The following is a 115,343-nucleotide window of genomic DNA, read 5'->3' as shown; positions in this document are numbered from 1 at the left end:
TACTAATTATGGTGGGACAACCTTCCTGATCAATGCGGCTATTAACGCTGACATGACTCCTGCATCTTACGGTGTGCCTAATGGCGGATGGGGTGGAAACAGAACACGTCAGAATTTACCTGCTTTATTCCCAAATACTACCGGATCAACAGATAAACGCGGTACCTTCTTTGGAACCAAAAGTACCGTTGATGAAATCGGTGTGTTTACTGACGGACTACGGGTTACCAAATTCAAGAATGTAACATCTGCGGGCATCACACCTGCTTCACTAAATGGTACATTTAGCTCACTGGATTTCGCGCTATTCCGCCTGGCAGAACAATATTTAATTTATGGTGAAGCGGTTGCACGCGGCGGTTCGGGTGGATCAGCAGCTCAGGCATTAATTTACGTAAATGCATTGCGTACCAGGGCCTACAGTAATACATCAGGCAACGTTGTGGCTGCCGCACTAACAACGGATTTCTATCTGGATGAACGCGCAAGGGAACTATACTGGGAAGGTCATCGTCGTACCGATTTGGTACGTTATGGCAAGTTTACGGGATCGACTTACTTATGGCCATTTAAAGGTGGAGTTAAAGCCGGAACCAATGTGCCAGCTTACCGTAATATCTACCCAATTCCAGCAGCAGATTTGATTGCTAATCCAAATCTGGTTCAAAACACAGGTTATTAATCTTAATTCTATAAAAGATGAAATCAATTTTATTAAAATCAATTGCGCTTGGTTTAATTTCCCTGTCGCTTTGGTCTTGCAAAAAAGAGGGTACATTGGTTGTTTCTGATGTTGTGCCAGCGGGAACGCTTACAGCCTCAACAACAAATGTAACGCTCACTCAAGTTGGAGGTGCGAATGCGGCGGTTACGCTAACATATCCACTCGCAACATCTTCGGGTTATGTTGTTCCCGTAACATCAACACTTCAATTTGCTTTAAAGGGAAAAAACTTTGCTTCTCCGCGGGAGATTGTTGTAACGACTAAAAGCTACGCGCCGACTGTCTCAGATTTCAATAATATGATACTGGCTTTAGGTGCAAAGATCGGTGTTCCGGCTCAGATTGAAGTACGACTAAAATCTGGTGCTGCTGCTAATGATTTAACCTATTCGAATGTGGTTACTTTAAATGCAACAGCTTATCTGGCTTCAGCATGGATTTACGTTCCGGGAAATTATCAAGGTTGGTTACCGTCAACAGCTGATAGCCTTGTTTCTCTAACGAGTAATAAAATTTATACTGGTATTATAAAATTCGATGGAAGTGGTTTTAAAATTACGGCGGCAAAGACCTGGGATCTTGCTTATGGAAACGCAGGTAATGGAACGATCAGTACTACAGGTGGCGATATCAGTTCTGGTACTGCTGGCTTAAAAGAAGTGACTGTTGACCTCAATGCTTTAACGATTAAACTATCAGACGTTAAAGTATGGGGAATTATTGGCGCGGCTACTCCCGGAGGCTGGGACACTGATACGGACATGAAATATGTAAATGATGGTAAAGGCTTTTGGAGGGTGACTTTAAATCTTACTGCGAGTGAGTACAAATTCAGAGAGGATCACAAATGGGATAATAATATTGGAATAAAGGATGGCAAGTTAGCAACATCTAATAGCGATAACCTGAAAATTACCGCTGCCGGTAACTATACCATTTCGTTAAATCCTAAGACACTTGAATATACAGTAGTAAAAAACTAATCATTAACTTCTGCCCTGTAGCATTTATTTGTTACAGGGCTTATTACCTTTAAAGTTTCGGCATGATCAGATCCACAACCATTTTTGCTCAGTTACCCTTATTTAATGCTCGAATTAAGTTTCAGGCTCAGACAGTGAAAAAAATGTGCCTGATGAGTTTCCTGGTGCTTCTATCAGCCGTGAATCTCTTCGCTCAGAAATTAGAGCGCATCGAACCCATGTTCTGGTTTGCAGGCATGCACAATCCAAAACTACAGTTACTTGTTCACGGTGAAAATATTGCAGCAAGCACTGTTTCATTATCTTATCCCGGCGTGAAGCTGGTTAAGGTTAACAAAGTAGAAAATCCCAATTATTTATTCGTTGATTTAGAGCTTTCTTCAACAGTAAAAGCGGGAACGTTCCCGATTAACTTTGCTTTAAAAGGAAAAAAAATATTCAGTTATACTTACGAATTGAAAAGCCGCAATAAAAGCGCTGACAGAATTCAGGGTGTAACACAAAAAGATTTTATTTATTTATTGATGCCCGATCGTTTTTCGAATGGCGACAAAAGTAATGATGTAGTTCAGGGATTAACCGAAACTACGCTCAACCGGGATAGCATGTATTATCGTCACGGCGGAGATATTCAGGGAGTAATCAATCATCTCGACTATCTTAAAGATTTGGGTATCACCACCGTTTGGATGACTCCGGAAATCGAAAATAATATGCCTCATGCATCTTACCACGGTTATGCTGTTACCGATCATTATAAAATAGACCCACGTTTCGGAACTAACGACCTTTATAAAAAATATGTAGAAACCGCTCATGCCAAAGGCATGAAGGTGATTAAAGATATTGTACACAACCACATAGGAACCGGTCATTGGTTTTTCACAGACCTTCCTATGAAAAGCTGGGTTCACCAGTGGACTAAATATACGCAGACCAGCTACCGCGATCAAACCGTGATGGATACCCACGCCTCGGCTGCAGACCGCAAAAAAATGTTGGATGGCTGGTTTGTGCCGTCAATGCCGGATTTAAATGAATCGAATCCCTATGTTCAGAATTATTTAACTCAGAACCACATCTGGTGGATTGAATATGCAGGAATAGACGGTTTGCGTTTGGATACTTATCCCTACAATGATCCGGCTTACCTGGCCGACTGGGCAATTAAACTAAAAGCAGAATTTCCTCACCTCTCTATTTTTGGTGAAACATTTGTTAATGGTGTAGCCAACCAAGCGTATTTCACACAGGGAAACACCGTAAACCGTGGCTTCGATACCCACTTGCCGGGAATTACTGATATGGCCGTTAAGGATGCCATTTATGAGGCAGTAAATGGTAAGAATGGATGGACAGACGGAATAAACCGCTTATATGATGTGGTTGCGCATGATTTTCTTTATCAGGACCCGACCAGAAACTGTATCGCTTTGGATAACCACGATATGAGCCGCTTTTATTCCATCGTAAATGAAGATTTTGATAAGTATAAAATGGGTATGGCCTTCTTATTGACCATGCGCGGCATTCCTCAAATGTATTACGGAACAGAGATCCTGATGAAAAACTTTTCAAATCCTGATGGCCTGGTTCGTTTCGATTTTCCAGGTGGATGGGATGGTGATAAAAAAGATAAATTTATTGCAGATGGCAGAACAGGAAAAGAAAATGAGGCTTTCAATTTTGTAAAAAAGCTCGCAAACTTTCGTAAATATAGCGAAGCGCTGAGAACCGGAAAGCTGATGCAGTTTGTTCCTGAAGATGATATTTATGTCTATTTCCGTTACAACAATACAGCTGCAGGAACTGTTATGGTAATCGCAAATAACACTGAAAAGGAGAAGACGTTAGATACCGGACGTTTTGCAGAAAGGACCAGTGGAATTACCACCGCAAAAAATGTTATTACAGGAGCGAGTACAGGTATTAAGGCAATAAAAGTACCTGCCAAAACCGTATTGGTTCTGGAATTAAATTAAAGCAATTTTAAACAAAAATATTTAAGCCGAAAGCAGGGTGATCATAATATGCTGAAACCCGCTAGCTGATACTAATTATAGAACAATGCAAGAAAATCTCACACCTCCTACTTCAAATCTTAACTCGTCAATTAAAGCTTGTCTTTTTGATCTTGATGGGGTATTGGTAGACACGGCAGTTTACCATTATCAAGCCTGGAAGCGCCTGGCAAATACTATGGGTTTTGATTTTACAGAAGAACAAAATGAGCAGCTAAAAGGTGTAAGCCGTGTAGAGAGTCTGAATAAAATCCTGGCATGGGGCGGTGTAGAAAAAACAGATGCTGAAAAAGACCAACTGGCTACGTTAAAAAATAGCTGGTATGTGGATATGATTACTAAAATGACCCCGGCGGAGGTTTTGCCTGGAACAGTAGATTTCCTAACGGCGATACATAAAGCAGGCTATAAACTGGCATTGGGATCGGCAAGTAAGAACTCTGGAATCATTCTGGAACGTACCAACCTGGCTCATTTCTTTGATGAGATTGTAGATGGGAACATGGTGACCAAATCAAAGCCAGATCCGGAAGTGTTTTTGAAAGGCGCAGAACTTTTGGGTGTTAAACCCGATGAATGTGTGGTTTTTGAAGATGCAGTGGCAGGAGTTGAAGCCGCAAAGCGTGCGGGGATGAAGGCAATAGGGATTGGCGAAAAAAGTGTGCTTACAGAGGCTGATGTAGTAGTAAGCGGATTAAATAAATTAACGGTTAAAGATTTAGAAGAGTTGTAGATTGATCAAATTCGTCATGGTGAGGCATGAGACAATCTAAAAAAAAAGAATTCAAATCAATTACGGGGGATGAACACTTTAAAAAGAGATTGCTTCCTGCCTCGTAATGACGAAAGCATAAAAGATGAAGAATTACATTAAAGCAGATGAGTGGAACATTATCGAAGAAGGCTTTGATCCACATTTAAATAAAATTTCAGAGAGTATTTTCAGTCTGGGTAATGGCCGCATGGGTCAACGTGCCAACTTTGAAGAAACCTATACTGGTGAAACCCTTTTGGGAAACTATGTGGCTGGTGTTTACTATCCTGACAAAACCCGTGTGGGGTGGTGGAAAAATGGCTATCCTGAATATTTTGCGAAAGTTTTAAATGCGGCAAACTGGGTAGGTATCGAAGTTAAAATTGATAATGAGATTCTGGATCTGGCCAAAGCAGAAGTATTGGATTTCAAGCGTGTTTTGAATATGCATGCCGGTGTTCTGGAAAGAACATTTACCGCGAAACTGGAAAGTGGCAAAACGGTTAAAGTTAAAGCCACCCGTTTTTGTAGTATTGCCGATGATGAGGTTGGGGCTATCCGCTATAGCATTACTGCTGTAGATTTTGATGGTAACCTAACACTAACACCCTTTATTGATGGCGACATCAAAAACCAGGACAGTAACTACGATGAGAAATTCTGGACAATGGTTTCTGATGAGATCACCGGAGTTGAAGCTTACCTCAAATTAAGAACGAAGAAAACGGAGTTCGAGGTTTGTACTGGAAGTCATATCGCATTATTCAAAAATTCGGAAGAAGTGGCCATCAATCCGGAAGCTACCCGAAAGGAGAAATTTGTTGGTCAGACTTTTTCTGTTGATGTAAAAGCAAATGAAGAAATTACCTTAGTAAAAATCGCCACAAATTTATCTTCAGAAAACTATCCGAAAGAATCACTTTTAGAAGAAGCTAAAGCCGTGATCGCTAAAGCAACAGCTAAGGGTTTCGATACACTGATTAAAGAACAAACTGAAGCCTGGGCAACCAAATGGGAAGAAAGCGATATCGTGATTGAAGGCGATGTTTCTGCTCAGCAGGCTATCCGTTTCAATATTTTTCAACTGTTCCAAACCTATACAGGTAAAGACGACAGGTTGAATATCGGACCAAAAGGCTTCACCGGTGAGAAATACGGAGGTTCTACTTATTGGGATACTGAAGCTTATTGCGTTCCTTTCTATCTGGCAACTGCACCTCAGGAAGTAAGTAAAAACCTGCTGGTTTACCGCCATAAACAACTGGGTAAAGCCATTGAAAATGCGGCTAAATTAGGTTTTAAAGATGGAGCTGCTCTATATCCAATGGTAACCATGAATGGTGAAGAGTGCCATAACGAGTGGGAAATTACATTCGAGGAAATCCACCGTAATGGAGCCATAGCGTTTGCTATTTACAACTACATCCGTTATACAGGTGATGAAAGTTACCTGTTCGATTATGGTTTGGAAGTTTTGATTGGTATTGCCCGTTTCTGGAAACAACGCGTTAACTGGAGCAGCGATAAACAACAGTATGTAATGCTGGGGGTTACCGGGCCGAATGAATACGAGAACAACGTAAACAACAACTGGTATACCAGTATGTTAGCCGTTTGGTGCATGAAATATGCAACAGAAGCTGCTGAAATTGTTAAAACGCAACAGCGTGAAAAATATAACAGTTTATTGGCGTCCGTAAATTTTAATGAAAGCGAATTTGCAGACTGGGCAGATATTATTGAAAAAATGTATTTGCCGGAGGATAAAAACTTAGGAATTTTCTTACAACAGGATGGTTATCTGGATAAAGAACAGACGCTGGTTAAAGACTTACCTGCAAGTGAAAGACCAATCAATCAGAAATGGAGCTGGGATAGAATTCTACGTTCGCCTTTTATTAAACAGGCTGATGTGCTACAGGGTATTTACTTTTTCGAAGAAGATTTTGATTTGGAGACCATCAGAAGAAACTTCGATTTCTACGAGCCACGTACCGTTCACGAGAGTTCATTATCGCCTTGTGTACATAGTATCCTTGCGGCTAAATTGAATGATGAAGCCCGTGCTTACGAATTTTACTTACGCACCGCACGTTTGGATCTGGATGATTATAACAACGATACTGAAGATGGTTTACACATTACCTCGATGGCCGGCACATGGATGAGTGTGGTGGAAGGATTTGCAGGCATGCGCGTTCGTGAGGGTAAATTACACTTTAACCCTTTCTTGCCAACGCAGTGGAAATCATTCTCGTTTACTGTTGGTTTCAGAGGAGCGACGTTAAAGATCAATATTACCGAAAACGGAATTAATATTAAAAACCACAATGCTGTGGATTTAGAAATCGGAATCAAAAATCAGGTTTATAAATTGGCAGGAAATGCTGAAGTAGAAGTGAATAACGCAGAGTTGGTATGATTGTAGATGGAAAATTCAGTTGGGGAAGTCATCTTTACATCGTGGCATGCGCTGCGCTGATTTTTCAGCTATTTATTTCAACATCATCCTTTGCACAAAAAAAACATCCCAAAATGGACGATAAGCAAATCGTTATTTATCAGTTACTGCCCCGTTTATTCGGGAATAAAAATAGTACGAATGTTCCTTATGGTACCATTGAGCAAAATGGTGTGGGAAAGTTTAATGACATCACCGATCAAGCTTTAGCTGGCATTGCTTCACTCCATGCCAACTATGTGTGGTACACGGGGGCTATTGCACATGCAAGTTTGACCGATTATTCTGCTTACGGAATTAAGGTTGACGACGCTGACGTAGTAAAAGGCAGGGCTGGTTCGCCTTATGCCATCCGCGATTATTATGATGTGGATCCTGATCTGGCGGTTGATGTGAAGAACCGCATGCAGGAATTTGAGGCGCTGGTGAAAAGAACGCACGGGAAGAACCTGAAGGTAATTATTGATTTCGTGCCTAATCATGTGGCGAGGAGTTACCATTCTTATGCAAAGCCGGAGGGCGTAGCTGATTTCGGTAGCAATGATGATGTAACCAGGAGCTTTAGTGCCCAAAATGATTTCTACTATGTACCTGGTCAACCTTTTGTGGTGCCTACAAACGGACTGAAGACACCGCTATCTGTTTTACAGGATGGGAAGTTTGATGAAAATCCGGCCAAAGCGACCGGCAATGATGCTTTTACGGCATCGCCTAAATATGACGACTGGTACGAAACGATTAAATTGAATTATGGTATAGATTATCAGAATGGCAAACAAAACCATTTTGATCCTATTCCTCCGGTATGGACGAAGATGCGTGACATCCTGATCTTCTGGACTAAAAAAGGTGTAGATGGTTTCCGTTGCGATATGGCAGAAATGGTACCTATTGCATTCTGGAACTGGGTTATACCTCAGGTAAAACAAGTTAATCCTGATTTAATATTTTTAGGAGAGGCTTACAATCCCCAGGTTTATAAACAGTATTTAGAAGAAGGTAAATTCGATTATCTGTATGATAAAGTTGGTTTGTATGATGGTTTGAAAAGACTGATCAGAAACGAGCCATCGGCAGATGTGAAAGACATCCGTCATGTATGGCAGGTAGAAAGTGCTGGTTTTGGCAAACACATGTTGCGTTTTCTGGAAAATCATGATGAGGAACGTATCGCATCTGCTGGCTTCGCAGGAAAAGCTGAGCTGGCTTTACCCGCAATGGTAGTTTCGGCAACATTAGGTTCAGGCCCGGTGATGCTTTATTTCGGTCAGGAGGTTGGAGAGAAGGGACAAGGGCAAGAAGGTTTTGGAGGCGATGATAACCGCACCACGATTTTTGATTACTGGGGTATTCCGAGTCACCAGAAATGGATGAACGGTGGATTATTTGATGGACAAAAGTTAAGTTCCGAGGAGCAAAAGCTGAGATCCTGGTACAAGCAACTGTTTAAGGTAACCTCTGTCAGCGACGCCATTAAAAACGGTGAGATTTATGATGTTCCACAAGCGGCAAATATGAATAACCGCATGTATGCTTTCATCCGCTACTCGGGCAAACAGCGTTTGTTGGTTGTCGTGAATTTTGATCGCCATGCATCACTTGAAGCCAATATCGAGATTCCAGATCATATTCTGAAGGTGAAACACTCCTCTCCGGTTACTGATTTGTTAACAGACCGGAAATTAAATATCCCAGCTGGAACCAGTATTCCTGTGACGCTTGGGCCGGTTTCGGCGCAGGTGATAGAATTTTAGAGCAATAAAAAGAATTAACCACAAAGTACACAAAGAAAGCAGCGTAAATTTCAGGCCTCCGTGCTTAATGTGTAAACCCAGGTGCGCCTTGTGGGAAAAATAAAACCAAATACAATGAGCTTAAAAACAGTATTCGAGAATCCCAGGTTAACCCTCGCCCAGATTATTAACATGAGTGTTGGTTTCTTTGGTATTCAATTCGGTTGGGATTTACAACGTGCCAACATGGGGCGTATTTATGAAAACCTCGGTGCCAATCCTGATCAGGTTCCATTACTATTTTTGGCTGCTCCGCTAACAGGGTTGCTGGTACAGCCGGTTATCGGTTATTTGAGCGACAGAACATGGCATCCGAGATGGGGCAGAAGGAGGCCATATTTCTTGCTTGGTGCCATCGTAAGCAGTATTGCTTTAATTTTTATGCCACACAGCAGTGTTTTGTGGATGGCAGCAGGATTGCTTTGGATTCTGGACGTATTCGGAAACATAGCGATGGAACCTTTCCGTGCTTTTGTTACCGATAAATTACCAGATAGCCAGGTTAACCGTGGTTTCATTATGCAAAGCATGATGATTGGTTTAGGCGGAAGTGTAGCATCGGCTTTGCCCTGGTTAATGAATAATTTGTTTCATTTGCAGAATACCGCTGAACAGGGTAGTATTCCTGAAAATGTAAAATTCTCTTTTTACATAGGAGCATTCTTTTTTCTGGCAGCTGTGCTTTGGACAGTTTTTACTACGAAAGAATATCCTCCGCAGGATCTGGAAATACAACGAAAAGAAGCTAATAATAAGGGGTTTGCCGGCGGTGTTTCAGAAATTTTTGGTGCTTTGAGGAACATGCCTAAGCGAATGCAGATTGTTTCCCTTGTGCAGTTTTTTACCTGGCCCGGGCTGTTTCTAATGTGGTTTTATTACACTACAGCTGTTGCGGTGAATGTATTCGGCGGCAAAGATGCTGCCGACCCTGTTTACGCACATGGAGCGGATTTTGGTAGTCTAACCCTTGCCTACTACAGTGTGATCACTTTCCTTTTTGCATTGGTTTTACCAAAGATTGCAGATGCACTTGGGCGGAAAACAACGCATGCTTTATGTTTGGTTTGTGGTGCCATTGGTCTAATCAGTGTAGCCTGGGTACATGATAAGAATATGTTGTATTTGTGTATGACCGGCGTTGGTATAGCATGGGCCAGTATTTTGTCGATGCCTTATGCTATGCTAAGTGGCTCACTTCCGAAAGATAAAATTGGTATTTACATGGGGATATTCAATTTCTTCATTGTGCTCCCTGAAATTATTGCCTCATTGGGCTTTGGCTGGTTAATGCGTAACGTGCTTAACAATGACCGGCTTTTAGCTGTTCAGCTTGGTGGCGGATTGATGATTCTGGCGGCTGTTATCTGTTATTTATTTATCAGAGAACCTAGGAAAACAGACGAAAAGCTGGCTACAGAGGTCGCGATCGAAGAGAACAGATCAGTTTAAATAAATCGTCATTGCGGGGTACGAAGCAATCTGATTAGAAAGATAGCTTGTCCCGAAATATGGGACAAGCTATGTCTAGCACTGACGAAAATCTTATAATATTCTAACCAAATGAAAAAACTATTTTACCTGTTATTGCTGGTGACCGCATTTAACACGGCCTGTAAAAAATCCTCAACTGATGCCGGAGCAGAAGTGCCTGTAAGTAATGTAGCGGATTTACCTGCGGGTGCCAAAGATGGAGTTGCATTTATCAATAACGGTACGTCGGCAATCATTACGCTATACGCTCCGGGAAAAAAGTCTGTATCATTGATTAGTGATTTCAATAACTGGTCGGCCACGACCTCTGTGATGAAGAATACCCCTGATGGAAATACCTGGTGGGTACAAGTTGACAACCTCAACCCGGCTACCGAGTATGCTTATCAGTTTTACATAGATGGTACGCTGAAAGTTGCCGATCCATATTGCGAGAAGGTTCTCGATCCGGATAATGATCAGTACATCTCTTCAACTGTATATCCTGGTTTGAAAGCCTACCCAACCGGGAAAACTACCGGCATTGTAAGTATAATGCAGGCCAATCAGACCGTTTATACCTGGAAGAACAGCAGCTTCAGTCGGCCCGAAAAGAATAATCTGGTTATTTATGAATTATTGATTCGTGATTTTACTACTGAGCATACTTATGCCTCGACGCTGGCGAAGCTGGATTATTTGATTGGTTTGGGGATTAATGCGATTGAATTAATGCCGGTTAATGAGTTCGAAGGAAATTCAAGCTGGGGCTATAATCCATCGTTTTATTTTGCTCCTGATAAGTATTATGGAACAAAAACAGCTTTGCAGAATTTCATTGATGAATGTCACGGTAGGGGAATTGCAGTGATCATGGATATGGTATTGAATCATTCATTTGGTCAGTCGCCTATGGTTCAACTGTATTTTGATGGGACGAAACCGACTGCAAGCAGTCCGTGGTTTAATGTTGATGCCAAACATCCTTATAATGTGGGTTTTGATTTCAACCACGAAAGTACAGCAACTAAAAAATTCTCAAAAGATGTAATGAAATTCTGGATGCAGCAATACAGGATTGACGGTTTCCGTTTCGATTTGTCAAAAGGCTTTACCCAAAAAGTTTCTACTGACGATGCCACCATGAGTGCTTACGATGCAAGCCGCGTTGCCATTTGGAAGGATTACAATTCCTATATTAAAAGCATCGATCCTAATTTTTATGTTATTCTCGAACACTTTGCCGATGCCTCGGAAGAAAAGGTTTTAGCAGAGGATGGCATGATGCTGTGGAATGATATGAATTACAATATGAACGAATCCACAATGGGCTGGTTAGATAATTCCAACTTTCAGTGGGGTTTTTATGCCAATCACGGATTTACTAAATCTGAGAACCTGGTTGGTTTTGGAGAGAGCCATGATCAGGAACGCCTGAACTTCAAAAATATCAACTACGGGAATGCTTCTGGCAACTACGTGATCAAAGGCAATCTGGGTACTTCTTTAAAAAGAGAAGCATTAATCGCAGCATTTTTATTTGCGATTCCCGGGCCGAAAATGGTTTGGCAGTTTGGTGAGCTTGGTTACGATATCAATATTGATTACAATGGCAGGACAGGTGAAAAGCCGGTTAAATGGGATTATTACAGTGATCCAAACCGTAAAGCTTTATACGATGCATATGCAAAATTTATCCGCTTAAAAAAGAATAATCCGATATTTAAGTCTAGCAGTTCAACTTATAATCTGGCTGGGGGCATTAAATATATCAAACTGGTTGAGGGTACAAATACCGTGGTGGTAGTGGGTAATTTTGATGTGGTGAGTCAACAGGCAAACATCGACTTTGGCACACCAGGAACATGGGCTGATGCTGTCGGGAATGGTATCACAATGGGCAGTACTTTTTACACGGCGACATTAGCACCTGGCGAGTATCACGTATTCAGCAAAACAGCCTTAAAGTAATTATTGCCTTGCCATGTTAGCGGGGCGTTTGTTTTTGGTTGTAAATGCGTAACATTTGTAATGTGATTTTTGAATAACGCACCTTTAGTTTGATCTTTATGATCCAAACTAAACTTTATGAAATTTAAAATATTACTTACGATTATGTTGATTTACAGCTGTGCGGTTCATGCGCAGCAGTCAGGCAGGAAAAATGTTTCGAAAGAAATAGCCGCAACTCTGCCCGTAACGGTAAAGGACGAAACCAAACCTGCCGTTAATGAGCGCACAATAAAGGTGGAAAGCACCGTAGTTACTAATCATTCGGTCAATATTAATGGGAAATCTGTTCCCTACAAAGCTACAACCGGAACCTTACCGGTTTGGGATGAAGAAGGTAAAGCCATAGCGGGATTATTTTACACCTATTATGAGCGTAGTGATGTATCGAACCGGGATCAACGTCCATTAGTTATTTCTTTTAACGGTGGTCCGGGATCTGCCTCGGTATGGATGCACATTGCTTACACTGGTCCGGTTGTATTGAAAATTGACGACGAGGGATACCCTGTTCAGCCTTATGGTTATAAGGAAAATCCCTATTCGATTTTAGACGTCGCCGATATTGTGTATATCGATCCGGTAAATACCGGTTATTCGCGTGCCGTAAATAAGGATATTCCGAAAGATAAATTTTTTGGTGTGCGTGCAGATATCAAATATCTTGCTGAGTGGATCAATACATTTGTAACGAGGAATAACCGTTGGGCTTCGCCAAAATTTTTAATTGGTGAAAGCTATGGTACAACACGCGTGTCAGGTTTGGCGCTTGAACTGCAAAACAGCCAGTGGATGTATTTGAATGGGGTTGTGCTGGTATCTCCAACTGAGCTTGGTATAGAGCGGGGAGGGTCCGTAGAGGCTGCTTTGAGATTACCTTATTTTGCCGCGACCGCATGGTACCATAAAGCACTGCCTCAGGATTTACAGTCCAAAGATCTGACCGCTATGCTCCCTGAAGTGGAAACCTTCACCATAAATGAATTGATTCCTGCTATTTCGCAGGGCGGGATGTTGAGTACTGACAAGAAGAAACTGATTGCCTCCAAAATGGCCCGTTATTCAGGATTATCAGAGAAAGTGGTACTGGATTACAACCTGAATGTTCCAACAGATTTTTTCTGGAAGGAACTGATGAGAGATAAGGGTTTTACTGTAGGTCGTTTGGATTCGAGGTATCGCGGGATAGATAAAATGAGTGCAGGCGAAGGACCCGACTACAACGCGGAACTAACCTCCTGGCTACATTCTTTTACCCCTGCTATTAATATGTACATTCGCAATGAGCTGAATTATAAAACTGATTTGAAATACAACATGTTCGGCTCCGTTTACCCCTGGGATAACTCTGGTAACAATACCGGAGACAATTTGCGTCAGGCTATGGCGCAAAATCCATACCTGCATTTGCTGGTTCAATCGGGCTATTATGATGGTGCCTGCGATTATTTCAATGCGAAATACAGCATGTGGCAACTGGATGCTGCGGGGAAACTGAAGGATCGGATGAGTTGGGAGGGTTATCGCAGCGGACACATGATGTACTTAAGGAAAGACGACCTGAAAACTGCAAATGCCCATATCCGGGAATTTATAATAAAAGCTTTACCCAAGGCTGGTGAAGCGGCAAAGTTTTAATAGTAAAGACAGGGGTATTATGGTGTGCCAGGCAACATAGCCCGGGAGTAAATGTATCCAATATACTAAATCTGTGTAATCGTATTGATTAATTACCTATTTTTGTGGTTCAATTATGCAACAGATAAAAACATCATTCGATTTTGAGAAACCTATTGCTGATTTAGTTCAGCAGATAGAAAAGGTTAAACAAGTTGCCGAGAAAACTAAAGTAGACATGTCTGCTACGTTGGACGAGCTTGATGGTAAATTAGAAGAAACCACCAATAACTTATATAAGAACTTAACTGGCTGGAACAAGGTTCAGATGAGCCGTCATCCGGATCGCCCGCAAACCCTTGATTACATCAATATGATTTGTGATGATTTCATTGAGTTGCACGGCGACAGAACGGTGAAAGACGACAAAGCTATTATTGGTGGATTTGCAACTATCAACGGTCAAACTGTTATGGTTATCGGGCATCAGAAGGGTAAAAACACTAAAGAGCGCCAGTACCGTAATTTCGGAATGGCTAACCCTGAGGGTTACCGTAAAGCTTTGCGTTTGATGCGTCTGGCGGAGAAATTTAATAAGCCAGTAGTTTCTTTCATTGATACGATGGGTGCTTATCCGGGTTTGGAAGCTGAAGAGCGCGGACAAGGTGAGGCGATTGCCAGAAACTTATTAGAGATGTCGGTACTTCGTGTGCCTATTATTTGTATTGTTGTTGGAGAGGGTGCTTCAGGTGGAGCATTGGGCATTGGAATTGGTGATAAGGTTTATATGCTGGAGCATACCTGGTACTCTGTAATTTCTCCTGAATCTTGTTCTTCCATTCTATGGAGAAGCTGGGATTTTAAGGAGAAAGCTGCTGAATGCTTAAAACTAACCTCTGATGATATGTTTGGCAACAAATTGATTGACGGCATTATCCCTGAACCTCTTGGCGGCGCACATCAGGACCCGGAATTAATGGGTAAAACTTTAAAGGAGTATATCTTAAATGATTTAGCTGCATTAGGTAAGTTAAAAACCGATAAAATGATTGAACAACGCATTGAAAAGTTCTGTGAAATGGGCGTGGTTAACGAATAATCAATTATCAACCATATAAGATTTAACCCTGTTTGGCATTGGCCTAACAGGGTTTTTTATTTTATTGGAAATTTTCAAGCATATTATCCTGTTTTGAGCTGGTTTTATTGATTCTTTACCTATAACATCCTCGCTGCATCCTAAGCCTTTTATTACCTTTTGTTTACCCTTTGTTAACCTTTTCACTGAAGCAGTAGTTCAGATCAGGTTGATTGCAGGTAGAGCCAGGGTTATTGCGCTGGTTACTAAACCTAAGGGAGATGTTAAGCGGTAGTAAAGAAAGTGTACAGTAGTATACAGCCATGGGTGGATAAAAGGTGGCGAAAAGGTGGGTAGAATGTGGGTTGGAGGTGTGGTGGGCTGAAAAATTATTTTGGAATTTTAATCTGATTGATTAAATTTAGTGATCATCCCTTTTGACTATGCTAATATAAAAAAATTATGGCTATACAAAATGGAGTGATCAAAATTAAAGGGAAGCTGGGCGATCTTGTCGCTTACGAGCGCAATGGCAAGTATGTAATGAGGCAGAATGTCTCAGACAAAAAGCAGTCGGAAAACAGTAAAAAAAGCAGCCGGGATTTTGGTTCGGCCAGTAAGACTGCTGCACAGCTTCGTAAAGCATTTGCACCATTAGTTGAGTTTTATGGAAACGATGGCCTGGTGAATCGGCTTAATAAACAGTTGGTCGCGATTTTTAACACCATCCCTCCTGAACATACAGGCAAAAAGAGACTTGCTGATGGCAATATTGCCTTGCTTAAAGGATTTGAATTCAATAAATCAAGGCCCTTCGAAGAAGTATTCCGATCTCTTCCGACGCTTCAGATTGAACCGGGTGGTTTGGTTAAACTGATTATACCAAAGAAAAAGACCAGTGAGCTGATAAAGCCACATCCCAAAGCAGTCAGAGCCTGTTTGCAGGTACGTGGCTTTCATTTCGATCTAGGCGAAAGTGAAGAATATGAAATTATTAAGATTAAAGATCTGATCATTCACTTAGATCAGGGACAGTTTCCGAAAACTGTATTGCCTATCAAACTGGATCACGACGGCGATAAGGCGTTAGTTATCGTTATGGGGATTCGTTTTAATATTGGGGGATCGGGATATTCGGGTGACAAAAAATATTTCGTATGTAAGATTACCCATGCGCTGCATTTAAAGGATGGAATCGTCATAGATTTTGTTGCCCAACCAGGCAAAAAAGCTGTAATAGCAGATGAAGAGGAGGGCCTGAGCTGGGTTGTTGAGGATTGATGATTTAATAAGAGAGAAAGTTGACTCTAAATTTAAAAAAAAAAGCAGCTGTAATCAATTACAGCTGCTTTAATATATTGTTTGTAGTTCCTATTGAGGAGATTGCTGCGGAAAGAACATCGATAAACGGCTTTCTAAACCGGTGAATATCTTTTGCAGGTTATTGCTTACCTTTTCCTGGCCAGCAGCTTTACTTGTTCTGATCATTCGATCCAGATAGTATAGCCCGGTTTGAATGTTTTGCGAACCTGTTAAGCCCTTGGTTTGCGAGACGTCTGCCAAATGGCTAAGTTCTTTATTAATATAATCGCCAGACTGTGTTACAATCTCATTCGCTCTGGCCGTTTCTCCTAATTTATATAAGTTTTCAGCCATGTAGAATTTCACCACCACTGTACGGATACCAAAGAATTTCTGCGGCATTACCTCATAGTATTTATCTACCACCTTTTTAGCTTCACCTAGTTTACCTTCTTTGATTAAGCTTCCTGTCAGGTTACTGAAAATGTTTGTGAAAATAAAGGTATCATCAGACGATTGCGGGTCGAGATAGGTTGCTGTTTTCATGTTCCCCCATTTAAATTTCGTCATCACGTTATTATACAAGGCAGGTGTGTTTAATTGTTCTGCTTTATCTTCCGTTGTTGCTGTATCAGGTTTTAACGGTAATAAACGTAATGCAAGGCCTTCGCTATACAGGTATTTGTCTAAACCGATATATTGCTCTGAAGGAACTGTTGATGCGAAATAAATCGGACGTTTCCAGTTATTGTGTGCCAGGATATCGAACATGGCCAGTGTACCTTTGGTAACATAACCCTTGTTAAAAGTCCAGTCCATTTCAGGAACAATTTTAGCAGCATCAGCTGCCGGCACTGTTCCTGTACTCACTACTTCCTGAGGATTAATGGTGATTTTAAGGTTTTTAGTTGGCAGGAAGTTTGATTTTGTTCCGTCCTGCATGGCTACTTTATCATCATCATTTGGAGATAATAATAAATCAACTATATTTTTAAGTTCTATTGCGCCAGCGATTTTATAATCGTCGTATGGCATTACATCACGTTCACCCTGTACATATTGTTCAGGTTTCATGGTGATTGGCAATGGTGCAGACTCATTTTGTTTTTGTCGTAAGCCATTGATGTACCAATCGGTATCAAATAAGCTTAAATTTACGATGCGTACATCCGGGCGAACGTTTTCAACTTCCTGAATATACCAAAGCGGGTAAGTATCGTTGTCGCCATAAGTGAATAAGATGGCATTCGGTGCACAGGATTGCAGGTAATCCAAAGCGATATCATGTGGCACCAGTTTTGTTGAACGGTCGTGGTCATCCCAACCTTGCTCGGCCATAATCACCGGAGCGGCTAATAATCCTAAAACAGTTGCACCTATCGCACCAGTTGTAGGTGTTAATTTTTTGAAGAGCCAATCAGAAATTGCCAGTACCCCTAATCCAATCCAGATGGCAAAGGCATAAAAGGATCCTACGTAAGCATAATCCCGCTCGCGTGGTTCCAAAGGCTTTTGGTTGAGGTACAATACAATGGCTATGCCCGTAAAGAAGAATAATAAAGCGACCACGCCAGCATCTTTCTGGTTGCGTTTGAAATGCCAAACAGCACCTAGCAAGCCGATAATCAATGGTAGGAAAAAGAAACGGTTGTAAGCATTATTGTCTACAGTAGAGGGCGGCAGATTTGCCTGAGATCCCTGGCGAAGTGCATCGATCGGCTTAATACCGCTGATCCATTCGCCTTCATAGCCACTTCCCTGACCCTGTTCATCATTCTGGCGGCCAGCAAAATTCCACATGAAATAACGCATGTACATGTAGCCGATCTGATAGCTGAATAAGAATCCAACGTTATCAACCAGATTTGGATTTTTAGCATCATCTAAGTGCATCCATTCTTTGTAGAAGCCTGCATGTCGGGCATCATCACTGTACATACGAGGTAATAATGTGTTATTGTTATACTCGTAATCTGTTTTCTTGCCTGCAACTTCGTATTTGTCTTTGCCTTTCCTCCAGATGGTTTTACCATCGTCAGTAACGCCTACGCGTTCAGAGTTATAGTTTGGACCGAACAGCAAAGGTCTGTCGCCATATTGCTCACGGTTCAGGTAGCTTAAGAATGAAAAAGCATCTTTGGGTGCGCTGTTGTTAAGATTTGGATCTGCTTTAGCCCTGATGATAATCATGGAAAAAGAAGCATATCCGAAAATGATTAAAACGGTAGAAATTAAACCTAAGTTTAATAATTTCTTTTGATGTTTTATCGAGTATCGAATACCGAATACCAAAGCGCTGATAAGCAGAATAGCGAAGAATAATACCCCTGTTCCGAAGCCCATTCCCAGTGTATTTACGAAGAACAGATCAAAGTATGCCCCAAATGAAACCAGATATTGAATGATACCATACTGGATAACTGCCAGGATTAGTATCCCTACGATCAGGGTTTTAATTACACCTGTAGCAGTTGCTTTTTCAGTTCTTTTGAAGTAATAAACAAAGGCCAAAGCCGGAATGGTCAATAGGTTCAACAAGTGGATCCCAATTGATAGCCCCATAATGTATGCGATGAACAACAACCAACGATCGGCTCTTGGTTCATCCGCATGTGCTTCCCATTTTAATATTGCCCAAAATACAATTGCAGTAAATAAAGATGATTGAGCGTAAACCTCAGATTCTACAGCAGAAAACCAGAAACTATCAGAATAGGTATAAGCTAGGGCACCTACAGCTCCGGCACCCATAATGCTGATTAATTTAGCTGTTGTAAGCTCTTCTCCAACCTTCAGAATGGTTTTTTTCGCTAACGCAGTGATTGTCCAAAATAGAAATAAAATAGTTGCTCCACTTGAAACGGCAGAACCTACGTTCATCCAATAGGCTATTTTCGTTAAGTCGCCTGCTGCAAAAACAGAGAAGAAGCGTTGAAGCATCAAAAACAGGGGTGCTCCAGGCTGGTGTACAACCTGCATTCTGAATGCTGAGGCAATAAATTCACCACAATCCCAAAAACTAGCAGATGGCTCTAAAGTTAAAACGTAAGTTATTGTTGCAATTAAAAAGCAGATCCAGCCTACTATATTATTGACTTTTGAATAATTCATTGGTTTGTATAATGACATTAAAAAATAAAGTTCACATAAAAATGCTGCCGAAATTAACTATTCTAGTCGATAAAACAGGTAATTTTTTAGATTGATTTAACAAAACTTAACTGCAATTAGCGGTTGATATAAAAGATTTAAGGCGATTTAAATTTGAGCAAACAGCTGAAACCCACAGGTGGAGTTTAAAAACATACCTGTGGGCTGAAGTTAAAATGTTTAAGGCACTATGATCCGGCAAAAGGCGTGAGGCGAGTGATGAATCCGTTGTACTGTTTTTCGAGTTTTTTACTCATTTCATTCTGCTTAAATGCTTCGGTTAGTTTTACCATTTGACCAAGGTAGGCCAGGTAAAAGCGAATATTCTGTTCAGATACGAGGCGCTTGTCGGTTTCTGAGGATTCGGTTAGGTAATTTAGTTCTTTGTTGATGTGATCCGCCGATTTATTAATCAAGGCATTTGCGCTGTTAAGGTCATTCATCCGATACAGATTTTCTGTGAAATAGTAAGTGCTCATAACCTGGCGCATGGTGTAAAATTTATCCGGAATGACTTCAAAGTATCTACGGGCTACTTTTTTACTTTCCGACAGCTTTCCTTCATTAATTAAACTCGTTAATAAACTGTTAAACATAGTTGAAATGTAGTTTACATCGTCGGCCGATTGCCTGTCTAAATGGTTGGCATGTTTGATATTGCCATAGCCATATACCTGCATCAGGTTCTTGTATAGTGGTTTTGCATTTACCCGGTCAAAATCTTCGGTGACATCGGGGTTGGGTTTTAAAGGCAGTAATCTTTTATTGAGTCCTTCAGTATACAGGTATTTTGTTAGTCCGATATACTGGGCATCAGGCATGGCACCTGTAAAATAAATTGGCCGTTTCCAGTCGTTGTGGGTCAGGATATCAAACAGGGCCAGTGTACCTTTCGTTACGTAATCGCTATCGTATGTCCACTGAATGCTATCTGCAATTTTACCTGCATCTTCTTTAGGTACGGTACCGGTATCGAGCACTTGTTTTGGATTTACGGTTATTTTCAATTTTTTTGTTGGCAACACATTATATTTTGAGCCATCGTTCATCACTACCTTATCTTCATCATTTTCTGATAATAAAATATCCAGAATTTCTTTGAGTTCTATATGCTGGCTAATTTTATAGTCCTGGTAATACATGATATCCCTGGTACCTTCCACATATTGTTCGGGTTTCATAGAAATGGGCAGCGGGGCGGACTCATTTTGTTTCTTTTTCATTCCGTCGATATACCAGTCGGCTGTAAAAAGACTCAGGTTGACCACGCGTACATCCGGACGAATGTTTTCGACTTCCTGCGCGTACCAAACAGGATAGGTATCGTTGTCGCCATAAGTGAAGAGAATAGCGTTCGGTGCGCAGGATTTCAGATAATTTACAGACATGTCGTGAGCGAGGTGACTATCAGAACGGTTGTGGTCATCCCATCCCTCGCTAGCCATGATGACTGGCGCAGCACATAAGGCGATGCTGGCGGCAACAAGACTTGCGCTCATCGGGTTAAGTTTTCGGGATGCCAATTCTTTCAAGCCTAAAACGCCCAGTCCGATCCATATGGCGAAGGCGTAAAAAGAACCAACATAGGCATAATCTCTTTCGCGGGGTTCGACGGGAACAGAATTCAGGTACACCACAATGGCTACCCCTGTAAATACAAAGAGTAAGCCAATTACGCCGGCGTCTTTCTTGTTACGTTTAAAATGCCAGAGTGCACCAATAACTCCCATGATGAGGGGTAGAAAAAAGAATCTGTTATAGGCTTTATTTTCGGTGATTGAAGGGGGGAGGTTATTTTGATTTCCCAAGCGTAAGGCATCAAGGGGCTTAATACCACTTAACCATTCTCCATCACGGCCACCGCGTTGTCCGTCTTCATTGTCTTGTCTGCCGGCGAAATTCCACATGAAATAGCGCATGTACATTTGTCCTGTTTGAAAGGAGAACATATATTTCAGGTTGTCTAAAAGGGTTGGTTTATGTTCATCACTGAAGCCCATGTAGTTTTTATAAAAGCTGATGTGTTCAGGTTTATCGCTATACATTCTAGGCGCGAGGGTTTTGTCGGCATATACATACTCTGATTTAGTTCCCGCTGATTCATATCTGTTTTTTCCTTTACGGAGAATTTGTCCGGTGGTTTGGATATCAGTTTTTGGTGAGTTATAGTTTTGGCCGTAAAGTAAGGGGCGGTCGCCGTACTGGTCGCGGCCTACATACCTTAAGAATGAGTAGACATTATCTACGTTGTAATTGTTAAGGTTAGGCTTTGCCTGAGCTCTGATGATCAGTAATGCAAAAGAGCTGTAACCAAAAATGATAAGAGAAACGGAGAGGAGTACTAGGTTTAGTGTACGTTTGTTTTTAATGATGGAGTATCTGATGGCATAAAATAGTCCGGCTACTATTACCAGGGCATAAAATAAAATACCGGTACCGAAGCTAAGGTTCATTGTATTCACAAAGAAGTAGTCGAAGCTGGCGGCCAGCGAAATCAGGAATTGTATTACTCCGAACTGAACGAATGCAAGTGCGGCGATTGATAAAAAAAAAGTTTTTAAAATACTTTGCCAGGTTACTGAGGCTGATTTTTTGAAATAGTAAACAAAAATGATGGCTGGAATGACCAAGAGGTTGAGTAAATGTACGCCAATGGATAAGCCGGTTAAATAGGCTACGAAAAGCAGCCACCGATCTGCCCGCGGATCGTTTGCCTGTGATTCCCATTTCAAAATCGCCCAGAAAGTGACGGCTGTAAATAACGAGGATATGGCGTACACCTCAGCCTCGACAGCGGAGAACCAGAAGCTATCTGAAAAAGCATAGGCCAGGGCGCCTACTAATCCTGAAGCAATGATGCCAGTTATTTGGGCATTATTTAGTTCTTTGTTTGGTTTAATTATTGTTTTTTTTGCCAGTGCGGTAATTGTCCAGAATAAGAATAATATTGTAGCGGCACTTGCTAATGCTGAGGAGAGATTGATAAAATAAGCGACCAGGTTTTTGTCTCCGAATGCAAGGGTAGAGAAAATTCGCTGGATCATGGAGACGATCGGCGCTCCGGGCTGGTGTACCACCTGTAATCGAAAGGCAGAGGCGATAAATTCACCGCAATCCCAAAAACTGACAGATTGATCCATTGTGAGGATATAAGCGGTTGCAGCGATGAAGAAACAAATCCATCCGGCGAGGGTGTTGATTTTTGAATAAGTCATGGTTTCAGTTAATCAGTTATAGGTTATTGTTAATAGTCGGATTTTGAAATGCAGCGTTGCATGGAAGAAAAAATATTTTTTGATCTTCAATTAGTTAGCAATAAATTTTAATTTTTTTTAAATACACTCTTGCATAATTAAAATATGCTGCCTACATTTGCATTCGCTTTTGAGGAGGTAATCTCAAAAGAAAATTTGAAAGTTTGTCCGATAGTATAAGGGTAGTACAACGGTTTTTGGTACCGTTTGTCTTGGTTCGAATCCAGGTCGGACAACTAAATTTTAGTTCGGATCGTATCTTAACAGATATGATCCGATTTTTTTTAACCGTAAACTACACGGATCATGCCATTGCAGTTTAACCCGGTAAAATTATTCTCCGGAACAGGTTCAAGAGGACTATCACTTAAAATTGCCGAGCAATACGGTAAACCACTTGGTGATGTAACCATTCACAAATTCAGTGATGGCGAATTCCAACCTTCTTTTGATGAATCTATACGTGGCTGTGATGTTTTTCTTATTCAGTCTACTTATCAGCCAAGTGATAATTTAATGGAGCTTTTGTTGATGGTTGATGCTGCTAAACGCGCGTCGGCACATTACATTACTGCAGTTGTTCCTTACTATGGTTTAGCCCGTCAGGACAGAAAGGATAAACCGCGTGTGGCCATTGGTGCTAAGTTAGTTGCTAATTTATTGAAGTCTGCTGGTATTCACCGCATCATGACAATGGATTTGCACGCTGCGCAGATTCAGGGATTTTTTGATATTCCGGTAGATCACCTGGATGGATCGGTGATATTTGTTCCTTATATCAAGAGTTTGGGGTTAAAAAATTTAACTATTGCATCTCCGGATATGGGAGGTTCGTACAGGGCCCGCACTTTTGCAAAGTTTTTCAATGCTGAGGTGATTATTTGTGATAAACGCCGTAAGCGTGCTAATGAAATTGAGTCGATGTCGATCATTGGTGATGTGACAGGGCAGGATGTGGTTTTAATTGACGATATTTGCGACACTGCCGGCACACTATCGAAAGCGGCTGCTTTGATTATGGAAAACGGCGCTGCAAGTGTTAGAGCTGTTTGTACACATGCTGTATTATCGGGTAAAGCTATCGAAACTGTAGAAAATTCGGTTTTAACTGAGTTGATTGTTACGGATACGATACCTTTGAAAAGGGAGAGTGGAAAGATCAGAGTTTTGAGTACAGCCAGTTTATTTGCAAGGGCAATTGCCAATGTGAATGAGCATGGTTCGATCAGTGACCTGTTTAGAGTTTAAAATTTAGGTGGAACGTTGAGGTTTAAAGGCTTAGGTCTGATGCCCGCAACGCAATACTTATTACTAATAAATAAATAAAAATAAAATGAAAACAATCGCTATTAGCGGTTCTCCAAGAGAGAACGTAGGGAAACGCGATGCCAAGGAACTTCGTTACGAAGGTAAGGTTCCAGCGGTATTGTATGGTGGAACAGAGCAAAAACACTTATCTGTGGTTATTGCTGATTTAAGAGATGTTATTTACACTCCAGAAGTGAACTTTGTTGAAATTGATGTTAACGGTGCTAAAACTAAAGCTATCGTAAAAGACACTCAATATCACCCATTAACTGATGTATTATTACACATCGATTTTCTTCAGTTATTTGACGACAAAGAAATCATCATGGAAATTCCAGTTAAATTAACAGGAACTTCTCCAGGTGTTAAAATGGGGGGTAAATTAATCCAGAAGTTACGTAAGCTTCGTGTTAAAGCATTACCTGCAAACATGCCACAAAATGTTGAAGTGAGCTTAGAAAAGTTAGAAGTTGGGAATTTATTCCGTGTTCGTGACCTTAAAGTTGAAGGTTACACGATCACTAATACTCCTGAAGATACTATCGTTTCAGTTGCAATGTCAAGAGCATTAAAACAAGCAGAAACTGAAGCTGCTAAAGGAAAGAAATAGTTAGCTTTTTAAGTATTCCTGTTTACAGGTTTAAACGGTGCAAAATTCATTTTGCACCGTTTTTTTTTACCTTTGCGGCATGAAGTATCTTATAGTTGGCTTAGGTAATATTGGACCTGATTATGCACATACCCGACACAATATTGGTTTCGATATTGCGGATGAGTTGGTTAAAGGTTTAAATGGAAGCTTTGATAATCTTCGTTTGGCTTATTATTCGGAAGTGGGTTATAAAGGTAAAAAGCTACATGTGATTAAGCCGACTACATTTATGAATTTGAGTGGGAAGGCTGTGAATTACTGGATGAAGGAGCTTAAGATTGCGCCAGAGCATGTTTTGGTTATTGTTGATGATCTGGCATTGCCACTGGGAAAGCTTCGTTTAAAACTGCAGGGGTCGAGTGCAGGCCATAACGGGCTTAAGAGTATTGAAGAAGTTTGCGGGGGACAAAATTATGCACGTTTGCGTTTCGGTATTGGTAACGACTATCCTAAAGGCAGGCAGATAGATTTTGTATTAGGCCTGTTTGACAAAAATGAACAACCGGAACTTCCTGCATTGATAGATAAGAGTGTTGATCTGGTTAAAAGCTTTGTTACTGTGGGACCGGCGCATACGATGACTGCTTTCAATAAGTAAGTCAGACAGTGCTTAGCCAGGCTTTTCGGAAAGGGGGACTGGCGATAAGCGGAGTTAGTAAACAAAAAAAGACCATCTTCCGATGGTCTTTCCAGTATTATAGTGAGTTAATGATTATTTAACTTGTTCTTGTGCCCGTGCGATGTAAGCATCAACTAACTGAGCTTCGGCACTTTCAGGGTATTGTGTTTTGATTTTAGTATAAGCATCAACTGCTCCGTTAAAATCTTTAAGGTTTTCGTTTACCAGGCCTAATTTTTTAAGGAACATAGGGGAAGTAAATTTACTAGCTTTATCAGCGGCCTTTTTGTAGTAAGTTGCTGCTTGTTTGAAATCTTTCAATTCGCTGTAAGCATCACCTAATAAACCTAAAGCCAATGGATCGGCAACCGGGCTACCTGTAGCACTATATTTGCTTAATGCATCTACAGCCTGTTTGTATTCACCTTTACGTAAGTAAATGCCACCAAGGTATAAGTTTGCTAAGTTTGCAGATTTTGTATTGTCATATTCTTTAGCAATCTGCTCTAAGCCTTCATATCCACTGCCACCTTTGATGGCTTTGTTAGATAATGAGTCTACACCAATGTATTGCTCTGCTTTATACATTTTGCTGGCAGCTTCCTCAGCGCGGCCTTTTAAATACACACCCTGATACCAAAGATATACTAAGATTAATAAAACTACAGCACCTGCAATGAACAATATGCTTTTGTTATTTTCCTGTAAGAATGAACCTTTTTTAACGGGTTGAATTGTCTGATTATCTGTTGTAGACATGTTTGTTTAAAAAATTAAGATTGCAAAAATACATTTTTCAATCAAAGTATCAACCTTTATTTTGAAGTATTTAATTAATCGTTAATGGATTAGCATGGTGTAAAATCGATTGTCGGGAGATTATTTGCGCAACAGGCTGATGAGTGCATTAAACCAGGTTTGATTATCACTGAATATGCCCGAATGGTTAATAACCAGGTATACTGTCTGACTTTCGGAACGGCTTATGGTTGACCTGATCCGAAGGGGTTGCCAGAACAAGCCAAAGTTTTTTACGGCAGAAGGGGGAAAAAGTTCATCGAAACCCATGTATACTTCCTCGATGTGGGAAATGGGCAATTCCAGTTGTTTATCTCCGGTAATAAAAATACCATTCGACGCCAGCAGGATATTTCCTTCATGTTTGTGTATGGGTTTTAAAAATGAAAAGAGACCTGCAATTTTTTTGTACCAGTTTAAGCTTTTATCTTCCGTAAGCTCATGATCGTATGACCAAAGAACGTTACCCTCGAGCATTTTTTGTGCAACCATATCGTTTTTACTTGCAATGAAAGTACAATTTTTTTTAGTCTTATCAACCTTAATTTTGAACAATGGATATTAAGAGGTTAAAAAACGGTAAATTTGTGACATATCTATGTGGTTAAAGAATCTTACCCTTTTAAATTTCAAGAACTATGGTGACGCGGAGGTTCGTTTCTCAGAAACCGTAAACGTTTTTACCGGAGATAATGGTTCAGGCAAAACGAATATGCTCGATGCCATTCATTACCTGTGTTTGTGTAAAAGTTACTTCAACCCCATCGATACCCAACAGATTAAAACCGGCGAGGAGGTTTTTATGATTCAGGGAGATTTTGACCGCAACGAGAAGAATGACAAAATCAGTTGTGGTGTAAAGCGGAATCAGAAAAAACAATTTAAGCGAAATAAGAAGGAATATGAAAAGCTGGCCGATCACATTGGCCTTTTTCCGGTGGTAATGGTTTCTCCTTACGACGTTAACCTGATTATGGAGGGTAGTGAGGAGCGCAGAAAGTTTATTGACAACGTGATTTCGCAAACTGATTCACAATATCTGGATCAGCTAATTATTTATAACCGGATTCTTCAAAACAGAAATTCTTTCCTGAAGCAGGTTGCTATTACACGAAAGTATGACCCGACGTTGCTGGAAATACTGGATGAGCGACTGGTAAGCGCGGGCAACAGTATTTTTGCAACAAGAAAGGCGTTTATGGATGAGTTTATTCCATTGTTTAGCCAATATTATAACTACCTTACCGAAAGTAAGGAGTTCGTAGAAGTTTTATATCAATCTCAGCTGAATGATACCGCTTTTGAGGAACTGTTGAAAAGGTCTGTAGAAAAGGATCGTGTTTTAGAGCGTACAACTACAGGAATTCATAAAGATGAACTGGTTTTTTCTCTCAGTGAAATGCCACTTAAGAAATTTGGTTCGCAGGGTCAACAGAAATCCTTCCTTATTGCTTTAAAGCTTGCTCAATACGCCTATCTTTCAAAGAACAAGGGATTTAAACCCATTTTGTTGCTAGATGACATTTTCGATAAGCTTGATGATAAAAGGGTGCAAAAATTGATGCAAATGGTGTCGCACCATGATTTTGGTCAGATCTTTATTACTGATACAGGCATAGAGCGGGTGAAGTCTATTTTTGAGGAAATTGATGCAGAGGTAAGTATATTTGAAGTAAAAGAAGGACAGATAAACAATGCGTAAACCCAATGATATTACTATGAAAGATGCCGTTAGCAAGATGCTGGACGTGTATCGACTGCGTCGAAAATTCGATGAGACATCAATTGTTGCTATCTGGCCTGAAATTATGGGAACCGCAATTGCTAACCGAACTACCCAAATTTATATTCGTGATAAGAAACTGTTTATCAGGATAGAATCTTCCGTAATCAAAAATGAACTGGTTATGGTGCGGCAGGGGATTATTCAAAAACTCAATGAGCATGCAGGCAGCGAAGTGATTACTGAAATGATCTTCCTTTAAAAAAAGGCTGATAAATAAAAAATTTATCAGCCTTAATATTATTTTTACTTATTTTCTTTGAGTGTTGATTTTGAGGGGATCTCAAACTAGCTCTTACCGCCTCCGAAAACTTTTGCAAGAATCCATATCAGTAATGCAACCACTACTACAACTATAATAATACCCGACCAAACGCCGGCTTTAAAAATACCTCCTATAAGTTCACAACTCGATAAGGTAGTGCATAAAAATGCGATCAGTGCTAAAGGTAATACTCTTTTCATAATTAATGTCAATTTGTATAGTCCTAACATTAGTGTCAGAAAAAAGTTTTAGCAGGTGCGTTATTTGCCGTTAACCTTCAATAGCTCAACCTCAAATATTAGCGCGCTATATGGTGGAATATCTGCACCAGCACCACGCTCGCCATAAGCCAGGTTGTACGGGATAAAGAATTTATATTTGGAACCAGCAGACATTAATTGAACTCCTTCTGTCCAACCTGCAATTACCCTGTTTAACGGGAAACTGATTGGCTCGCCTCTGTCGTAAGAACTATCAAACTGTTTACCATTTAATAATGTTCCTTTGTAGTGTACGAGAACTGAATCAGTAGCTACAGGCTTAGTTCCTGTTCCTTCAGTTAAAACCTCATATTGTAAACCGCTTGCAGTGGTGTGAACACCAGCGCGTTTTTTATTTTCCTCTAAAAATGTTTGTCCTTCTTTTATCATGGGTGCATATTTAATTTTATTTGCTTCGGCTTCTGCCTTGTTTTTTACAAAAGATGCTTTTGAGATGGCTTCATTGATGCATTGTTGTGCCTGCTCCTGAGTCAGGTAAGTTTTAGTGCCATTGAATGCATCTTTCAATCCTTTTAGTAAAACATCATAATTTAATGTGGAGAGCCCTGTTGATTTAAGGCTTGATCCAATGGATGTTCCAAAAGCGTAACTTGTGGAGTCAAGGCTTGATTTCAAACCAATTACGGCAGGCTTAGCTGGCAGGGTGGTTTTTTTTGCAACAGGTTTCTTTGCTACTGTTTTGGTTTGTGCATAAGATGTAACGGCTAATCCTGATAAACAAGCCGCTAATAAAATTTTTTTCATTATGTGTGATTGTTGTTATTGCTAACGATTAATTGGTTTGATTATTTTGAGCCGAAAGATACAAAAATGCTAAAACAATAAAACCCCGAATGTTCGGGGTTTTATTGTTTTATAACTTGATATAAAGCTTAGAAACGTTCGTCGGCTTTAAAGAAGAAGTTTCCTTCAATTTCTGCATTTTCATCAGAATCTGACCCGTGAACTGCATTTGCATCGATTGACTTTGCATATTTCTGACGGATTGTACCTTCTGCTGCTTCTGCAGGGTTTGTTGCGCCGATCAGTTTTCTAAAATCTTCTACTGCGTTATCTTTCTCCAGAATAGCAGCTACAATTGGACCTGAAGACATGAAGCCTACTAAATCTTTGTAGAAAGGACGCTCAGCGTGAACAGCATAGAACTGACCTGCAGTTTCGTCTGTTAGCTTAGTATATTTTAATGCAATGATTGTAAAACCTGCATTGGTGATGTCGTTGATGATTGATCCGATGTGGCCATTTGCAACTGCATCAGGCTTGATCATAGTAAAAGTTCTATTCGTGCTCATTGTGTTTTGATATCAAATTTTGTGCAAAAATACGTTTTAATTGATGAATATAAAAGGATAGTTAAATACATCTAATAATATTAATTTTTACTTAGCTTTGCAACTCTTAAAATATGATAACACTTACAGAATTAAAATCCTTATTAGCTACTCCACAACGAATTGTGATTACCACGCACCACAAACCTGATGGTGATGCAATGGGTTCTTCACTGGGTCTTTACGGGTATCTGATTCAGAAGGGACATCATGTTAAGGTGATCACTCCAACGGACTATCCAACCTTTTTACATTGGATGCCAAATAATTCGGACGTTATTATTTTTACTGAAGACCAGGAGAAGGCAGCACAGCTGGTGGATGAGGCATCGATCATTTTTTGTCTGGACTTTAATACGCTAAGCCGTATTAATGAGTTAGGTGAATTGGTGAGGGCTTCGAAATCTACAAAAGTGATGATTGACCATCATCTCGAGCCCGAAGATTTTGACGATTACCGCCACTGGGATATTAATGCCTGTGCGGCTGCACAATTAGTTTACGACTTCATCGTAAATCAACTTGAGGACAAAGCCGGGATCAATAAAGATGTTGCATCTTGTTTGTATACGGGGATTATGACAGATTCGGGTTCGTTTCGTTTTGAATCTGCCACGTCGGATGTTTATCGCATTGCGGCAAACCTGATCGACCTTGGTGCCGAGCATTGGAAAATTCATCAGTTGGTTTACGATAATGCCAGCGAAAACCGCTTACGCTTTTTAGGCTATTGTTTATCGAATAAGCTTGAAGTTTTAAGAGAGTTTAATACTGCAATTATATCGGTAACTAAAGAGGAATTGGCACAGTATCATAGTGCTACCGGGGATACGGAAGGTGTTGTAAATTATGCTTTATCAATTAACGGCATTAAACTGGCAGCATTGATTGTGGAGCGTACGGATAAAGTAAAGTTGTCTGTTCGTTCAACCGGAGATTTTCCTGCTAATGAAATCTGTAAGAAATACTTCAATGGAGGGGGGCATAGAAATGCTGCAGGAGGTGCGTCAGACCATAAACTACATGAAGTTGTTGATCAGTTTAAATCTATTTTAGAAGAATACAAGGAACAGCTACTTGCTTAACATTACAAATCAAAACTTTAAAAAGTCAACATAAATTAAATGAAAAAAGGAATAATTATTCTAGCAGCTGCAACTCTAGGTTTAGCAGCATGTAACAAGGAGAAAAAGGGTGCCGGGGGCTTATTGTACACCATTCATCATTCTGATGGTAAAGAAAAAATCAAAGAAGGCGATATCGTTAAAATGAACTTTGTTCAAACCAACGATAAAGATTCAGTTTTATCAAGTACTTATGATAGCGAAATGCCTGCAGTATTTCCTGCGCAAAAGAAAATGTATGCTGGTGACATGAATGATGTACTTACATTATTCGGAGAAGGCGACAGTGCTACATTTAAAGTGAATTTAGATACGATGGCTGCTCAAAGCAAACAACCAAAGCCAGAGCAGTTCAAAAACGATAAATACATCACTTTTACCGTTAAAATCGAAAAAGTATTCAAGAAAAATGCTGGTGAGGCAGATTCAACTTTCCAGAAGAGAGCAACTGAGTTTTTCCAGGCAGATTTCAAAGAAAGAGCTGAAAAACAAAAAGCTGCTGAACCTGCAAAAATCAAAGCTTTTATTGAAGATAATAAGTTAGATGTTAAAACTACGCCAAGTGGTTTAAGCTATGTTATTGAGAAGCCAGGTTCTGCAGAAAAAGCTGTGGCTGGTGATACGATTTTAGTTGACTATACAGGTCGCGTTACTAAAAAGGGCAAGAATGGTATTTACAAAATTTTTGATACCAGCGATGAGAAATTAGATAAAAAAGAAGGTAATACAAGACCAGGTAAACCATACGGCCCACAGAAAATGGCTTTAGGACAAACAGTACCAGGTTTTGATGAGGCTTTACAAATGATTGGTAAAGGTGGAAAAATTAAAGTTATTATTCCATCTAAATTAGGTTATGGTGAGCAAGGTGCTCCACAGGCGGGAATTATGCCGAACAGCCCAATTGTATTTGATCTTGAAATTAAAGATATTATCAAGCCAAAAGCTGGTGCAGCCCCTGTTGCTACAGCCCCGGTTAAGAAATAATAATTCTTAATGTTTTAGAAAGTCCTGCCTAGCAATAGGCGGGACTTTTTTGTGTAAGGGAGTTCTATAGTTTTACATTGGAATTGTGCTTTGATGATTTGTGTTTCTGCTTTTTAACATATTATCGCATATCTTTGTACCGATCAAATCATATCGGGCTTTAACCAATAAGTTGATGGAGCAATCGCTTAGGGTTAAATAACAACATTAAAAATGAAAGGAAAAGTATTAGTTGTTGCATTTGCAGTGACATTGGGACTTGCAGCATGCAATAAATTCGAAAAGGGTGAAGGTGGGATGACCTACAAGATCTATAGCAGTGAAGGAAAACCAAAAATTCAGGAAGGAGACTACGTAAAGTTAAACGGTGTTGAAACTGTTGAAACGACTACCAACCCTGATTCGGTAATGGTTAATACCTATGATAATGAACGGCCTGCTTTTTTTGCGATTACAAAATCAATGTTTCCAGGCGATTTAACTTCCGGATTAAAACTATTAGGAGAGGGGGACAGTGCTGTTTTTAAACTTAATCTTGATTCGATGGAAAAATATTCAGGTACCCCGAATCCAAAGAATTTAAAATCCAAGATTGCCACTTTTACTATCAAAATTGAGAAGGTGTTACACAAGGGAAATGATGTTGATTCGATTTTTGATGCAAAGAAAAGATTGTTTTTTGAGGCAGAATATAAGGCCTTAAATGAGAAAAATAAAGTAGTTGAGCCAGCTAAGATTAAGAAATACATTGATGAGAATAATCTGAAGGTGACTACGGCTCCATCTGGATTAAATTATATTATTGAGCGTCCGGGTAATAGTGAAAGAGCAAGTTTAACTGATACAGTAGTAATGGACTACACGGGCCAGTTTACTAATAAAAAGTCTGACGGAAAATTAAACGTATTCGATACTTCGGATGCGCGAATTGCGAAGGATGCAGGTATATTCTCTGAAAGCGTTCAGTATATTCCACGTAATTTGCCTTTGGGACAGCTCCCTCAGGGGGTAATCCAGGGGATTCAGCTGATTGGTGTTGGTGGTAAGATAAAGATGATTCTGCCATCGAAACTGGCTTTTGGCGAAAACGGTGGAGGGCCATTTAATCCATTTACCCCTTTGGTATTTGACGTTGAACTGAAAAGAATTATTAAGCCGGTTGGTAGTTTGCCGCTAAGCAAATAGCTTTACACGAACGTGTTTAGCAACAAAAAATGCAACCTTAAAGGTTGCATTTTTTGTTAGGGTGTAGTGTTGGATTAATGAGTGATGGAATGGCTGAATTATTGAATTTTCAGGGCCAGTTTTTGAAAGGATTCTGGGTTAAGTTTGAATTGAAGTATTTTTGTTCGTGTGTAACTTCTTTATCAATCCAGATGGGTAAATCAAAGTATTCATCCTCTGAAGACAGTTCTATTTCAGCCACGATCAACCCGCTGTTATCACCGAGAAAAACATCAATTTCCCATAGCTTTTCTTCGTGAACAATTTCATAACGGATTTTTTCAAGTTCCTGATCGGAAAAATGATCCAGTAATTCGAGGGCTTCCTGCAAAGGAACTTCATATTCATATTCCAACCGGGAGGCACCTATTGAAATGCCTTTAATGGTTAACCATCCTTTTGAGTCTGCCACTCTTACTCTAATCGTTTTGTCAGGATTGGTTAAAATGTAACCTTGTCTTAAATGTTTACCTTCTGGCTTGCTTAATTTTTCCCATTCTGAGGGATTTAAAAGGAATTTTCTTTCTATTTCCTTTCCCATTATCTTGATCTTTTTTGTAAATCAGTTACCGGAATACTAATCAGCCTGCCCGCTGGTTGTTTGCCCTTATAAGTGATTATCCTTAAAATGCTTGCGTCTTTTGGCGGGACAATTGCGGCAGTATATTTGGGATAAAAGCGATCGGGAGTAGAATTGTCGAAACTGTAATAAATATCCAGCCCGTCAATTTCCGGTGTAAGTTCGATCATCAATTGCTTGTCTGGAGACCTTTTTACACTAATCATTGGGTCGTAAATGGCAGGAGAATATTTAGTTTCTGCCAAGTCTAATCGTTTGAAATGTTCCTCTGTACGCTGTACGAAGTTTGTCCAGTTTTTCTTTTCGATTGGGCTCCATACTGATTCAGAAATGGCAAAAGCACGAGGCCAAAGCATATATTGTACCTGGCGGAAATTAAAGATCTGTTCTGTCCACAGGTTCGCCTGTCCACCTATTACATATTGTGCATTTACGCTTGCCGGAACGGGATTAAATTGATATGCTTTATTTAGTCTTAGGGAAGCATATACGCGCGGTTCGGTAACTACATCAGCCTGCATGTAATCCAGGTAGGCAAATTCTGTTGGGCTCATCACAACGTTGTGTTTGTCATTAGCTGCCTGAATTCCATATTTCATTCCTCTCCAACTCATCACTGCGGCCGTTGGAGATACACCACCATCGAGGATTTCATCCCAGCCCATAAACTTCTTGCCCTTAGCCATTACAATCTGCTCTACTCTTTTTTCGAAATAAGCCTGCACCTGAGGGATGGTTTTTAAGTTTTCACGTTGCATTAATGCTTTTACCTGATCGTTCTTTTCCCAGAAATTATGGGAAGCTTCATCTCCTCCCATGTGAATATAATCAAAGGGGAAAAGTTGAGCAATTTGCGTGATTACGGTGTCGAGAAAATTATATACTTTTTCATTTGCGGGGCAGAGTGTATTATCAACCAAGGCAATTGGAGGAGCGCCACGGCTCCAGTCCATAATTTTTTCCCCTGAACGTACCTTATAATTTACTGCATCAGGTGTGCAGGAAAGTTCAGGGTAAGATGCGATTATTGCTAAGCTGTGTCCGGGTACATCAATTTCGGGAAGGATATTTACGAAACGTTCCTGAGCATATTGTACCAGTTCTTTAATATCGTCCTGAGTATAGAATCCACCGTAGGTACGAGGTTCATCGGCCGTTGGCGGAACGAAATCGCCGAAAGTGCCTACCTTTTTTACACTCCATGCGCCTACTTCAGTAAGCTTTGGTAAGCCTTTAATTTCGATTCTCCAGCCTTCATCATCTGCTAAGTGCAGGTGTAACAGGTTAAATTTATAACGGACCATATCATCGATGAATCTTTTCACTTCATCTTTGGTAAAAAAGTGGCGTGCCACATCGAACATCAGGCCTCTCCAGCCCAGTTTGGGATAATCCACCACATCAACGCAGGGTAACCTCCATTTCCGGTTGTCGATCAGCTCTTTGCTTTCTATTTCAATGGGGAAAAGTTGTATTAAGGATTGTGCTCCCCAGAATATCCCTGCAGGTTTATTTGCTGTTATGACTATTTGTGTAGGGTTAACATTAAGCTTATAGCCCTCATTTCCCAATTGTGGATCGGCCTGGCTGTTAAGAATCAGTTTAATTGTGGGATGTGTAGCATTATTTACGACACTGACGAATTTTCCCGTTGATGTACCTATGCGGTCGGATAAGAAGGTGATACTTTGTTTAAGTTCGGCACTTTTGACCGCCTGGATGATTACGTTTTCGGGTAAGGTAAATGTACCTGTCTTTTTCATCAAAGATACAGGTTCCGGAATTATGGCAACCGGGGTTTGAGATACTGTACTTTCGGTATCACCGATTTCTGGTTCACTTACTATGTTTTGGGCATATAAATTAGCTACTGCGATGCAGAAGCTAATCATCAGGATTAATTTCTTCATTATTTTTTAAACTGCGGAAAGACCGGGTAAGTATTAACCTGCAATTTATTAAAAAGATTTCAATTCAGATTGTTTTGATTTGGTTGCCTTTCAAATTGGGACTTGTAGCTGTTAGGCGATAATCGCCTGGATAAATGCTTCATGCAGATTTTTGCTAAAAGGAGAGTTTTTATCTAACCGCTCAGGATGCCATTGTATGAAAAGCAGGAAGGACTTGTTATCCGGATGAAGCCTTTCCATTGCTTCAACAACGCCATCTGCAGATATTGCGGCCGCTACCAGGCCTTTACCCGTTTTATCCGTGCTTTGGTGGTGGTTGCTGTTTACAAGGCCCCTGTCGGTATTTACAATGGTGCTTAACCAGGAAGATGGATTGACAATGATTTCATGGTAACGGTCGCTTTTATCGGGCATTTTTGAGTGGTCGAATTTCCCCCAGCTTGGGATATCGGGAATAAGCGTACCGCCAAAGAAAACATTTCCTACCTGAATTCCCCGGCAAATGCCCAACAGGGGTATGTTATTAGCTTCGGTGAATTCCAGTACTTTGAATTCGAACTCATCACGTTTTTCATCTATATCACCCTCATAGCAGTAATGATAGTATTCTGGTAAGTTATAGAATCGTGGATGAACGTCTTCCCCGCCGGTAAGTACAATGCCCTGGCATCTGGTGATTTCATCAAAATTATTTAGTTTGTACCCGAGCTGGATCACCTCAACATCATCGTTGTATGCCATCACCCAGTCGCGGTAAATCGAAAATTTGCTGCAGTCTGTTACACCTATAATAATTTTTTCTGACATGGTTCTCTTTTCCGTAAGGGATACTAAAATATAGAAAAGATTTCAATTACTTAAAGGCCAATCATCATGGCATTATTTGAATTGAGGAGGAAGTTAAAAAAGCAGCCTGTTATGGCTGCTTTTCTGAAGTTAATTTAAGTCTCTGTTTTTATTGATATTCTGACTATCTCTTGTGTTTTTTTGCACAATAATGGCGCCAAAAATGGCCAGTAAAAATGCAAAAGCATAAAATCCCTTTTCGCTTGGGAGCAGCATGGCGTTCCACAAGCCGATAATGAGTAAGGTAATTGTTAACAAGGTGGAAAACCAACTCAAGCCGTAATAGATTTCGGTTACTGGAATCCCTTCGATTCTGTCGCGTACAGCTTTCTGCAATGATATTACAGCAAAAAGGCCAAACATTAGCACAGTAAAATAATATCCTTTTTCGTTAAGTAGCATTTCGGAACGCCAAAGGCCTACGATAAAGCCAATCATCCCGATGCCTAATGCAATCCAGGCAGCTGCCATGAATGCATTTGATGGTTTTTGATTCATTGTTTAGAGTTTAATTTAAGGGTTAGAAGTAGCAGCTATTGGGGCAGCGAAACTATCAAACTGATTTACCGAAAATCCGACTTTCTTTAATCCAGCTTCAAAGGCATCCGTTTTGCCGACTATAACTACGCGTGTGTTATCATGGTTATAGTATTTTTTTGCCACTCTCAGTACATCATCAGTGGTAACAGCATTTAATTTCTGCAGATAGGTACGATAAAAATCTTTCGGTAAATTGTTAATCAGGATGCTGCTGGCAAAACCAGCTGTTCTTGCGGGGTTCTCAAGGCCCAGGGCAAAACTACCATTGTATAAATTTTTAGCATTTTGTAACTCCTCAGCGGATACTTTTTCTGTTCTGATGCTATTGATTTCATGTAGGAACTCTACCACTGCACTATCGACCTTTTCATTTCTAACAGCAGCATTGGCTGAGAATTTCGACTGAAAACGACCTGCACCAGTACTGGAGTATGCGCCATAGGTAAAGCCGTGTTTTTCACGTAAGTTATTAAATAATCTGGATTCAGAACCACCTCCTAAAATCTGATTAGCAAGCAAGACCGGGAAATAATCAGGGTTGCTCATTGGCAAATCAATCAGGTTAACCACCGTAATTTCTGACTGTACAGCATTGCTGACGTTGATAATATCAACTTCTGTTTTTGCAGGATTGCTGACTTTTGCCAATACAGGCAAAGTCAAAGTTGCTCCTTTCCAGTCTCCGAAAGCTTTTTCAGCAAGTGCTTTGGCAGCCTCAGGTTTAATATCTCCAACAAAAGTAAGATAACCGCGAGAGGGTGTAATGTATTTTGCGTAGGCTGCTTTCACATCTGCCAGCGTTAAGGCAGTGATCGAAGCTTCTGTTTCGAACTCACCGTTTGGATGTTTTTTTCCATAGGCCAGTGCATTTACTACCCGGCCAGATATTGCCTTTGCACTTTTTTCGTTGGACTTGAGGCCTGTAAGCGTTTGGGATTTCAGTTTTTCAAATGACCCGGCCGGAAAGGCTGGTTGACGGATACTCTCTGCCATCAGTGCAAATGCCTGTGGAAAGTAGCGCGTTAATGCAGTTGCAGAGCCTCCATTAGAACCGGCACTTACATCTGCCCCAAGCTGATCTACAGCCTCATCAAACTGGGCTTTAGTTTTTGATGTTGTTCCTTCATTTAACATGCTACCCATCAGGTTCACCACACCGGCTTTGCTGCCTTCAGTTATAGGGCCTGCATCTATGCTGTAGCTTGCAGAAACTTTCGGTAGTTTGTGATTTTCCACAACAAGAATGGTAATTCCGTTGGCTAATTTATAGATGGCCGGATCACCGATGGTAATTACCGGCGCGGGGCCCGGTTTCGGCTTTTGGCTGCGATTTATGGTTTGTGCTGAAATGCCTTGAGCCAATAAGGAAACAGCGGCTAATATGAATAATTTTTTCATGATTTTGAATATTGTTATGAAAAGCGATCGCTTATTTCTTTGGTAAGTAATACAAAACAACTCGTTGGTTTTTGCCCAGGTATTTTTTAGCCACGTCTCTTATTTCCTCTCGTGTAATCGATCGGATTACCTCTAATTCTTTATTGATGTCGTTGGTATCCTTATCATGGAAAGTATAGCCTGCTGCAAGGTTTTCGGCCACGCCGAGCATTCTGCTGTTTGCACTTACATAATCGTTTTCGAATTTATTCTGTAATTTTTTATAATCACTTTCGCTTATTAATTCGGTTTGCAAGCGAGCTACCTCTTCATCAATATCTTTCAATAAATCATTTAGTGGCGTATTTTTGTTTGGAAGTGCGAGGGTGATGTAAGCACCATAATCTTCAAGGCTGTAATTAAAGGCGGCAACCTGCAATGCCGTTTTCTTTTCATCGACCATCTTAGTGCTTAATCTTGAACTGCCACCGCCTGATAGAATCGAACTGATCATTCCTAAAATTTTACTATCTCTACTTTTCATTCCCGGAACACGGTATGCAGCGAAAATTGCCGGAATCTGGATATTGGCATCGTAAGCGGTGTCGATGATTTCTTTTGTGATTTCAGGTAAGGTGTACGTTTTACGAACTACCGCTGCACCTTTAGGTACTTCATTAAAATATGATTTAACAAGTGATTTTGTTTTGTCTACGTCTAAATCGCCGGCAATGGTTAGCACTGCATTGTTTGGAACATAGTATTTTTTAAAGAAAGCAATAAATTCATTTAGCTTGGCGGCATTTAAATGTTCCATGGAACCGATCGGCTGCCAACGGTAAGGATGTCCATCAAATAAATGTGAAAAGATTTTTTCTGTGAATTTTCCGTAAGGTGAATTATCGATACGAAGACGTTTTTCTTCTTTAACGACTTCATTCTGAGTTTTAACTCCAGTTTCATTAATTACCGGGTGTAGCATTCTTTCACTTTCCAGCCATAATCCGAGTTCCAGCTGGTTGGACGGAAACACTTCGTAATAAAACGTACGGTCTTGTGATGTATTGGCATTATTCTGCCCACCATTACTGCTCACCAGCTTCATAAATTCACCACGTTTGATATTGTCGGAACCTTCAAACAGTAGGTGTTCGAAGAAATGTGCAAATCCTGTACGCTCTGTTTCCTCGTCCTTTGAGCCTACATGGTACATCACCGAAACGGCAACAACGGGTGCAGTTTTATCCTGGTGAAGAATGACATGCAGGCCATTGTCCAGATCAAATTCTGTAAACTGTACCTTCTGTGCAGAAGCACTAAAGCACAGGCCAGAAATAGCCAGAGCAAAGAGAAATCTTTTTTTCATGAGTATAAATTGTTTTTTAATGATTAGAAATAATCAAAAGCAGGAAGCGAGAGAGCATTTCGTTTGTATATTAATTATCCACTCATTAATATGATTGGATTTGGGCTAAAATAATGCATTTAAATAAAAAAAGCGAGTAATTATACCCGCTTTTTGAATAATTTTTATCTCCAGGCTTTATATTGATTAATTAAGCCGTTTGTAGAACTATCATGACTGGATACTTTCTCCTCGCCTGCTAATTCAGTCAGAATCTTTTTAGCCAGCTGCTTACCCAGTTCCACCCCCCACTGGTCAAAGCTGAATATGTTCCAGATAACGCCCTGAACAAAGATTTTGTGTTCATACATGGCGACCAGGCTTCCTAAAGAGTATGGCGTAATCTTTTTCAATAAAATGGAGTTGGTTGGACTATTGCCTTCAAATACTTTGAAAGGTGCAATTGTTTTAATTTCATCCTCGGACTTACCTTCTTTCTCCAGTTCGGCAGTTACTTCTTCTTCTGTCTTGCCGTTCATCAATGCTTCGGTTTGTGCGAAGAAGTTAGAGAGCAGTATGGGATGGTGATCACCTAAAGGGTTTAAGCTCTGTGCAGGGGCAATAAAATCTGCAGGGATAATTCTGGTGCCCTGGTGAATGAGCTGATAGAAGGCGTGTTGGCCATTCGTTCCGGGCTCACCCCAGATAATCGGACCTGTTTCATAATCTACCTCCTTACCGTTACGATCTACGTGCTTGCCATTACTTTCCATGTCGCCTTGCTGAAAATAGGCTGAAAAGCGGTGCAGGTATTGATCGTAAGGTAAAATTACCTGTGTTTCCGCGTTATAAAAGTTGATGTACCAAACACCTAATAATCCGAGGATTACCGGGATATTAGTTTCGAATTCTGCTGTTTTAAAATGATTGTCGGTAGCATGGGCACCTGCCAGTAGTTGTTTAAAATTATCAAAACCGATGCTTAATGAGATTGAAAGACCAATGGCGCTCCACAGTGAGTAGCGGCCACCAACCCAATCCCAGAATTCAAACATATTTTCGGTGTCGATGCCAAAAGCTGAAACGTCTTTAGCATTTGTAGATAATGCAGCAAAATGTTTTGCAATGTCTTCTTCTTTCCCCCCTTTTTCCAGGAACCAGGAACGTGCAGAATGTGCGTTTGTCATGGTTTCCTGAGTAGTGAAGGTTTTTGATGCTACCAGAAACAATGTTGTTTCGGCATTCAATCCGGATAGTGTTTCAGCAATATGGGTACCATCAATATTTGAAACAAAGTGGATATTCAAATGATTTTTGTAATGCTTCAACGCTTCAGTAACCATTACCGGACCCAGGTCGGAACCACCTATACCAATGTTAACGATATCCGTAATGGCTTTACCCGTATAACCTTTCCATTCGCCGCTGATAATGCTATTGCTGAACTTCTCCATTTTAGCAAGCACTGCATTTACTTCAGGCATCACATCTTTACCATCGACTAATATTGGTGTATTGCTCAGGTTTCTTAATGCGATATGGAGTACTGAACGATCTTCTGTTTCATTGATTTTATCACCCGCGTACATTGATTTGATGGCTTCATCGAGTTTGCACTCACGGGCCAATTGTATTAATAATGCAAGTGTTTCATCACTGATGCGGTTTTTGCTATAGTCTAATAAAATGTCTTCAAAAAAAACAGAAAACTTGTTGTAACGATCTGCATCCTCGGCAAAAAGATCCTTAATGCTTTTTTGATTGATATCGATAAAATGGTCGGCTAAGTATTTATATGCCTCAGTTTCTGTGAAATTTATTTTAGGTAACATAATCTTTCTTTTTTTGTAAAAGTAATAAAGCAAAAATTTAAAATGGTCTTTTTAATGTTCAAAAAACATTAACAAATTTTTAATGCAGGGAAAAATAGTTTTTGCAGGTTGACCGGGTTTAAGTTAAAAGACTATTAAAGTTATCGACTTCTTTTTTTAAAAACTTTTAAATGATTAGTTTAGAGCATCCTTAACCTAAACCCTTCTTTCATGAAAAAAATATACTTATTCGGCTTTAGCATTTTATCATTCAGCACATTTGCTCAAAAATCGCCTTTAAATGTACAGGTTGCAAAAAAAGCCGACGCCATTGAACAAAAGGTAATCTCCTGGCGCAGGGATTTTCATGAACACCCCGAATTGGGCAACCAGGAAGTAAGAACGGCAGGGATTATAGCAAAGCACCTCGCATCTCTAGGTATTACAGTAAGTAAGGGCGTAGCCAAAACTGGTGTTGTTGGGGTTTTGAAGGGTGGTAAGCCAGGTCCTGTGGTTGCTCTTAGAGCAGATATGGACGGTTTGCCAGTAAGCGAAAGGGTGAATATTCCATTTGCATCAAAAGTAAAAACACAATACAACGGCCAGGAAGTTGGGGTAATGCATGCGTGTGGCCACGACAGTCACATAGCGATACTGATGGGAGTTGCTGAAGTTCTGGCAGCTATGCAAAAGGATATTCCGGGTACGGTGAAATTCATTTTTCAGCCTGCTGAAGAAGGTGTACCTGCCGGTGAAGAAGGTGGTGCAGCTTTGATGATTAAGGAAGGCGTACTGGAGAATCCCAAAGTTGAGGCTATTTTTGGCCTTCACATCAATTCGCAAACCGAGGTTGGCAATGTTACCTACAGGCCGGGCGGCACAATGGCGGCTGTTAACGACATGAAAATAACGGTTACCGGTCGTCAGGCCCATGGTGCATACCCCTGGAGCAGTATTGACCCAGTTGTAATTTCTGCGCAGATTATTAACAATTTACAGACCATTGTGAGCCGGAATTTAAATGTAACCGAAAATCCGGGTGTGGTAACCATAGGCGCCATTAACGGTGGTGTCCGTTCTAATATTATTCCAGAAAAAGTGGAAATGTTGGGTACTGTACGCAACTTCAGTAAAGAAGATGAAGCGATGTTTATCGAACGCATTAAAACGATTGCGATGAAAACGGCCGAGGCTGGAGGCGGAACTGCTGAAGTGAAAATCCCATATAGCAACCATTACCCAGTAACTTTTAACAATGTTGTACTAACCGAAAAAATGTTGCCCAGCATGCAGGCCACTGCTGGTAAAGACCACGTGCTGCTAAGGCCACCGGTAACAGGTGCCGAAGATTTTTCATTTTTTCAGGAAAAGGTACCTGGTTTGTTTGTGTTTTTAGGAGGTATGCCAAAGGGCAAAGATCCATTGAAGGCACCTTCGCATCACACGCCAGATTTCTATCTGGATGAAAGTGGTTTTGTTCTGGGGGTGAAGTTGCTGTCAAATTTAACGCTAGACTACATGACCATGAAGAAATAAACATAAATGGCTGAAGCGAAAATTCAGCCATTTATGTTTCATTATTTTTTAACCTGAGATTTCTTTCCAAACTGTCGGGGATAGTATGACAGGGTTGTCATAAAATACTGTTGCAGCACATTCTGTGTTCCTAAAGTAAAGCTGTTAGAACTTCCATAATTTAGGATATTGGTGTTTTGGTGCAATAAATCTAATGCAGACATTTTAAACTCCGCATTATTGCCCTTCAAGAAGCGGTAGATGGCACTGGCATTCCAGATTGCAAAATTTATATCTGCAGCATTTTGTGAGGTGCTTTTATTGAATGTAATATTACTGTTCAGGGTTAATTTCTTAGTGATGTTGTAGCTGGAGCTAAATGTTGTTGCCAGGTTCTTTCCGCTATATTTTGTATTAAAGGCTTCTTGTTTGGATCTATAAGTGCCGTAGGTTTGCTTAAAATCCAGGGCAAGATAAGCTTTATATGTATAGGTTAATCCTAATGAGGAATTTGTATTTAAATTACTTGAATAAGTGAAAGCGGTGTTAATGTATTCGGGATTTTTAGTCAAATTGACATATGATGCTAATTCGAACTGGATTTCGGAAGTTTTGAATCTATAAGCTTTTCTGATGTTACCACCAAGGTAGATGTATTTGTTACCATCTGCATTAGTAAGGAAAATACTTCTCCTATTGAGGTTATCAATAAAAGTGCTGTCGATGATATTATTTTCTATCATACCCGCACGGATATTCAGGTTATAGTTTAAGGTGTTTTTATTGGTTTGGTCATAATGATTGAAGTTAAAAGCAATTGTTCTTTCAACACCTGGCTTTAAATTTACGTTTCCACGCTGAACACTGTAGAGGTTGGTGCTATCAACTAAAGGTGCTAACTGGTTGATGGTTGGAATTCGCATATTTGTATTGAAACTGATACTGTAATTTCTATAGTATTCTCCGTATTGGTTATCACTGTAACTAACATTGGCTTCGGGAACAAACTGGCTGTAGTTTCTTTTAATGTTTTGTATGGAACGGTCCGATTGGTTATCCTGATAAACGAACCTTTGTTTTGGGGTAATCCTGATGGACAGGTTTTTGTAGAAGCGGTTTGAAAGTGATTTGTAAAAAGACTTGCTTACACTAAAGCCCATAGCATCGTCAATGTAGTTTGTATTGATTTTATTGCTCAGGTATTGGTTTACTTCATAATTGTTAGTACCGGTATTTAAATCCTGCACATGGTTATTGTCTTTTGTATTGGAAAAGTTTATCTCATTGTTTAGGGCCAATTCGATATTCCATAATTTATTTTTACCGAAAAGCATTGATCTGAGATCGAGAAACTCCAGGTTTAGCTGTTGGTCAATTTTATTGTTTTTTGTTTGATACTTTCTGTTAAAATTCTGATTGGGCACAGTACTGATAAAAGACTTAAAATCGGTGATGTTTAGCCCGTTGTTTTCACTATTAGAAATGGCCAGATTATAATTTGCATTGAAACCCTTGATGAGTTGTTTGGGCTTCATGTAGTTTTGGCTGTGGCGGTAGTTTGCCTGAAAGTTAAAGTTCGAATTTTGATAATCGTTTGATGAAATGGTATTATTTGTACTGGTTACAACACCTTGGTTGTTGGTGGCATTTCTGAAAATTTCGTTATCAGAGTTTCCATTATTGGTTGTCAGTGCCTGGTTAATTTTTAATGAGTTATTTTTCCTGATCCATTCATAGTCTGAGTCAAACTTCTGGTTAATGCTGCTTGAGGTTGTTTTGTTGCTCCATTTTTCAAAAACCTTTTCATTTTCACTTACCGAAGTTGTGGTTAAAGCATCGGTAAGGTAATCGGTATCTTTGTTTTGCAGAAAGTAGTTGGCGTTTAAAGTATTCTTATTTTCCCATGTTGGTTTTTCAACAAAATTGTAGGTAAATGCCACTCCGGTAGCGGTGGGCTGGTTAATACCATCAGCCCTGAAGTCGGGTTGATATTCTACGTTGGTGCCGACCCCTTTAAAAGTGCTGTTCAAAGTTAACTGCCTTATGCTATTTAGTGATTTGTTGATATTGTTGCCGGCCCCGACTATGGCCAGTTGCATTTTAGGACTAAAAACATTAAAGCTAACATCGGCTTCATAACGTTTACCGGTACCGTATCCAATGCCAATTTTGCCGAAATAGCCTACGTCTTTACCTTTTTTAAGCTTCAGATTCATGGTTAGGGTAGAATCCAAAGGGTTGTTTTTATCTTTTACCGTATTGTAGACCTGAATTTTATCAAGTGCATTTTTAGCGATATTTTGGGTGGCCACCTTAGCATCGCCCCCAAAAAATGATTTGCCGTTTACCAGGACGCTTTTTACTTCCCTTCCATTAACTGTAATCTGACCATCGCCCCAAAGGGTGATATTGGGTATTTTTCTCAATAAGTCTTCCACCACTGCATTGCTGTCCAGTTTAAATGCCGCGGCATTGAATTCCAGGGTATCACCGTTCATTCTGATGGGAGGTATCGTCACCGTTACTTCCTGCAAGCTAATGTCCTTCGGGTTAATAATAAGTGTTTGCAGATCGATAAAATTCTTATCAGTGGGAATGCTGAATTTTTTACGCAGGGTTTGATAGCTTACGTGACTTACTTCCAGTTGTAACGAAGTGCCTACGGGCAGGTTTTTAAAACTAAACTCACCATAATTATTGCTGATCTGATAGCTAATCAGACTACTATCGGCAGCTTTGTAGATTGAAACCGTAGCCGATTTTAGGGCATAATTATGGGTAGTGTCGCGAATTATCCCTTTGGTTGAACCGGGTAAGGTGGGTTTGCTTTGCTGGCCAAACATAGGTTTTGCGATTACCAGCAAGGTGATGAAGGTAAGCAGCTTGAAAAAGTTGAGCATGAGAGGGGAGTTAATTTTGTTTTGGCTTTAGCTGGATGATTACGGGATTGCTTTTTTTGTTCTGGGTTTCAAAATATTTGGTCAATACCGGGTTGTAAGTTCTGTTTTTTCCGGCATTTAAATCTTTAAAGGAAAATAAGGCTAAGGAAGAGTAGCTGGTATAAAAATATCCGTTATCGAAGGTATGGAAACCATAATTTGCAAAATCATAGTAAGATCCGCTATCGGTAACCGGAAGGAATTGTGAGAGCGAATCGGGCTCTATATTTTTTATGGAGGTTAAATCACCTGTTTTAAGATTATAAATAAGTGAGTTTTTTTTATCCTGACTAAAGCCCCAGCTGTTGGCTTTGAAGTAAAGGTTATCGCCGATGATATAGGCATTGCTTAACCCATATACCTGATCTTTGTTTTTTTCGAAATATTCGACCCTTTTATTTTTGTATTCTGGAATGGCCATAAAATTAGAGGGGATAGAAATACTGGCGGGGAAAATAATCCTGTAAGCTAAAGACAAGGCTTTGGGTTTAATTTTATATATACTGTAGTCATAATAGTTAATGTACAGCAACTCATTTGGAATACCAGAATCGGTAATGGGATTTCCTGATCCGATAAACTGTTCGGTTTTATAGCTATCTTTTGCGAAAGGAAAATACAGGGCTATTTCTTTATCTTTATTTAGGATAGCCAAATTATAGTTTGTACTATCCTTATCATTTTTAGAAATATAATAGGGAGCAATTATCGTTGTGCTGTCTGCGTATCTGATGTATCTATCTTCTATTTCTTTATCGCGGTTTACCGGACTTTTTTTGACCAGTTTCCCATCCAGATCGAAAAAGAACTGATTTTTTCCTGAAGATATCCTGATCATGAAATCATCATTATGTTTAATGAGGTTGAAGCCATAGAATACTTGTTTTTCTTTTTCATCAGCATCGGCATCCATTTTACTGCTGTTTACCTTTGCCCTGAATTTTCCATCTTTATAAAATATGAGCACAGATTTGGTATCGTAATCATAGATGATGTAACAATCTTTGGTTAGTTTAAGCTGGTTTATCGACCCAAATAAGCTTTCCTTTGTGGTTTCGAGGGGTATGAATTTTACTTCACTAAATACCTGTGAAACTAAGGCACCGCGTGATGCTTCCGGATCGATGCGTAGGGTTACCATTTCCGAGCTGTCAATTTTAGTGGTTTGTGCCCAGGCAGGCGCACAGCACAGCAGGTACCCGAGGAGAATAGAGAGTAGTTTATTTAGCATGACTAGTATTTAAAACGTTTTAGTACCGTTGCCCTTTTTCAGATATTATTTGATAAAATGTTGAAATAATAAAATTGTAATTTGTCTGATCTGATGAAATGGTTCTGAAAATTAGTGAATTAAAATTGTATTTATCTGTTAAATTTTGGTTTTAACAAAATTTAACAGCTTGTAATTTTTAAGCTTTTTAAAATGAATAATTGGGACTTTCTCTGGTTGAAATGAATTTAGTTTTGCCTGTTTGATAATTTCAATATCCCATTATACTATATTTGTTGAATGACCAAAGAACAAGTTCAGGATTTAAGAGACAGGGTAACGTCTCTGAGGAGGTATCTTTGACGTTGATGAGCTACTTTACGCCATTCGCGAAGAAGAAAAATTAACCATGGCGCCCGATTTCTGGGACGATCCAAAAAAAGCAGAGAAAATACTTGCCGAAATCAGTGCCAAGAAGAAATGGACCGATGGCTACGATGATGCCTATAATGCGGTAGAGGATGTAGTTGTCATGTACGATTTTTTTCAATCGGGTGATGCTTCGGAAACAGAATTGCAGGAACAGTTCGATACCAGCAAAAAGTCGGTAGAAGAACTGGAACTGAAAAATATGCTTCGAAACAAAGAAGACCAGCTGCCGGCGGTAATGCAGATTACGGCAGGGGCAGGAGGTACCGAGAGTTGCGATTGGGCCAGTATGCTGTTGCGGATGTATTTAATGTGGGCAGAGAAAAATGGCTACAAAATTACCGAGCAGGATTATGCTGAGGGCGATGTGGCGGGAATAAAATCGGTAACCATTGAGATAAAAGGCGATTTTGCTTACGGGTATTTGAAGGGGGAAAACGGAGTACATCGATTGGTACGTATATCGCCATTTGATAGTAACAACCGCAGACATACTTCATTTGCATCAGTTTATGTTTATCCGTTAGTTGATGATACGATTGAGATAGATGTTAATCCGGCAGATATTGAATTTGAAACTTTCAGGGCTGGTGGCGCTGGCGGGCAAAACGTAAATAAGGTTGAAACTGCGGTTCGTTTACATCACAAGCCTTCGGGTATCATTATCAAGAACCAGGAGTCGAGATCGCAACTTCAAAATAAAGAAAATGCAATCCGTTTGCTGAAATCGCAGTTATATGAGATTGAAATGCGTAAGCGTATGGAAGCCTCGGCGGCAATTGAAGGCAGCAAGAAGAAGATTGAGTGGGGCTCGCAAATCAGAAGTTATGTTTTAGATGACAGGAGGGTAAAAGATCACCGTACCAATTATCAGACTTCAAATCCGGACGCCGTATTGAACGGAGATATTAGTGAGTTTTTAAAAGCATATTTAATGGAGTTCTAATTATTCAAAAATGAAGAGATCAATCTTACATCTAATAGTGTTTTGTATGGGTATTACTTTTTTAAATGCCCAGGAAATTATTCCGCTTTATACTGGCGAAATACCTGGCGCAAAGCCTACACCGGCTGAATATGTAGAAAAAACTGAGGTAAGGGCCAACGGTACTTTGAGTATTACCAAAGTTTCTGTACCTACCCTAACTGTTTATGAAGCCCCTAAAAACATTGCAACCGGTACGGCAGTAATTATTTGTCCGGGTGGGGGCTATGGTGCATTGGCATTCAGTCACGAAGGTATTGATGTGGCCAAGAGGTTTAATGCCATTGGTGTTACGGCTTTTGTATTTAAGTACCGTTTGCCGAGCGATCAGATTATGGTTGATAAAGCTTACGGACCTTTGCAGGATGCTGAGCAGGCGATTTATCTGGTGAGAAAGTATGCTAAAAAATACGGCATTAAAAAAAATAGAGTTGGTTTTCTGGGCTTTTCTGCAGGTGGTCATTTTGCATCAACGTTAATTGCACATTATAGTAATTTAAAGATTAGTAACCCTGAGAAAATTAATCTTCGTCCTGATTTTGGGGCACTTATTTATCCTGTAATTAGTTTTGAAGAGTCGGTACATACAGGCACTATGAAAAACCTTTTGGGGCCAACACCTACAGATAGTTTGAAACATTATTTTTCTGCTAACAAAAACGTAAATAAAAAGACACCGCCAACCTTCTTTGTACATGCTAAAGATGATGCAACTGTTCCATACGCCAATAGTATTTTAATGAGCGATGCCTTGAGAGCTGAGGGTATTGATACGGAGGTTTATCTTTATGAAAAAGGAGGTCACGGTTTCGGTTTGATCAATAAAACATCAGCTGTTGATTGGTTTAATTTATTGGCGGCCTGGTTAAAGAAGGAAAAACTTTAGTTATTTCATTTGTTTCACCGATTGGTCAATCACATCAAGTAAGCCATCTGAATAAGGGTCGTCGTTAAGTTCCCAGAACATGATGCCATTTAGTTTATGATCGATGACATATCTGGTTTTCAATGTGATTGATTTTGCGTCGTCGAATGTGACCAGCTGTTTAGTCGCAGAATTGTAGTAATAGGGTGCTTTAGCCAGATCATCCCAATAATAGGTATAGCCATTTTCAGCAGTTAATGTTTTTTTATAATCTCTCGAAGATATACCGTGAAGAAACTTTGTAGGCTGATACAAGCCCTGGTTCGCATCTGCAGTATTTTCAAAAACTCTTGCATAAAACGCTGCGCCCAAAGCAATTTTGTCTGCGGGAACACCATATCTGAGCATTTCTTTAATAGCATAATCGGCAGATAGCTCTTGTTTATCAGTTGAAAACAGGGGAGTATGGTGTCCGCTGGTTGTAGCATACCCACCGACCAAATCATAGCTCATCAAGTTTACGCGATTAACAAGCGGCATTACTTTTTTCCATTCGAAGCATGAGTCGAGGCAGTTTTTGGTCCCACCTGCAGCAAAGCTGATTTCTGCTTTTTTGCCCAATGTTCTGCGCAGTTCTTTAATTAGCCTTGTAAAATGCTGCTTGTCGCTTTCAGCATATTTATGCCCGGGATATCCTAATACGGCCGGGTACTCCCAGTCAATATCAATACCATCGGCATGAAAATAATCGAGCAATGTTTTGGTTGTTCTGGCAAATGTTTTACGTCCATCTGCCCTGCTAAAAACTTCAGAGCAGTTGGGGCAGGCACTCCAGCCACCCATAGCGAGCATTACTTTTAATTCAGGATTACGTTTCCTGAGGGCGACCATGTTTGCAATCAATGCAGAATCTTTGGCGTTGTGGATGAACATACTATCGCCTTTGAGATGGCCAAAGCTATAAATCAGGTGAGTGATCTTTTCTATGGGGTAATTTTCTAAAACTGTTCCGTTTCCCGTATAATATGCAATGACATTGGTCTTGCTGGTCGTTTGCGCATGCATGTTATTTTGGAATACAAACATGGTGAGTGCAATCAACATGATGCTGCAAACGTTTTTGTTGAATTTCATGAAACGGCTTGTTATCGGTTATTCGGAAAGTATAGTTTGTAATTCATTTAGTTCGGCAACTTTATCGGTTGCTCCTGCACTTTCATAAGCGGAGATGAGGTTCCTGATTACCCTTCGGATAATGTCGGTATTGCTACAAGGTCGGTAATACTCTTGCTGAGACTCTAAGTTGAGCTGACGCAAAAACTGATCAACATCATGCTTTCCGAATATATTTCCTTTGTTAAAGGCGTTAATGTAAAAAAGGACACCATATTCTGTAGCGTCTTGCTTGCTTTCATCAATAAAACCCAAAATAAAATGCTGTGGCAAGTTAATGCCATAGATGGGTAAATCAAGTTTTTGAGCAAGGGTAGAATAGATGATGGCAAGCGATATCTGATTTCCTTTTTTGCTTTCAAGCACCTGACTCAGGTAGGAATTTTGAGGGTCGTGATGATTTTTTGTATTCCCGCCAAAGCCATATTGCTGGTAAAGAATATGGTTGATGAGTTTTACTTTTTCTACTGAACTCATTTCATATTGCAATCCCAACCAGATATCTCTTTTGATTTCCTCTATCTGATTGATGACCTTTTGTTCGTCGAGATCTGGGTATTGATAGCGGTTGATAATTAAAGCGCCCTGGAGCAGATCGAATGCTCCGCTCAGGTACCATAGATTCAGGTCTTCTTTAACGGTATTGAACTGGATCTGATGTACGATATTTTCAATACGTTCCTGCAATAATCCGTCGAATGATTGTTCCCAGGCGTTTTCAAGATAATGGATTACCTCACCACCATATTCCATTAATTTTTTTTCTACATGTTGGTAAACTTCCTCATCAGGATCATCCAACAATTTTACTAAAGCACTAATCTCCGAGATATTTTCCATAAAAGATACATACGTTTGCGGTGTTTGTTTACTTTTGCAATATTATGCTACTTCAATTTATTACAGATTATCTTAAACACCGTTTGACAGCTAAAACCCGTCACGGGACGCATTCGCCATTTGTTTATAAGTTAGCTGATGAGGTAATTTACGATTTTAGCGATAAATCTGAATATAAAAATATTGAGGAACAGCGAAAAAAACTTTTTAATGACGATTCTTCCATCACTGTCACCGATTTAGGTGCAGGTTCGCATTTAAATAAGAACAGGACTAAAAAAGTAAGTGAAATTGCCAAGAATGCGTTGAAAAGTCCACGATTAGCCAAGTTAATATATCGTTTAGCTAAAAATACCAATCCTAAAACTGTAATTGAATTGGGGACCTGCCTTGGAATTACCACTTCATATTTGGCTAAGGCATGTCCTGGTGCCGAAGTCATCAGTATTGAGGGTTGCCCACAAACGGCCGGTGTTGCAAGAAACAATTTCGATGATATGGGTATTGAGAATATCGAATTGCATGTGGGTAATTTCGACTTGATTTTACCCGATGTGATTGCAAAACAGCCATCACTTGATTTTGTTTATATTGACGGAAACCATCGTAAGGAGGCTACTTTAAATTATTTTAAATGGTGTTTGCCAAGGGTAACTGAAAGCTCGCTTCTGATTTTTGACGATATCTACTGGAGTGAAGGTATGAAAGAAGCCTGGGCTGAAATTAAGCGTCATCCGCAGGTTACTGTCACGATAGATTTATTCTGGATTGGTTTGGTTTATTTCAAAAAAGGTCAGGTGAAAGAACATTTCAAACTAAAATTTAAGCAATGAGAGAGAAAGCCCAGTTAAAAGGTATACAGAAGCGCTCAGCACTATATATATTGCTGGTTAGCCTTTTTGCCGGGATGTTGGGTTGTGGGGTATCGTTTGTTTTACAGATGAGTATGCTAACGCACATTATGCTGGGCTGGGATTTTTTCTGCATTGTGCTGATATCTCTTCATTGGTATATGTTTTTCAATACTTCATCTTCTGAAACGCATTTAAAGGCCAGGATGCAGGATGAAAGCAGGGAAGAAATTTTTGCAATTGTACTGGTATCTACTTTTGCCGGATTACTAGCAGTAGTATTACTTCTTATTAATAAAGACATTAAAGCGCTTGATCTTGTAACAGCAATTTCAGGTATGTTTTTATCCTGGTTTCTGGTGCATACTACTTTTAGTATGCGATACGCTCACCTTTACTATGGTGATAGCGATGATGACAAAGGTAAAGGTCTGGATTTCCCCGGAGAGGATGAACCTGATTTCATTGACTTCGCCTATTTTTCATTTGTTCTGGGCATGACTTTCCAGGTTTCGGATGTAGAAATCTCTTCACGGCAGTTACGCCGGCTTTCTTTACTACATAGCTTAATTGCATTTGTTTTCAATACTGTAATAGTGGCACTCACCATCAATGCACTTGCGGGTTTGAGTAAGTAACTGTACTTTGGTCTATTTATGTCGCTTACTGTCAATGTTTTAATGTTTGTCATATTATGACGCCAGATCGTTGAGGATATCTGTACGGTATGATTTCGGCAATGAAAAAATAAAACAATCAGAACAACACACGGGTAATGAAGAGGAGCGAAGAAGAAACTAAAAAGCTTCTGCTATGCTAATGTAAAATCCGCTTTGTCGCTGCTCATTACTTCTTTTCTCGCCTACACCGTAATCCAGACGGATACTTATCCCTTTCTCCGGATCGAAGAAGTATCTCAAGCCTGCGCCATAGTTGGGTTTGAAACCTCTGGCGTTAAACTGGTCATTTCCCCAAACTGTTCCTGTTCCTCCAAATAGTGTTGCACCAAAACGAGTATTGTAGCGATAGCGTAATTCTCCCTGAGCCACCAAAAGGTTTTTATCACGGAATCGCCCGTTGTAATAGCCTCTCATCATTTCATCGTTACCCATCTGCTGCAGGAGGTAAACGGGGGTGTTTTTACCGGTAATGATGTTGTAGAGCCCCTGGACACCAAACGAAAATTTATTGCTCAGTTTCCAGAAGTTCCTCAAATCAAATTTTATCTGGCTACCTGTAAAACTTCCTTCAGAAAAGATGTCGGGGGCATATTGGTAAGTTCCCCTTATGAAAAAGCCTTTGGTTGTATAATTGTTATTGTTTCTTGAATCATAAGCCTGAGAAACCCCAATGTATAATACACTTCCGTTTCTGTTTTTATAGTATGGGTTTAAATTGAAGATCCCATCGGGTTGTAAATCATTGTATTCGTAATTTTCAAAACCCAGAGAGACACCTGAATAAGTTTTAGGCAATAATTGTTTTTCAGCCTGCAGCAATACTTTAAACTGTTGCTGAATGAGTTTGTCTTTGTTTGCCTCCCGGGTACTATTACCCACACCATAGAAATTGAAAGGCATTCTTTTGAATCTGAGTTCTCCAATGTAATGGAGATTATTTTCTTTGCCCCAGACATCCAGTATGGTACTCATGTTATATGCCTTCTTGGTTGAATAATTCAGGTTCAGGGTGATTGATGAAGGCCGGTTGAGGGTATCTTTACGATCAACATAGAACCCAAAGATTGCCCCTACGCCAAACTGGAAGCCTGTTTCCTGAGCGTAGCCAAAAGATGGGATGGGAAGAAAGCTTGCTTTGCGAAGCGTGTCCTTTTCATTCGAAAGTAGCTTTTTGATCAACTTCATTTGTCCGAATGAGCTTCCGTATAATGCAGTTAAGAATATGATTAGGTAAATTTTTTTCATCCGTAAATGATTTGTTGCAATACTTAATGAAGTTTATGATATAGTTACATCATTGCCGCAAATTAACTGAAATTATTTTATAATGTTACCCGACGTGTTTCTCCAAAATTTCCTTAATGTTTTCAAAATCGTATCATAATTCGCTACTTTTGCGGCAAACAATAAAAAGATGAGCAATACAAGAGGACCAATATCTCAGTTTATGGAGCGTAATTACCTCCATTTTAACGCTGCGGCGATGATGGATGCTGCCAAAGGCTACGAAACGCATTTAGACGAAGGTGGTAAAATGATGATTACCCTTGCCGGTGCAATGAGTACTGCTGAATTGGGAATCTCGCTAGCCGAGATGATCCGTCAGGATAAAGTGGCTATTATTTCTTGTACAGGTGCAAACCTTGAAGAGGATATTATGAATCTGGTTGCGCATTCTCACTACAAGCGTGTACCAAATTACCGCGATTTAAGTCCACAAGATGAGTGGGACCTTTTAGAAAACCACTATAACCGTGTTACAGATACCTGTATTCCGGAAGAAGAAGCATTCCGTCGTTTACAAAAACATATTCATAAAATCTGGAAAGATGCCGATGATGCAGGTGAGAGATATTTTCCACATGAGTTTATGTACAAGATGCTATTAAGCGGCGATCTGGAGCAGTACTATGAAATAGATCCGAAGAATTCGTGGATGCTTGCTGCGGCTGAGAAGAACTTGCCGATTGTTGTACCGGGATGGGAAGATTCTACAATGGGAAACATTTTCGCTTCTTATGTGATGAAAAAGGAGCTGAAAGCCACCACCATGAAAAGTGGTATTGAATATATGGGTTGGTTAGCTGACTGGTATATTGCAAACAGTGGGGGTAAAGGAATTGGTTTCTTCCAGATTGGTGGAGGTATTGCAGGTGATTTCCCGATTTGTGTTGTTCCTATGTTATACCAGGATATGGAAATGGAAAATATTCCTTTCTGGAGCTATTTCTGTCAGATCTCTGATTCAACTACTTCTTACGGATCTTATTCTGGGGCGGTTCCAAATGAAAAAATTACCTGGGGTAAACTGGATATCCATACCCCAAAATTCATTGTAGAGAGTGATGCGACAATTGTTGCACCGCTTATGTTTGCCTGGATCTTAAAACAATAAGTATAAAAATCAAACATCCAAATTTTGGATGTAGGATGCCCATTGGAGATTGTATCAAAAATGGGCATTTCTCTTGCCTGACGGGCTTGAAACGCCATTTGTTTAGAATGATTATAAATTGTATTTCCAGTCACTATTTTGTCATGGGATTTATTAATAAGTTATACTTTTGTTCAAGTTTTGATGGAGCTATGGCAGTTTAATCATCAATTTCCTAACAAAAAATAAATTAAATAAGTATAAAGTGTTCATTATGAGAGATATCTCGATGATTTTAAAAAGCGTTTGGAAGTCGTTATTCGTATTTTCAGCAATTTCCGTAATAGCGGTTTCAACCGTAAATGCGCAAGATGCTGCTAATGGAAGAACGCTTTTCAAAGCAAAATGTTCTTCGTGTCATGCATTGGATGTTAAGTTAACTGGTCCTGCCTTAACGGGAGTGAGTGATCGCCACCCTGAGGATTTCCTTTTGAAATGGATTCCTAACAACAAAGCAATGATCGCCGCTGGTGATCCTGCTGCTGTTAAGTTATTCAATGATAATGGTAAAGTGGATATGACTACTTTCCCTGAGCTTGACGAAACGAAAGTAAAAGATATCTTAGCCTACATTAAAGAAGGTGAGCCTAAGAAAGCTGCTGATCCAAATGCAGCCGGACCTAAAGAAGATAAAACTTCAGGTTTATCAATTGCGGGTATCGTTGCTATTGTATTAATTGCAATTGTAATTTTGGTAATCTTAGGTCGCGCAAGTAAATTGCTTGAACGTTTGATTCTTCAAAAGCAAGGTATTGAGATTGAAGAGGATGTGCCTTTAAATGTAGGTATCCGTAAAATGTTCAAAAACAAGAAATTCGTGATGTTCTTCATCTTGTGTCTGATCATTTGCCTAGGTTCATTCGGTTGGATGGGCATGTGGAATACGGGTGTTCACACGGGTTATCAGCCGGTTCAGCCGATTAAATTCTCCCATGAGTTGCACGCTGGTATCAATCAGATTGATTGTCAGTATTGCCACAATGGAGCATTTAAATCTAAGAATGCTACTATTCCATCGTTGAACGTTTGTATGAACTGTCACAAAGCTGTACAGGCAAGGGATAATTACGATGGTGAAATTTCTCCTGAGATCAAGAAAATCTATGCTGCTTTAGGATACGATCCTGAAACTCAGAAATATGATCAGAGTAAAGCTAAACCAATGGAGTGGGTTCGTGTACACAACCTTCCTGATTTTGCTTACTTCAATCACTCTCAACACGTAGTTGTTGCAGAAGATGCTATCCGTAAAGCAAAAGGATTACAGCCTACAGAACCAGTATGTTTCGCATGTCACGGTCCGGTTAATACAATGGAAGAGATTTATCAATATTCTCCTTTAACCATGAAATGGTGTATCAACTGTCACAAAGAGACTGATATTTCTGGTCAGAAAAACAATGCTTTCTATGCTAAGGTAATCGAGGCACATGAGAAGATTAAAAAAGGCGAGAAAATTACACCAGCATTATTGGGTGGTTTAGAGTGTGGTAAGTGCCACTATTAATAGAGTAGAGTTTAGTAAGAACGTTCGAATAAACAGTAATATAGCTTAAATGGAAAGCAACAAAAAATACTGGAAAGGCTTAGAGGAGTATAACAATACACCCGATTTTGTTAAAAATAACAAAAACGAATTCGCCGAGCCACTTCCAATAGAAGATGTTTTGAATGAAGCAGGGTTAAGTACCGTTACCCCACGCCGCGACTTTTTAAAGGCGTTAGGTTTTGGTTTAGGTGCAGTAACTCTGGCTGCATGTCAAACAGCCCCTGTTCATAAATCTATCCCTTACCTGGTAAAGCCAGAAGAGGTAACACCAGGTATTCCTAACTATTATACTTCGAGCTTTAACGGCCAGAGTATTTTAGTTAAAACCAGAGAGGGTCGTCCGATTAAAATTGAGCCGAATCCAAATGCCGGTGAATTTAATTGCGGTACAGATGCGAGAGCACAGGCTTCGGTTTTAGATTTATATGACGTATCTAAATTAAAAGCACCAGCTTTTGTAAAGAACGAACAAGTTGAAGAAACGAACTGGGCAAAAATCGACAGCTTTGTTAAAGGCGAATTAGCTAAAGCACAGGCTGGAGGTAAAAAAATCCGTATTGTTGCCTCAACAGTAAACAGCCCTTCTACGAACGCTGTTTTAGCTCAGTTTATCACAAAATATCCTGCGGCTAAACTGGTTCAGTATGATGCTGTTTCTTATACAGGAATTATTCAGGCTAACCAGAATAGTTTTGGTAAAGCTGTATTGCCAAAATATAACTTCGACAAAGCTGACCTGATTGTAAGTGTTGGCGCAGATTTCTTAGGTACCTGGATTAGTGGAGAGGAATTTACTTCTCAGTATACTGCCAATCGTAACTATAAATCGTTAGAAGGTAAAAAAATGAGTCGCCACATTCAGTTTGAAAGTGGCATGAGCTTAACAGGTACAAATGCGGATACGCGTGTGCCGATTAAATTATCAGAAGAGGGGCCGTTATTAATTGCTTTATATAATGCAATTACAGGTCAGGCTTTAGCTGGCGGAACTTTAGGAAATAATACCACTGCTGATAAAGTAGTGAAATTAGCTGCTAAAGAACTGGTTCAAAGTAAAGGTAAAGCCCTTGTTGTTTCAGGCTCAAACGATGTTTCTACTCAAATCCTGGTTAATGCCATCAACGCTGCAATTGGTAGCTATGGTGCAACCATCGATCTAGATAACCCTTGTTATTTATATGCTGGTAACGATGCTGAGTTCAATGGCTTAGTTGCTGAAATGAGTCGTGGAGAAGTTGGTGCTGTTTTATTTTTAAACAGTAATCCGGTTTACGATTTCATGAACTCGAAAGCATTCACTGAAGCTTTAGCTAAGGTGCCAGCGAAGATTTCATTTGCAGACCGTGCTGATGAAACTGCTACACTTTGTGATGCAATTGCGATTAACCACAATTATTTAGAATCATGGGGTGATGCAAATGCTTACGAAGGATACTATTCAATCGTACAGCCAACGATTAACCCGGTTTTCAATAGCCGTCAGGCGGAAGAAAGCTTATTGGTTTGGGCTGATGCTCCGGTAAAAGATTACTATCAGTTTGTACGCAGCAACTGGGAAACCAAAATGTTGCCTGCATTAGGCCTTAAGTGGAATGATGTATTAGAGAAAGGTGTTGTTAGAGTTGCAGCTAAAACAGCAGGCGCTTATTCTTTCACTTTATCACTAACTGCCGTAGCTGCTTCAGTTTTGAATTCGAGCAAAGCTTTAGCGAAAGGTGGCAACCAGGTAGAATTACAGGTTTACGAAAACATTCCGATGCGTGACGGTAAAAATGCCAATAACGCATTTTTACAAGAGTTACCTGATCCGGTTTCTAAAGTAACCTGGGATAACTATATCGCCCTTGCACCTAAGTTTGCTGAGAAGTTAGAAATTAAAGAATTCGATGTTGTAACTGTTAAAGGTGGCAACGGATATTCGATTGACCTTCCGGTGTTGATTCAACCTGGACAGGCACAAGGTACTGCTTCGATCGCTTTAGGTTATGGCCGTACAAAAGTGGGTAAGGCTGGTAACGATGTAGGTAAGAATGCATTCCCTTTCATTTCGTTTGTAAATGGAACCATGCAATATGCTACAAATGTAACGATCACTCCAACAGGAGGCCACTATGAGCTTGCACAAACTCAAACTCACCATTCATTTGAAGGTCGTGCAGTAATCAAAGAAGCCACTTTTGCAGCTTATCTTAAAGATGCATCTGCAGGTAACGAAAAAGGTGAACACAAAGATTACGATTTGTGGGATCAATATGAAAAACCAGGTAACAACTGGGTAATGGCAATCGATTTGAATGCTTGTACTGGTTGTGGTTCTTGTGTTGTTGCTTGTAATGTTGAAAATAACATTCCTGTTGTAGGACGTGATGAGGTTCGCCGTCGTCGTGAGATGCACTGGATTCGTATTGACCGTTACTATAGCTATGAGACTAAGGATGGTGATGTAACTAAAGAAAAAGAAATCGCTAAGCTTGAAGACTTAGATCACGTTTCTGTAGTTCACCAACCGATGTTGTGTCAGCACTGTGACCACGCTCCGTGTGAAACAGTTTGTCCGGTATTGGCAACAGTACACTCATCAGATGGTTTAAACCAAATGGCTTATAACCGTTGTGTAGGTACCCGTTACTGCGCGAATAACTGTCCGTACAAAGTTCGTCGTTTCAACTGGTTTAACTACTGGAATGATTCACGTTTTGATAACTACTTAAATAACGAGTTTACTCAATTGGTTTTAAACCCAGATGTTACTACGCGTTCACGTGGTGTAATGGAGAAATGCTCGATGTGTGTTCAACGTATCCAGGCTGGTAAATTAGAGGCTAAATTGCAGAAACGTCCGTTGAAAGATGGCGATATCAAAATGGCTTGTCAAGAAGCTTGTTCAGCAAATGCCATCATATTTGGTGATTCAAACGATCCTAATTCAGAGGTTTCAAAAGCTTTACGTTCTGAGCGTATCTATTACGTTTTAGAAGAGATCAACGTGAAACCAGGTATCGGATATATGACAAAAATTAGAAATACAGATACAACAGTACAAGCGTAAGCTTTAGTATAAAGAAAATACAAATTATGTCAGGACATAACGAATCAATACTTAGAGAACCATTAATTACCGGCGATAATATCACGTATGCAAAAATTACGGATGATATTTTGATGCCGGTAGAGAACAAGCCGAATAAGGCCTGGTGGATTGGTTTCATCGTAGCCTCTATGGGTGCATTACTTTGGGTTGTAGCAGTAAGTTACACTTTCTGGAATGGTATCGGTGCATGGGGTTTAAATAAAACAGTAGGATGGGCTTGGGATATCACCGGTTTCGTATGGTGGGTAGGTATCGGTCACGCTGGAACTTTAATTTCAGCGGTATTATTACTTTTCCGTCAGAACTGGCGTAACTCGATTAACCGTTCGGCAGAGGCGATGACCATTTTCGCCGTAATCTGTGCAGCGACGTATGTAGTATCTCACATGGGCCGTCCATGGTTAGCTTATTGGGTTTTACCTTTGCCAAACCAGTTTGGTTCATTATGGGTAAACTTTAACTCACCACTGGTATGGGATATGTTTGCCATCTCGACTTACTTTTCTGTATCATTATTATTCTGGTACACTGGTTTGTTGCCGGATATTGCAACCATCCGCGACCGTGCTGTTGGAACGCGCAGAAAAATCTATTCTATCTTCTCTTTTGGATGGAGTGGAAGTGTTAAAACATGGCAACGTTTCGAAGCTGTGTCATTAATCTTAGCAGGTATCTCAACTCCACTGGTACTTTCAGTACACACAATTGTATCAATGGACTTTGCAACATCCGTAATTCCAGGATGGCATACAACGATCTTTCCGCCATACTTTGTGGCAGGAGCGATCTTCTCAGGGTTTGCGATGGTATTAACCTTATTATTGGTTGCCCGTAAAGTTTTGGGTCTTGAAAACTACATCACCATGTTCCACATTGAGTCGATGAATAAAATCATCATCTTAACCGGATCTATCGTAGGTGTAGCTTATTTAACAGAGTTCTTCATTGCATGGTATTCTGGTTCAGAATATGAGCAGTATGCATTTATCAACAGATCTACCGGTCCTTACTGGTGGTCGTACTGGATGATGATGACCTGTAACGTAATTTCACCACAGTTGTTATGGTTCAAGAAGATCCGTTTAAGCATTAAAGCTACCTGGATTTTATCAATCGTAGTAAACGTTGGTATGTGGTTCGAGCGTTTTGTAATTATCGTTACTTCACTACACCGTGATTATATTCCATCAAGTTGGGCAATGTTTTATCCAACGTGGGTTGATATCAGTGTATTCGTAGGTTCAATCGGATTATTCTTTACTTTATTCTTATTATTCTTAAGAGTATTGCCATCCATCGCTATTGCCGAGGTTAAATTATTATTGAAATCTGCGAGTGAGCAAGCGAAGATGAAGCAGATTAAAGAAGGTCATGAGAATAAAGAATATGTAGCTGAGTACATAGAATCTTTAGAAAAATTTGATAGTGTTAAACAAGAAGATTACGCAAAAATATAACAATGAGTGATATCAAATATATTTTAGGCAGTTTCGGTGATCCTGATGAGATGATGCATGGCATCGAAAAGCTTCAGGAGAATAACATCAGTATTTTTGATGTATATACCCCAATGCCTATTCACGGAATAGAAGCTAAATTAGGAGTTAAAAGATCGAGAATCGATATCGCGGCATTTTGCTTTGGTATTACCGGAACTTGCGCAGCATTTGCTTTAATTTATTTTTGCGCAGTAATCGATTGGAGAGTTAACATTGGTGGTAAGCCATCATTTGCATTGCCGGATTTTATTCCGATAATGTTCGAGCTTACCGTATTGTTTTGTGCTTTCGGTATGGTGTTAAGCTATTATGCTTCTACACATTTATTTCCGGGAAGAGCTCCAAGAGTAATGGATCTTCGTGCGACTGATGATCGTTTTGTTATTGCAATCGATGCAAAAGATAATACAGCGCATACTGAAATTGATGGTTTATTAAAAGATGCCGGTGCTTTAGAAGTAAAGTATAATGAAAGGAAGTACATTAGCTATGAATAAGAATAAATTTGTTTATACTGCGTTTTTAGCTATTGCTTTTGCAGCTAGTTTATCATCTTGCAAGGATAAACGCAGTACTGGCTTAGAATATGCCAGAAATATGTATGATCCGATCGCTTTGAATCCGGATCAACCAGTGGATACTGCACATGTACCTAGTTTTAAAGGTCATGCTGCACAGTTGCCACCAGCCAATACCAAACCAGTAGGTTTCACTGAGTATGATGAATACCCTAATACCAAAGAGGGTTATGAGGCTGCCGGTGTGAGTATGGTTAACCCTTTACCAGTTGATACAACTAATCTGGCACAAGGAAAACATTTATTTACTGTTTTCTGTAGCCCATGTCACGGTGAAAAAGGGGATGGACAAGGCCACTTAGTTAAAATCGAGAAATTTAGCGGTGTACCAGCTTATCAAACGGGCGCTTCATCGCGTGGTGGAAATATGGCAGATCTTACCGCTGGTAAAATTTATCATACCATTACATATGGCGTAAATAACATGGGGTCGCATGCGTCACAAATCAACCCGACAGATCGTTGGAAAGTGGTGATGTATGTTCAACAATTACAAAAAGGACAATAGTAAAGCAGAATATAAATGGGAACTCACAATATTAATTTTAGTGAACAGTTTGAGTTTACAGGTAAAGTAAAAACTTTAAGTATAGTTGGTATCGTTTTCGGTATTGCTGCTGTTGCTTACGGTTTTTTAAGTGGCCATCAAGAGCGCACTTTTGCAAACCTGTTGCTTATGGGATATTATTTTGCATGCGTTTGTATGTCGGGAATGTTCTTTTTAGCTGTTCAATTTGTAGCTCAAGCAGGTTGGTCTGCTTCAATTCTACGTGTACCACAAGCCATGGCAAAGACTTTGCCTATTGCAGCGGTTATTCTTGTTGCTATCATATCTGCAGGTCTGTTCTTTGAGCATTCTATTATAGAACATGGTCAGAACGTTACTGTACCTTATCTTTACAAACACTGGGCTACTCATGGTTTAGCAGAAGAAGGTTCTGAGCACTATGATGCGATTATAGCAGGTAAGTCAGTATTTTTGAACAAGCCTTTCTTTTTGGCTCGTCAGATATTGTTCCTGGGGGTGTATAGCATCTTCGCTATCATGTTTACTAAGTTTTCGTACAATGAAGATTTAGCAGGCGGCTTAAATTCTTACAGAAAGAGCTTTAAAAATGCGTGTATCTTCTTAGTAATTTATGGTTTTACTACGCCAATTTTTGCTTTCGATACGATCATGTCGTTAGAGGCTCACTGGTTTTCAACGATGTTTGGCTGGTATAACTTTGCTGCAATGTGGGTAAGTGCTTTAGCTACTATTGCCATTATCATCATACTGTTAAGAAGAGCCGGTTATATGCAATGGGTTAACAATAGCCACCTGCACAACCTTGGTCAATTCATTTTTGGTTTCTCTATTTTCTGGACATATGTATGGTTTGCACAGTTCTTATTGATCTACTATGCTAACATGCCGGAAGAAACTGTGTACTTTTACAAACGCTTTGAATATTACAAATTCTGGTTTTTCCTAAACCTTGCAATGAACTTCCTGGCACCAGTATTATTCCTAATGGATAGGGATAACAAAAGAAAAGATGTTAAATTGTTATTTGTAGCTATCGTGGTATTATTAGGTCACTGGGTTGATTACTATCAGATGATTATGCCAGGAGCGGTAGAAGAAGGAACTAATGGTTTCAGCTTTATTGAAATTGGTACTGCAGTAGGATTTGTAGGTTTGTTTACCTTTACGGTATTGACCGCACTAAGTAAGAAACCACTTATTGCAAAGAACCACCCATTATTACAAGAAAGTTTGCACCACCAGCTATAGCCGGTGGTATCATAGGGCAGATATTTTATTATTATTATAATTAGCAGTACGGCGTACTACTTTTAAGAAAATGAGTTTAAGAAAGTTTATCACGAATAAAACGACCGCAGCTTTAGCAGTACTACTTACTGTTTTTGCAAGTACCAGCGCTTTAGCGCAAGAGGCAGCAGCGGGTGCTGCAGCGGCAACAAAAGTTGATATGGGTGAGGTTTATAAATCAGTCATTTTTTATGTATTGATTTTCTTAGCCATATGTTTATTCATAGCCATTATTGGGAAAGCCATCAGGGTTTATGAGTTAAGCCGCGAAGCACAGGGTAAACCTGTTGGGATCAACTGGAATAGAGTACATGCAAGTTTGTTTGCATTATTCCTTGTTTTGGGTTTATATGGTGTGTATTGGGAATATACGGTACATGGTTCAATGTTGTTACCTGATGCTGCTTCGGAGCATGGTAAGAAGATCGATCAGATGTTCAATATCACATTGATCATTACCACTATCGTTTTCATTGCTACTCACATTTTATTATTTGGATTTGCTTACATCTACAAATATTCAGCAAAAAGAAAAGCTTACTACTATCCGCATAACAATACCATTGAAAAAATCTGGACTATCGTTCCGGCTTTAGTTTTAACTGTATTGGTTTTGATGGGTTTTTTAACCTGGAGATCAATTTTCTTCAAAGTTGAAGATCCAAACAATAAGCCGCTTCAAATTGAGATTACTTCTGAGCAATTCAAATGGTCAATCCGTTATCCTGGAGCTGATGGTATTGTAGGTACTAAAAACTATAAGTTAACTACTGCTACCAATACGTTAGGTATTGATTTTAAAGATATCAATTCACGTGATGATGAAATGGCTGATGAGTTAGTTCTTCCTGTGAACAAAGCCGTTAAGTTAATTTTAACCAGTAAGGATGTGATTCACAGTTTTTACATGCCACACTTTAGAGTGCAGTTAAATACTGTTCCTGGTATGAGAACTTTCTTTGAGTTCACGCCAACAAAAACTACTGCTGAGATGCAGCAGGAAACAAACGATCCTAATTTCAAGTACCTGTTTTATTGTGCTAAAATTTGTGGATCTGGTCACTACAACATGCAAAAAGTTGTGCGTGTAGTTTCTGATGCTGAGTATAAAACCTGGTTAGCTGAGCAGAAAACATACTTAAACGATGATTTAAGAAAACAATTTAATTTGCCAGTGGCACCTGCACCTGTGAAAGCAGAGGCAGACTCTACAGCTACCGATTCGGCTGCTGTTAAAACTAACCAAATGGCTTTAAATAAATAATATTAAGCAGGAGCGAAAAGAATTATGTCAACAATAGCATTACACGACGAACACACACACGATCACGCTGATCACGGTCACCACAAGGAGACACTGATCTCGAAGTATATCTTCAGCATGGATCATAAAATGATTGGAAAGCAGTTTTTGATTACGGGTATTATTATGGCCGTAATTGCAATGGGCTTATCGATTTTATTCCGTATTCAACTGGCCTGGCCAGAAACTAACTTCCCTTTCCTGGAAACCTTCTTAGGTAAATGGGCAGAGGGTGGACGTATCAAGCCTGATTTTTATCTGGCTTTGGTTACCATTCACGGTACCATCATGGTATTCTTTGTACTAACTGCCGGATTGAGCGGAACGTTCAGTAACTTATTAATTCCATTGCAGATTGGGGCAAGAGATATGGCTTCGCCATTTTTAAATATGCTTTCATATTGGTTCTTCTTTATGGCCTGTGTGATCATGATGTCATCTTTCTTCATACAAACAGGACCCGCTTCGGGAGGCTGGACGGTATATCCTCCACTTTCAATTGTTGCTAAGGCCATGCCTGGTTCAGGATTGGGTATGACTTTATGGTTGGTGAGTATGGTACTTTTCGTAGCGTCGTCTTTAATGGGTGGTATTAACTATGTAAGTACGATCTTAAACATGCGTACTAAAGGTATGGACCTTTGGAAAATGCCTTTGACGATCTGGGCTTTCTTCTTAACAGCGATCTTAGGTATTTTATCTTTCCCTGTTTTGGTTGCCGGTGTGGTATTAATGGTTTTCGACCGTAGCGTTGGTACGAGTTTCTATTTATCAGATATTGTTATTGGTACAGATATTTTGCCTAACGAAGGTGGTTCGCCAATTTTATGGCAACACTTGTTCTGGTTCCTAGGTCACCCTGAGGTATATATTGTAATTATGCCTGCATTGGGTATTTCATCTGAGGTTATTTCAGTAAATTCACGTAAGCCAATCTTCGGTTACCATGCGATGGTTTATTCATTAATTGGTATTACTGTACTATCATTCATCGTATGGGGACACCATATGTTTGTAACAGGTATGAACCCATTATTGGGAGGGGTATTTATGATCACTACATTGATCATTGCGGTGCCATCAGCAGTTAAGACCTTTAACTATCTTGCTACTTTATGGAGAGGTAATATTCGTTTTACTCCGGCTATGTTATTCGCAATCGGTTTAGTATCATTCTTTATCTCTGGTGGTTTAACAGGATTATTTTTAGGTAATGCATCATTAGACATTAACCTGCATGATACTTACTTCGTTGTTGCCCACTTCCACCTCGTGATGGGATCCGCAGCGATCTTTGGTATGCTTGCGGGGGTTTATCACTGGTTCCCAAGAATGTTTGGGAAGATGATGAATGCAAAACTGGGTTATTTACACTTCTGGTTAACCTTTATAGCTGCATACCTGGTTTTCTTCCCACTTCACTTCTTAGGTTTAGATGGTGTACCTCGTCGTTACTATGCATTCACTGAATTCGAATTCATGAAGAAATGGTTAACTGTAAACGTATTTGTTACATGGGCAGCTATCATGGCAGCCTTAGCGCAAGTAGCTTTCTTGTTTAACTTTTTCTATTCTATCTTTAAAGGTAAAGTAGCACCTCAAAATCCGTGGGAAGCTAATACATTAGAATGGACTGCACCAGTTGAACATATTCACGGTAACTGGCCAGGGGAGATCCCAACTGTTTACAGATGGCCATATGACTATAGCAAGCCGGGACATGATGTGGATTTCATTCCTCAAACTGTTCCTTTTTCTGAGACAATGAGCTCTAACTTGCCTCATGACTTTGAAGGAAATGAAGTTGCAGAAAGAATACAGCAAGATTGGGAAAAAGCCAATCCGGTAACAGAAAATAAAGGCTAGTAAAGTCTTAAACATTTTAAAAAGGGGTATCTGATTAAGTTTCTGCTTATCCGGATACCCTTTTCATCTTAAAAGATATATGGTCAGCGGATCAGAGCAACGTTTTATCAGGATTAATTTGATTACCATTATCGTTACGTTACTGGTAGTCCTTGCAGGTGGAGTTGTACGTAGTACAGGTTCGGGCATGGGTTGTCCTGACTGGCCTAAATGTTTCGATCGGTACATTCCGCCAACAGACGTTTCCCAGCTTCCGGCTAACTATAAGGAAAAATACGTGGCAGGCCGGTTAAAGAAGAATGAGAAATTTGCCAAGTATCTGGAAAGTATGGGTAAAGTAGCCCTTGCCGATAGTATTCGACATGATCAAAGCATAACTGTTCCTGAAGAGTTTAATCCAACTAAGACGTGGGTGGAGTATATTAACAGGCTTACAGGAGTTGTTGCCGGTATATTTCTTTTGTTGACTGTTATTTATTCGTTTACTTACAGGAAAAAAGCGAAACGTATAATTGTTCTAAGTATTCTAAATATTTTTGTAGTTGGCTATCAGGCATGGCTGGGTTCAATTGTGGTGTCAACAAATCTGGCTCAATGGGTTGTAACGGTACACATGCTTTTGGCGCTTGTGCTCCTGGGTATATCAATTTATACTTATAACTACGCAAAGCAATTAAATAAAGAGCCTTCGGTTATTATGTACCGCATTTTATGGTTGAAAGGCTTTTTACTTTTCACTGTAATATTAAGTATTGCGCAGATTGTGGTAGGTACAGAGGTAAGGGAAGCTATTGATGTTATTGCGAAATCCCTTTCGTATAGCGGAAGAGCGAGCTGGATCAGTAAAGTAGGGTCTGTTTTTTCTTATCACAGGGATCTGGCTATTATAGTTTTAATTTCAAACGGCGTAGTGTATAAGATGGTTATTGATCGTTTTAGTGGAAAAGCAGCGCCGCTATTAACTGCCCGCTATATTTTGGCGGCACTATTCATACAATTATTAAGTGGTTTTGCTTTGGCATATATCGCTTTTCCTCCGGCAGCCCAGGCAGTGCACATACTGTTTTCGACGTTGCTGTTTAGTTTACAGTTTTATCTGTACTTGCTGGTTTACAGGACAAGTACTTACAGACAATAAATATTATAGTATTGAAGCAGATATTTTCAGATTTTTCGAAACTCATCAAGTTCAGACTATCGTTTACGGTAGTGTTTTCTGCATCGATCTCTTTTTTGATCGGACAGAAGATGCAAGTGGGTAGGGGACATATTCCAACGATAGACTGGGGCAACTGGCTAATCCTTATCGCCGGAGGGTTTTTAGTTACTGCTGCTGCAAATTGCTTTAACGAGATCATTGAAAAAGATCTGGATAAGTTAATGAGCAGGACTAAAGACAGACCAATGCCTGCTGGTAGAATGACGACCGGACAGGGATTAATTCTTGGTGTGTTCATGGCTTTTCTTGGCACGTGGTTACTTGGCAAATTAAACCTCGAAACCGGACTGCTGTCAGTGTTTTCCATTCTTTTATATGCTTTTGCTTACACGCCTTTAAAAAGGAAATCGCCTATTGCAGTATTTGTTGGTGCGATACCTGGGGCGTTGCCTCCGCTTATTGGTTATCTGGCCGCCTTTGGCAGTTTGAAAGCAGAATTGTTCCATGAAATTGACTATTACATTGCTGGTATATTATTCCTGATTCAGTTTGTTTGGCAGTTTCCACATTTCTGGGCAATTGCATGGGTATTGGATGATGATTACAAGAAAGCAGGATTCAGGTTATTACCTACAAAGAAACGTGACCGGACAACAGCTTTAGTTACTTTTCTCAGTACGTTAATACTAATTCCTGTAAGTCTTTTGCCAACATTCTATGGTTTTGGTGGTTATTACATAGCAGCGCTTTCTTTAATTGCCGGGCTGATATTTAGCTGGCTAGCGCTTAAGCTTTTTTTAAACCAGGAACTTACCGACGCAAGAAAGGTGATGTTCTGTTCATTTTTTTACATTCCGGCTGTACAGCTGGGTTTATTATTAAATTTCATTGCAAAATAAATTATGGTTTTAACGATGGAGAATATTCCTGATACATTTGACCCAAAGCCACGAAAGTTTATTGTGTGGCTATTTGTGGTCTCCTCTACCATTATGTTTGGTGGCTTTACTAGTTACTATCTTGTATTTGCGGCATCGAAGGGTAAGGGGCATGGTTTAGTTTTGCCAGATGCTTTTATTTATTCCAGTTTAGTAATCCTGGCAAGCAGCTTAACACTATTCCTGGCTTCGAAGGCATTAAAGAAACTTAATTTCAGTTTAGAGCGCAAACTCCTTTGGATTACAATGATTTTAGCTATTGTGTTCGGGGTTATGCAGTTTAATGCATTGGGAAGTATGGTTAGGACAGGTGCTACTTTGGTTGGTAATAACGCAGCCATTTCTTTTATATATGTGGTATCAGGTGTCCACTTATTGCACATTATTGCAGGTGTTGGTTTGATCATCAACGCTTTAGCAGGTAGCTATAAGAATGTTCCTGCTGCCCAGAGCCAATACAAAATGGAAATTGCTTCTATTTTTTGGCATTTTATCGATATATTATGGATATATCTTTATGTTTTTTTACTTTTGAACCGTTAAATTTGTTAACATACTATTATACTATTTCCAAATGAATGCAGTATCACAATTAGATCAAGTTAAAACCGGACCATGGGATGGCGGTCGTTCACCGTGGTCGGTAGAATATGGTAAAATCATGATGTGGTTTTTCCTCTTGTCGGATGCTTTTACCTTTTCTTCGTTATTGGTCTACTATGGCGCACAGCGTTTCTCTAAACTAACGTGGCCTGATCCGGATTTGGTTTTCCAATCTATTCCTGGGTTAAAAGATTCAGGTGCTCCACTTGTTTTCGTGGGTATCATGACGTTTATCCTAATTTTAAGTTCTGTAACTATGGTTATGGCAGTAGAAGCGGGACATCGCCGTGCTAAGAAAGAAGTGATCTGGTGGATGGTTGCTACCGTTATTGGTGGTTTCATGTTTCTTGGTTGCCAGGCTTTAGAGTGGTCTCACTTACACCACGAAGGTTTCTGGTGGGGTTCTATACCATCTGCTGAAGAGTTAAAACACCTATTCGATGGACCAGTTTCGGAAATAGCAGCACAGCAGTTTGCTAACCTTTTCTTTACGATTACAGGTTTCCACGGTTTCCACGTATTCAGTGGTGTTGTAATCAATATTATCATTTTGATTATGACAATCAATGGAACATTTGAAAAAAGAGGTCATTACCTGATGGTTGAAAAAGTTGGTTTGTACTGGCACTTTGTTGATTTAGTATGGGTGTTTGTATTTACATTCTTCTATTTGGTTTAATTTATCATTATATAAAAATATTCACATGTCACAACATACACATACAGAAGAAGGGCACGAGCATGGCGACCATGCAGGAATGAGCAAAGGTAAGATCTGGAAAGTTGCCGGTATATTATCTTTAATCACTGCCATTGAATTTATCATTGCCCTGGTACTGATTCCAAATGGCGCAATGAGCCAGCACGTAGGTAACTTTGTATACATTGCTTTAACATTATTAAAAGCATTCTATATCGTAGCTTACTTCATGCACTTGAAATTTGAGAAACTTGGTTTGCAGTTATCATTAACGGTAACGTTTATTTTCATCATTTACTTCATAGTTTTAATGCTTATTGAAGGCGGTTATTTGAACTTACACATGATGAGTCATTAATGAAACCAAACCCTATAAAAAAGGTATTAATCCTGGTAAGCATTTTAGCTATACCGGGATTTTTGTTTTTTTACTTATTGCCTCACTTTGCTAAGAACCGGTACAAGAGCCTTCCTTACTTTGGAGAGAAACGTTTGTCGGGAACATTTCACAGTGTAAAAGGTAAGAAAATTCCGGATACCATTTACCACGAGGTGCCAGATTTCGACCTGATTAATCAGGAAAGTAAAACTTTACAGTGGAAATCTTTTGAAAACAAGATCGTTGTACTGAATTTGTTTAACGCAAACGCGGGAACTCAGCAGGCTAATCATTATTTGAAACAGCTTTCTGTTAGTTATGAACATAAACCCCTTGTCAGGTTTTTAAGTTTAGCCGTTAAACAGGAGGCGCCAGTAGCGTTGAAACGATATGCAGATAGTTTAGGCGTGTTAGCTTCCAAATGGGATCTGATGTCGGGAGATACGGTTAAAACCTATCCGTGGATTAGAAAAGGTTTACTTCTGGATGTTGTGGCTGATGAGCAAGGAGGAAAGACGAGTTACATCTTCAGCAATAAGCTATTACTTATTGATCATCAGCACCGGATCAGAGGCATTTATGATGCCGACAATCAACAGTCTACTGCAAGGCTGGAGGATGAGATTAAAGTTTTGATTGCAGAGTATTTAAGAAATTTAAAGGATGGAAGGTAGTCATGATTTTCTCAAAATCATGAATACCTAATTATCATTATTTAATAAACAGTTGATGGAAAATAATTCAATAGAAAAGAAATATAGTAAATGGATTGTTATTTTATCGGTAGCCATTCCGGTAGTGGTGGCACTTTTGTTTGGTGTTAACCTTCGGAAATGGAACCCTGATATTAAACCTCTTTCGTTTTTACCTCCCATTTATGCTGCGATTAACGGACTGACTGCAATTGTGCTGGTAACCGCGGTTTGGGCCATTAAAAACGGGAAACAGAAATTGCATGAAAACCTGATGAAGTTTGCAATTGGTTTGTCTGTAGCCTTTCTGGCCATGTATGTAGCTTATCATATGACTTCTGATTCGACAAAGTTCGGCGGTACAGGTGTGATAAAATATGTTTATTTCTCTATTTTAATTACTCATATCTGCTTATCTGTCATTATTATTCCTTTTGTATTGGTTACTTATGTAAGGGCACTTGCTAAGCGATTTGATAAGCACAGGAAGCTGGCAAGGATCACTTTTCCGATGTGGTTATATGTTGCTGTTACTGGTGTGATTGTCTATCTAATGATATCGCCTTATTACCATTACTAAGTAAGTTGAAACTTATAGAGCCTGACCATTGTGTCGGGCTTTTTATTTTAACATTATTTCTGGCTGAACTAATCAATTGAAATACTATATTTGGTTAGATAGGCCTAATTCGTTTTAGCTTCTCTAATAAAGTCAACTAACTTGAAAACTTATTAAATTATCAAACAGTTTTCGCCACTGTGAATGTATGATATCAAACGGAACAAGTAATGATCGGGTGCTGATAGATAAGATTGTGGAAGGTGACGAAAAGGCTTTCTCTGAGCTGTTTTTTCAGTATCTTCCAATATTACAGGCGTTTGCATTGAAATTTACTAAAGACCAGGACGATGCGAAAGAGATCATTCAGGATTCGTTCCTTCGACTATGGTTAAATAGGGATAAGTTAGCCTTCGTAGAAAATATAAAGGCTTACTTATATAAATATGTTTCGAATGAGTGTCTTAGCTATCTGAAGAAAAAACTCCGGGATGAGAAGCTGGTCAATATAATGGCTTCCAAAAATGATCATGCTGAGTATAATACACTCAATACAATACAGGTTAATGAGGTTACCCGAATTATTGCTCAGGCAGTTGATAAACTTCCTAGCCAGCGAAAGAAAATTTATCATCTTAGCAGAAGTGATGGAAAAAGCATTCCCGAAATCGCGGAATTACTAGGTATTTCCCCCAATACTGTAAAAAATGCATTGGTACAATCGCTGAAATTCATTCGTTCTTACCTGGAACAGTACGGAATTACTATGGTTTTACCCTTTGCATTTACTTTTTTTAAAATAAAATAAAATAAAATTCATTTTCCGATAGTCCTAATTTCAATATCTGTCTTCTTATAGTCAGAATCATTATGGACCAACGAATCAACTATCTTTTAAAACAATTTACTGACGGAGAACTAAGCAGCATTGAGCGGCGGGAGTTACTTCAATTAGCAGAGGAATATCCTTTGTTAATCAATGGTGAAATTGTGAAGTTAATTGAAGCGCAAATGGTTGATAGGACTATAGACGATCAGCAAGACTGGGACAATGTTCTGGAAACAATTCTCGCGAGCGATAAGCCGAAAATAAAATCATTCAAATCTATCATTTTAAAATGGTGGTGGGCTGCGGCAGCTGTTGTGCTGATTGTATTCTCCCTTTCTACTTATGTTAATGTGACCCGAAAAAAAGAGCACGTTTTTGCCACTGATTTTGCACCAGGAAGTAATAAAGCCATTTTAACTTTAGCGAATGGAAGGAGAATTTCTCTGAACGACGCGGCAGCAGGCGACTTAATGGAAGATGCAGGCATGGCAGTAACGAAAACAGCGAACGGACAATTGGTGTACCATATTATTAAATCGAGTGAGTTAATAGATGACACTAAAAAGAATACTATCACTACACCAAACGGAGGAGAATGGCAGATTAAGCTACCAGATGGCTCTACAGTTTGGTTGAATGCAGCATCATCGTTAACCTATCCATTAAATCTTGGAAACGGTACAATTCGTCAAGTGCAATTAGCCGGAGAGGCCTATTTTGAGGTTGCAAAAGACAAATCACATCCATTTATTGTTAAAACAGCAAAACAGGAGCTAACCGTTTTAGGTACACATTTTAACGTTAACAGTTATGCTGACGAAGGTGTAACGCGAACAACTCTACTTGAGGGAAGTGTGAAAATAGAAAATTTCCAAAATGGCCATTGGGAAATCCTTAAACCTGGTGAACAGGCGGTACTCAATAACGGAGTGTTCAGGGTTGACGAAGTTGATACTGATGAATCAATTGCCTGGAAGAATGGTTATTTCATGTTTAACAACGAAAAGCAGGAAAGTATTTTAAGAAAAATAGCACGCTGGTATGACGTGAAAGTTGAATTTGCAGATCAGTCGGCCAAGGATGTAATGTATTATGGAACGGTAAGCCGCTTCGATAAGATATCTCAGGTATTGCGAAAATTCGAGCAGACAGGAGAAGTGAAATTTGATATCAAGGACAAAAAACTAATTGTCTACAAAGATTGAACGAGCCACAGATGGAGGCATAACTAACCTTTATCTATAAAAATAAAATAACTAATTAAAATCACCCTAAACGTAAACAACTATGACCACACTTCGACAACAGATCTGACGATTCAAAAAGTTAAATGCATAAAAAAAGGAGCGCTTCAACACTCCCTTTTATGTCTGTTTAACTATTCCGTAAACCGGATCGATTAAACCAATTATTTCTTGAATAACTGCGAACGCAATTTTGCGTCCAAACTTCATTGCAGTTCGCTAAAACAGACTATTAAATGTACAAAATTTATATTAAAATTTTATGTACGCAACGACGCTACATACCTAAATTATTATTAATGATGAAGTTAATTACGGCTGTTCTGTTGACTTCCCTCATGCAGGTAAGTGCCGCTACCTATGGCCAGTTCATTACATTAAAAGAAAGAAATGTTACCCTGGAAAGAATGTTTAAGGAAATTAGGCAGCAATCTGGGTATGACGTTTTGTTATCAACCAATAAAATCAAAAGTACCACCACAATTAATGCTAGTTTTAACCGAGCTACGATTGAAGAGGTTATGGCAAAAATCATTGCCGATAGGGATCTTACCTATACCATAGAAGATAAGACAATTCTCATTAGTTTAAAAGAAAGATCAATACTAGATAAGGTAGTGGATTTCTTTGTTGCTGTTCGTGTAACGGGCAAGGTAAGGGATAAGAGTGGTTCCGTGTTACCTGGAGTTAGCGTGCGCGAGAAAGGTGCTGCAAACGCTGTCTCTACCACGAGTAGCGGCGATTATTCAATTTCCGTCAAAGAAGGGGCCACGTTAGTTTTCAGCTATATCGGATACAAAAACGTTGAGGTTGAAATAGGTTCGAGAACAACGATTAATGTAACACTTGAAGAAGATGCAGCGCAATTGAAAGAAGTAAATGTAGTTTCGACCGGTTATCAACAGTTAGATAGAAAATTATTTACAGGAGCTGCTACTCAGCTTAAAGTATCCGAAGTAGAAAGGTTAGGTGTATCCGATATTAGCCGGATGTTGGAAGGTCAGGTCGCCGGTGTAACATTACAAAATGTTTCGGGAACCTTTGGTGCAGCCCCTAAAATTCGTGTTCGTGGTGCAACTTCTTTATCTGGAGATAACAAGCCGCTTTGGGTTGTTGATGGAATTATTTTGGAAGACGTTGTGAATATTTCTAATGAAGCTTTGTCCAGTGGAGATGCTAATACTTTACTTGGTTCATCAGTAGCAGGTTTGAACGCCGATGATATTGAAAGTTTCAATATACTAAAGGACGCGGCAGCAACAGCAATGTATGGTGCTAGAGCTATGAATGGGGTTATCGTGGTCACTACTAAAAAAGGTAGACAAACTGAGGGCGCTCCAAAAATCAGCTATACTGGTAACTTTACAACCTATTCCAAACCGAGTTACGAAGGAACAGATATTTTAAATTCAGACGAACAAATGTCTGTTTTGATTGAATATTTTAACAAAGGTGCATATCAGATTCCAGGATCATCAAGTGGTCAGGACGGTGGCATCTTTTATAAAATGTATAATCAGCTTTATAATTATGATCCGGCTACAAAAACATTTGCTTTGAAATATGATAAAGCGAGTGTTTCCAATTTTTTAAATAGATATGCCAATGCAAATACTGATTGGTTTGATATTCTTTATAAAAACTCTTTAAAACAGGAACACTCTCTAAGTGTAACCTCTGGTACCGAAAAATTTCAGACTTATGCTTCCACATCTTATCTGAATGATAAAGGTCAGACTATTGGAAGTAACGTAGATCGTTTTACTGCTAACTTCAGAGTAAATTTTGCTCCAAGTAAAAAATTAAGTTTCGAACTCTTAACTACTGGATCTGTTCGTAACCAGAGAACACCAAGCGGAAACTCCGACAGGCAATCTGATCCGGTATATGGTAGTTACTACCGCGAATTTGACGTCAATCCTTACAATTATGCCCGCAATACGAGTCGTTTAATTACACCTTATGATGAAAATGGTAACCTTGAATATTTTGTAAGAAATTATGCGCCGTTTAATATTCTCAATGAATTAGAAAACAATTACACTACGCTTCAAATGCTTGATATTAAAGTTCAAGGCGGGGTAAAGTATAAAATCATTCCAGCGCTAACCTACTCTATAAATGCTGCATATCGTTTCTCTAAATCAGAAAGACAAAGCTATGTATTGGAGCAATCAAACCAAGCTTTAGCATTCCGCTCTGGCGGGAACGCCACTAGGGATGGTGATAACCAATATTTATATATCGATTCAGCAAATCCAACCGGTTTACCAACCAGTGTTTTGCCAACCGGGGGATTTTACAATACCGCTGGTGATAACTTAACTAATTACTATTTCAGACATGATCTCGTTTACGATAAAAATTGGAATGATAAACATCTGCTAAATGTTTTTGGATCTATGGAAGTCAGGTCTATCGACAGACAAAATCAATATTTCAACGGTATCGGTTATCAGTATGAAAATGGAGGATTAGTTAATCCCAGCTATTTGTACTTTAAAGAGGCTGGCGAAGCAGGTAAAGCCTATTTTGGCATGGGTAAAAACTATGAACGCTATGTTGCCTATATGCTACGAGCAGCTTATTCATATGAAGGACGTTATAGCTTCAATGCAACTACACGATATGATGGCTCGAACAAGATGGGAAGAAGTAGAAATGCAAGGTGGTTACCAACGTGGAATGTTTCTGGTTCATGGAATGCCGACCAAGAAAGTTTCTGGCCGAAGAATGATATCGTTACCTACGCCGTACTACGTGGTTCGTATGGACTAACAGCAAGTATTGGTAACGCCACTAACTCCCTGCCAGTGTTTTACGACCAAATCTCAAGAAGACAATTGTTAAAAGATCAAGAGGTTCAAACATATATTTCTACTCTTCAGAATACTCAACTTACTTGGGAAAAATCCTATGATGCCAACATTGGGCTGGATTTGAGGTTCTTCAAAAACAAGGTGAACCTTTCTGTCGATGTTTATAACCGTACCATTCATGATTTGCTAGGAAGCTTAAATACTTCTGGTATAGGCGGTGAATTTACAAAAACAGCAAATTATGCAGCCATGAATAGCAGAGGTATAGAGTTCACTGTTTCAGGGTCACCTATTAATTCTGGTGATTTCAAATGGAGTACTAATTTCAACTTCGCATTCAATAGAACAAAAATTACAGAGCTGGATGCCTTACCTAATATTTGGAGAGCAGTATCAGCGACAGGTGGTGCCGTTTTGGGCTACCCTCAGAGAGGATTATTTTCAGTCCAGTTTGCAGGCTTAAATCCACAGTACGGCTATCCGACCTTTTATGGTGTTGACGGGAAAGCAACTACGAATATCGGCCTTCAAGGGGATGAAATTGAAATCTTAAAGTATGAAGGTCCAACAGACCCTACAACGACAGGTGGTTTCTTTAACCAGTTTAGATATAAAAATTTTTCTCTTTCTGCTTTATTCAAGTTTTCGGCAGGAAATGCTTTGCGTTTAGCTCCAGCAATTGCAGCTTCTTATTCGGATATGACAACTCTTAGTCGTGATGTATTAAACAGATGGATCATGCCAGGTGATGAAAGAATAACAAACATTCCTGCGTTACTGGATCCGGTAACTGCTGCTAATATTTTGACTTCGTCAGGGGCTACAACTAATGCAAGTTATCCATATAATCTTTATAATTATTCAACCGAGCGTGTGGTGAGCGGGGATTATCTCAAACTGTCCAGAATCACCGCGAGCTATGATATTCCTAAGAAGATCACCTCAAAATTCAGAATGTCAAATGCATCACTTATTGCAGCTTGTGATAATGTGGCTGTACTGTATGCTGATAAACGTTTGAATGGAGAGGATCCAGAATTCTTTTCTACCGGAGGTGTCGCATTACCTGTTCCAACACAATTTACGCTATCACTAAGAATTGGTTTTTAACCTATAAGACTATGAAACTAATAAAATCAACAATCATATTATCCGGTATTGCAATTTTAGTATCGTTGGAATCGTGCAAGAAGTTTCTTGATGAGGTTCCAGATAACAGAACAGAAATAACTACTGTGGCTAAAGTGGCACAGTTAACCGGAACTGCATATCCTTCCGCTCATTACATCACATTTGCAGAGGCTGCATCAGACAATACGGAAGAAAAGGAAAGAGGTGTAGGATCACTAAATGAGTTATGGGACAAACCATACTATTGGGAAGATGTATCGGGCACCCCTACTAATAGCGCAGGATCATACTGGAATGGTTGTTATGAGGCTATCGCAGCTGCTAATCAGGCTTTGCAAGCTATAGAAAATGGAAATTTTGGGAATGCTGTTCTTCCGTATAAGGGGGAGGCATTGGTGGCCAGGGCGTATGCGCATTTTATGTTGGCTGTATTCTTTGCCAAGCCATATGAAATTGGAGGTACTAATAGCTCTCCGGGTGTTCCATATGTTACTGTCCCTGAAACTGAACCAATCAAGCAATATTCAAGAGGTACAGTACAGGAAACCTATGATAAAATAAAAAAAGATCTAGAGGAAGGATTGCCTCTACTATCAGCAAGCGCATACACTGTTCCAAAATATCACTTCACTCCTTCGGCTGCCCATGCATTTGCATCCCGCTTTTATCTATTTCTTGGCGATTGGCAAAAAGTAATTGATCATGCAAATTTGACTGTTCCCGGAAATGATTTCGTAAATAATATGAGACCTGTTTCGACAACACTATATGAAATGACTAATAATGATTTCAGGGCAAATTATACAAAAACAGAACAGCGTACTGCAATCATGCTTGGTAATGCTTACAGTACATATACTTATGAAAACACTCCAAATCATGGAATAGGTAATAAGCTGGTGAGGATGTTCACCTCTCCAAATGCAAGCGGTAAAATACTAGCTAATAAAGTTTACCAATGGAGTGCTGGTAATTACAATACTCTTAAGTATTTGTACTATTTTTTTTATACTGGGCCTGGAATTGGATATCCATATTTGGTAGTTCCGCTTCTTACTGCAGATGAAACTTTGATGAATAGGGCTGAAGCTTATGCGCAATTGGGTAACAATGAAAATGCTCTAAAGGATATCAATGATTTTCTTAAAGTTAGAATTAGAAATTACAACGCTAACACAGATGTAGTAACACTAGATAAAATAAAGCTATTCTACAATATAAGTGATACGAAACAAGCTTTGATTAAAACTATACTGGAATCTAAGAAAGCTGAGTTTTTGGAAGAAGGCATTAGGTGGATGGACATTGTCCGTACAGGTTTGACTGTAAGACATAATGTTTATAGCAATGTTGGTGTTGAAACTTTTATGGAGCTAAAACCAAATGATCCAAGAAGATTATTTCAATTGCCAAACGAGGTAAAACTTTCAGGCGTAGAACTAAATCCTAGATAACTAATATATGAAAAATTTTATTAAAAATTCATTGGCCTTAGCAATAATCTTGACTATTGCCACCTCATGCAGGAAGACTGAGGATTTAGATGTTGACTTCAATAAGTATAATTTAGACATGCCGGAGACCAATACTGATTTGGACAAATGGCTAAATACCAATCTGCTAGATCCGTATAACATGAAAGTGATCTACAGATATAACCGGTATTATTATGGAGATGCAGCAGCTGATGTTGCTCCTCTGAAGCCTGAGAATGTTAGGCCAATGATGCAAACTGTATCGGATGGATATCTTGCGCCATATCTCAAAATTGCCGGATTGGATTTTGTCCAACGTACCAATCCAAAAGAATGGGTTCTATACGGCTCCGCGAAATACCAAACTGATGGTTCAGCTATCGCTGGGACAGCAGCAGGTGGGCGAAGGGTAACCCTATATGGGCTAAATAGCTTTAGTCTTGCACCAAGTTTTGTCAATTCTCGACTGTATGTAATACATCATGAATTTACACATATATTAAACCAAACGGTAGCGATTCCCATCGATTTTGAAGCCATATCGGGTGGAACTTACAAGCAGCCCTGGACATTAACTTCTGCAGCCACTGCGAAAGATAATGGATTTTTAGGAAGTTATGCAAGTGGCAGTCCTACTGAAGATTATGCTGAAACAACCGCAACCTTGCTTGTTTCTGGGCAATCTTATTATGATAATTATGCGAATACTTCTAATGCAACTGCTAAAAGCAGATTGAAACTCAAAGAATCGAATGTAGTTAACTATTTTAATACAGCTTTTGGTATCGACTTTAGAAAGTTGCAGAAAGAAGTTCAGAATTATCTCAAAAATACCATCAAAGATCCATCTATTTCTTTCGGCTATTGGTTGAACAGGAATTTGTATAAAAGTATGACCATCAATCTTGATAACGATGTTACATACAGCACTTATGGTATCTCCGATCAGTTCAGAACCGCTTACCAAACTTCAAAGGCAAATGTCATAGGTTTATCAGGCTTTAATTTGGGTTTTGGATCCGTTAAATTAAACTTTACCTCTGCAACTGCTATGACAATGGATGTGAATTTTAGTCAGGGCACGACCAATTACGTTGCTACCTACAATTTTACAATGTCTGTTAACGATGCCACTGGTGCAGTTAAGTTTACATTATCATCGACTGCACCTACAGGAAATGCTGCTCTATTATTGACATCTGTACAACCTTTACTAACTTACCTAAATAACAATAATTTTATTGCTGATTGGTTACCAGCTTCTTATAATACAGGTACCTACACCAATTTTGGTGGGTTTTATGTAAGCGGAACGCCAGCAAATTATTTCTATGGTGCTTTAGGACAATAAACTTAACTGATATGAAAAGATTAATATTTCTATTTGCTTGCCTGTTTATATTTGCAGGCTGCAAGAAATCATCGTTTGTCTCTAAATTCGATGAAGATCCTGAGGTAAGGATGGGGGAGGCAATTGCCAAAGTGAAAAATATTTTGAGCAGTGCTGAAAATGGTTGGATTGCAATAACACCCACTGCGGATGGTGGAGGTTACAGCTTTTTTATGAAATTTGATGCGGCAGAAAATGTTAAAATGTATGCGGATTTAAATGATGCATCATCTACAACAGAGTATGCCTCTTATTATCGGGTTAAGCAAGATCAAGGTGTGGATTTAGTCTTTGACACTTTTAACTATATCACGATGCTAAATGATCCCGATCCTGCTACTTTGGGCGGCAATCGTGGGACAGGTTTCAAAAGTGACGTTGACTTTATTTATGACCGATCATCAGGTGATAGCATCATATTTACCGGCAAGAGATATAGGCAGTCTCTTAAAATGGTTAAGGCAACTGCAACACAGCGTGCTGCTTATGAGAGCGCAGGATTAAAAACAGCAATTGATAAAGTTAAGAGCTTTTTTTCAACCAATAAATATCCATACATCGAAATAGTTTCGGGTACATCAACTATAAAAGCGGGAATCTCAATTAATACGACCAATAATGTAGCCGGGGGAAAACGACTAACATTGACTGGTGTATTGGCTGATGGAGTAACTACTGCTACCGCAAGCACAAAATTTGCATTTACGTTAGATGGACCGTTTTTACTAGGAACCGATCTAAAGTACAGTTCAATTACATTTGTTAAAATTTTATGGAAAGATGCATCAACTTTAGCATTATATGATTCGACCGGAAAGGAATATATTGTGAAAAATAGTACCGCACCTCTAACGCCGCTTTATCTATTATTGGGCGCAAGTTATGGTAACGTGGTACTTCCAAATGCGACAACTTATACTGGTTGGGGTTCTGAATACATAAGTAGAAGGGCGACAGCAGCCTCTGCGATGTTGAATGGAGGATATGCGCTCAGGCTGGAACAAATGACTTATACTTTCAATAACACCACTAAGAAAATGACTTTGAAAGTTAATATGCCTCAAAATGCAACACAGTATGTTGGTACATTAAATTATACGTATACTAGAGGTAGCGATGGTATTTTTAAATTTACCTACGTTGATGCAGATGGTAACGGGACGCTAATTGTTCCGTTCATGGCTGCCCTTTTAGGTCAACGCTTAAACGTAAATACTTTCACAGTCGATTATCTATCTGATCCGATAAGCGGTGGTCTGTACGCTCAATTTAAAAGTATTGAAAATCCGAATTTTACTTTTTCTGGGGCGCTTCAATAATATTTTAAAGTTTGCTCTCTCCAAGCCCCCGATTTATCGGGGGCTTTTTTATGACATAATTTTTGCCTCCCTCCATCCGTTAAATCTTTATATTTGTACTGATGAAAAAGAAACTGGTTTTTACCATACTAACATTCGTTCTCACTTTTGCGTTCATGCTTCAGGCCAATGCACAATGTGCCATGTGCAGCATCAACGCTGAACAAGGTATCAAAAACGGAAATACAGTGTCTGCAGGCTTAAATACCGGGGTACTATACTTGTTGGCTATTCCATATTTAATGGCAATGATTGTGGGGGTAATCTGGTATAAAAAATACCGTAAGAAAAACATTCAGCTTAATATGAAGAAAGAGCCGTTCAACCTGAATTAGTATGGCGGGAGGGACCTCAAAATTATCAGCAATTGTACGTTGTAAGTGCCCGCATTGCCGCAGAGGCAATATCTTTACCGGTAGCATGTACGGATGGAACATTCAGCATACTAAAGAAATCTGCGGACATTGTGCACAGCGCATTGAGATCGAACCTGGCTACTTTTATGCCGCCATGTATGTAAGTTATGCAATGAATGTGCTGGAAATGCTGTTTGCCAGCTACGTTACCTACCTGTTTGCCGGTCCTTTAACTGACGATACTTTCTGGGCATATCTGATCGTGATTTTCGCAGGTTGTTTCGTGCTTTATCCTTTCAATTACCGTTATTCAAGGATTATATTGCTCCACATCTTGTCGCCAAATATCAAATATAAAGCCTGGTACGATCAGTAAGCTAAATTGCTAAACTGTTTAAGCTATTGAATTGTTAAGCTGGCGGGTTGTCACTTATGAAGGCAGGCCATTATCCTCTAAACTACAGAAACCCTATGTTAAAAAAAGAAACCCTTCAATTTATAAAAGACGTATCTGAAAACAATAACCGTGAATGGTTTGCCGAAAATAAAGCCGTTTATGAGGAGGCGAAAGCTAATGTGCTGGAACTGGTAACGCAACTCATTCCGGAAATAGCAAAGGTTGATCCGGCATTATCGGCAGAAGCAGACCCTAAAAAAAGCCTGATGCGCATTTACCGTGATGTGCGGTTTAGTAAAAATAAAGACCCTTATAAAAACAACTTTGGGATATGGTTTGCCACTAAGAAAGGTAGCAATGAGCCAGGATATTACCTGCACATTCAGCCGGGAAAGAGCTTTATTGCCGGTGGTTACTGGATGCCCGAAGCGACCCATCTAAAACTGATCAGACAGGAGATTGATTATAATTTCGATGACTTTAAAGAAATTATAGAAAACAAGGATTTTAAAAAGAGCTTCAAATTAGGTACAGAGAATGCGCTTAAAAATGCACCTAAAGGTTACGATCCGGAGGACCCTAACATTGAGTTTTTAAAGTTAAAAAGCTTTGAAGCGACTATGAAAATTGCGGATGAAGAATTTTTTAAACCTGCACTCGTTAATAAGTTGATAAGTTCTTTTGCAACGGTACAACCATTAGTTGCATTTTTACGGAACGCGATCAATGCGTAAATCAAACACGACATCAAATAATATAATGAAACAGACCTTTTTAGCTTTTGCCTTTCTCTTATTTCTCTCTTCGCTTACTTCTTGTGTGGTTTTATCGCCTAAAAAATACAAGGCGCTTCTGGGTACCAAAGATTCACTATATACTGCTTTCAATGAGGGATTAATCAAAATTGAAAATCTCGAAAAAGAAGTTAACAGGTTAAAGAAGGACACCACTTTAATGGCCGAAGAACTCCGCGACCTGCAATCGAGCTATAACACGGTTGATGCGAATTACAAAAAGCTAAAGAGTAACTCATCTTCAGAGATCACCAAGTTATCCGGTGACCTGGCAGCGCGCGAAAAACGCTTGAAAGAGGTAGAAGAGGTGCTGCGCAAGCGTGATGAAGCTACGAATGCACTAAAAGAAAAGCTACAACAAGCTCTACTTGGATTTACCAAAAGCGGATTAACGGTGGAAATAAAGAATGGTAAAGTATATGTTTCCCTAACTGATAAATTACTATTTCCTTCCGGTAGTATCATTATTGATGATAAGGGTAAACAAGCACTAACCCAGCTGGCTAATGTACTAAAGCAGCAACCTGAGATTAATATCGCTGTTGAAGGACATACAGACAACCAGAAAATAAATAACCTGGGGCAGATTAAAGACAATTGGGATTTAAGTGTACTTCGTGCAACTTCAGTAGTACGATACCTCACCGAAAACGAGAAAGTTGAAGGGGTAAGGATGACCGCTACAGGTAAGGGAGAATTTCAGCCTTTGGGAACAAACGCGAATGCAGACGGTAGAAGCAAGAACAGAAGGATTGAGATCGTGCTTTCGCCAAAACTGGACGAACTTTATAATTTGATTAAGTAGTCGGATAATTATTGGATGGATATATCTAAACAAAATATATTCATCCAAGGTTTAGCTCACCCCAATCCATTTACATGGTTTGATGTTTCCGGTATGACTTCAGGATTTTAAAAGTATTCTCAAAATCGTCACTATTCAGATTAGAGTATTCAGGCATAGAGATTCTGTTGGCCGTTAAGAAATTCAACAACTCTTTTATTGTATTGGATACCTCTTCGGATGCTTCTGTATGTTTTAAAGCTTCAATCTTACTGAGTATCAGTGCAATTTCGAACATCTTAAAATCATGCTTTACTGCAATGGTTAAACCATTATCTGCCTCTGCAACGGCTTGCTCATAATTGTGAATGCTATTGTAAAAGGTAGATTTAAACATGCTAAAACCTGTCAAAATAAAATTCGTGTAATACGTATATTCACTATCTATGATTTTATCCATGAATTGGATGATGCGATGTGCTTTTTTTAAGTAATTAAGCTTCAGATAGGTTTGTCCAAGATGCAAAATCAAAAACGGAGAGAATACCGAATGCCTGATGAAAAAGATATTGGGGTATTTGTTTAGAATGGCCATTATAAAGCGATGGCATTCAGCATAGTTTTTCTGAGAAAAGAGTGTGAGGAGCACCATTCGGTAACACAAAATTTCCTCGGTTGTGATCTCATCATTTTTCTTCGGTCCGTTCCGGTCTATTTCCTGACAAAGCTTAATAATTTTATCTTCCAGCGTTTTGCTTTCATTAGGCTTATTAATCATATTGTTATAGAAGTATAAAATCAAATCGTAAGGATTTATTGGGAATAATTCACCCAACCGCTTATAATTCCGCTTTAACAGTTGCATGGTGTTCAGCAGCGAAGTTTTATCTACGTCTATAAGTGCCAGGTTACACTCAATAATATGAAGCATAATCTGCACATCTTCATTAAGTACGTTTTCAGAAATACTTCTTATGGTTTCTTTGTAGAGGCTACTCATCGTACGGCCGGAAGCCATAATGTCTATAAAATCGACACCTACCGATAATTTGTTAAAATTGCCGCTGGGCCTGGTGAGCTCATATTTAGCGGTATAACAGATAAAATCAAATGATTGGTTCTTCTCCTGATTTGAAAAAGGGAGTTTAAAAATATTCTTTAACTCTGCTATTTCATTTCTGTTAATGCAAAATCTGATCGACCAATGCAGAATATGAGACCGTAGAACGCTGTCTTTGTCGAACGATTGCAGGATATGTTCAAAAAACCCTTTAGATGAACGATATTCAAATCTCTCTGTAATCTGAATGAATAAAAAATAAGTGTAAATATCCTCATTTAGAAATCTGACTACCTCTGTTGGAATTGCTGTACTGAGCCTTTTCTCTTCAACGATAATACCTGCCTGTAACAATTCTTCATAAGCCTCAGGATAAGTGTTTACATAAGTTAACAGTTTTTCTTTATGCACCCTCAGCTTATTGTCACGTTCAGAAATACAATCGCTTAATTTTTTAAGTAGGAATATTTTCTCAGTGCTTTTCTTAGCCAAAAACACCCTTTTTTCTAAAAAATAGTGAATTAACTCATAACAAAGTAAGGGATTGCCAAGTTCTAGTAATTTATTTTCATCCTTTAGTTTGAAATAAACCTGAAGCCAGAACGGTGTTTTGAACAATGCCATTAGTTTCGGACTCACATCTGCTACCGATATCACCTTGTTCTCGATGTAACTTAGCGTGGATAAAATTTCTTCATTATTTAATGAGGGAAGATTACTCAGGGTATCTTCATCATAAAATAATCCGGTGTACCAGGTTTTGTTCAAAAACGCTGATCCTGAAATGGCCGGCTGTAAATTAATCCAGGTATTGGTTCTGAAGCCAAATATGATTTTTAAAAAATTGTTTTCCTCAATGCTATACAGGAAATCGATAAATGTTTTAAAGTATTCAGACTTCGACAGGAATTCATCGATGCCATCAACAAATATCACAAAACGTCCTTCGCGCTTTTCCGGATTCTTCTTGAAAAAGTTAACTAGTTCACTAATGCTTTCGAATTTAAATTCTTTTAAAAACCAATCTTTCAGTGTGCCTCCTCCGGAAATAATGCGCGTTAAAACGGTTGAGTTGATTAGTAATACGATATCATTTTTATAGATCGCATGTTCAGAAACAAAAAAATGTTCAGCCATGTGTGCCAGCAGGATAGATTTCCCTTGTCCGGGTTGAGCGCTGATAGTTGAAAACTGATAGTTGTTTTTTAAAAAATAATCCAGATCAGGATAGTAAAAACTCCGGTTTGATGTTGCATGAAAGGGCACGCCAGAGTTGTTTTTTTTCGATACCAGCGCAACCTCGGTAATAGCCTGTGCTTTTAGCCGAAGATCCTGCCATATACTTTGTGCTGATGTGGTTTGACTTTCCTTGTCCCTGCAAAAGGAATCCCAGTCGTCATAACCAATATATTGTGATAAACTATTTAAGGTGAATAAAGAAAATTTATGCAAAGTATTCGCAAAGCCAAAAAAACGCTTAATGGTCGTTTCACTTACATAATTCTTAGTTTCCTGGAATACGTACTCAGAGATGATCTTACAATGTGCAGGGTCTATATTCCTCAGTCCTGACTTTATAAGTACAAACTTCCTGAGTTCAATAAGGAGTTCGTTAGCGTTCATTTATATATAGATGGATGACTACGCTAATGTCATCATAATTTCACAAACAGTGAAATCTTTTAAGTCTTTATTCACGCTATGAATGAAATGAATAAAGAGATTCGGTCAGTGAATGAATAGCAATGGATAAGATTGGTAATCATCCAAAATATAGATTTGTCATAATTATATAATGCGCGAATAAGGCTTGGCCAGATACGCACAAACTACCTAGTAAGTCATCCTAAATTACGCCTGACATGATGAAAACCTTTACCAAACGTTCCTTAACTGGGATACATTGCAAAGCCTTTGCGCTTGCAATCATCATTCTATTAACGCTCTTCCAATCACAATCGTATGCGCAAACTAAAAATTTTGCGACTGTTGTAACTCCAACTGCGGGAAGTGCTACGCATATTGATAACATCAATAATGCAATCAGCACCAGCGATGGCAATTTTGCTACGCTGAATTCGTATGGAGGTGCATTGTTAGGATTAGGGGCATACTCTTCCGGCATTGTGCTGCAGTTCCCGGGTAATATTCCGGCAAATCGTACTACGTATGTTCGTATAGATTTCGATGCTTCAGCACTAAACGCCTTATTGGGAGGAACGCTTGGCGGTACGCTTGCCAATGTTGTTGGCGGACTGGTCATCGGCGATCACCGTATCGATATAGCAGCGCAAAACTCATCAGGCACCACTGTTCTTAGTGGAAGTACATTGGCAGGATTCAATAATAACTCAAATATAAAGGTAGTTAAAGATAAAAACGGATTTACCTATATCGCGCTAACACCGAGTGTAACCTATGATAGAATCGTAATCACCGACCTGACCACTGCCGTCGCATTATCTACTACCGGTAAAACAAACGTATACTATGCTTTCAACATTTCAGGAAATGATAATTGCGATGCCAATGTATTTGCCAATTTCGATGAAGAAGGAATTTCACTCGATGCACTGGGCCTGTCAGGATCCCAGAATTTTGAGTTTCAGAACATCATTGACGATGACAGAACAAACTTTTACCGACTCAGCACAGGCGTACTAGGTGTTGCAGCTTCTAAAAGTGTAAATATTTACTTTCCAAATTTATCTGCTACAACAGATAACATTAATATCAGGTTTAAAACGTCGCCTGCATTGTTGAACCTCAATTTGCTGAGTGCTGTTGACATTATTGCCTATAATAACAATCAGGAAGTTTACCGTACAACAGGCGCAAATATCATTGGCCTTGATTTACTGGGTCTTTTCAATAACAATCAGGTGGCTACCGTTCCAATAGCACCAGGTGTGGCTTTTGATCGGGTAACCATCAAATTAAACAATATTGTAAGTGCAAACTTAACGCAATACCTGGACATCTACGGCGTAACCAGAAGTCCGGCATTTCCTACATTTGTAGCGCCAGCCTCCAATGCTATTAATGTTTGCTTCAATTCTACAGCAGCGTTAACGGCTACCACAGCTTCCACCAACCAATTGGTATGGTATGATGTAGCTGAAGACGGAACCGCCTTAGCCGCTACTGCTTATAATGGAACGTTCACCACACCGGCTTTAACCGCAAATAAAACCTATTATGTTGCATCACGCAAAATCGGATGTACAAATGAATCCGTTAGGGTTCCGGTAACCGTTACCGTAAATCCCGCAATTGTTTTCAATACTACAACACTGGCCAATGCAACCCCGGGATTTGGATATTCGAAACAAATTACTCCCGCAACCGGTGGTACCGCAGGTTACACCTATACCCTGGCTTCAGGAAGCTCACTTCCCGCAGGTTTAACACTTTCATCATCAGGTATTATTTCTGGTACGCCTACAGTTCCCGGAACTTACAATTTCTCAATAACCGCAACTGACACCAAAAACTGTACAGCTACAGCGAGCTACACTTTAGTGGTAACTGGCGCATTAGTGTTAACTCCGGGCAATTTGCCTGATGGGGTAACCGGAACAGTTTATTCAACACAAATCATTCCTTCTGCAACAGGGGGTACCGGTCCATATACTTATACTGCAACTAACCTGCCTCCAGGATTAGCATTTGATCCGACTACAAGGGAAATCACCGGAACACCGACTGTTCCCGGAAACTATACGATTCCTGTAACGGTGACAGATGCAAATGGAAACACGGTTACATCGAACTATACTGTTAAAATTACAGATCCACTGGTATTACCGCTGGCAACACTGGCCGATGGTACAACTGGTACTGTTTATACTACCCAGATTATTCCTTCGGCTACAGGTGGTTCAACTCCATATACTTACACCGCTACTGGCTTGCCTCCGGGATTAACATTTAACCCTACAACAAGGGCTATCGCCGGAACACCTACAGCTTCAGGCACCTATACTGTTCCAGTAACGGTAACGGATGGCGATGGAAAAACCATTACTACAAATTATACCATTGTAGTGAACGACCCATTGTTACTTCCATCAGCTACCTTGCCGGATGGAAATGTAGGGGCGGTTTACGCTGCGCAAACGCTTCCTGCAGCTACAGGCGGTGTTGGTCCTTACACTTATGTAGCTACTTCTGTTCCTGCAGGCTTAACATTTGACCCTACAACAAGAATCCTTTCAGGTATGCCTACGGAAGCGGGTAATTACACAATTGGTGTAACCGTTACTGATAGTCAGGGTAAAACGGCAAGCAACAGTTATGCTATAAGAGTTGTGGGTACGGTGAATTTACCAACCAGAACTTTGCCTAACGGAGTTGTGGGTACATCTTACCTGCCACAAACACTTCCGGCAGCATCTGGAGGTACAGGTTCATTTACCTATGCGGCAACAGGATTGCCTCCAGGCTTAACATTTAACCCGACAACAAGGGAAATTTCAGGCACGCCGACAACTGGCGGTCCTTATACCATTTCTCTTACAGCAACAGATACCAATAACAATAAAGCAACTACCACTTACGCACTTAACGTTACTGTAAATGCGCCGGTTGTAGCATCTGCAACTGTTTGTTCAGGTAGCACCGCTACTTTAACGGTAAGCAATACGCAAGCAGGCGTAACCTATAACTGGTATGCCTCAACCGGCAGTACACCGCTGGTTACCGGAAATACCGGCACTTTCACCACACCGGTTGTAACTTCATCTACCGTGTTTTATGTGGAGGCCGTTTCAGGATCGGCTGTGAGCAGCAGAACTCAGGTTAACGTTTCGGTTAACCCGCCTGCTACACTTGCAACCATTACTACCGCGAATCAGGTAATTAACAGCGGCCAGACCACTACTTTAGCCGCTACGGCCGATGCAGGAAATACCATAAGCTGGTACGCAACTCCAACAGGAGGAACCTCACTTTCAAATACAAATACTTTCACTACTCCGGTATTAACGGCCACTACAACTTACTACGTTCAAACGAACAGTTCTGCAGGTTGTGCCAGTGCAACACGTGTACCGGTAACTGTTACCGTAATCAACAATGGTGGTGGCGCATCGTGTAACGCCGCAGCGAGTCAAAATTCCGGAATCAACGGAATCTGCGTGTTATGTAACATAGCAAATGCCGGCAATTCAACTGATACTGATGCCGCTAACTTCACCCGTATTTCTTTGGCAGTTGGTGTTGGTGCAACAGGATATCAGCAATTAATCTTCCCGCAATCGCTTGCCAGGGTAGCGTCAGACAGCATTCAACTAGATCTTGGTTTGCCAAGTGGTCTGGCTGATGTTGGCGTACTGAACAATATTACCGTAACCGTATTAAACGGTACCACGGTAGTCAGAACAGTAACCATTAATTCGGGTTTGTTAAACCTAAGCCTGTTGGGTGGTAACCGTTTTACGGCTACTGTTGCCGCTGGCGGTGTTTACGACCGTGTTCAGGTGAGCTTTGCCGCAGTTGTTTCTGCGTTAAGCAGTCTAGATATTTATGGCGCAAGAATTATCTATCCAAACCCAACCATCATTACAGGTGCACAAAGCATTTGTAATGGTAGTACAGCTACTTTCTCCGTAACTCCGGCTGAAAATACCGTACTAACATGGTTTACAACAGCCACCGGCGGAACCGGAACTTCAGGATCAACTTTCACAACACCTGCTTTAACAGCAACAACTACTTTTTATATTGAGGTTAGCAAAAACGGCTGTCCGAACCCAACCAGAATTCCGGTAACAGTTACGGTAAACCCGGCAATTGTATTTGCCGGCAGCACCTTAAAAAATGCCACAATTGCATCACCATATAGTGTACAGCTTCCTGTGGCAACAGGTGGTACCCCAGGTTATACCTATGCGCTTGCTTCGGGTAGTACTTTGCCAGCAGGACTAACCCTATCAACCACTGGGTTGGTAAGCGGTACCCCTACTGCAACCGGAAATCCTACTTTCGATGTTGTAGTAACGGATACTAAAAACTGTTCGGTTACCGCAACATTTACTTTGACTGTAACACCTGCTTTAGCACTTACCCCTGGCGCATTGCCGGATGGTACAACAGGTACAGCCTATACCACTAATGGTATTCCTGCTGCTACAGGTGGAACAGGTCCTTATACCTATACTGCAACAGGCATTCCTCCGGGATTGGTTTTTAATCCAAATACGAGAGAAATTACCGGAACACCAACACAGGTTGGTAACTATACAATCCCGGTTACAGTAACTGATGCAAATGGTAATACCATTACATCTAACTATACTTTAAGCGTTGTTGATCCTTTGGCATTGCCACCAGCAACCTTAGCGAACGGAACAACAGGAACTGTTTACACTACGCAGATTATTCCTTCTGCAACAGGCGGAACTGTTCCTTATACTTATACAGCAACAGGTTTGCCTCCGGGATTAACGTTCAATCCAACAACCCGCGAAATTACCGGTACGCCAACTCAGGCAGGTACTTATACTGTTGCCGTTACGGTTACCGATAATAAAGGCAGAACTGCTGCTAACAATTACACCATTTCGGTAGCCGATCCTTTGAGTTTACCTAACGCCACTTTACCTGATGGTATGGAAGGCAACGTATATGCCACACAAACTTTGCCTTCGGCAGTAGGGGGTGTTGGTCCTTTTACTTATGTGGCTTCTAACCTCCCTCCAGGATTAGCTTTCAATGCTGCAACAAGGGAAATCACAGGTACACCAACTCAGGCGGGTAATTACTCCATTGGTTTAACGGTAACTGATAGTCAGGGCAAAACAGCAAGTAATAACTACGGCCTGCGGGTTATAGGGGTGCTATCTTTACCTGGGGCTACATTGCCGAATGGTATTGTAGGTACTTCTTATCCAACTCAAACACTACCAGCAGTAACTGGTGGCACAGCTCCGTACACCTATCTGGCCACAGGCTTACCTCCGGGATTAAGCTTTAATACAGCCACCAGAGAGATTACTGGCACACCAACGTTAGGTGGAACTTATACCATTTCGTTAACTGCAACAGATGCAAACGGAAATAAGGCAACTACAGCCTATGCATTAACCGTAACAGTGAATGCACCGGTTGTGGCTGCGGCTACAGTATGTTCAGGCAGCCCGGCTACCTTGAGCGTAAGCAACTTACAAGCTGGTGTTACTTATAACTGGTACGCTTCTACAGGAAGTACACCTTTGGTAACCAACAATACCGGCGTTTTTGTTACGCCAGCTGTAACGGCACAAACGGTGTATTATGTTGAAGCTGTTTCGGGAACTGCTGTGAGTTCAAGAACAGCGGTTACGGTTTCTGTAAACCCTGCTGCGAATCCAGCTACGGTTACTACCAACAGTCAGGTAATTAATGCGGGACAAAGCACTACTTTAGTGGCAACGGCCGATGCAGGAAACACCATTTCCTGGTATGCTGCTCCAACCGGAGGAACGGCCCTGGCAACAGGTGGTTCGTTTACTACTCCGGCACTATCAACCACTACTACTTATTATGTTGAAACAACAAATGCATCAGGTTGCCCAAGTGCTACACGTGTTCCGGTTACAGTTACTGTAATTAACGGTGGCGGTGGTACAGCATGTAATGCAGCAAGCAGTCAGAATTCAGGTATTACCGGAATTTGCTTGTTGTGTAATATTGCAGGTGCAGGTAATTCTACAGATGCTGATGCGACTAACTTTACCAGAATTACGCTGGCTGTTGGTGTTGCATCAACGGGATATCAACAACTTATTTTTACCACTCCAGGCACAGCTACCGATAGCATCCGCTTAGAACTGGCATTGCCAGGTGGCTTAGCTGATGTTGGTTTATTAAGCAATGTCACTTTAAATGTATTAAACGGAACGACACTTGTCAGAACCGTTCAATTGAACTCCTCACTGCTAAACCTTCAACTTTTATCAGGTAACCGCTTTGCTGCAACCATTGTTGGGGGCGGGGCATTTGATAGGGTACAGGTTAATTTTGGAGGTGTACTTACAGCGCTTACCAGCCTGGATATTTATGGAGCAACTACAGTTTATCCGAATCCAACGGTAACTGCCGGAAATCAAACCATTTGTTCGGGTAGTACGGCTACTTTAACTGCAACTGCTAACGGTGGAACAACACTTGCCTGGTTCGATGCAGCTACTGGCGGTACACAATTGGGTACAGGTGAAACATTCACTACCCCAGCTTTAACCGCAACAACAACTTATTACATAGAGGTGAGTAAAGGCACTTGTGCCAATACCACCAGAGTACCGGTTACTGTTACGGTAACACCTGCGTTGCCAACACCAATACTGGCTACAATTGTGAATGTTTGTGCAGGATCTACCGCAACTTTATCGGTTCAAAATCCTGATGCAGCCATAACTTACAGATGGTATGATGCGGCAACAGCCGGTACTTTGGTTTACACAGGACCGGTATTTATCACACCTGCTCTTTTAGCCAATACGACTTACTATGTTGAAGCTGCGCAAGGAAATTGTACAAGTGCAGCCCGTGCGGTTGCTGCGGTTACCGTTAACCCTCGTCCGGCGCTCCCTGTAGTAAGTGCAAACGCCTCTACAGTAAGTCCAGGTCAGTCTGCAATTATCACGGCAACTTCTGCTGATGCAACCAATACGTTAAACTGGTACAGTTCGGCAACTTCAACAACGCCGATATATACTGGTACCACATATGTAACGCCGCCATTAACCGCCACCACAACTTACTACGTGGAAGCAGTTTCAACAAATGGTTGTGCTTCAGCCAGCCGTGTTCAGATTACCATTACGGTTAATGGAAACGGATCTCCAAATCCTGTTCCTTGCGAAGCTGCAACAACACAAACCGGTGGCGTAACCGGAGTGGCTTTACTTGCGGGTGTGTTTAATCCAACATCAGCAATTGATAACGACACACAAACAGCCTCATCATTATTAATGCCGGTAGGTGCTTTAGGTGCCTCAGTATATCAGCGTTTAGGCTTTGGTTCACTTTCAACTGTGGGCGATACTGTTCGTGTACTGGTTTCAACTCCAGGCAAATTATTGTCGCTGGCCTTATTGGGCAATGCATCGGTAACCACATACGTGGGTACCAACAGCAATGGCGATTCGCGATTATTAAATAACAATACCTTAAATATTCAGTTACTAAGTGGAAATACCCAGGCACTGGTAACTTTTGTTCCAACAAGCGTATTCGACGGGGTAGAGGTTAGGTTAAATTCAGGCGTATTAGGCGCATTAACATCAATAGATGTAAATTATGCTCAGCGCGTACTGGTTGCGCCAACTGTTACATCTTCGAATGTAACATCTTGTGTTGGCTCTACTGCACAGCTCAGTGTGAGCAATCCATCAGCAGGTTTAACTTACAGGTGGTATGATGCCAGCGGTGCTTACCAAACGGGTAAAGACGGTATAGTGTTCACTACGCCAACATTAACAGGCGATACCAGATTCTTTGTGGCAGCTGTGTCTGCAACTGGATGTGTGAGCTATAAAACAGTAGTGAACGTAACTACCAGTCCGGCGCCAGTTGCACCAACGCTTTTAAATGCTGCGGTAAATACTTGTCCTAATACTTTGGTTACCCTACAAGTACAAAATCCTGTAGCAGGAATGACCTATAACTGGTATGATGATGCAACCTCAACAACTGTATTGATTACCGGCGACAGTTTTACAACGCCTCTGATTACTGCTAACAGAAGTTATTTCGTAGCAGCGGTTAATGCCTGCGGAACTTCCTCGGCCAGAACAGAGGCTACCATTACTTTAGGAACAATTGATATTCCGGTAATTACGCCTCCGTCTATTACCATCACCTCCAATTCAGTAGCGGTACTAAAAGCTACGTCAAGTACTGCAGGTGCCACCATTACCTGGTACGAACAGGCGAATGGAGGTGTGCCGGTATTTACTGGTGAAACATTTGTAACACCACAATTAACTGCAACAAAAACTTACTACGTAGAGGCTAGCGTTGCTGGCGGATGTACTGCTACCAGCCGTGCATCAGTTACAGTAACAGTAATTAATCAACCTCCGGTAACTACACCATGCGGTTCAGCAACTACCACTGTTGCCAGCGGAGTAAGCGGTGTTGCGTTACTTGCAGGCGTAATTAATCCGACTTTTGCGGTTGATAATGATGTAAACACAGGATCTAGTCTGGTTATTCCGGTAGGTGCTCTTGGTGCTTCCGTTTATCATCAGGTTGGCTTCCCTGGATTATCAAATGTGGGTGACACCTTAAGGGTAAAAGTTACTGTACCAGCTCAGTTGTTATCAGTTGCGCTTTTACAAAACCTAACGGTAACCACCTTCCAGGGCAACACCAGCAATAATGATGTAACTTCGATCTCTAATCCACTAATTACATTAAATTTACTAGGCGGTGGAAATTCTGCCATCTTAACCTACATCCCAACAAGCAGATTCGATGGTGTGGAATTAAGACTAAGCTCAGGCATTTTAGGTGCATTGACTTCGGTTAACTTCGATTACGCACAAAGAACCATTACCAAACCAACTGTGGCGGCAGCAACAGCAAGTGCTTGTCAGGGATCTTCAGCAACCTTAAGCGTATCCAATCCTCAGGCAGGAATTACCTATAAATGGTACCTCGGAACTACCTACCAGGCTGATGGTATTACTTATACCACCAACCCGGCATTAGCTGCAGGAACTTATACCTTTAATGTAACTGCAACAGCCAATGGTTGTGAGAGCCCTGCAACTCCAGTTGTAGTAATGATTTTACCTCCGCCGGTAACTCCGATTGCGAGCACAACAAATCCGGCTTCTACCTGCGTAGGATCATCTGCAACATTAAGTGTTCAGGCCGTTGCAGGTGTTACTTATAACTGGTACGATGCAGCTACCGGAGGAAACATGCTGGTAAATAACAACAGCAATTTTACTACCTCTGCATCCCTGCTACCTGGCGTATATGATTACTACGTTGAAGCGGTGAGCGGCAGTAGCTGTTCAAATCCAACACGTACAAAAGTTTCTATCACTGTAAATCCAGCGGCTTTAGCATCTGATATTACGGTAACTGGTGGAACAACATTGTGTGCATCTGGAACTACTACATTAACTGCAAGCAGCAGCACAGTAACCAGTCCGATATTTACATGGTACACTGACGCAGCCTTAACACAGGTTGCTTTTGTAGGCGCAGTGTTCAATACACCTGCTATAACTGCAACAACACGTTATTATGTAACCGTTAGCGGCACCAATAAATGTGCGAACACACCTGGTAATGCTAAAGAAATCATTGTTACGGTGAATCCGGTAGCAGTGGCTGCTGATATCAGCGTAACAGGCACCAGTACGGTATGCGGGGGCGCAACGGTAAGCTTAACTGCAACCAGCACAACGGTAACGAATCCGGTATTCAGCTGGTACAGCACAGCCGATTTGTCTACTAAAGTATTTACAGGTCCGGTGTTTGTTACACCAAACTTAACTGCTACAACAACTTATTATGTAACAGTAAGTGGAACCAATAAATGTGAAAATACAGCTGCTACCGCACGGGCAATTACCATTACGGTTAATCCTATCGCAACGGATGCTGATATCACTGTGAGCGGACCAACATCAGTTTGTACAGGTTCTACAGCAGCCTTATCTGCCGGAAGTACAACAGTGGTTAATCCGGTATTTACCTGGTATAGCAATGCAACTTTAACAACTGTTGCCTTTACCGGACCAAACTTCACAACTCCAGCTTTAACAGCTAACACCACTTATTATGTAACTGTTAAAGGCGATAATAAGTGTGAAAATACACAGGCTACAGCCAAAGTTGTAACAGTAACCGTTAATCCGGTTGCAGTAGCTACCGATATTGCAGTAAGCAACGCTCAGATCTGTTCAGGTTCTACCGTGTTGCTGATGGCGTCAAGTACTACTGTTACGCAGCCGGTATTTACTTGGTACAGTGATGCTTCGTTAACCGTTCCGGTATTTACGGGTCCAACCTTCACCGTTACAGGTTTAACTACTACCACAAATTATTATGTAACCGTAAAAGGCAGCAACAAATGCGAAAGCAATGCTGCAACTGCTAAAATGGTAACCGTTACGGTTAATCCACTGGCTGTTACCACTGATATTATCGTAAATGGCAGCACTATAGCGTGTGCAGGCTCAACAGCGGTATTGTCTGCAACATCACCAACAGTTACCAATCCGGTATTTACCTGGTATAGCGATGCTGCACTGACTAATATCAGCTTTATTGGTGCAAGTTTCACCACTCCGGCCTTAAACAGTACTACCACATACTATGTGACGGTTAAAGGTGATAATAAATGTGAAAATGCACCAGGCACTGCAAGGGTAGTCACCATAACAGTAAGTCCGGTTTCGACTGCCGCCGATATTACTGCTGCCGATGCAACTGTATGTGCAGGATCAACAGCAACACTTGCTGCCAGTACAACAACAGTAACTAACCCAACCTTCACCTGGTATAGCAATGCGGCTTTAACAACAGTGGCATTTGTAGGGCCAACCTTCATTACCCCTGCTTTAACCAGCACTACTACATATTATGTAACAGTTAAAGGCGATAATAAATGTGAAAATACAGCCATTACTGCCAAGGTTGTCACTGTAAATGTGAATCCAGCTGCGGTACAAGCCGATATAACCTTGTCAACCCCTGCCACCATCTGCGGATCAGGAACAGCAGTAATCAACGCAAGTTCTACCACAGTTACCAGCCCGGTATTTACCTGGTACAATGATGCATCACTAACGAGTGTTGCCTTCACCGGACCGATATTTACCACTCCGAGCTTAACCACTACCACTACATATTATGTAACGGTTAAGGGTGCAAATAAATGTGAAAACTCAGCTGCTGATGCAAAAGCGGTAACGGTGACCGTTAATCCGGTTGCGGTAGCAACAGATATCACGGTAAGTGGTTCAACTGCAGTTTGTGCAGGTTCTTCCGCGGTATTAACTGCTTCATCTACCACAGTTACCAGTCCGGTATTTACCTGGTATAGCGATGCAGCCTTAACTACTGCTGTGTTTACAGGAGCAGTGTTCACCACGCCGGTACTAACAACCAATACTACTTACTATGTAACTGTAAGAGGAAGTAACAAGTGCGAAAATTCTGCCGCAACTGCAAGAGCGGTAAGCTTAACCGTAAATCCGGTTTCAACTGCGGCCGACATTACTGCAGCGGATGCAACGATTTGCGCAGGCAGCACCGCAACCCTGGCAGCAAGCTCAACAACAGTAACCAGTCCGGTATTCACCTGGTATACTGATGCCGCTTTAACAACGGTAGCCTTCGTAGGTCCAACGTTCATTACACCAGCGTTAACGACTACGACGAAATATTACCTAACTGTAAAAGGTGCCAACAGATGTGAAAATTCTGCGGCAACGGCCAAAGTAGTAACCGTAAATGTAAATGCAGGCGCAGTTCAGTCAGACATTACATTGTCGGCTCCTGCTACCATATGCGGATCGGGTACGGCGGTAATCACTGCAAGTTCAACAACAGTAACCAGTCCGGTATTTACCTGGTACAATGATGCTTCATTAACCAGTGTAGCTTTCACCGGCCCTATATTTACTACGCCAAACTTAACCACCACAACTACATACTATGTCACGGTTAAGGGCGCTGATAAATGCGAGAACACAGCGGCTAACGCTAAGGCGGTAACGATTACGGTGAATCCGGTAGCCGTGGCCAGTGATATTGCAGTGAGTGGTTCGACAACCATTTGTACCAATTCCACAGCAATACTAACTGCTTCATCTACAACAGTAACCAGTCCGATATTTACGTGGTACAGCAATGCAGCCTTAACTACGCCAGTTTTCACGGGTGCAGTATTTACAACACCTGCATTATCAGCCACTACCACTTATTATGTAACTGTTAAAGGAAGTAACAAGTGTGAAAACACACCGGCAACAGCACGTGTGGTAACCATCACCGTTAACGCTGCTCCAAATAATCCGGTAGTGGCAACAAATGGCACTAACATCTGTGCAGGCGATGCTACCACTTTAACCATAAGCAACGCACAAACGGGCGTAACTTACGAATGGTACAGTGCAGCTACAGGCGGTAACTTATTATTTACCGGAACCAGCTATACCACGGGTGCTTTAACTGCAAATACAGATTTTTATGTAATTGCAACAGGAGCGGGTGGCTGTAACAACAGCGGCGGCAGAGTAAAAGTAACCGTAACGGTGAATGTTAAACCAACGGTGCCAACGGTTGCCTCTACAACAGTAAATGTTTGTACCGGAAGTCCTGCTATATTAACGGTAACAAATCCGCAAACCGGAGTAACCTATAACTGGTACACTACGGCAACCGGTGGAACCATTGCAGGTACAGGCGTAAACTTTACCACTCCTGCTATCACTGCAAACATTACCTACTATGTAGAAGGTACTAACGGATCATGTACATCAGCCAACAGAACACCTGTTAATGTAGTAGCCTTACCGGTTCCGGTAGCACCAGCTTCGGTAACGGCAGCAAACGGTACACTTTGTTCGGGCAGTTCTACCGTGTTAACGGTAAATAACCCAATAACAGGCCTTGTTTACAGGTGGTATGCAGCAAGTTCAGGAGGCAGCATTCTGGCTGAAGGTACAACCTTTACCACGCCAGCTTTAACGGCAACTACAACTTATTATGTAGAAAGTATTGCAGTAGGCGGCTGTGCGAGTCCAACCAGAACAGCAGTAACCGTTACTGTACTTCCGGTGCTTGATAAACCAGTTGTTTCAGTGCAAACCACTACGGCCAACAGTATTGTATTTGCATGGCCTGCGGTAAATGGTGCCACCGCTTACGAGGTATCACTTGATAATGGCCTCACCTGGATTAGCCCAACAAATGGTGCTACAGGAACTTCATACACGGTACTTGGTTTAAAACCTGATCAAAGTGCAACAATCATCGTAAGGGTGAAAGGACAGCTTGATTGTCAAACCAGCACATCTGCTGCGGTTACCGGTAAAGCGACTAATCCGTTTGGAAATGAAGTGTATATCCCGAACGCATTTACGCCAAATAACGATGGCAAGAATGATACGTTCATGATCTACGGTACCACCATAGCCAGTGCAAAAATGACGATTTACACGCAATGGGGTCAGTTAATTTACCAAACGGATAATATGAATGCCGGATGGGACGGAACTTTCAAAGGTGTAAATCAGCCAATCGGAGTATATGTATACATCGTTGATGTCACCTTTAAAGATGGTACAACAACAATGAGAAAAGGAACAGTAACCCTAATTAGATAATGGAAAGCATTGAGTGCACTGTGCGCGTCAGAAGCGGATTAAATAATAAACAGTTAAAAATAAATACCATGAAACTACTATCGGCTTTTAAAATATATGTGGCAATAGTTGGATTAGCGTTGTGTACAACTAAATCCTTTGCACAAACGGATCCCCACTTTTCACAGTATTATGCCTATCCGCTTTGGTTAAACCCGGCATTAACAGGCGTTATTGATGGTGATTACCGTGGTTCGGTAAACTTCAAACAACAATGGAGTTCACTTAACAGCTCGTTTTTAACCGGGGGAGCATCTTTTGATCTTGCCCCCAAAAAGAATTTCGCTTTCGGTGCAACCGTATTAAACCAAAGAGCAGGTGAGTTAGATTTTAACTACCTCACCGCTCTCGTTTCCGGGTCGTACCGTTTACGTTTTGGTAGAGAGGGTTTGCAGACAGTAAATTTTGGATTACAGGCGGGAGTGATTAACAGAAGTTTTGATTTTTCCCAGGCGCGTTTCGGAAACCAGTTTAATCCGCTTTCGGGTTATGACGGCGGGATGATGAGTGGGGAGACGCTTTCTTCGCAATCATCACTTGTACCGGATGTGAATGCGGGTGTAATGTTTTTTGATGGAAATCCTAACCAGAATGTGAACGTATTTGCAGGTGTTAGTGCTGCGCATTTAACCCGCCCGATGGATCGCTTTTCCGGAACGAACTCCCGTATCCCGGTTCGTTTTACTGCACATGGTGGTGCACGTATAAAAGCATCCCAACTATTGGATATTGTTCCCAATGCCTTGTATATGTCGCAGGGAAATACCAGCGAAACTTCTCTGGGTGCATATGCCCAGTTGAATGTTAACCCAAGCGCAAATATTCTTTTTGGCGGTAACTATCGTTTAAAAGATGCCGCAATTGCTTTTGTGGGGTTACAATTAAAAAACATGGTATTTGGTTTAAGTTATGATGTAAATACATCGTCATTTAATCGCGCTTCCAATAGCAATGGTGGTTTAGAATTATCCATTTCACTGATCGGACGTAATGGTATTATCGGTCCAAACTTCTTTTGTCCACGTTTATAATTTAAGAAAATGAAAAAAACATTACTCATTTTATTAATAGCTTTTTGCGGTTTTGCACATGCCCAATATGTGGTCAATTATAAAAGAGTTGCCGATACTTACTTCGAGAACGGAGATTACTATGCAGCATCTACTTTCTATAAAAAGGCATTAAAGATTACCGGCGATAGTGCTCAGGCGGTTTTGCCTTATGGAAAGGAAAGAAAAACAGCGACTGACGAGCGGGTGATCGAAGATTATGAAGGCTCTATTTACAACCTGGCCGAGTCGAGCAGACTTTACAGGGAGTTTAACGAGGCTGAGAAATACTATGGCGTGGCCATCACTTTCAGCAATACGCGCTTTAGAAAAGCACTTTTCTATTATGCAGAATCGCTAAGGGCCAACAGAAAGTTTACGCAGGCCATAACCGCATTCTCACAGTTTATACAAAAAAATGCAGGTGATCCGTTAACCAAAGATGCGCAGAAAGAAATTGAGTCATGCAAATTTGCCATTGAAGAAATGCGTTTCCCAAGGATGGTTCAGATTAAGAAAATGCCAGGTCATATCAATGGTTTAGGCTCCAACTATGCCCCGGTAAAAATCAATGGCGACTTCTATTTTACCTCCTCACGTCCGGTTGCGGTGGGAAGCAAAAAGGATATTGTTAAAACGGATGCAGGCGAAGTGCAGGTGTCAACAAAAAACAACCCATTTATTAATAACCTGTATAAAGCAAGCGGAGATTTAACCGCAGCTGATGTTTCAGTTAAATCAGTAGATATTACTTTTCCAAAAAATTTAGAAGTTGCGGCACCAAGCTTTTCGCCTGATGGCAATACCTTATACTTTACCGGCTGGATAGACAAAGGGAACTACTCCATTTATAGTGCCAGGAGAACCGGTGAAAAATGGAGCGACCCCTTACCGCTTGGTCTGGAAGTAAACAGCAGGGATTTCAATTCAACACAACCTTTTGTAACTGGTGACGGTAAGTATTTGCTTTTTTCTTCTGACCGTTCCGGGGGCTTTGGGAGATATGATATCTGGTTCTGTACCATCCGCGAAGATGGAACTTTAGGGCAACCGGTTAACCTGGGTGCCGACATCAATACGGAAGACGACGAACGCGCTCCATATTATAATGTTAGAACTAAAAAACTCCTTTTTAGTACAGATGGCAGGGTGGGGCTCGGCGGTCTTGATTTCTTTGAAGCTGAGGGCGACCTGATTACCTGGGCCAAACCTAAAAACCTGGGCTATCCTTTTAACTCCTCAAAAGATGATGTTTATTTCACAGCGACAGATAATAATGGGACAAGAGGATTCATTAGCTCGGACAGGGAATCGTCATGCTGTTTAGAAGTTTTCGAAATCAGAAAAGAATTCCTAACGGTTAAGGGTATTTTAACGGACTGTAAAACTAAAAAACCACTTGCAGATGCGTCGGTTACGCTAACCAACGTAGAGAGCGAACAAAAAATGACCACCGGTACTGATGGGGTGTATACTTTTCAGGTAGATTCAAAACGCCCGGTTAAACTGGCTTTTTCAAAAGATAATTATTTTACCATTACGAAAACCTATCCTTATGAGGAATTGGCAAAAGCCGATACACTGATCTATAAGGATTACTGTTTAAGTCCTTTTAAGCTGGGCATTCCGATTACACTCGATAATGTGTACTATGAGTTTGACAGTGCTGATTTGACCGAACCATCGAAACTGGTACTCGACTTCCTGATTCCGATTATGGAGGATAATCCTGAAATGGAAATTGAGTTAAGTGCACATACGGATAATATTGGTACCGATGAGTATAACCTTGACCTTTCCAACCGCAGGGCACAATCTTGTGTAGATTATCTGATCAGTAAAGGTATTGCTGCCAACAGAATGACTTCTAAGGGATATGGTGAATCTATGCCTATCGCTCCAAATACAATTGGCTACGGCAGGAAGAAGAAAGACAATCCAGCAGGAAGGGCAAAAAACAGAAGGACTGAGTTTAAGGTTACCAAAAAATAGAACATATCTAATCATTTATAATCAAGAGGTTGCCTTAAAAAGCAGCCTCTTTTTGGTTTGTAGCAGCCGGGGATTATTCATAATGACGGCGGTAAGGGCAGTGCGTGAATTTTGTTTATTATATTTTCAAAATAATCTTTGTAATTTTCACCTGTTCACAACCTGCAAATGAAAGTTAATATCCACCCCACAGTAGTATTCAGGACCCCAAGGTTTTCTTATTTAACCGAATTAACAGATTGTTGGGAGGAATTAAAAGCGGCCATTGCCATATCATCATCGGATTTTTATGAAACCATTAAGGATGTAAGTGCCAGTGAACTTTCAGCGTTACCGCCAAAGGTTTACTTTACGATCTGGAAGTATTTTAACCGTGCTAAATTTCGATCTACACCCTACGGAACCTTTGCCAGTTTCAGTATATTAAACCACGCGTTTTCTGCTGATGTAACGCCTGTTACGATCAATCGTGAGCAGCATTCAACATCCCTGATGGATTGGCCGTTAAAAAATAATATCAATTTTGATTTTAGTCAGTTAATTGCCAATAACTGTTTAATATTCAGTAACAGTAGCTTTTATCTGCTGCCCGATACCATCCGGTACATTGCCTGTAGCAATGGTTTATTTGAGCTGGCCGAGATTGAACAGGATGGCCTGGTGCTTCAAATACTGCATGCCTGCCTGGTGCCCCTTCGGTTAAATGACCTGCCAGAGAAACTGGGTCTGGATGAACCGGGAACCTTGGCCCTTCACGACCTGCTACGCGACATGCACGATTTACAGCTGATTTTTACCAATTATGATGCAAATATTATAGGGGAAGATTATTTCACCCGGATAGGTTTAAAAACGGAGGTTGATTCGCCCACCTATATCATTGCAGAAAGAAATGCCTGGGGCAGTCTCTCACAACAGGATTTACAAAGCATACCAGATGCCATAGCTTTTATGCAGGGTATTCTTCCTGCAGGTGAACGGGAAGCCTTAGCGTTATTTATAAAGAAATTTATCAAGAAATTTGAAGGTAAGGAAGTTCCCCTTATGCATGCCCTTGACCCCGAATTAGGAGTGGGTTATGATGAACTGGAGCACGCCGGGAATGGTGATGATTTAATTACGCAGCTTGGCATCCGCAAGCAGAAAAAACCGGATGGCCGGGATGTGAAGGCTTTAATATCGCAAAAGCTTTATACACAACAGTTTAAAGATGGAGAAACGATTTTCCTGAATAAGCTTTCCATTCCGCCCCTGGGAAAAAGGAATCCGCTACCAAACTCTATCAGTATGCTTTTACGGATTGCAGATGGTTTAATCTTTGCAGATCAGATTGGCGGGCCGACGGCAAATGCACTAAGTGGACGTTTTACGATGGCCAGTGGTGCCGTGGAAACCTATTGTAAACAAATTGCTGCTATTGAGCAGGAGGCAAATCCGGATGTGTTGTTTTTTGATGTGGCCTATATGGTTGAGGCTTCAGTAGATAATATCAACCGGAGGAAGCTGGTTTATCAGCACCAGCTTTCGATTTTAAATTTTGATACCTCCAGAGAACCACTTTCACTCAATGACATTCAGATTTCCATCAGAAACTCGGAAATCATTCTCAGGTCCAAAAGTCTGAACAAGCGGATAGTTCCGAAAATGGCATCTGCTTACAATTATACGAGGTCTGATTTATCCGTGTTCCGTATGCTGTGCGACTTACAACACCATCATGCCCAAACGAGTCTTTCACTTCCGCTGGATGGCTTATTTCCGGAAATGGATGACTATCCGCGACTCCAGTATCAGAACGTGGTGTTGAGTCCCCGTAAATGGAAGCTTTATAAGGCAAATTTCTACCACGACAAACAACCGATAGCCATTGAACAGTGCAGGGATTATTTGAAACACAGGAATGTAAGTGCCTATTTTAAAACAGGCCTGTCGGATCAAACCCTGTGTTTTCATTTGGATCGTGATGAAGATTTAAGCGCCTTTTTGCTATACATACAGAAACAAGAAAGCTTTTACATTGAAGAAGTGGTGCTACCCGATGCCAACGCGGTGATGGATGAGTACGGGAAGCCCTATCTCGCCCAGTTCGTTCTGGGTCTTTACCATAAGGAGAAAATTTATCATGGAATAAGTCAGCCGGATTCTTTTTTAGAGGTGAAAGAAAGCTTTCCACCCGGAGAGGAGTGGCTGTATTTTGAAATTTTCTGCCATCAGCAACGTACTGATCAGATCCTGGCGGACACTATTGCACCTTTCGTCGACCAATATGCTGATCACATCAAAAGCTGGTTCTTTATCCGGTATAATGAGGGGGGAAACCACATTCGCTTTAGAATATTACTAAATGATCGGCAAGATGGGCAGCTGCTTACTTCCGCTTTTGTGGGCGGTCTTGACTTATACCTAAGTTGCGGACTGATTTCTGATGTCCAGATCAAAACCTATAAGAGAGAGCTTGCCCGTTATGGTGCTGAGTTGATCGTGGCGGTTGAAGATCATTTCAATATTGATAGCGAATATGTGCTGTCGTTATTTGAAACAATATCCGAACCATTTGACAAATACTGGTACTGCCTGAACCTGATCGCGATGATTAAAGCTGCGGTAGATTTCGACGGTAAAGATTTTATCAGTCTGGCAAAACTCATATCTGACGTATTCAATGAGGAACATGAGCTTGATGCGTCGGATTTCAAAAAGCTAAACAGCCAGTATCAGTTGTTTAAGAACGCATTACCTCAAGCATTTACTGATGCGCAGCAGGCAAAAGTTACCGCTTTTGCCCAAAGCTTTATTAAGACATTGGGGGAATGTCCATCTCAAAGGCGTTTTAAACTCTTTAGCGACCTGATGCACATGCATGTTAACCGTCTGTTCAATAAAGATCAACGGGTTTACGAAATGGTTATGTACTACTTTTTGCTCAAAGAGCTGCAAAGGCAAAAGGCTATGAGTTGTTAACGGTTGAGTTTAGCCAGTGGATTGATGACGTCGATATCGATTTCTGTAATGTATCTGTTCAAAGGATCCCTGTAGTATCTGAATAAATAATCTTCGCCATAAAAGTTGGCCAAACGTTTATTAATGTTGTCTATTCCAACGTGATGACTTTCAGTTTGTTTTCCTTTATTATCGTTTACCATATTGATGGTTGTGATATTTAAGTTGTTATTTTCGTATACAATTTTAATTACTGCAGGTTGTGTGGAGTGCGTAACATTACCGTGCTTAAAAATATTTTCCACCAGAGTAAGGAGGATAAGCGGGGGGAAGCGTAAACCAAATAAGTCACCAACCACTTCCAATTCCAGATTAATTGTATTCGCTGTTCTAAGCTTATGGAGGTTGATCAGGTGTTCAATTTGTTCAATTTCCTCATTTAGCGGAACCATTTCCGATGCTTCGGGTCTTTTTAATGCATAGCGCATCATTTCTGCCAGGTTCATAATTGCGTCTGCAGCCATGGGTGCCTTCTTGCGCGCATCGTTATAGATGAAATTTAATGTATTGAATAAAAAATGAGGATTAATCTGACTCCGGAGGTAGTTATTTTGCGATTGCACCAAATCATTTTCCAAAGTCTGCTTTTCGATTTGTGTAACAAGGGTTTGACGTTCAAGTGCTTCTACTTTTTTCCTATCTTCAAAAGATTTCAGGATGTAGACGTAGCCGGTAGAATAACCAATGAAAAGTATTGAGCGATAAATACACGGTACAATGAAATTTTTATCGAAAGCTGGGGATGAGTTTTCTTCGATCAATTTAATTTTCTCGAAGAGAATAATCAGAATATAAGTTGAGATGGTATAATTTATAATAATGAATACAATCAGCAAGGAAATCTTTATTATTCTAAGTGAAAGCTTTTGATCATTTAGAATTTTTTTTAGAAAAAAAGCATAAAGGTAGAAAGTAGAAATGTTGACCAGGTAAATAATGACATAGTCACCAGGTTCCCTGAATCTTTTACTTGCATATCCTAAAATGAATACTTCATATATGATGTACAAACTCCAGATTAATAAATGGATTTTATAGTTTCTGAAAAATTTTTGAAAGGGTAATAAAGACATTTTTTAGGTTTTTATCTACGTAAATGAGGTTTTTATCTTTTAAATGCTAGGGTTTGTGTAAAAAAATGGATAGCCTAAACTTAACGGCGCACCTTTACAGAAATTAATAACAACGAAAAATACAACTAAATAATAATTAAAATGGCAACTCAAAATAACAACACCACAACTTCGAAACTTGCAAAGAAAACTGTTTTTGTTTTTAAAAATGTTAAGGCTCAGAATAACTTTTCTACAAATCCAACTGGTGATCAAAGCCACACCGTTATGACAAGCTGGATCGTTGCAATCTAATATCTATTTCACCCTCATCATTTAAAAAAAGAATTCATCATGAAAAATCAAAATACATCAAAACTTACTAAGAAAACGGTTTTTGTTTTTAAGAATGTTAAAGCTCAGAATAACTTTTCTACTAACCCAACCGGTGATCAAAGCCATACCGTAATGACAAGCTGGATTGTTGCAATTTAATACTTATAACAATTCATCATTTCAATATAAAATTCATCATGAAAAATCAGAATACATCAAAACTTGCCAAGAAAACTGTTTTCGTTTTTAAAAACGTCAAAAATCAGAATAATTTCAGTACCAATCCCACAGGTGATCAAAGCCATACTGTAATGACGAGCTGGATTGTTGCTATCTAACTGGTTTACTGACTTCTGTTAGATTTCAATAAACTACTCTGTACATAGGCGAAGAAAGCTTCTTTATAGCCTTCGCCAATCTGGATCATTTCGTTATTTACTAAACGGATAATATTTCCATCAACCTTTTTTATTGCCGACTTAGCCACAATATTCGATTTATTTACCCGGATAAAGGCGTGGTTTTCCAAAGCTTTTTCGATTTCTTTCAGGGTAAGGTACGTGGTATGCGTCTCCGATTTGGTAATAATTTGTATGTAATTCTGTAAAGCTTTGATATATAATATTTCATCAATCGCAATATTGGAGAAAGCATACTTGTGATCGCCTTTGATATAAAGAGCAGAAACCTGTTCTACTTCTTTAAGCGAAGCCTTAGCATTATTAGCCTCTTTTTTTAGGATTCTGTCAATTCCCAGAGCAAACTTTGCAAATGATATCGGCTTCAGCAGGTATTGGTCTGACTGCACATCGAATGCCTGTAGGGCATAGTCGGGGTGAGCTGTTGTAAAGATAAGATACTTACTCTTTTCCCTGATGTTTTTAGCCAGTTCAATTCCATTGATTCCAGGCATATCAATATCCATGAACAATAAATCAATTTCATCGTCTACACTGATCTCTGTCAATGCCTGAACAGGGCTGGTAAATGTCTTAAAAATTGTAAGACCTGGCATCTCCGCAATATGGTCAGTTAGCACCTCAATTGCATGTTGCTCGTCGTCTATCACAACGCATTTTAGATTCATGATTTCTTATTCTGTCTGTTTGGAGTGAATTGATGCAAGTTAAATAAAAAAAGGAATGGCTTCAGCAAAGTATCAAAAAAAAAATAGGGCTATTGTTTTTGTGTAATGGACTTCAGGTTTCATGTAATAAACTAACGGGTTCATGTAAAAAAATAAATGTACCCTAATCTTTTTCTAATCTTTATACTGTTTGCCAAAAACAAATAATTGAATGATTAACATCTTCAATTAAAAACAACATCTGCCTGCCCAATCTTGTGTAGCCTGTAGATAAGCAAATTAAAAACAGGCCATACAATAATGGGTTGGTAAACACAAAAAGATTATTAAAATAATACCCTAAGAAACATTGCAATGAGACACAACGAATACGAGTTTTTATTAAACAATATTTATTACAAAGGGATCATTGGTAATCAGGCAATTTCTGCTGATATCTATCAGAGAATGCAAAAAGAATACACCAAACTTAATTTCTATGCACCCAACAGAGGTGAGCGTGAAACTGAATTTGCTTTTAAAAAATCGTTTTTAATTGTACGTACCTATGTACAACAGGCAATTAAAGACGGAATTAGAAATTTTCAGTCTGCAATGCAGGCAACAGATGTAACCAAGTTGAACTATATGGTTGCGATGTTGAACAGAAACTTCTTCGATAAGAGAGGTTTAGATCAGATCATTTCTAATGTAAATACTGTATTTAACCAGTATTGCAGCAATTAATCATCCCTATAAAAATATAATCAATAAGTTAACATGGAACTGAAAGATGAAATTGGCCAATTTGCCACGAGAGTTAAGAAGATGCTTCCTCAGGTGCAGTCCGAAGACTTAACCAGAAATGCGTTAGTAATGCCCTTTATTCAGATTTTAGGTTTCGATCCTTCAGAAGTTCAGACTGAAGCTGTTTTGGATTTTGGCGTTAAGAAAAGCAAAAAAGTAGATTATACCATTATGAAAGACGGCGAGCCGACCATTTTGGTAGAATGTAAACACCACGATGATAACCTTGATATTCACGATTCACGTTTATCAAAGTATTTTCGCAAAACTAAAGCTAAGTACGGTCTGCTTACTAACGGATTGGTTTACCGCTTTTATACAGATAAAATGGTGCGTTCTAAAAAGAACCAGGAACCAGCATTTGAGTTTAAACTTACAGATACTAAAGCAGCAACAATTGCTAAAATGATTGAAGATCATAAAGATTACTTCAAAGTTGAGCACAAGCCGGCATAGTCGAAAAATATTTATTTTAATCTAAGAGTTCCCGAAAATTCTTACCCTAAAATCCTGATCACCATCAGGATTTTTTGTTTTACGGCATTTGGGTTTTAATCACCATCTCAGGTTTCTGAGTCTGCGCTACACATTTCCTTTTCTATCAACACCTAAGGCACCTTAGCTTACCTGAGTTAGGGAATAGTAATTAATATTATGAAACTTAAGTGTTCGTTGTTTAAGGTGGTGAATATGCTGCGAGGTTTCCTTTTCTATCAACACCTAAGGCACCTTAGCTTACCTGAGTTAAGGAATAGTAATTAATATTATGAAACTAAGTGTTCGTTGTCTAAGGTGATAAATTGATGTACTCATGCCGTAAAACAAAAAAAGAGAAGCGCTAGCTTCTCTTTCTTATGTTAAAAGTAGATTAGTTTAAATCAACTCTACGCTTCTGCTTACAAATGCTGTTAGCTCTGCACCTTTTAGCATTCCCTGAGCCAATAAAGCTAAATCAACAGCTTGCTTAGCCAGGTTGCTTTGTTCCTCGCCTTCAGTTTTCAAAATTTTGCTTACCAGCTTATGGTTTCCGTTAATCGCAACTTTATAACTATCTGGCATCTGACCATAGAAGCCCATACCGCCACCCATAGCAGCCATGTCTTTCATCCGGCGCATGAATTCATCCATGGTAATTGTTACCGGTAATTCGTCGGGGTTTAAGGCAACTACCTCTACCTGCATACCTGGTTTGGTAATGGCTTTTTCGAAAATAGTGGTTACTTCTTTTACCTGGTCCTCACTTAACACATGTTCATTAACTTCGTCTTTATCAATCAGCTTATCCGCAACACTAGAATCTACACGCTTAATAGTCGTTTTCTCTAGTTTTTGCTCCAGCTGATTAATGAAGTGATTGTCGATAGGAGAATCCAGCACCAGTACATCGTAATCCTTTTTATTGGCCGATTGGATGAAGGCATCTTGTTTCGAGGCATCATTAGAGTATAGGTAAACAACTGTTCCATTCTTGTCGGTTTGCAACGGTGCTACTTTCTCTTTGTATTCATTTAAAGTAAACAGCTCACTTTTGGTATTTCCAACCAAAGCGAAGTCTTTAGCTTTGTCATAGAATTTCTCCTCGCTGATCATACCATACTTTACAAACAAACCTATGTCTTTCCATTTATCTTCGAAAGATTTACGGTCTTGTTTAAAAAGTTCAGAAAGCTTGTCTGCTACTTTTTTGGTGATGTAGTTATTGATTTTCTTTACATTGCTATCAGCCTGTAAGAAACTACGTGATACGTTAAGTGGAATATCTGGTGAATCAATCACTCCATGAAGTAACATCAGGAATTCCGGAACGATGTCTTTTACCTCATCGGTAATGAATACCTGGCGTGAATACAACTTGATTTTGTTGCGCTGCATTTCAAAGTCGTTTTTCAACTTAGGGAAATACAAAACACCAGTTAGGTTGAATGGATAATCTACATTCAGGTGGATCCAGAACAATGGCTCTTCGCTGAACGGATATAATTCCCGGTAGAAGCTTAAGTAATCTTCGTCTGACAAATCTGCAGGTGCCTTTGTCCAGATCGGGTTTGTAGTATTGATGATGTTATCAACTTCTACATCTTTATATTGTTTTTTTCCTTCTGAATCTTCACCATCTTCTACCGATTCGGTTTTTGTACCAAACTGGATAGGCACAGGTAAGAATTTAGCGTACTTATCCAGTATTTCCTGAAGCTTCGAGGCTTCCAGAAACTCTTCAGAATCTTTGTTTACGTGTAGGATGATATCAGTTCCGCGGGTGGTTCTGTTACCTTCTGTAATTTCAAATTCAGTGCTTCCATCACAAACCCAACGGGCAGGTTCAGAACCTTCCTGGAAAGATAGTGTTTGAATCTCTACCAGATCTGCAACCATGAATGCTGAGTAAAAGCCTAAACCGAATTTACCAATGATTTCGTTGGCGTCTTTAGCATCTTTAAACTTTTCAACAAATTCGCTGGCGCCTGAAAATGCTACCTGGTTGATGTATTTTTTGATCTCCTCGGCAGTCATACCCAATCCATTGTCGCTGATGGTAATGGTTTTAGCGTCTTTATCAACCGCAACCTTTACGAGTGGCTGGCCAACTTCGCCATTAAACTGACCTAATGACCCAAGTCTTTTAATTTTCTGTACAGCATCAACAGCATTAGAAACCAGCTCGCGAAGAAAAATCTCGTTATCCGAGTATAAAAACTTTTTAATTATCGGGAAAATATTCTCAGTGTGAATCGAAATATTTCCTTTTTCCTGTATGCTCATATGTAAATAAATTATTTAATCTACACTTGCATATCAATGCCTGTTCCAAACAGTGTTATTTGTCAAAATGACAGAAAGCGGACGGGAAACATAAAGAGGGTGAATAAAAAAGCCAGGTAAACACTTTGGTTTCCTGGCTTTGTGATAAGTATATATGAACTAATTCAGTAAATGACTCTGGTCTTGTTCCAGTGAGAGGATTTTTGCTATTTTTTTCAAAAGCACATCCATTTGGAAAGGTTTTGAAAGGAAATCATCCTGTCCATAATTCAGTGTGGTAAAATCTTTCTGATCATATAAACCAGATATCAGCAGAATTGGGATTTTAGACGTACTTTCAATGGATTTTAATTGTTCACATAAAACACGTCCGTCAATGTGGCCCAGGGAAATGTCCAGTAAAATGAGATCTGGATTAAAGCTTTCAATGCGGTTAAATACTTCTTCACCGTCATTAAGTGCGGAAACTTTAAATCCACCAATTTCAAGTATCAATTGAATAGTTTCTAAAACTTCAATATCATCGTCCACTACTAATATTCTCTTCATATGTTCTGCGCAATTGTTCTGCTTCCAAAATTATAACAAAATGTATGTGCTTATGTTTAAAATCTTAAGAATATTTTAACAATAAGTTTATACCCCAAAAACAGGTACCTAGCTGGCTTGCTTAATAATACCTTCTTTTTCGAGAATGAAGTTAAAAAGCTCATCTATGGGCTTCTGAAGTATTTTTCCGGGCTCGATCTTGTTTTCTTTCAAAACAGCAATAAGTTCATCCTGATAATAGTAGGCAATAGAACCTACAAAATGACAAGGAACATTTTTGTATTTAGGATAGTCTTTCACATTGGTATCTACAAATTCCTGGAACCCCGTTCTCAGTATTTCCTGGATAAAAGGATGATCCTTATGATTCGCCATAAAGCGGCTGAAGCCGGCGAGGTAAATATTAGGGAAAGACTTCTGGTACACATTAGTAATAATCTGCTCTTTATCTGCAGGGAATGCTTTTTTAAATTGAGCAGCCAGCAAAGCGGGCATTTTATTATATAAATAAGCCAATAATACCTTCTTACCGAAGAAAGTTCCTGATCCTTCATCTCCCAACACATAACCTAAGCCATGGTGCCCGTCGTGAATCTTCTTTCCATCAAAATAGCAGATGTTTGAGCCTGTGCCCAGGATGCAATTTAAACCTTCACTGCTGCCACAGGTAGCATATACAGATCCGAGTAAATCATGGTCTACCGAGATGAATGATTTGGTAAATACAGCCGAAAGTCCGTTTGAAACTACTTCATGTTTATCGGGAGATGAACAGCCTGCCCCAAAAAAGTAAATTTCCTTCACCTGATCGGCGTATTGAACAACAGTTTCATTTTTCAAAATCAGCTTGCTGATGTCTTGCTCATTTAAAAAATAAGGATTTATTCCAGGGGTATTGAACTTAATGGTCTCACCATCAAGATAGCCCATCCAATCGGTTTTTGATGAGCCACTATCTGCAACAAGTATCATGCACTAAATATAGAGATTAATTGGATAAATCTATATTTCCACTGATTTCTTTCAATGTAGTTTCCGCAATTTTTGCCTGGTACTGCATTTCGATGAACCGGTTTTGCGCATCAATGGCATTGCGTTGTGCCTCTCTCAATTCCAGCGGAGCAATACTTCCCAGCCTGTATTTGGCCAGGGTAATGTCGAGATTCTCTTTTGCATTATCTACGTTACGCTGCTCCAGCTTAATTAAATCGAGATAGGTACTGTAATTCTGATAGGCTGTAAGCAGTTGTGCATTCACATCAAGCTTTGTTTTATTCAGGTTTAAACCCGCCGTTTCTATTTCAATTTTTGCATTTCTTTCCTGTTGCCTTTGCAAAAAACCGTTAAAAAGATTCAGGCTGGCGGTAACACCGTAGGTAAATCCATTCGCTGCGAATTTCTGGTTAAAGCCGGTAGGGGTGGTACTGTTAGACCGGCTATAACCCGAATTAAGGCTGATTGCGGGATATCTCGCCCCCCTGATTGATTTTAGATTTAATGCCGCGATGCGCTGATTGATGAAAGCGTACTGCACATTGGGATTTTGCTTTTCTGCCAGCTCGGCCTGGCTGGTGAATAAAATTCTTTTATCTACTTCTATGCTGTTGGTAACTGCAAAATTGGTGCTGATGTCTCTCACCATAATTTGATTCAGACGGACTTTTGCA

At 40.0% G+C, this 115,343-nt stretch carries 85 protein-coding genes (2 of these 85 running past the window's edge); 59 read left to right on the top strand and 26 right to left on the bottom strand.

Features of this window, described 5'->3' with window-relative positions; translation table 11 throughout:
- The 11 genes from AB669_RS08910 to AB669_RS08860 all read left to right on the top strand — a co-directional run.
- Positions 1-682 carry the 3' end of a RagB/SusD family nutrient uptake outer membrane protein gene (locus AB669_RS08910; RefSeq protein ID WP_047798907.1) on the top strand. Its footprint begins 908 nt before the window's first position, so 682 of the gene's 1,590 nt are visible here — the last part of the coding sequence; its start codon lies off the left edge, out of view; its stop codon occupies positions 680-682.
- Positions 683-699: 17 nt separating this feature from the next.
- Positions 700-1,707, top strand: coding sequence for a SusE domain-containing protein (locus tag AB669_RS08905; RefSeq protein ID WP_047798906.1), 1,008 nt, complete (start codon positions 700-702; stop codon positions 1,705-1,707).
- Positions 1,708-1,769: 62 nt separating this feature from the next.
- Positions 1,770-3,689: a glycoside hydrolase family 13 protein gene (locus AB669_RS08900; RefSeq protein WP_082120626.1), complete on the top strand. Its 1,920-nt coding sequence runs from the start codon at positions 1,770-1,772 to the stop codon at positions 3,687-3,689.
- Positions 3,690-3,774: 85 nt separating this feature from the next.
- The gene (gene pgmB, locus AB669_RS08895; RefSeq protein WP_047798905.1) at positions 3,775-4,461 is read left to right on the top strand and encodes a beta-phosphoglucomutase; all 687 of its coding nucleotides are present in this window, start codon (positions 3,775-3,777) and stop codon (positions 4,459-4,461) included.
- Positions 4,462-4,585: 124 nt separating this feature from the next.
- Positions 4,586-6,904 (top strand): glycoside hydrolase family 65 protein, encoded by a 2,319-nt coding sequence (locus AB669_RS08890; protein WP_047798904.1) that lies wholly within the window; start codon positions 4,586-4,588, stop codon positions 6,902-6,904.
- 113 nt (positions 6,905-7,017) lie between these two features.
- Complete coding sequence (locus tag AB669_RS08885; protein ID WP_047799090.1) at positions 7,018-8,697, top strand: alpha-amylase family glycosyl hydrolase; 1,680 nt, start codon at positions 7,018-7,020, stop codon at positions 8,695-8,697.
- A gap of 114 nt (positions 8,698-8,811) precedes the next feature.
- Positions 8,812-10,185 carry an MFS transporter gene (locus tag AB669_RS08880; RefSeq protein ID WP_047798903.1) on the top strand — a complete coding sequence of 458 codons (1,374 nt, stop codon included), beginning with the start codon at positions 8,812-8,814 and terminating at the stop codon, positions 10,183-10,185.
- 111 nt (positions 10,186-10,296) lie between these two features.
- Entirely contained in the window at positions 10,297-12,177 is a 1,881-nt protein-coding gene (locus AB669_RS08875; RefSeq protein ID WP_047798902.1) for an alpha-amylase family glycosyl hydrolase, read from the top strand.
- 117 nt (positions 12,178-12,294) lie between these two features.
- On the top strand, positions 12,295-13,854 hold the full coding sequence (locus tag AB669_RS08870) for a S10 family peptidase (protein ID WP_047798901.1): 1,560 nt from the start codon (positions 12,295-12,297) through the stop codon (positions 13,852-13,854).
- Between the two features lie 115 nt (positions 13,855-13,969).
- Positions 13,970-14,932: an acetyl-CoA carboxylase carboxyltransferase subunit alpha gene (locus AB669_RS08865; RefSeq protein WP_082120625.1), complete on the top strand. Its 963-nt coding sequence runs from the start codon at positions 13,970-13,972 to the stop codon at positions 14,930-14,932.
- 441 nt (positions 14,933-15,373) lie between these two features.
- Positions 15,374-16,192, top strand: coding sequence for a hypothetical protein (locus tag AB669_RS08860; protein ID WP_047798900.1), 819 nt, complete (start codon positions 15,374-15,376; stop codon positions 16,190-16,192).
- A 90-nt stretch (positions 16,193-16,282) separates the two neighbouring features.
- Here the strand turns inward: AB669_RS08860 and AB669_RS08855 are convergent, their stop codons facing one another.
- Positions 16,283-19,324, bottom strand: coding sequence for a DUF2723 domain-containing protein (locus AB669_RS08855; protein WP_047799088.1), 3,042 nt, complete (start codon positions 19,322-19,324; stop codon positions 16,283-16,285).
- Positions 19,325-19,551: 227 nt separating this feature from the next.
- Positions 19,552-22,578, bottom strand: coding sequence for a DUF2723 domain-containing protein (locus AB669_RS08850; RefSeq protein WP_047798899.1), 3,027 nt, complete (start codon positions 22,576-22,578; stop codon positions 19,552-19,554).
- 345 nt (positions 22,579-22,923) lie between these two features.
- Here AB669_RS08850 and AB669_RS08840 point away from each other — a divergent pair, with 345 nt between their 5' ends.
- The 3 genes from AB669_RS08840 (at position 22,924) to pth (ending at position 25,175) form a co-directional block, all read left to right on the top strand.
- Positions 22,924-23,865 carry a ribose-phosphate pyrophosphokinase gene (locus AB669_RS08840; protein ID WP_047798898.1) on the top strand — a complete coding sequence of 314 codons (942 nt, stop codon included), beginning with the start codon at positions 22,924-22,926 and terminating at the stop codon, positions 23,863-23,865.
- A gap of 85 nt (positions 23,866-23,950) precedes the next feature.
- The gene (locus AB669_RS08835; protein ID WP_047798897.1) at positions 23,951-24,535 is read left to right on the top strand and encodes a 50S ribosomal protein L25/general stress protein Ctc; all 585 of its coding nucleotides are present in this window, start codon (positions 23,951-23,953) and stop codon (positions 24,533-24,535) included.
- 79 nt (positions 24,536-24,614) lie between these two features.
- On the top strand, positions 24,615-25,175 hold the full coding sequence (gene pth, locus AB669_RS08830) for an aminoacyl-tRNA hydrolase (RefSeq protein WP_047798896.1): 561 nt from the start codon (positions 24,615-24,617) through the stop codon (positions 25,173-25,175).
- 114 nt (positions 25,176-25,289) lie between these two features.
- Here pth and AB669_RS08825 read toward each other — a convergent pair whose 3' ends face one another.
- On the bottom strand, positions 25,290-25,955 hold the full coding sequence (locus AB669_RS08825) for a tetratricopeptide repeat protein (protein ID WP_047798895.1): 666 nt from the start codon (positions 25,953-25,955) through the stop codon (positions 25,290-25,292).
- A 120-nt stretch (positions 25,956-26,075) separates the two neighbouring features.
- The gene (locus tag AB669_RS08820) at positions 26,076-26,486 is read right to left on the bottom strand and encodes a hypothetical protein (RefSeq protein ID WP_156166710.1); all 411 of its coding nucleotides are present in this window, start codon (positions 26,484-26,486) and stop codon (positions 26,076-26,078) included.
- Between the two features lie 106 nt (positions 26,487-26,592).
- On the opposite strand from AB669_RS08820, the gene AB669_RS08815 reads away from it, so the two are divergent.
- Positions 26,593-27,696 carry a DNA replication/repair protein RecF gene (locus AB669_RS08815; protein WP_047798893.1) on the top strand — a complete coding sequence of 368 codons (1,104 nt, stop codon included), beginning with the start codon at positions 26,593-26,595 and terminating at the stop codon, positions 27,694-27,696.
- Entirely contained in the window at positions 27,689-27,979 is a 291-nt protein-coding gene (locus AB669_RS08810) for a DUF721 domain-containing protein (protein ID WP_047798892.1), read from the top strand. The genes AB669_RS08815 and AB669_RS08810 overlap by 8 nt, the downstream gene beginning before the upstream one ends.
- Positions 27,980-28,065: 86 nt before the next feature.
- On the opposite strand, the gene AB669_RS22325 is transcribed toward AB669_RS08810, so the two are convergent.
- The 3 genes from AB669_RS22325 to AB669_RS08795 form a co-directional block, all read right to left on the bottom strand.
- Positions 28,066-28,242, bottom strand: coding sequence for a hypothetical protein (locus tag AB669_RS22325; protein WP_197082379.1), 177 nt, complete (start codon positions 28,240-28,242; stop codon positions 28,066-28,068).
- A gap of 60 nt (positions 28,243-28,302) precedes the next feature.
- Positions 28,303-29,067 (bottom strand): FKBP-type peptidyl-prolyl cis-trans isomerase, encoded by a 765-nt coding sequence (locus AB669_RS08800; protein ID WP_082120624.1) that lies wholly within the window; start codon positions 29,065-29,067, stop codon positions 28,303-28,305.
- Positions 29,068-29,195: 128 nt separating this feature from the next.
- Positions 29,196-29,615 carry a nucleoside-diphosphate kinase gene (locus AB669_RS08795; RefSeq protein ID WP_047798890.1) on the bottom strand — a complete coding sequence of 140 codons (420 nt, stop codon included), beginning with the start codon at positions 29,613-29,615 and terminating at the stop codon, positions 29,196-29,198.
- Between the two features lie 113 nt (positions 29,616-29,728).
- Here AB669_RS08795 and AB669_RS08790 point away from each other — a divergent pair, with 113 nt between their 5' ends.
- From AB669_RS08790 to AB669_RS08780, 3 genes are all read left to right on the top strand, one after another.
- Positions 29,729-30,739 carry a bifunctional oligoribonuclease/PAP phosphatase NrnA gene (locus tag AB669_RS08790; RefSeq protein WP_047798889.1) on the top strand — a complete coding sequence of 337 codons (1,011 nt, stop codon included), beginning with the start codon at positions 29,729-29,731 and terminating at the stop codon, positions 30,737-30,739.
- Between the two features lie 39 nt (positions 30,740-30,778).
- Positions 30,779-31,765 carry an FKBP-type peptidyl-prolyl cis-trans isomerase gene (locus AB669_RS08785; protein ID WP_047798888.1) on the top strand — a complete coding sequence of 329 codons (987 nt, stop codon included), beginning with the start codon at positions 30,779-30,781 and terminating at the stop codon, positions 31,763-31,765.
- A 213-nt stretch (positions 31,766-31,978) separates the two neighbouring features.
- Positions 31,979-32,950, top strand: a complete 972-nt coding sequence (locus AB669_RS08780) for an FKBP-type peptidyl-prolyl cis-trans isomerase (protein ID WP_047798887.1) — start codon at positions 31,979-31,981, stop codon at positions 32,948-32,950.
- 109 nt (positions 32,951-33,059) lie between these two features.
- On the opposite strand, the gene AB669_RS08775 is transcribed toward AB669_RS08780, so the two are convergent.
- From AB669_RS08775 to pgi, 7 genes are all read right to left on the bottom strand, one after another.
- A complete protein-coding gene (locus AB669_RS08775) occupies positions 33,060-33,530 on the bottom strand; it encodes a CYTH domain-containing protein (protein WP_047798886.1) in 471 nt (156 codons plus the stop codon).
- Positions 33,530-35,479, bottom strand: coding sequence for a beta-N-acetylhexosaminidase (locus tag AB669_RS08770; RefSeq protein WP_082120623.1), 1,950 nt, complete (start codon positions 35,477-35,479; stop codon positions 33,530-33,532). Before AB669_RS08770 ends, AB669_RS08775 begins: the two co-directional genes overlap by 1 nt.
- A gap of 111 nt (positions 35,480-35,590) precedes the next feature.
- Positions 35,591-36,286 (bottom strand): gamma-glutamyl-gamma-aminobutyrate hydrolase family protein, encoded by a 696-nt coding sequence (locus tag AB669_RS08765; RefSeq protein ID WP_047798885.1) that lies wholly within the window; start codon positions 36,284-36,286, stop codon positions 35,591-35,593.
- 129 nt (positions 36,287-36,415) lie between these two features.
- Positions 36,416-36,823 carry an inner membrane protein YiaA gene (gene yiaA / locus AB669_RS08760; RefSeq protein WP_047798884.1) on the bottom strand — a complete coding sequence of 136 codons (408 nt, stop codon included), beginning with the start codon at positions 36,821-36,823 and terminating at the stop codon, positions 36,416-36,418.
- A 15-nt stretch (positions 36,824-36,838) separates the two neighbouring features.
- Positions 36,839-38,263, bottom strand: coding sequence for a pitrilysin family protein (locus AB669_RS08755; RefSeq protein WP_053058340.1), 1,425 nt, complete (start codon positions 38,261-38,263; stop codon positions 36,839-36,841).
- A gap of 31 nt (positions 38,264-38,294) precedes the next feature.
- Complete coding sequence (locus AB669_RS08750) at positions 38,295-39,608, bottom strand: pitrilysin family protein (protein WP_047798883.1); 1,314 nt, start codon at positions 39,606-39,608, stop codon at positions 38,295-38,297.
- Between the two features lie 164 nt (positions 39,609-39,772).
- Positions 39,773-41,419: a glucose-6-phosphate isomerase gene (gene pgi, locus AB669_RS08745; RefSeq protein WP_047798882.1), complete on the bottom strand. Its 1,647-nt coding sequence runs from the start codon at positions 41,417-41,419 to the stop codon at positions 39,773-39,775.
- 210 nt (positions 41,420-41,629) lie between these two features.
- On the opposite strand from pgi, the gene AB669_RS08740 reads away from it, so the two are divergent.
- The gene (locus AB669_RS08740; protein WP_047798881.1) at positions 41,630-42,934 is read left to right on the top strand and encodes an amidohydrolase; all 1,305 of its coding nucleotides are present in this window, start codon (positions 41,630-41,632) and stop codon (positions 42,932-42,934) included.
- Positions 42,935-42,975: 41 nt separating this feature from the next.
- Here the strand turns inward: AB669_RS08740 and AB669_RS08735 are convergent, their stop codons facing one another.
- Entirely contained in the window at positions 42,976-45,813 is a 2,838-nt protein-coding gene (locus tag AB669_RS08735) for a TonB-dependent receptor (RefSeq protein ID WP_047798880.1), read from the bottom strand.
- A gap of 10 nt (positions 45,814-45,823) precedes the next feature.
- Positions 45,824-47,083 (bottom strand): 6-bladed beta-propeller, encoded by a 1,260-nt coding sequence (locus tag AB669_RS08730; RefSeq protein ID WP_047798879.1) that lies wholly within the window; start codon positions 47,081-47,083, stop codon positions 45,824-45,826.
- A gap of 279 nt (positions 47,084-47,362) precedes the next feature.
- Between AB669_RS08730 and prfB the strand changes: the two genes are divergently transcribed.
- Both prfB and AB669_RS08720 read left to right on the top strand, forming a co-directional pair.
- Positions 47,363-48,437 (top strand): peptide chain release factor 2 gene (gene prfB / locus AB669_RS08725; RefSeq protein WP_156166709.1). Its coding sequence is split into 2 segments (ribosomal slippage): positions 47,363-47,422 and positions 47,424-48,437, totalling 1,074 coding nucleotides; the frame shifts between segments, so codons are not numbered across the junction.
- A gap of 46 nt (positions 48,438-48,483) precedes the next feature.
- Entirely contained in the window at positions 48,484-49,362 is an 879-nt protein-coding gene (locus AB669_RS08720) for an alpha/beta hydrolase (protein ID WP_231582650.1), read from the top strand.
- Here the strand turns inward: AB669_RS08720 and AB669_RS08715 are convergent, their stop codons facing one another.
- Together AB669_RS08715 and AB669_RS08710 are read right to left on the bottom strand one after the other, a co-directional pair.
- A complete protein-coding gene (locus AB669_RS08715; protein ID WP_053058339.1) occupies positions 49,363-50,475 on the bottom strand; it encodes a glycoside hydrolase family 18 protein in 1,113 nt (370 codons plus the stop codon).
- Between the two features lie 18 nt (positions 50,476-50,493).
- A complete protein-coding gene (locus AB669_RS08710; protein WP_047798877.1) occupies positions 50,494-51,354 on the bottom strand; it encodes a transglutaminase-like domain-containing protein in 861 nt (286 codons plus the stop codon).
- Between the two features lie 44 nt (positions 51,355-51,398).
- Between AB669_RS08710 and AB669_RS08705 the strand changes: the two genes are divergently transcribed.
- Positions 51,399-52,187 carry an O-methyltransferase gene (locus AB669_RS08705; RefSeq protein WP_047798876.1) on the top strand — a complete coding sequence of 263 codons (789 nt, stop codon included), beginning with the start codon at positions 51,399-51,401 and terminating at the stop codon, positions 52,185-52,187.
- A complete protein-coding gene (locus tag AB669_RS08700) occupies positions 52,184-52,843 on the top strand; it encodes a DUF1345 domain-containing protein (RefSeq protein WP_047798875.1) in 660 nt (219 codons plus the stop codon). The genes AB669_RS08705 and AB669_RS08700 overlap by 4 nt, the downstream gene beginning before the upstream one ends.
- A 159-nt stretch (positions 52,844-53,002) precedes the next feature.
- Here AB669_RS08700 and AB669_RS08695 read toward each other — a convergent pair whose 3' ends face one another.
- The gene (locus AB669_RS08695) at positions 53,003-54,130 is read right to left on the bottom strand and encodes a polymerase (RefSeq protein ID WP_053058338.1); all 1,128 of its coding nucleotides are present in this window, start codon (positions 54,128-54,130) and stop codon (positions 53,003-53,005) included.
- A 169-nt stretch (positions 54,131-54,299) separates the two neighbouring features.
- On the opposite strand from AB669_RS08695, the gene AB669_RS08690 reads away from it, so the two are divergent.
- The 26 genes from AB669_RS08690 to AB669_RS08565 all read left to right on the top strand — a co-directional run bounded on the left by AB669_RS08690 (position 54,300) and on the right by AB669_RS08565 (position 84,649).
- Positions 54,300-55,280 (top strand): deoxyhypusine synthase family protein, encoded by a 981-nt coding sequence (locus tag AB669_RS08690; RefSeq protein WP_047798874.1) that lies wholly within the window; start codon positions 54,300-54,302, stop codon positions 55,278-55,280.
- 253 nt (positions 55,281-55,533) lie between these two features.
- Positions 55,534-56,826: a c-type cytochrome gene (locus tag AB669_RS08685; RefSeq protein ID WP_047798873.1), complete on the top strand. Its 1,293-nt coding sequence runs from the start codon at positions 55,534-55,536 to the stop codon at positions 56,824-56,826.
- Positions 56,827-56,875: 49 nt separating this feature from the next.
- A complete protein-coding gene (locus AB669_RS08680; protein WP_047798872.1) occupies positions 56,876-59,917 on the top strand; it encodes a TAT-variant-translocated molybdopterin oxidoreductase in 3,042 nt (1,013 codons plus the stop codon).
- 26 nt (positions 59,918-59,943) lie between these two features.
- Positions 59,944-61,416, top strand: coding sequence for an NrfD/PsrC family molybdoenzyme membrane anchor subunit (nrfD, locus tag AB669_RS08675; RefSeq protein WP_047798871.1), 1,473 nt, complete (start codon positions 59,944-59,946; stop codon positions 61,414-61,416).
- Positions 61,417-61,418: 2 nt separating this feature from the next.
- Complete coding sequence (locus tag AB669_RS08670; protein WP_047798870.1) at positions 61,419-61,955, top strand: DUF3341 domain-containing protein; 537 nt, start codon at positions 61,419-61,421, stop codon at positions 61,953-61,955.
- Complete coding sequence (locus AB669_RS08665) at positions 61,927-62,544, top strand: cytochrome c (RefSeq protein WP_047798869.1); 618 nt, start codon at positions 61,927-61,929, stop codon at positions 62,542-62,544. Before AB669_RS08670 ends, AB669_RS08665 begins: the two co-directional genes overlap by 29 nt.
- 15 nt (positions 62,545-62,559) lie before the next feature.
- Positions 62,560-63,813, top strand: a complete 1,254-nt coding sequence (locus AB669_RS08660) for a hypothetical protein (protein WP_047798868.1) — start codon at positions 62,560-62,562, stop codon at positions 63,811-63,813.
- A 70-nt stretch (positions 63,814-63,883) separates the two neighbouring features.
- Positions 63,884-65,116: a cytochrome c oxidase subunit II gene (locus AB669_RS08655; protein ID WP_047798867.1), complete on the top strand. Its 1,233-nt coding sequence runs from the start codon at positions 63,884-63,886 to the stop codon at positions 65,114-65,116.
- Positions 65,117-65,140: 24 nt separating this feature from the next.
- Positions 65,141-67,021: a cbb3-type cytochrome c oxidase subunit I gene (locus AB669_RS08650; protein ID WP_197082378.1), complete on the top strand. Its 1,881-nt coding sequence runs from the start codon at positions 65,141-65,143 to the stop codon at positions 67,019-67,021.
- Positions 67,022-67,100: 79 nt separating this feature from the next.
- Positions 67,101-68,159 carry a heme A synthase gene (locus tag AB669_RS08645; protein WP_047798866.1) on the top strand — a complete coding sequence of 353 codons (1,059 nt, stop codon included), beginning with the start codon at positions 67,101-67,103 and terminating at the stop codon, positions 68,157-68,159.
- Positions 68,160-68,170: 11 nt separating this feature from the next.
- Positions 68,171-69,079: a heme o synthase gene (gene cyoE / locus AB669_RS08640; RefSeq protein ID WP_047798865.1), complete on the top strand. Its 909-nt coding sequence runs from the start codon at positions 68,171-68,173 to the stop codon at positions 69,077-69,079.
- A gap of 15 nt (positions 69,080-69,094) precedes the next feature.
- Positions 69,095-69,661: a cytochrome c oxidase subunit 3 gene (locus AB669_RS08635; protein WP_082120639.1), complete on the top strand. Its 567-nt coding sequence runs from the start codon at positions 69,095-69,097 to the stop codon at positions 69,659-69,661.
- 31 nt (positions 69,662-69,692) lie between these two features.
- A complete protein-coding gene (locus AB669_RS08630; RefSeq protein ID WP_047798863.1) occupies positions 69,693-70,400 on the top strand; it encodes a cytochrome c oxidase subunit 3 in 708 nt (235 codons plus the stop codon).
- A 25-nt stretch (positions 70,401-70,425) separates the two neighbouring features.
- Complete coding sequence (locus AB669_RS08625) at positions 70,426-70,779, top strand: cytochrome C oxidase subunit IV family protein (RefSeq protein WP_047798862.1); 354 nt, start codon at positions 70,426-70,428, stop codon at positions 70,777-70,779.
- On the top strand, positions 70,779-71,474 hold the full coding sequence (locus AB669_RS08620) for a hypothetical protein (RefSeq protein ID WP_047798861.1): 696 nt from the start codon (positions 70,779-70,781) through the stop codon (positions 71,472-71,474). The genes AB669_RS08625 and AB669_RS08620 overlap by 1 nt, the downstream gene beginning before the upstream one ends.
- 55 nt (positions 71,475-71,529) lie before the next feature.
- The gene (locus AB669_RS08615) at positions 71,530-72,072 is read left to right on the top strand and encodes a DUF420 domain-containing protein (protein ID WP_047798860.1); all 543 of its coding nucleotides are present in this window, start codon (positions 71,530-71,532) and stop codon (positions 72,070-72,072) included.
- Positions 72,073-72,259: 187 nt separating this feature from the next.
- Positions 72,260-72,859: an RNA polymerase sigma-70 factor gene (locus AB669_RS08610; RefSeq protein ID WP_047798859.1), complete on the top strand. Its 600-nt coding sequence runs from the start codon at positions 72,260-72,262 to the stop codon at positions 72,857-72,859.
- Positions 72,860-72,921: 62 nt separating this feature from the next.
- Complete coding sequence (locus AB669_RS08605; protein WP_047798858.1) at positions 72,922-74,085, top strand: FecR family protein; 1,164 nt, start codon at positions 72,922-72,924, stop codon at positions 74,083-74,085.
- A 338-nt stretch (positions 74,086-74,423) separates the two neighbouring features.
- On the top strand, positions 74,424-78,053 hold the full coding sequence (locus AB669_RS08600; protein WP_053058337.1) for a SusC/RagA family TonB-linked outer membrane protein: 3,630 nt from the start codon (positions 74,424-74,426) through the stop codon (positions 78,051-78,053).
- A gap of 11 nt (positions 78,054-78,064) precedes the next feature.
- A complete protein-coding gene (locus AB669_RS08595; RefSeq protein ID WP_047798856.1) occupies positions 78,065-79,528 on the top strand; it encodes a RagB/SusD family nutrient uptake outer membrane protein in 1,464 nt (487 codons plus the stop codon).
- A gap of 7 nt (positions 79,529-79,535) precedes the next feature.
- Entirely contained in the window at positions 79,536-80,900 is a 1,365-nt protein-coding gene (locus AB669_RS08590; protein WP_047798855.1) for a substrate import-associated zinc metallohydrolase lipoprotein, read from the top strand.
- An 11-nt stretch (positions 80,901-80,911) separates the two neighbouring features.
- Positions 80,912-82,258, top strand: coding sequence for a DUF4302 domain-containing protein (locus tag AB669_RS08585; protein ID WP_082120622.1), 1,347 nt, complete (start codon positions 80,912-80,914; stop codon positions 82,256-82,258).
- 101 nt (positions 82,259-82,359) lie between these two features.
- A complete protein-coding gene (locus tag AB669_RS08580) occupies positions 82,360-82,632 on the top strand; it encodes a hypothetical protein (RefSeq protein WP_047798853.1) in 273 nt (90 codons plus the stop codon).
- Between the two features lies 1 nt (position 82,633).
- A complete protein-coding gene (locus AB669_RS08575; protein ID WP_047798852.1) occupies positions 82,634-83,029 on the top strand; it encodes a hypothetical protein in 396 nt (131 codons plus the stop codon).
- Positions 83,030-83,124: 95 nt separating this feature from the next.
- Positions 83,125-83,784 carry a DUF2461 domain-containing protein gene (locus AB669_RS08570; protein ID WP_047799080.1) on the top strand — a complete coding sequence of 220 codons (660 nt, stop codon included), beginning with the start codon at positions 83,125-83,127 and terminating at the stop codon, positions 83,782-83,784.
- A 25-nt stretch (positions 83,785-83,809) separates the two neighbouring features.
- Positions 83,810-84,649: a flagellar motor protein MotB gene (locus AB669_RS08565; RefSeq protein ID WP_047799079.1), complete on the top strand. Its 840-nt coding sequence runs from the start codon at positions 83,810-83,812 to the stop codon at positions 84,647-84,649.
- Positions 84,650-84,719: 70 nt separating this feature from the next.
- Here the strand turns inward: AB669_RS08565 and AB669_RS08560 are convergent, their stop codons facing one another.
- Positions 84,720-87,311 (bottom strand): hypothetical protein, encoded by a 2,592-nt coding sequence (locus AB669_RS08560; RefSeq protein ID WP_047798851.1) that lies wholly within the window; start codon positions 87,309-87,311, stop codon positions 84,720-84,722.
- A 239-nt stretch (positions 87,312-87,550) separates the two neighbouring features.
- Here AB669_RS08560 and AB669_RS08555 point away from each other — a divergent pair, with 239 nt between their 5' ends.
- From AB669_RS08555 to AB669_RS08540, 4 genes are all read left to right on the top strand, one after another.
- The gene (locus AB669_RS08555; RefSeq protein WP_082120621.1) at positions 87,551-101,026 is read left to right on the top strand and encodes a gliding motility-associated C-terminal domain-containing protein; all 13,476 of its coding nucleotides are present in this window, start codon (positions 87,551-87,553) and stop codon (positions 101,024-101,026) included.
- A gap of 68 nt (positions 101,027-101,094) precedes the next feature.
- The gene (locus tag AB669_RS08550) at positions 101,095-102,096 is read left to right on the top strand and encodes a PorP/SprF family type IX secretion system membrane protein (RefSeq protein ID WP_047799077.1); all 1,002 of its coding nucleotides are present in this window, start codon (positions 101,095-101,097) and stop codon (positions 102,094-102,096) included.
- 9 nt (positions 102,097-102,105) lie between these two features.
- Positions 102,106-104,106, top strand: a complete 2,001-nt coding sequence (locus AB669_RS08545; protein ID WP_047798850.1) for an OmpA family protein — start codon at positions 102,106-102,108, stop codon at positions 104,104-104,106.
- Positions 104,107-104,274: 168 nt separating this feature from the next.
- A complete protein-coding gene (locus AB669_RS08540) occupies positions 104,275-107,067 on the top strand; it encodes a lantibiotic dehydratase (protein WP_047798849.1) in 2,793 nt (930 codons plus the stop codon).
- On the opposite strand, the gene AB669_RS08535 is transcribed toward AB669_RS08540, so the two are convergent.
- The gene (locus AB669_RS08535) at positions 107,064-108,179 is read right to left on the bottom strand and encodes a sensor histidine kinase (protein WP_047798848.1); all 1,116 of its coding nucleotides are present in this window, start codon (positions 108,177-108,179) and stop codon (positions 107,064-107,066) included. The genes AB669_RS08540 and AB669_RS08535 overlap by 4 nt on opposite strands.
- Positions 108,180-108,320: 141 nt before the next feature.
- Between AB669_RS08535 and AB669_RS22135 the strand changes: the two genes are divergently transcribed.
- From AB669_RS22135 to AB669_RS22125, 3 genes are read left to right on the top strand one after another with little or no spacing between them, the layout of a single operon-like run.
- Positions 108,321-108,473, top strand: a complete 153-nt coding sequence (locus AB669_RS22135; protein ID WP_156166708.1) for a hypothetical protein — start codon at positions 108,321-108,323, stop codon at positions 108,471-108,473.
- Between the two features lie 39 nt (positions 108,474-108,512).
- Entirely contained in the window at positions 108,513-108,653 is a 141-nt protein-coding gene (locus tag AB669_RS22130) for a hypothetical protein (RefSeq protein ID WP_156166707.1), read from the top strand.
- A gap of 38 nt (positions 108,654-108,691) precedes the next feature.
- Positions 108,692-108,832, top strand: a complete 141-nt coding sequence (locus AB669_RS22125; RefSeq protein WP_156166706.1) for a hypothetical protein — start codon at positions 108,692-108,694, stop codon at positions 108,830-108,832.
- A gap of 5 nt (positions 108,833-108,837) precedes the next feature.
- Here the strand turns inward: AB669_RS22125 and AB669_RS08530 are convergent, their stop codons facing one another.
- Entirely contained in the window at positions 108,838-109,581 is a 744-nt protein-coding gene (locus AB669_RS08530; protein WP_047798847.1) for a LytTR family DNA-binding domain-containing protein, read from the bottom strand.
- A 354-nt stretch (positions 109,582-109,935) separates the two neighbouring features.
- Between AB669_RS08530 and AB669_RS08525 the strand changes: the two genes are divergently transcribed.
- Entirely contained in the window at positions 109,936-110,307 is a 372-nt protein-coding gene (locus AB669_RS08525; RefSeq protein WP_047798846.1) for a hypothetical protein, read from the top strand.
- A 33-nt stretch (positions 110,308-110,340) separates the two neighbouring features.
- The gene (locus AB669_RS08520; RefSeq protein WP_047799076.1) at positions 110,341-110,823 is read left to right on the top strand and encodes a type I restriction enzyme HsdR N-terminal domain-containing protein; all 483 of its coding nucleotides are present in this window, start codon (positions 110,341-110,343) and stop codon (positions 110,821-110,823) included.
- A 417-nt stretch (positions 110,824-111,240) separates the two neighbouring features.
- On the opposite strand, the gene htpG is transcribed toward AB669_RS08520, so the two are convergent.
- From htpG to AB669_RS08500, 4 genes are all read right to left on the bottom strand, one after another.
- Positions 111,241-113,127 carry a molecular chaperone HtpG gene (gene htpG, locus AB669_RS08515; RefSeq protein ID WP_197082377.1) on the bottom strand — a complete coding sequence of 629 codons (1,887 nt, stop codon included), beginning with the start codon at positions 113,125-113,127 and terminating at the stop codon, positions 111,241-111,243.
- Between the two features lie 159 nt (positions 113,128-113,286).
- Positions 113,287-113,676, bottom strand: coding sequence for a PleD family two-component system response regulator (locus tag AB669_RS08510; protein ID WP_047798845.1), 390 nt, complete (start codon positions 113,674-113,676; stop codon positions 113,287-113,289).
- 108 nt (positions 113,677-113,784) lie between these two features.
- Entirely contained in the window at positions 113,785-114,648 is an 864-nt protein-coding gene (locus AB669_RS08505) for an N-acetylglucosamine kinase (RefSeq protein ID WP_047798844.1), read from the bottom strand.
- 16 nt (positions 114,649-114,664) lie between these two features.
- Positions 114,665-115,343, bottom strand: partial view of a TolC family protein gene (locus AB669_RS08500; RefSeq protein WP_231582649.1) — the 3' portion only. Its footprint extends 644 nt past the window's final position; 679 of the gene's 1,323 nt are visible here — the last part of the coding sequence; its start codon lies beyond the right edge, outside the window; its stop codon occupies positions 114,665-114,667.

It is taken from the genome of Pedobacter sp. BMA, from assembly GCF_001027745.1.
Taxonomy (GTDB): Bacteria; Bacteroidota; Bacteroidia; order Sphingobacteriales; family Sphingobacteriaceae; genus Pedobacter.
The sequence above is the reverse complement of the archived record's forward strand: the minus strand, read 5'-3'. Positions and strand labels throughout refer to the sequence as shown.

Coding starts and splice junctions, on each gene's coding strand:
- AB669_RS08905 (WP_047798906.1), top strand. CDS start 700: ATGAAATCAATTTTATTAAAATCAATTGCGCTTGGTTTAATTTCCCTG.
- AB669_RS08900 (WP_082120626.1), top strand. CDS start 1,770: ATGATCAGATCCACAACCATTTTTGCTCAGTTACCCTTATTTAATGCT.
- pgmB (WP_047798905.1), top strand. CDS start 3,775: ATGCAAGAAAATCTCACACCTCCTACTTCAAATCTTAACTCGTCAATT.
- AB669_RS08890 (WP_047798904.1), top strand. CDS start 4,586: ATGAAGAATTACATTAAAGCAGATGAGTGGAACATTATCGAAGAAGGC.
- AB669_RS08885 (WP_047799090.1), top strand. CDS start 7,018: ATGGACGATAAGCAAATCGTTATTTATCAGTTACTGCCCCGTTTATTC.
- AB669_RS08880 (WP_047798903.1), top strand. CDS start 8,812: ATGAGCTTAAAAACAGTATTCGAGAATCCCAGGTTAACCCTCGCCCAG.
- AB669_RS08875 (WP_047798902.1), top strand. CDS start 10,297: ATGAAAAAACTATTTTACCTGTTATTGCTGGTGACCGCATTTAACACG.
- AB669_RS08870 (WP_047798901.1), top strand. CDS start 12,295: ATGAAATTTAAAATATTACTTACGATTATGTTGATTTACAGCTGTGCG.
- AB669_RS08865 (WP_082120625.1), top strand. CDS start 13,970: ATGCAACAGATAAAAACATCATTCGATTTTGAGAAACCTATTGCTGAT.
- AB669_RS08860 (WP_047798900.1), top strand. CDS start 15,374: ATGGCTATACAAAATGGAGTGATCAAAATTAAAGGGAAGCTGGGCGAT.
- AB669_RS08855 (WP_047799088.1), bottom strand. CDS start 19,324: ATGAATTATTCAAAAGTCAATAATATAGTAGGCTGGATCTGCTTTTTA.
- AB669_RS08850 (WP_047798899.1), bottom strand. CDS start 22,578: ATGACTTATTCAAAAATCAACACCCTCGCCGGATGGATTTGTTTCTTC.
- AB669_RS08840 (WP_047798898.1), top strand. CDS start 22,924: ATGCCATTGCAGTTTAACCCGGTAAAATTATTCTCCGGAACAGGTTCA.
- AB669_RS08835 (WP_047798897.1), top strand. CDS start 23,951: ATGAAAACAATCGCTATTAGCGGTTCTCCAAGAGAGAACGTAGGGAAA.
- pth (WP_047798896.1), top strand. CDS start 24,615: ATGAAGTATCTTATAGTTGGCTTAGGTAATATTGGACCTGATTATGCA.
- AB669_RS08825 (WP_047798895.1), bottom strand. CDS start 25,955: ATGTCTACAACAGATAATCAGACAATTCAACCCGTTAAAAAAGGTTCA.
- AB669_RS08820 (WP_156166710.1), bottom strand. CDS start 26,486: ATGGTTGCACAAAAAATGCTCGAGGGTAACGTTCTTTGGTCATACGAT.
- AB669_RS08815 (WP_047798893.1), top strand. CDS start 26,593: ATGTGGTTAAAGAATCTTACCCTTTTAAATTTCAAGAACTATGGTGAC.
- AB669_RS08810 (WP_047798892.1), top strand. CDS start 27,689: ATGCGTAAACCCAATGATATTACTATGAAAGATGCCGTTAGCAAGATG.
- AB669_RS22325 (WP_197082379.1), bottom strand. CDS start 28,242: ATGAAAAGAGTATTACCTTTAGCACTGATCGCATTTTTATGCACTACC.
- AB669_RS08800 (WP_082120624.1), bottom strand. CDS start 29,067: ATGAAAAAAATTTTATTAGCGGCTTGTTTATCAGGATTAGCCGTTACA.
- AB669_RS08795 (WP_047798890.1), bottom strand. CDS start 29,615: ATGAGCACGAATAGAACTTTTACTATGATCAAGCCTGATGCAGTTGCA.
- AB669_RS08790 (WP_047798889.1), top strand. CDS start 29,729: ATGATAACACTTACAGAATTAAAATCCTTATTAGCTACTCCACAACGA.
- AB669_RS08785 (WP_047798888.1), top strand. CDS start 30,779: ATGAAAAAAGGAATAATTATTCTAGCAGCTGCAACTCTAGGTTTAGCA.
- AB669_RS08780 (WP_047798887.1), top strand. CDS start 31,979: ATGAAAGGAAAAGTATTAGTTGTTGCATTTGCAGTGACATTGGGACTT.
- AB669_RS08775 (WP_047798886.1), bottom strand. CDS start 33,530: ATGGGAAAGGAAATAGAAAGAAAATTCCTTTTAAATCCCTCAGAATGG.
- AB669_RS08770 (WP_082120623.1), bottom strand. CDS start 35,479: ATGAAGAAATTAATCCTGATGATTAGCTTCTGCATCGCAGTAGCTAAT.
- AB669_RS08765 (WP_047798885.1), bottom strand. CDS start 36,286: ATGTCAGAAAAAATTATTATAGGTGTAACAGACTGCAGCAAATTTTCG.
- yiaA (WP_047798884.1), bottom strand. CDS start 36,823: ATGAATCAAAAACCATCAAATGCATTCATGGCAGCTGCCTGGATTGCA.
- AB669_RS08755 (WP_053058340.1), bottom strand. CDS start 38,263: ATGAAAAAATTATTCATATTAGCCGCTGTTTCCTTATTGGCTCAAGGC.
- AB669_RS08750 (WP_047798883.1), bottom strand. CDS start 39,608: ATGAAAAAAAGATTTCTCTTTGCTCTGGCTATTTCTGGCCTGTGCTTT.
- pgi (WP_047798882.1), bottom strand. CDS start 41,419: ATGTTACCTAAAATAAATTTCACAGAAACTGAGGCATATAAATACTTA.
- AB669_RS08740 (WP_047798881.1), top strand. CDS start 41,630: ATGAAAAAAATATACTTATTCGGCTTTAGCATTTTATCATTCAGCACA.
- AB669_RS08735 (WP_047798880.1), bottom strand. CDS start 45,813: ATGCTCAACTTTTTCAAGCTGCTTACCTTCATCACCTTGCTGGTAATC.
- AB669_RS08730 (WP_047798879.1), bottom strand. CDS start 47,083: ATGCTAAATAAACTACTCTCTATTCTCCTCGGGTACCTGCTGTGCTGT.
- AB669_RS08720 (WP_231582650.1), top strand. CDS start 48,484: ATGGGTATTACTTTTTTAAATGCCCAGGAAATTATTCCGCTTTATACT.
- AB669_RS08715 (WP_053058339.1), bottom strand. CDS start 50,475: ATGAAATTCAACAAAAACGTTTGCAGCATCATGTTGATTGCACTCACC.
- AB669_RS08710 (WP_047798877.1), bottom strand. CDS start 51,354: ATGGAAAATATCTCGGAGATTAGTGCTTTAGTAAAATTGTTGGATGAT.
- AB669_RS08705 (WP_047798876.1), top strand. CDS start 51,399: ATGCTACTTCAATTTATTACAGATTATCTTAAACACCGTTTGACAGCT.
- AB669_RS08700 (WP_047798875.1), top strand. CDS start 52,184: ATGAGAGAGAAAGCCCAGTTAAAAGGTATACAGAAGCGCTCAGCACTA.
- AB669_RS08695 (WP_053058338.1), bottom strand. CDS start 54,130: ATGAAAAAAATTTACCTAATCATATTCTTAACTGCATTATACGGAAGC.
- AB669_RS08690 (WP_047798874.1), top strand. CDS start 54,300: ATGAGCAATACAAGAGGACCAATATCTCAGTTTATGGAGCGTAATTAC.
- AB669_RS08685 (WP_047798873.1), top strand. CDS start 55,534: ATGAGAGATATCTCGATGATTTTAAAAAGCGTTTGGAAGTCGTTATTC.
- AB669_RS08680 (WP_047798872.1), top strand. CDS start 56,876: ATGGAAAGCAACAAAAAATACTGGAAAGGCTTAGAGGAGTATAACAAT.
- nrfD (WP_047798871.1), top strand. CDS start 59,944: ATGTCAGGACATAACGAATCAATACTTAGAGAACCATTAATTACCGGC.
- AB669_RS08670 (WP_047798870.1), top strand. CDS start 61,419: ATGAGTGATATCAAATATATTTTAGGCAGTTTCGGTGATCCTGATGAG.
- AB669_RS08665 (WP_047798869.1), top strand. CDS start 61,927: ATGAAAGGAAGTACATTAGCTATGAATAAGAATAAATTTGTTTATACT.
- AB669_RS08660 (WP_047798868.1), top strand. CDS start 62,560: ATGGGAACTCACAATATTAATTTTAGTGAACAGTTTGAGTTTACAGGT.
- AB669_RS08655 (WP_047798867.1), top strand. CDS start 63,884: ATGAGTTTAAGAAAGTTTATCACGAATAAAACGACCGCAGCTTTAGCA.
- AB669_RS08650 (WP_197082378.1), top strand. CDS start 65,141: ATGTCAACAATAGCATTACACGACGAACACACACACGATCACGCTGAT.
- AB669_RS08645 (WP_047798866.1), top strand. CDS start 67,101: ATGGTCAGCGGATCAGAGCAACGTTTTATCAGGATTAATTTGATTACC.
- AB669_RS08635 (WP_082120639.1), top strand. CDS start 69,095: ATGGAGAATATTCCTGATACATTTGACCCAAAGCCACGAAAGTTTATT.
- AB669_RS08630 (WP_047798863.1), top strand. CDS start 69,693: ATGAATGCAGTATCACAATTAGATCAAGTTAAAACCGGACCATGGGAT.
- AB669_RS08625 (WP_047798862.1), top strand. CDS start 70,426: ATGTCACAACATACACATACAGAAGAAGGGCACGAGCATGGCGACCAT.
- AB669_RS08620 (WP_047798861.1), top strand. CDS start 70,779: ATGAAACCAAACCCTATAAAAAAGGTATTAATCCTGGTAAGCATTTTA.
- AB669_RS08615 (WP_047798860.1), top strand. CDS start 71,530: ATGGAAAATAATTCAATAGAAAAGAAATATAGTAAATGGATTGTTATT.
- AB669_RS08610 (WP_047798859.1), top strand. CDS start 72,260: ATGATATCAAACGGAACAAGTAATGATCGGGTGCTGATAGATAAGATT.
- AB669_RS08605 (WP_047798858.1), top strand. CDS start 72,922: ATGGACCAACGAATCAACTATCTTTTAAAACAATTTACTGACGGAGAA.
- AB669_RS08600 (WP_053058337.1), top strand. CDS start 74,424: ATGATGAAGTTAATTACGGCTGTTCTGTTGACTTCCCTCATGCAGGTA.
- AB669_RS08595 (WP_047798856.1), top strand. CDS start 78,065: ATGAAACTAATAAAATCAACAATCATATTATCCGGTATTGCAATTTTA.
- AB669_RS08590 (WP_047798855.1), top strand. CDS start 79,536: ATGAAAAATTTTATTAAAAATTCATTGGCCTTAGCAATAATCTTGACT.
- AB669_RS08585 (WP_082120622.1), top strand. CDS start 80,912: ATGAAAAGATTAATATTTCTATTTGCTTGCCTGTTTATATTTGCAGGC.
- AB669_RS08580 (WP_047798853.1), top strand. CDS start 82,360: ATGAAAAAGAAACTGGTTTTTACCATACTAACATTCGTTCTCACTTTT.
- AB669_RS08575 (WP_047798852.1), top strand. CDS start 82,634: ATGGCGGGAGGGACCTCAAAATTATCAGCAATTGTACGTTGTAAGTGC.
- AB669_RS08570 (WP_047799080.1), top strand. CDS start 83,125: ATGTTAAAAAAAGAAACCCTTCAATTTATAAAAGACGTATCTGAAAAC.
- AB669_RS08565 (WP_047799079.1), top strand. CDS start 83,810: ATGAAACAGACCTTTTTAGCTTTTGCCTTTCTCTTATTTCTCTCTTCG.
- AB669_RS08560 (WP_047798851.1), bottom strand. CDS start 87,311: ATGAACGCTAACGAACTCCTTATTGAACTCAGGAAGTTTGTACTTATA.
- AB669_RS08555 (WP_082120621.1), top strand. CDS start 87,551: ATGATGAAAACCTTTACCAAACGTTCCTTAACTGGGATACATTGCAAA.
- AB669_RS08550 (WP_047799077.1), top strand. CDS start 101,095: ATGAAACTACTATCGGCTTTTAAAATATATGTGGCAATAGTTGGATTA.
- AB669_RS08545 (WP_047798850.1), top strand. CDS start 102,106: ATGAAAAAAACATTACTCATTTTATTAATAGCTTTTTGCGGTTTTGCA.
- AB669_RS08540 (WP_047798849.1), top strand. CDS start 104,275: ATGAAAGTTAATATCCACCCCACAGTAGTATTCAGGACCCCAAGGTTT.
- AB669_RS08535 (WP_047798848.1), bottom strand. CDS start 108,179: ATGTCTTTATTACCCTTTCAAAAATTTTTCAGAAACTATAAAATCCAT.
- AB669_RS22135 (WP_156166708.1), top strand. CDS start 108,321: ATGGCAACTCAAAATAACAACACCACAACTTCGAAACTTGCAAAGAAA.
- AB669_RS22130 (WP_156166707.1), top strand. CDS start 108,513: ATGAAAAATCAAAATACATCAAAACTTACTAAGAAAACGGTTTTTGTT.
- AB669_RS22125 (WP_156166706.1), top strand. CDS start 108,692: ATGAAAAATCAGAATACATCAAAACTTGCCAAGAAAACTGTTTTCGTT.
- AB669_RS08530 (WP_047798847.1), bottom strand. CDS start 109,581: ATGAATCTAAAATGCGTTGTGATAGACGACGAGCAACATGCAATTGAG.
- AB669_RS08525 (WP_047798846.1), top strand. CDS start 109,936: ATGAGACACAACGAATACGAGTTTTTATTAAACAATATTTATTACAAA.
- AB669_RS08520 (WP_047799076.1), top strand. CDS start 110,341: ATGGAACTGAAAGATGAAATTGGCCAATTTGCCACGAGAGTTAAGAAG.
- htpG (WP_197082377.1), bottom strand. CDS start 113,127: ATGAGCATACAGGAAAAAGGAAATATTTCGATTCACACTGAGAATATT.
- AB669_RS08510 (WP_047798845.1), bottom strand. CDS start 113,676: ATGAAGAGAATATTAGTAGTGGACGATGATATTGAAGTTTTAGAAACT.
- AB669_RS08505 (WP_047798844.1), bottom strand. CDS start 114,648: ATGATACTTGTTGCAGATAGTGGCTCATCAAAAACCGATTGGATGGGC.